This window comes from Vibrio atlanticus, from assembly GCF_024347315.1.
GTDB classification, from domain to species: Bacteria; Pseudomonadota; Gammaproteobacteria; order Enterobacterales; family Vibrionaceae; genus Vibrio; species Vibrio atlanticus.
Window position 1 is genome coordinate 576,714 of the sequence record NZ_AP025461.1, and the last position, 115,343, is coordinate 692,056.

Genomic DNA, 115,343 nt, shown 5'->3' on the forward strand with positions numbered 1-115,343 from the left:
TCTAGTCGGCGATGAAAAGGCGATTATCGAAGCGGCGCAGTTGAACCACATTAATCTCGTCGGCATTCATATTGTGTCACCACAAACATCAGCACTCAAAGCTGTGTTGGCTGAACGGCTCTATGAACTAAGAAAAGCCAAAGGCATGACTTATGAAGATGCATTGGAGAAGGTCAAAGACCCACTGGTTTTTGCCAACTTGATGGTACGAGAAGGGCTGGTTGACGGCACAGTCAATGGCGCGGTTTACACCACGTCTGATGTAGTAAGAGCAGCGCTGCAGATTATTGGGCCAGCACCAGACAGTGAATTGGTGTCTAGCTTCTTTCTGATGATGTTGTGCGAGCCTTTCCATAATCTTAAAGGTGGCATGATTTTCAGTGATTGTGGTTTGGTGATTAACCCCAATGAAACCGAGCTGGCTTCGATTGCCGTAGCGGCATCAAACAGTGCTCAAACGCTACTGATGGAAGAACCTAAAGTGGCAATGCTGTCGTTCTCTACTAACGGCAGTGCGAAACACGAATCAGTCGATAAGGTTCGTAATGCCGCTCAGTTAGTGAAACAACGTTGTCCCGGAATAGCTGTCGATCAGGACGTTCAACTCGATGCCGCGATTGTTACTGAAATAGCCGCGAAAAAGCTGCCCGATTCAGAAGTGAAAGGCCAATCTAACGTATTGATCTTCCCTAATTTAGAAGCGGGGAACATAGGCTATAAGCTCGCAGAAAGGTTAGGTGGCGCAGTCGCGATTGGCCCGTTACTGCAAGGATTGAATCAGCCTGCCAATGACTTATCCAGAGGGTGTGGCGCGGAAGATATCTTCAATGTAATTGCGGTGACTGCCGTACAAGCGCAGCAAGGGAAAATACCAAATTCAACGACTGACGCGGCGGCTGATTCTGAAAGAAGAGAAGAATCGACATTTGATTTTAGATACTAAAATCTAGTGCCTGAAGCTGATATTTACATTCAAATCAACCCCAAACAACCTAATTAGGATTGCTAATGGAGTTACCTGTTTTACTCGCCATTCTTGCCACTATTGCGGTGGGTACCTACTTCCAAACTGTCACGGGTTTTGGCCTCGGTATCATCGTGATTGGTTTAACGGTCAGCCTTAATTTGGTTTCCTTACCCGTTATAGCCGCTGTGGTTAGCATCGTGACCTTGTTCAATTGCTTGGTCGCGTTGATGGGTAAGCCACTGCTTGGTGAACTTAAGATTCTAGTGGTGTTAGTCATCGGTATTATCCCCGGCGTATCGATGGGGGTGTTCTTGCTAGACGAGTTGAGCGATTCGGCCACGAATATTCTCCGAGGATTATTGGGTGCGATGGTGCTATTCGCAGGTTTGAGCTTTATGTTCAAACCTAAAACCAGAAAGGACCGCTCGGCAACCGTATCGTTTTTGTTATCTGGTTTTAGCTCCGGGTTAGCGGGTGGGTTGTTTGGGATGGCAGGCCCACCGATTGTTTACCATCTCTATCGACAACCTTTTACGCTCGACCTAGTGCGAAGCACACTGCTGATGGTGTTCGCTTGTACGTCGATGTCCCGTACTGTCAATGTCTACGCGGCAGGCGACATGGAAGCGAGCATACTGTGGTTATCTGCTATTGCTGTTCCCTTGGTTGCACTTGTCACTATGTTTGCTCGGCGCTTCCCACCGCCGTTGTCCAATGATCAACTGAGAAAACTGGTGTTTATTGTGTTGATGTTGATTGGTGGGTATTTGATGGCTGTCTCTGCATGGTCGTTGCTCGCTGTCTTTTAATTGCTCGTTATTTCTTAGTTACTCGCTGCCTTTTAGTTGCTGCTACCTCTTAAGAACATTCTGATAAAAGGCTAGCGGCTTGCTAGCCGATACTTCACAACTCCCCGAAACGTTATTGGTCACTGCGTACATCTCCAAACAAAAAGCTTAACGTTAAACAAAAACCTTAACGCTTTAGCATCTCAAATACGCTCTTAGATAATCCAAATAAGCAACTCTCCTGCACATCTAAGGTGATGTTACTGCGGTAGTACGGGCTTAAATCGACGCCCATTCCCACACCATGAATCTCGATATGGTTTTTGTTTGATTCACGCTCGATCACTTGTTTGAGATGGTTATCCAAATAGAACTGATCGTTGGCTGTGCTGGTGGCAGTATCCATCGGACAACCGTCTGAGAACACGATTAAAACCTTTCTTTTTGCACTGTGCTGTTGCAACCGCTGACTAGCGAACTGCACCGCTTCGCCATCAATCCCTTCTTTAAAGATATCTGCTTTCCGAAGGCTGGCAATGCCAAGGCGAGAGCGTCTCCAATGTGTATCAAAATCTTTAAATACAATATGTCGAACTTCGTTTAAGCGGCCTGGGTGTTTCGGCTGACCTTGTTTAAGCCACTGCCGATAAACCTTGCCACCATTCCAGTTATTGGTGGTGAAGCCAATAATCTCAAATGGAATGTTGGCCAGTCCAACGGATTTGAGAATCGTATCCATCAGCAAACTTAGTTTGTGACTGTGTTTCTGCATTGAACCTGAGCAGTCCATCAAAAACGTGATGGCACATTGATGAGATGCACCGATATCAGGTTGATAAAAGACAGTACGATCCAATGGCGAAGTGATGAGCTTGGTGATGGTAGTGGCGTTAACAATGCCTTCTTCTAAATGGTCCTGACGTCGGTTCGTTTGTGGCGTGGAAACAAAGCGAGTGAGCATAGCGGCTAAGCGGCGAGTGTTGACTTGTCTCGCCATGATGTCATCGGTGAGCTTTTGTCTCAGTTCGAGTAATAGGGCGCGCCTGACGAGTTTGTCTGCTGCGATGACTTGATCAAATTCTGAATTAAAAACCTGATAATTCGCGCCCGAAAGCTCGAATACCTTGCTACTGCCTGTGATGTCGGTATCGACGTCTTCATCTTGAATGTCACCATCAACAATCAAGGCAAGCTGCGCAAGGATCTTAATGTCTTCTTCGACCGTAGGCGTGGGCGAGTTAGCACTTTCTTGTTCCTGGGTTATTAACTCTTGTGCAAGGGCTGCAAGCTCCTTGGCGCAGTGAGCAAACTGTTGTTGGTCGGTTCTATGTTGCTTTAAGCGCTTCAGGCTGTGCCCAAAAGTAGGCACGATGCCAGCGCGAGTCGATTCAATGGTTTCAGCAATAGGCTCCGAAACTGGGACACCGGTTAAGCGGGTGTGGATGACTTGCATCAGTGTAAACAGCAACATGCCGATTCGTGATTCGGTGAAGCCATTCTGATGATATTGGTCGCTCCAATACGCAAAATTGAACTGAATGCTGGTGGTTACACCTCTTAAATAAGATGGAATTTGCGATTCAATTCGTACCTGTTCGCAGAAATCATATAACAGACGTTCGACTTCGTTTTTCGGTCGCAATGAATAATGAAGAGCAGCATCTGAAAGTAAGAGTCGTAATGCTGATGAATCGATCTTGCCTTGCATCGAAAGCTTGCTGTTTTTCAACTCATGGCGAGACACAAAGGTGAGATCGTTAGTATGTGCAGACTGATAATAACAGGGGCTATTGCCTTTATAGAGACGTTCTCCCCGATAATTCAGACTCAACTCACCGCTGATCGCTCTGGCGACAGACACCCCAAGATCGAGGATCTTTTTCTGCTGAGAAGAAACATTGGCCATGGTTTACGACTCCGAGTGTGAATAGTTTTGAGTAGGCGTTTCTAAATCTTCACCAAAGCAACGGAAATAGTATTCGCTAACCAGTTCTTTCTCTTCGTCTTCACAGCGATTCAAGAATGACAACCTAAATGCCGTCGCTACATCGTTGAATATTTGGATGTTTTCAGCCCAAGTGAGCACCGTTCGCGGAGACATCACCGTTGAAAGGTCGCCAGCCCGAAACCCGTTACGCGTTAATCCTGCGGTGGCGATCATTTTCTCAACCAGTTGTCGGCCACTCTCATTATTCAGCTCTGGAAGCTTGGATAACACGATCTTAGTTTCATGCTGTGGATCTAAATAGTTGAGCGTAGCGATGATGTTCCATCTATCTAACTGACTGTGGTTAAGCACTTGAGTGCCCGAATACAAACCTGAGAAGTTACCCAAGCCAAGCGTGTTACAGGTAGCAAACAGGCGGAAAGAAGGGTGAGGCGTGATCACTCGGTTTTGTTCTAAAGAGGTGTATTTTCCGTCTTGTTCTAATAGTTGTTGAATCACAAACATCACGTCAGGACGACCAGCGTCGTACTCATCTAACACCAGTGCGATGGGTTGTTGAATGCTCTGAGGAAGAATGCCTTCTTTAAACTCAGTCACCTGCATTCCGTCTTTAATGACGATGCTGTCTTTACCTATGAAATCCAAGCGACTTAGGTGTCCGTCTAGGTTGATCCGCAAGCATGGCCAGTTCAATCTCGCGGCAATTTGCTCAATGTGAGACGACTTGCCCGTTCCGTGTGTACCTTGTATCAGTGTGCGACGATTGGAGGTGAACCCCGCCAATATAGCCAGCGTCACTTCAGGGTCAAAACAGTAATTAGGGTTGACTTTCGGCACATATTCGCCCGCATGTTCAAATGCCATCACGGTTAGATTGCTGTCGATCCCAAAGCGTTCTCTCACACTTACTGGTTGCGTTGGTATCAATTCCGCCTCTTTCATCATATTTCCCTCTATATAGCCCATCACTTGTCGCTGCTATCGCGATATGACATCGATTATTAACAGCTCCTCTTAAGTTAATGGCACTTTTTGTACGAAAAACTACCAATAATGTGATCCAGTTTTATTAATTAGAATGAATTGTTCCAATTTAATATAAAAAGTTGACGCGCAAAAATTCTACTACTAAGGTGAAAATGAATTCGAAAAAGAGACAATTCATTCCGAAAAATGAAATTTTGGTTAACTCAAGGAGAATGGAAGAATGAGCGAGCAAGAAAAACGTACGGTTGTTTCCGGCACAGTAACAATGACACCATCAGAAGCGTTCGTTGAAACTATGGTTGCTAATGATGTTACCGATATGTTCGGCATCATGGGGTCAGCATTTATGGACGCAATGGATATCTTTGCTCCTGCTGGCATTCGATTGGTCCCAGTGGTACACGAGCAAGGTGCTGCTCACATGGCAGATGGTTACTCTCGTGTATCTGGTCGTCATGGCGTAGTTATCGGGCAAAATGGCCCAGGTATTAGTAACTGTGTGACTGCGATTGCAGCGGCGTTCTGGGCACATAGCCCGGTCGTCATTGTGACGCCAGAGACAGGCACTAAAACAATGGGCTTAGGTGGTTTCCAAGAGTGTAACCAGCTTCCAATGTTCCAAGAGTTCACTAAGTATCAAGGACACGTAACGCACCCAGACCGTATGGCGGAATACACGGGTCGATGTTTTGACCGCGCGATGAGTGAAATGGGTCCAACTCAACTGAATATTCCACGTGACTATTTCTACGGCGAAACTCAAACTGAGATCCCTAAACCCGCGCGTTTAGACCGTGGTCCAGGTGGCGAGAAATCTCTGAATGAAGCAGCAGACCTGATAGCTGAAGCGAAATTCCCAGTCATCATTTCTGGTGGCGGTGTGGTAATGGCTGACGCAGTTCAAGAGTGTGCGGCACTGGCAGAAAGATTAGGCGCACCCGTAGTGAACAGCTACCTACACAATGACTCTTTCCCTGCGAGTCACCCATTATGGTGTGGCCCTCTAGGCTACCAAGGTTCGAAAGCAGCAATGAAGTTGATGGCTCAAGCGGATGTGGTTATCGCTTTGGGTACACGTCTCGGTCCATTTGGTACCTTGCCTCAACATGGCATGGACTACTGGCCGAAGAACGCGAAAATCATTCAGATTGATGCCGACAATAAGATGCTTGGTTTGGTTAAGAAGATTTCGGTTGGTATCTGTGGTGATGCGAAAGCCGCTGCGGTTGCTCTATCTGAAAGATTGGAAGGCCGCGCACTGTTGTGTGATGACAACAAAGGCGCTCGTCAAGATACAGTCGCAACAGAGAAAGCACTGTGGGAAAAAGAGCTTGATGAGTGGACACACGAACGTGACTCGTTCAGCTTAGATATGATTGAAGAAAACTCACACGAGACTCCGTTCTCTGGTGGCGAATATCTACACCCACGCCAAGTATTGCGTGAGCTAGAAAAAGCGATGCCTGAAGACGTAATGGTCTCGACGGACATCGGTAACATCAACTCAGTGGCAAACAGCTACTTACGCTTTGAAAAACCACGTAGCTTCTTTGCTGCAATGAGTTTCGGCAACTGTGGTTATGCGTTCCCGACCATCATTGGTGCGAAAGCAGCGGCACCTCATCGCCCCGCTATTTCTTATGCAGGCGATGGTGCGTGGGGCATGAGCTTGATGGAAACCATGACATGTGTTCGCCATAACATTCCAGTGACAGCCGTGGTATTCCACAACCGTCAATGGGGTGCTGAGAAGAAGAATCAAGTCGACTTCTACAACCGACGCTTTGTTGCTGGTGAACTTGAAAACCAAAGCTTTGCGGAAATCGCAAGAGCTATGGGCGCTGAAGGTATCACGGTTGATAAGCTAGAAGATGTAGGTCCAACCTTGCAAAAAGCCATCGACATGCAGATGAACGAAGGCAAAACAACCATCATTGAAATCATGTGTACTCAAGAATTGGGCGACCCGTTCCGCCGAGATGCACTATCAACACCGGTTCGTTTCCTAGATAAATACAAAGATTACGTATAAGTCATAGGAAGTTTGTCCGGCCACCGCATTATAAAGAGCGTGGTCGGGCAATATTAACGGGTATTGGCAAAGTGCTTAAGTGAAGAACGTAAACGCTTAGTTCAATAATTTCTACTTAAACATTAGAACACTAATTAAATGTTCCATCGGTACATAAGTGGTTCTAGCTATATAAATTTTGTCACTCATTATTATTGTACGATCCTTAACTAATGGATCCATAAATGGTCATTTTTGACGAAGATATATACCTATTGTCATTTTTCAATAATTACAACGAAACTAATTGAACCATTGATTAACGTGATTATTAATGCTTTAACTTTACCGAATATAAATTAAGTGACTTATTGTATGAATGTTGTGAAAAATAAACGTTATATAAGCTCACTCGAAGAGCTGTATGAAATAATCGATTCACTCATTGCTGAGTGTAGTGGGTATCGTGGTTTGATTTATAACGTGTGTGATTATGAAAATAATAACCTGATGCCAAGCTTAGGTCGCTCAAATCGAAAGAATATTCGCCGTGTCGAACAAGAACTTCTCTCGACCGTGAGAGTTTATGGCGGGCATTCGTTGAGTGCACACGAGATAAACGACTGGTTATTGATGTGTTTAGCCAAGAAACAGGGGTTTCCAACCCGTTTACTTGAGTGGACAGATAACCTGATTAATGCGCTGTGGTCTGTATGTCATAGCCAAAGTAAAGACTGTATCAATATTATTAAAGCCATTGATTATCATAAGGTTAGTGTTTTTAACTCACCCTGTGACTTCAATAGGACTCAGATATTCAATGTGGCTGATTGTGATCAGCAAGAGCAACGAAAAGATAAGTGGTATTCCATTCACCCATTTAAGGAAGGTGGCAATGATGCCATTCAGCCTTTGTACGATGAGAAAGAATATTCAAACGGTCTAGTCTCCGTTCATATTCTTCCATCAGCGAAAGTAAACCTGATAAAGGAATTAATCTCCATGAATGTTTTAAATGAACCGACAGAATATATTGAAGAGACACTGGCTGATTTAAAAAATGAAGCCCATGTAGATAGCAATCAAGCAACGAATAAAGGTGAGGGTAATATCGAATTACAAGTTAATACTCATGATCGCCAGCTTGAGCAGTATGGCCGAAAGTACCATCAAGATTTTGATTTCGACTAAAGTCTAATATTTCTACTGATTTTATTTAGAGCTCATATAAATCTAGTGATTACGAGATAAATAAAATTAGAACACCAATTAATTTATAAAAAGATGAAATCTGTGAGCTTAAAGATTGTTTATAAAGTAACTCGAAGTTAGAGTGACGAATCTTGTTATCAAGTTGTTAAATTTTCACAGATCTAGTTTAAATACTCTAATAAAAAGTGGCGCAAAGCTACTGAAATTTAAACCAATAACGAAAACATAAAGGATTCTGGAATATGAATATGCAAACCAATGCAGCGACATTCGTGCTGGAAAACCAAGTCGACACCGCCTTTTTACAGTCTTTTAGTGATGCATGGAATAACCATGATATTGAAGCGCTAATGTCGTTTATGACCGAAGACTGTGTCTTCCACACCGTGGCAGGAGAAGGCGAACTTGGCAACACTATCGAAGGGTACGAAGCCGTTCGCAATAGCTTTGAATTGGTTTGGCAGAACTTTCCAGATGCAGCCTGGAGCGACCCTGTCCACTTTGTGTGTGGCGACCGCGCGGTAAGCGAATCAACGTTCTCTGCGACTAACCCTGATGGCACCGTCATCGAAGCTCGTATGGTTGATGTGTTTACCCTGAAAGAGGGGAAAATCAGCGTAAAAAATGCCTTCCGTAAAACACGACCTCTTTTGACTCCTAACAACACTCCCAAGAGCTAGACACGAAACCACAACCCGTTCACGTGTTATGACTAGGAGAGTCGAATTATGAGTTTAGTAATGGAACAACCGGCAGCCGATGTGCCGCCAAAGGTGAAAAGCACCCAAGCACAAGAAAGTACCCAAGCAAAAGAAAGATACGATCCAAAATACGATCCACTTAAAGACAAGAGCCCAGGTCACGGTAAGGAATACGCCCCGACTTATTGGGTAGATACCGCAGGCGCACCACCTGAAGATGATGGCCCAATTACATCGGATATGGATGTCGATGTGGCGATAATCGGTTCAGGCTACACAGGCCTAAGTACCGCGATACACCTTGCTGAAATGTACGGCATTAAAGCGACTGTGATTGAAGCTAACCGTATGAGTTGGGGCTGCAGTACCCGAAATGGTGGTCAGGCTCAGTGTGCGTCAGGACGTTTGAAGCGTTCTCAGTGGATTGAACGCTGGGGACTAGAAACCGCGCTAAAAATGCACCGCGAATGCATCGATGGCATGAACACCTTTAAGTCTCTAATCAAAGACATTGATTGTGACCCGCAGCCGGGTGGCCACTTATACGTTGCTCACCGTCCAAAAGTGATGGCAACACTCGAGAAAGAAGCCAAGTTGCTACGTGACACATTCGATTACGATGCGCAGATCTTAGATGCGGAAACCGTAAAACGTGATTACGTTGGTGATCAAGAAGCGGCAGGCGCAATGCATGAGCCAGAAGGTATTGGCATCCATGCAGGGAAACTGGCGTTTGGTTATCTAAGAAAGGCGAGAGCACTCGGCGTAAAAGTTCACCCAGCAAGCCCTGTGATGGGTTGGGAAACACGTAACGGTGTGCATTACCTAAAAACACCAGGTGGTGTGGTTAAGGCTCGTTCTGTCGGTGTTTGTACTGGTGGGTATACTAGCCAAGGTTTGCATTCAGAGCTTAAGAATCGCCTATTACCCGTACTTTCTAACTCGATGGTGACACGTCCGTTAACTCAAGACGAAATCGCCGCGTGTAACTTCAAAACCAATCAGGTGATTACTGACAGCAGAATTTTGCGTCATTACTACCGTTTGTTACCCGATAACCGAGTGCAGATCGGTACACGCAGTGCCATCAGTGGCAAGAATGCACCTGAAAAGAAATACGAAGACATGTTGAGAGCGGATTTAACCCGAAAATTCCCTTCTCTCGATCAGATCAAAATCGATTATTCATGGTGGGGGTGGGTGGATGTTAGCCACGACATGATGCCAAGAATCTATCAGCCGAATCCAAAGCAATCCATATTCTACGCACTAGGGTATGGCGGCAATGGTGTGATGTACTCCGCTCAAGCAGGCAAGCGCCTCGCTCAGTGGATCGCAGGTGAAGGTCATAAGCTTGACTTGCCAATATTTGAATCAAAACTTCCGTTCCCCAACGTGAGGGAAGTGGTGGAATCTGAGATGTTTGCACCATTTCGAAGAGTAGGGCAACAGTTCCTTTATCAGTGGTATTCGTTAAAGGATGAAGTGCTTTAGCTACTCGAACATTGTTTCCAAAATAGGGAAATAGAACTACGACCAGGAAAGTTGTACCAGGTCACCTTGTGAGCAAAGTACAGGCAGGAAGTCTGTATGATAGGAAAGGTTAAGACTATGAAATTGATTAAAAATAAAATTATTGCTGGCGTCACAATTGTAGCAACAGCGATGCTATCTCATACCGCGGCAGCAGCAAATTTTAAAATGGCTATCGGCGATGCTGCTGGTGGTACTCAGTGGGAATTAGCGACATCATTTTCTGAATTGATGGAGCAAAAAACAGACGGTAAAGTCAAAATTGACCTGTTCCCGAATGGTCAATTGGGCAACGAGCAAGACACCGTCAACGACGCGGCAATCGGCCTTCTCGACTTCTCAGTATTGGCGATCAACAACGTGACGCCTTTCTCTCCAACGGTTGGTCTATTGACCATGCCTTATGTCATTCAAAGTGCAGAAGAAGCGGTGCTATTAACTCAAGGCCAAGTGGGTCAAGACCTTGTCGATAACACCATTCGTGATGCAGGCGTTCGTATCGTTGGTTGGGCTTATTCTGGTTTTAGGGTTCTGACTAACTCTAAAAAGTCAGTGGCTTCACCAGCGGATCTAAAAGGACTAGTGATTCGTGTTCCTCGTAACGAAATCATGATTGCTTCTTACCAAGCATGGGGCGTAAACCCAACACCAATGGCATGGTCAGAAACATTTACTGGCCTGCAACAAGGTGTTGTTGATGGTCAAGACAACCCATACATCACTGTGCATGCGATGAAGTTCAATGAAGTACAAAAGTACGTCACAAACCTTCGTTATATCTTCTCACTTGAGCCGCTTATCGTCAGTGAAACAGTCTTCCAACAACAGACGCCTGAAATGCAAAAGATCATTCTTGAAGCGGGTCAGGAAGCGACAGAGCACAGCTTTGCATACTTAGAAAATACTGAAAACAAGATCCGTGAAGAACTGCAAGCAAAAGGCATGGTCTTCACTGACCCAGCAGACAACGAGCAAGAGTGGATCAGCAAGGTCACTAAGTCAGTTTGGCCTAAGTTCTATTCAAGCATTGGAGGTAAAGACAAGCTAGACGACGTTCTTGAGTTACTAGGTAGAAAGTAACGATTAGATTCGCCCTATCTGCTGTTCTTCGCGACTTAATCACCTCGCGATAGAACGGTTAGATAGGGCATTTACATGGCTTTACTCGTTGATCTGTCCAGTACCTGATCTTTTTAGTACCGCGAGCGACTGGTTGTCATGTGGAAATCAACATTGGAGGTTATATGTCAGTCGCTAAAACAATAAAAAAGCATCTTAACAACATTGAGGAATATACATGTTGTCTGTTGCTAGCAAGCTTTGTCCTATTGCTGTTCACACAAATCCTTACTCGTCAGCTTTTCGATTACTCCATACCTTGGGGTGATGAAGTCGCTACTTACATGTTTGTTTGGTTTGCCTATCTAGGGGCTGTTGTTGCGGCCAAGATGTCGGCGCATAACCGAGTCAGTTTTCACTTCAAGTTCTTCCCCCCGATTGTTCAGACCGTCTGTGAAACCATCGCTGACTTCTTATGGCTGTTATTTAACGGCTACTTTGTTTATCTCAGCTACGATTTCGTGTTCAACAAAATGAATTTGTTCTGGAAGTCTCAGACGACAGGCATCCCAATGAAATACTTCTATATGATTTTGCCGATCGCATTTTCTCTAATGATGCTGCGCATTATCTGGAACAACTACGAGCGCTTATTTAAGGGCGCTAAAAACGAAGATCCTGAAGTCAAAGAACTGCGCAAAATGACGGCACAAAAGTCATCACAGTAGTCGTCACAGAGAATAGCCGTAATAGAGAGATGTAATAATGGAATCCTATTTAACTCTAATTTTATTTGGTGGCTTCTTAACCCTGTTAATTCTGGGTGCACCAATCACAGTATCACTGGCCGGTGCTTCAATGGCGGCCTATATGTTGCTCGACAAAAATCCCATCGCTTTAGTACAAATCGCGTTTACTTCGGTGGGTAACTTCCCGTTAATGGCGCTGCCAGCCTTTGTTCTTGCTGGCGCATTAATGGAGGCGGCGGGTATTTCCAAACGTCTGGTGGATATTGCAGAGAGCTTAGCCGGACCCGTGACGGGTGGCCTTGGCGCTGCAACCGTGATGGCGTGTTTGTTTTTTGGTGCTATCTCAGGTTCTGGCCCTGCAACCACCGCTGCGGTAGGCATGCTAATGGTGCCTGCAATGGTTAAGCGAGATTACGATAAGAGTTACGCATCGGCAGTAACGGCTGCATCAGGGGGCTTGGGGATCATCATTCCGCCATCCATCCCGTTAGTTATTTTCGGCATCTCAGCAATGGGATTAATGGCACCGCCTGAAGCCATCGCTCAACACGGGCAATTTGCTTCTTTATCTATTCCTAAATTGTTTGTTGCAGGCGTTGTTCCTGGCTTCATCATGGCATCTACACTCGTTGTCACTAACTATTTCATTGCCAAGCGAGAAGGCTATAAAGGGCTGTCTGAGAATTGGTCATTTGGCGAAGTAAGACACGCTTTGCGCCGCGGCATATGGTCGATACTGGCTCCATTTTTGATTCTCGGAGGTATCTATAGCGGTATGTTCACACCAACAGAGTCAGCGGTTGTGGCAATTTTCTATTCGCTGTTTGTGGGTGTGTTTATTCACCGAGAGTTATCGTTCAAAAGCACCATCAAATCATTATCGACAACCACATGGATTACCGGGCGTGTGTTGCTGATTCTATTCGCTGCAACGGTATTTGGTCGCTTGTTAATCGAACAAAAAATTCCGGTCGTGGTTGCTGAGTCATTATTAGGTTTTACTGACAACATGTACATGGTGTGGGCACTGACTATTGTGCTATTGCTTTTCGTCGGTATGTTCATGGAAACGTTAGCCGCGATCATGATTATCGTGCCAGTGCTGCTGCCAATCATGTACATGCTAGGCGCGGATCCAACCCACGTAGGCATTGTGGTGGTGTGTACGTTATCGATAGGTTTTGCTACACCGCCGCTCGGTGAAAATATCTTTGTCGCCTCGGGGATAGGCGGGGCCACGGTCGAGCAGATCACCGCGAAGATCCATCCCTTTGTTCTTGCATCCGTGGTGGGCGTATTCGTTATCGCTTTCTTCCCACAAATTACGCTTTGGCTACCGTCCTTAGTGGGCTATTAGGAGAAGTCACTATGAATATATCAAGAATTATCCTTATTGGTTGTGCCGTATTTGCTGTGATCAGTGGCATTGGATTGCGTGCTGAACATTCAGAAACAGCAAAAGAAAACGAGCCAGTCAATGTGCTCGATATTTCAGAGCCACATGTGGTCAGTGACGCGGAAAGAAGAGCCAAAACCCTGCTTGCGAAAGCGGTAGTGCACGTGCAAAAAGAAGGCGATGAAAGCGTTCAAGACTTCATGAGCGATGCTGAATACATCGATGGTGAGTTGTATGTATTCGCTTTGGGGATTGATGGCCAATTCCTTGCCAGTGGCGGTTCTTCAATGGTGTTGGTGGGCGACAGTGTTTTAGACACTCAGGACGTTTACGGTAATCCATTTTTCCGTGAAATGATCACTAAAGCAGTACACAACGGTTTTGGTGAAGTGAAGTATCACTGGACCAATCCGACAGATCGCATGGGAGAGCCTAAAACCACCTTCTTTGAGCGAGTGGGCGATGTGATCGTCGCTGTGGGCTATTACCCAGAACGTTCCAGTGCTGCTGAGGCGAAGAATTTATTGGCGAGAGCCATGACCGCGATAGTGGAGTCAGAACAAGAGAGCCTGACTGAATTCAATGACGCTGAGGGTAGCTTTGTTGAAGGAGATTTGTATGTGTTTGTGATGGATATGAGCTCTGGAAAGCTACTTGCACATGGTGTATCCCCTGAGCTTGTTGGACGTTCACATAACGAAATTCTAAGCCCTGACGATAAGCCAATTCTCACTGAGATGTTAAATCTCGCCAAAGAAAATGGCCGTGGTGTTTACACCTATCGATGGCTAAATCCCCTGTCGAGCAAAGTCGAAACCAAGCACACCTATTATCGAGTGATTGACAATAAGTTGGTTGGGGTCGGTTATTACACAAAATCAAACAACACGTAAAAGTGTGTCTAATGAGCTCTCAGCCCAATTAAATAAAGGGTTGGGGGCGGAAATTTTGGTTTGTGTAAAAAATCAATTTAGTAAAATTCACACTGTGAAATTTTTGTTGTGAAATTGTTTAAAAAATACAAGTAGTATGAAATACATGGAAGCCACACAGTAAAGAACACATTTGAAAAGGGTCAATCAGGATTTTTGACCTATATGAAATTCAAAGCCGTAAGAGGGAAAGATTATGAATATGCTGACACTAGACAAAACAGAACTTCACAGAAACCATTCAACATTTATTGCTGAAGCTGTCTTTGCCGTAGAAATGGTGAAAGCAGACAAGCAACTCGAAAAACAAAAAATGGCGAAACAGTTGCTTGATACTCTATTCCCTTTAGAGGCAGGTTCACACGAAGATGCAGTGAGCTACGAGATTGATTATCGACATGTTCAGGTTTACTTCAAAAACGGCGAGCACACTGGCCTGAAAAGAGCGAAGCACTTTGTCGCTTATGCGGGTGATAAATCTAAACCATCGTCAATTCTATTTCGAGACGAGAGCGGTACCCATGTTGAAGTGACGATAGGTGCTCGCAAAGGAACTGGTAATTTAGAGTTAGTGAACATCGAAGACATTCAATTAGAGACATGCACCACGTTTGGCCAAACTGAAGCGAACCTCTCTTCTGGTATTCGCCACTGGGTTAGCTTAGTGAAGGGTGATGAAAGCGGCCGACCAAGCGCATCGAGTGAAGATAAAGAGTTCACTGAAAAGAATGGCGAAGATTATAACCTAGGCTTTTGTTTCGCGATTTAATGTACTGCCTTTGAAATGTGCAGTCTCTGTGGCGAGAAGCGTAGCAAGACATAGCACTGACATTTGAATACTGATTTCTCTTTTACCTTTGGTAATTTCCCCGCCCCTATAGCGGGGCTTTTTTATTAGAGCTATAAATAAATCAGACGGTTGTTAATATTATCTGTAGAAAGTTTGCATGAGATTTTACGGTGTGTCATTTTAATTTAACGTGTTGTATTTTAATGTTTTTGTCTGTTCGTTTTATTGTGCTTTTATTGGGTTAACTATCACTATCAATGGCGGTCTGGGTAACTATTGAGCTAAAACTCAGTCAAAATGCTTTGAGCTGTGCTATAATACGCGCCTTGGGATTGAGCCAGTAAGTCCATTTATCACCAACCATTGTGATTTTTATCGCCTCTATTTAGGTGGTGCGGCGAGCCAATCAAGTAGTAATTGGATATGGAGAGCGTCCTTATATTCGTTGATTCGGATATGTGAACATCATAATTTATGAGTTTTAAATCAAAAAAATACAGTATCGATTCTACTGACTATCAAGTTGGTCAAGATAACGTCAGTAAATGGGGCATGGATGTCCACAACACTGTCTTCATAGCCTCAGTAGGCTTATCTCTTCTCTTCATCATCACTCTTCTTGCTCTTCCTCCAGCAGACGCTAAAGCTGCTATTGATTCTATTAAGGGTGCTGTTTTATCAAAGTTTGACTTCCTGTTTATGTGGGGAGCTAACATCATGCTAGCGTTTGCTTTTGTTCTAGCATTTTCACCGTTGGGTAAAATTCGTCTAGGTGGCGAAGACGCGACGGCGGACTATTCGATGTCATCTTGGATTGCGATGTTATTCGCAGCCGGTATGGGTATCGGGCTTATTTTCTGGGGCGTTGCTGAGCCAACCGCGTTCTTCACTAACTGGTTCGGCACACCATTAGATGCGGAACCTTTTACAGAAGCAGGCCGTGAACTGGCACTAGGTGCAACCGTATTCCACTGGGGCTTTCATGCATGGGCTATCTATGGCATGACGGCGCTTTGTCTAGCGTACTTTGTTTACAACAAAGGCTTACCGCTATCAATGCGTTCTGTGTTTTACCCAATACTGGGTGAACGAGTTTGGGGTAAAACAGGTGATGTGATCGACGTACTAACGGTACTGGTTACTCTGTTTGGCCTTGCGACTTCATTGGGCCTAGGTGGTACGCAAGCAGCAAGTGGTATTAGCCACGTGTTTGGCTTGGAAAACAACATCTACCTTCAGCAATCTATTATCGTTTTGATTATGGGCTTGGCGATCATCTCTGTGATGCGTGGCATGGACGGTGGTGTTAAGTTCCTAAGTAACCTGAACATGGTTATTGCGTTCATATTCCTTGGTCTTATCGCTGTATTGAACTTTACGACAGTGCTTGATTCTGTGGCGACTGCGGCAACGGGCTACGTGAAAAACATCGTAGCGTTGAGCCAAAGTGCGGGTCGTGAAGACACAACATGGCTGCATGGCTGGACTGTGTTCTACTGGGCATGGTGGGTTGCGTATGCACCATTCTTCGGTATGTTCGTAGCGCGTATTTCTAAGGGCCGTACAGTTCGTGAGTTCCTACTTTGCGTACTGATTATCCCAACATTGGTGACGTCGGCTTGGATGTCGATCTTCGGTGGCGTAGCTATCGAGCAAGTAATTAACCATGTGGGACAACTTGGCCTCGACCAAGGCATTACAGACGTATCTCTAAGCTTGTTCTACATGCTAGATGCTTACTCGTTCGGTAGCATTCTGTCAGTTCTCGCAGTCGCACTGATCATTGTGTTCTTCGTTACAACGCTAGACTCAGGCTCTATCGTTATCGATGGCATGACAGCGGGTGGTAAACTAGAAGTGCCAGTGAAACAGAAAGTGGTTTGGGCGGTTATCTCAGGTGCTATCGCGATGGTGATGTTGTGGATTGGTGGTACTCAATCTATTCAAGCTCTGCAATCGATCACGATCATTGCTGCATTGCCGTTTACGATTATTCTTCTGATTGGCTGTTTTAGCTTGTTGAAAGGTCTACTGACTGAAGTAGATAAAGGACAAGAAAACGTTAGTGAAACCGCTAAATAAAGTAATCGAGTATGGGGAGTAGATAGTTCGCTAATTACTCCTTATTCAGCGTTATTTCAAAGCTCTCTTGTACTATGTGTAAGGGAGCTTTTTTATGCCCAAGAAGAAATCAAAGACAAGTAGAAAAGACAAAAAAAAGAGCCACAAGTGAATCGTCACTTGTGGCTCTTTTTAGTTTTAGGGAGCAGCTAATAGCTTACGCGTTCAATTCATGTTGAATTACGTAATCCAAAGCACCGACTACAGCAGCAACTTGAGCATCATTACACTCTTCGTCAGTCACTTTGTCGCTGTCTGGGTAAACCTCTGTGGTTGTTCCGTACTTACAGTCGGTCACGCCGCCACATAAGCCAAGTTTCTTCATTGGGTAGTTGATCACACCGTGTTGAGTGACGTCTGAACCAATGATCTTGCCTTCGTCATCCGCAGGCGCAATGTGCGTTACTTTTTCTACTGAAGCAATTACTGCCGCTTGGAATTCTGGTTGCGGGTTTTCTGTATCGCCAACCGTGTAGAAACCATCTGGGATCATACCTTCGATGTACTCAATACCATCACGAGCAGCGAGTGCTGGTCGGAATTCAGTTTCATCAGAGTCTGTCGTCTCATGCAGGTCAACGTGAACCAATACTTCTGACAAAGAGGCCACTAAAGCTCGTAGGTTTGCTGATTCTTCTGCTGGCGTACCGTTATAGAAAGAGCGGTTTGGATCAACAGCATTTGGGTTCCAGCGGTTGATCACTTCGTAACCCCAAGGGCTTACACAAGGTGCTACTACAATGTTGAAGTGCGCTGCGTATTTCTCTGCTTGGGTCGCTGCAAATTTGATAGCGCCATGTACACCACTGGTTTCGTAACCGTGAACACCACCGGTTACCAGAATCGTCGGCTTTGACTCGTCCCAGTTTTTGCTCTTGATTGCGAAAAGTGGGAAGCGAGCTTCGTCGTAGCTCAGTGCACCGTATTGTTCGATATCAAAACGCTCTGCAAGTGCTTTAATCTTTGGCACAACTTCTTGTTGGTATTCACGCTTAACCGTTCTTTGAGCTAACCATGCTTCACGTTCTGCTTGTTGCCACTTTTGTCCTGGCTTACCAATTGGGTAGGTAGATTCACTTTTCATCTATACTTTTTCTTTTATGTTCGTGAAAGATTAAGACAGATTATTCCTGTCTAACAGAGACAGCAATAGAAAACACAACTTGTGACTTTATTTTTTACAGACTCATAACTTTGATGAGTGAATTGATGATGTTACATTTCATCGATGGTTCAATCCTTTTAAAAGAGACAATAAAATGGCTGGAGCAAGTTTATTAACACTGCTAGATGACATTGCAACCGTGTTGGATGATGTCGCATTGATGTCTAAGGTGGCAGCTAAAAAAACCGCAGGCGTATTGGGTGACGATTTAGCTCTTAACGCTCAGCAGGTATCCGGTGTTTCTGCTGAAAGAGAAATCCCAGTGGTATGGGCGGTCGCAAAAGGCTCATTTAAAAATAAGCTGATTTTGGTTCCGGCGGCATTATTGATCAGTGCGTTCATCCCTTGGTTGATCATGCCACTACTCGTGATTGGTGGTCTGTTTCTTTGTTTTGAAGGGGCGGAGAAAATCTTAGAGAAGCTCTTTCCTCATGCTCATCAACATGACGAGAAGGAAGAGGATACGAGTAATGGTGAATCCATAGAGGAATATGAGAAGAGAAAGGTCTCAGGCGCGATTCGTACCGACTTCATATTATCTGCGGAAATCATTGTGATTGCGCTAGGTACCGTAACGGGTACAAGTATCCTTACTCAGATTCTTGTCGTGAGTTTGATAGCCGTTGTGATGACGATTGGTGTTTATGGCTTAGTGGCAGGGATCGTTAAGCTGGATGATTTAGGTTTCTATCTCCAGCGCACGTCGAATGGCAGTACCATTAAAACCCGTTTGGGTAATGGGTTAGTCGCCTTTGCACCAAAGCTGATGAAGATGCTTGCTGTGGTCGGTACAGCTGCGATGTTCTTGGTTGGTGGCGGTATTGTGGTGCATAACGTTCCTGCGATTCATCATTTAATTGAACCGATTATTATGGATTTTAGTGGACATACGATTGCGACAGCGGTGGTACCGACGCTATTAAACGGTGTGATTGGGTTTTTAGCTGGCTTGGTTGTCGTTGCTGTTTGGACTGCGATTGGAAAAATGCGCGGTAAGTAATCGTTCATTATTATTTATAATAAGACAGTCTTTCATCGAAACAAAAAAGGGTCACCATAATTATTATGGTGACCCTTTTCGTTAAATGGAGGGCGTTTATTTAACAGCCCAAGCGCTTATTTTACAGCCCAAGCGATCGTCTCGCCGCCACGGATTGGTACAACAATGTCTGAACCGAAAGGCATCGTTTCAGCAACATTCCATTCTTCTTTAACAAGAGTGATGGTGTCTGCATTACGTGGCATGCCGTAGAAATCCGGACCATTGTGGCTCGCGAACGCTTCTAGGTTCTCAATCTTGCCTTCTAAGTCGAATACTTCAGCGTACAGTTCAACCGCAGCGTGTGCTGTGTAAGAACCTGCACAACCACATGCTGACTCTTTAGCACCTTTAGCGTGTGGCGCAGAGTCTGTACCCAAGAAGAACTTCTTGCTACCGCTTGTTGCCGCTTCGATAAGTGCTAACTGGTGTGTGTTGCGCTTAAGAATAGGGAGGCAGTAGAAATGTGGCTTAATGCCGCCAACCAACATGTGGTTGCGGTTATAAAGCAAGTGGTGAGCTGTGATGGTTGCCGCTACGTTCTCGTTAGCGTTCTTAACGAAAGTCGCTGCATCTGCAGTTGTGATGTGCTCTAGAACGATCTTCAGGTTAGGGAAGTCGTTAACAATCGGTGCTAGAACTGTGTCTAGGAACTCTTTTTCACGGTCGAAGATATCAACATCGTGAGCCGTTACTTCACCGTGTACAAGTAGCAACATACCCACTTCTTGCATCGCTTCTAACACGTGGTAAATCTTTTGAGCTGAAGTTACGCCTGAATCTGAGTTTGTCGTCGCGCCAGCAGGGTATAGCTTCGCCGCTACAACAGCGCCAGATTCTTTCGCTTTGCGAATTTCGTCAGGTGTTGTGTTGTCTGTTAGGTAAAGTGCCATTAGAGGCTGGAACTGTTCACTTGGCTGCTCTGCCATGATGCGTTCACGGTAAGCAAGAGCCATTTCGGTATCGGTTACCGGTGGGATGGTGTTTGGCATGATTAACGCTCGACCATTGTAGCGGCTGATATCGCGGACTGTATCTTTTAATACTTCGCCATCGCGTAGATGAACGTGCCAGTCGTCAGGACGAGTAATCGTAAGTTGTGTCATTGAAGGCTCCCACCATTTGAAGTGTTATGTAGTTGGAGCCTAAACTCAGCGAAATCTGTGAAAGCAATCGCTTACGTTTAGGCGACAGGATGATAGTGGAAAAGCACTTTCATTTCATCCTATTTTTAACTCTTCAGGGTTAGGAGCTTGTTTTTATGGATATTTTATTCGGTATCTATTTGTTAATAAGGGTTAGCGGGTGGCTACCCACAGACCATGGATCATTCCTGGAACCCAGAAGAAGAAAGTAAGGATGATGTTAATCAGCAAATCTTTACCTGCACCACGAGCGAAGAACACACCAACAGGTGGAAGCAGTACACATAAGATGATAATGACGAGTTTGTTCATGATAAATCCTTTTTATTCAATGAAAGTTCAATGCGGTAATCGTGTTCATATTATAGAACGTCTGGAGAGTGTTACTGCATTGCTGCCTTAATGTATCAAGATAGAAAGCTAAACATCTCAAGATACTAGCTTAGTATCAAGTGTTTAATGCCTGCCAGTTTATCTATTTATAACCATTTGTTAGCATTGGGACAAACTACAAAACATTGGAATCGTTATGTCGCAGCTATCTTCAGGTCAAAGGGCTTTAGCTCAAAAAGCTATGGATCAAAAGGCTTCAGGTCAACAGCCTTCCTTATCTCAAATCAATGTGTTTCCGGTTAAATCAGTAGGCGGGATCTCGCTCTCTTCTGCTTGGGTTGAAAAACAAGGTCTTACTTTCGACAGACGTTTTATGTTGGCACTGGCTGACGGTTCGATGATCACGGCGCGTAAGTATCCGAAAATGGTCAAGGTATCTTCAAGCTTGCAGCCTGACGGTTTGATCTTCACTTATGAAGGCAAAGAGCCTTTGCGTCTAAAGTATGCAAATTTCAAGATGCAAGAAGCACCAGCAACGGTTTGGAAAGACAGTTTTACGGCTTACACCACCAATGATGAAGCCGATGATTGGTTCAGTGATGTGCTTGGAGTTCGTGTTGAGCTATTGTTCTCTGGTGAGCAATCGAATCGTGTTCGTGAAAAACTCGGTCAGAATGTCAGTTTCGCTGATGGTTACCCAATGTTAGTGATCAGCCAAGCCTCTCTAGATGAGCTTAATCGCCGCAGCCCTGAAGCTCACTCGATGGATCAGTTCCGCACCAACTTTGTTGTTTCGAATACCGAAGCCTTTGCTGAAGATGGTTGGAAGCGTATCCGTATCGGTGAGGTTGAGTTCGAAGCGGTGAAGCCTTGTGAGCGTTGTATCCTAACGACGGTTGATGTTGAGCGTGGCGAATTTAGAGCAACAAAAGAGCCGCTTAATACCTTTTCTACATTCAGAGCTAATGAGCGTGGTGGCGTTTTCTTTGGTCAGAATCTTGTGGCTAAAAATGAAGGTTTGGTTAAAGCGGGTGATGTGGTTGAAGTACTCGAAACCAAAGAGAAAGAGCATTATGAAGACACTTGGGTTGAGTCGCTGCATCTAACCTGTGTTGAGCGCGAAGAGATTGCTCGTGACTTTACGACCTTTTGGTTAGAGCCTGCCAAAGAAAACCATTCATTGCCAAGTTATCAGCCAGGGCAACATCTTCCGATTGAGATGGTGATTGATGGCGAGAAGGTTTCTCGTCGTTACACGTTATCTTCTAGCCCTTCACGAGCGGGTCGTTTAGCGATTTCAGTGAAGCGAGTGGACGATGGTCAAATCTCTAACTGGTTAAATGATCACTTCCAAGTGGGTGATACTTTGGTTGCTCAAAATCCAGATGGTGCGTTCTACTTAGAAGCGAATCCAACTCATCCACTACTGCTTTTGTCTGCAGGCAGTGGTATTACGCCAATGCTATCGATGCTTCGCTACCTAGCCGACCATGGTCAAATTGATGATGTGGTTTTCTATCATCAATGCAGCAGCGAAGAAGACATCCCTTATCAAGCTGAAATTAATAAAATCGCCAGTGAGCACGCGGGTCTTCGTGTGATTTATTCATTAAGCCAACCAACCAAAGAGTGGGATGGTTTATCTGGGCGTCTAAGCGTATCGCATGTCGCTAAAATTGAAGATCTACACAAGCGCCAAGCGTTCGTGTGTGGCCCTGACGGCTTTATGGATAATGCAAAGAAACTGCTGATTCAAATGGGGCTCAACCCTCAGCATTACCATCAAGAAGCGTTTGGTGTGGCTCAGGCGACCGAGGAAGCGGTGAAGCAACTGCAGTTAAGTGTGAACGGCTACCTGTTCGAAGGTAATAATCAATCAACCTTGCTAGAGCAAGCGGAATTGGCGGGGGTATCTATCGCTTCAAGTTGTCGTGCGGGTTTCTGTGGAGCGTGTAAAGTGACGCTTGAGTCAGGGCAAGTTCACCAACCTGATGTACCAGCGCTGCAAGAGCATGAACGTAACATGGGTCAGATATTGGCGTGTTGCAGTGTTCCGCAAACTGATATCGAAGTTGTTGATTAACGATTCGTTAGATCATTAAGAAAAACGCATTAAAAAACACTAAATAGAAAAGGCCGGAAGTTCGCAAATGAGCTTCCGGCCTTTTTGATTCTGAGCTAATTCAAAGATTAATCGTAGATCGTTGGGATTGGTTGACGCTTGTGCTGTGTTGCTTTGTAGATGCCAACTAAGCGATCGGATACGTCTTGAGACACTTCTTTGCCTTCAAGGAAATCGTCAATTTGATCGTAAGAAAGGTTCAAGGCTGCTTCATCGGCTTTCTGTGGATCAAGCTCTTCTAGATCAGCAGTGGGTACTTTCTTAACAAGTTGCTCTGGAGCACCCAACGTTGCTGCAAGCTCACGAACTTGGCGTTTGTTCAAACCAAATAGTGGTGCTAAATCACATGCGCCGTCACCGTGCTTAGTGTAGAAACCAGTGATGTTTTCCGCTGAGTGGTCAGTACCAATCACAAGGCCGCCAACGTAACCAGCAATTTCGTATTGTGCGATCATGCGAGCACGAGCTTTCACGTTGCCTTTCACAAAGTCGATTTTTGCTGAATCTGTTGGTAGTAGACTTGTGCCTTCAAGAGCAACGTGAGATGCAGCGTGAAGCCCATCAACCCCCGCTTTAATGTTGACAGAAACAGATTGAGAAGGTTGAATGAAAGAGAGAGCAAGCTGTGCTTCGTCTTCATCTTTTTGTTCACCGTAAGGTAGACGAACCGCGATGAATTGGTAGTCGTCGCTACCAGCGCTTTCATTTAGGCTATCAATGGCCATCTGTGCCAAGCGGCCACAGGTTGTTGAGTCGACACCACCACTGATACCAAGGATCAGTGATTTACATCCTGACTGTTGAAGTTTCGTTTTGATAAACTCCACACGACGAGTCACTTCGAAGTGAGGGTCAATTGAAGGTAGTACGCGCATTTCGTCACGAATTAACTGTTCCATTCGTATTCCTTTCCTGCAAGCAAATTAAAATCTAGTGTTATCATACCTAAATCATCCGATTTAAAAACCTCTTTGCACAAGCTTAGAAAGAGAAGGCAGTAATAAATAATGGAAAAAATAGCCATTTTCGGTAGTGCGTTTAATCCGCCGAGCTTAGGGCATAAAAGTGTGATTGATTCATTGGCTCACTTTGACAAAATCCTGCTCGTTCCAAGTATTGCCCATGCTTGGGGAAAAGAGATGCTAGACTTTGATACGAGATGTCAGTTAGTTAACGCATTTATTAGCGATCTTTCATTGGATCGAGTGGAGCTTTCTTTGGTTGAAAAGAGCCTATTTACTCCTGGTGAAAGCGTCACGACTTATGCGGTGCTCAGCGCACTTCAGAAGTTACATCGTGATGCGGAACTCACGTTCGTTATAGGTCCTGACAACTTCTTTAAGTTCTCATCTTTTTATAAATCAGATGAGATTACTGAGCAGTGGTCTGTAATGGCTTGCCCTGAAAAAGTGAAAATTCGTAGTACTGATATCCGCAATGCGCTGATAAGTGGAAGCGATGTTGCAAAACTGAGTACAAAGTCAGTTACAAAGATATTGCAAGATAGTGGACTGTATACAATAATGTAGATTCACTCACTCAAGAGGTCTGATGACTATGCTAAAGCGCGCGATACCAGCGACGATGATCATTGCAGCATGCAGTTTACCTGCATATGCTGAGTGTGATTTTTTTAGCCTAGATTCGGTAATGCTGACTTCTGATGACGAAAATAACTGCTTGGATTTCTCTACTAGCCTTGAATCTTTCGGTCAACGTATGATTGAGCTCAGTGGGTTAAGTGAAGGTGAACCTGAATCTGAATCAAAGCCAGACTATTGGTCTGATTGGGTTATTCAAAGCAAAGATGCGCCTTTGTTAACTCAGAGCCTTGAGTCTAACTATGTTGGTCTCGGTATGTGGTTTCCAGAAGAGCTGGAAGATGAACAGTATAATATGTCGACAGAAGAGTGGTTGATGAACCATGGTCTTCAGCTGAGCATCGGTTTTGGTGATAAAGTTGAAGGGCAGCCGCGTATGCGTTTTGATTACCGTTGGCATGACTCTAGTGATGCAGACTTAATGATGCAGGTTGAGCTGCCATTCTAGACAGGTAGTTCATTCTTTTCTGTCTAAGTGCTAAGAATTAAAAAAGCCGCAAAACTGAGTTTTTGCGGCTTTTTAGTATCTAGTCTGTTGCTTTTAATGTCACCTATCGCCAGGCTATAAATCTTCACCAAACACGAGCATGCACAGTTGTTCGAACTCTTCTTCTTTGCCTGAGAACAGATCATCAATCACAAGAGTACGTTTCTGACCTGATTGCATACGTTTCTTCGCCTCGCGCATTACCATCACCAATGTGTGCTCTTGCGGTAAGTTCGAGTCATCAACATTCCATTGATTGAATCGCTGAGACAGAGCACTTTCACAAAGCAGTGGTTTAAACGACAACACTTCTTGCTTCAATACAGAAAGCATATCTTTAAACGCTTGCTCAGTATTATTCGTTTTTAGACTACGAGACTTAGTAACTTCTAGCTTTTCTAGCAACGCAGAAGAGAGGTTCGTTTGCGTGACGTATCCCGCTTGTCTTGGGAATGAATCCGTCAAGCGCACAGAAAAGTCGACACGATTGACCTGTGTGTTTGGAAAGTAGGTCAGTGATGTTAGGCAGTCATATGGAACCCAGACGCTCTGACCTGGCTCGACGGCATACTCTTGTTTGCCCAGCTTAATCAAAACCAAACCACTTTGAACCGATACAAGGCTATGCTTAAGTACTTTTTTGCGTGGTGTAATCACCAGGTGTGAAAAGTAAGCCGATGTATATTCAATAGCGAAGTTCATAGATAGTACCTTAGTCTTGGGGCGTCAAGATTACCGTTAATCTTAAAGAATGCCAATAATAACAGGGCATTTTCGATGTTTCTGGTCTGACCTTGTCAAAAGTATGGGCTCTGTAGCTGCGATAAGTCAAAACAACGCGTAGAATGAGCCAGCTTTTTATTATATGAATGAAAAAATGACCTCTCCAACCGATCCATATGTTGATATTCGTCCTTACGGCGATGATGAAATTCCAGCGGCACTAAACCGTCTTATTAATGATGAAGAATTTATCAGTGCGATCTTGCACTATCGTTTTTCAAACCATGCGTCTTGGTTCAAAGCGTTAATGAGCCCGATCTTGCGAGTGTACTTGAAAATGAAATGGAGCAAGCTGACTAGCGTTGAATCCATTCAGATCGAAGTGAAAAAGTACTTACGCGATACGCTCGCTAAAACCACCAAAGGGGTGACATACACGGGTTTAGAGTCACTGGATGCGAACCAAGCGTACCTGTTTGTATCAAACCATCGTGACATTGCTATGGATCCAGCGTTAGTTAATTACGCTTTGCATCTGAAAAATCATCAAACTTGCCGTATTGCCATTGGTGATAACCTACTAAAGAAGCCATGTGCGACTGAATTGATGCGTCTGAACAAAAGCTTCATCGTAAAGCGTTCTCTAAAAGGGCCACGTGAAATGATGAAAGCGCTTGGACAATTGTCTTCGTACATTAAGCACTCTCTAGAAACAGGTAACTCTATTTGGATCGCTCAGAAAGAAGGTCGTGCAAAAGACGGCAATGACTTCACAGAGCCAGCAATTCTGAAGATGTTCCATGTTGAAGGGCGTAAGCAAAAAATCGTATTTCCTGAGTACGTGAAATCATTGAAGATCGTTCCTGTGGCTATTTCATACGAAAACGATCCATGTGACACCGCGAAAGCAATAGAGCTTTTTGAAAAAGACGTAAACGGCAGTTACGAAAAGGGTGAGTTTGAAGATATCGAAAGTATCATTCAAGGCATCATCGGTAATAAAGGGCGTGTTCATGTTGGTTTTGGTCAGGTTATTGACCAAGATTTCGATACGCCTGAAGCACTTGCTCAAGAGATTGACCGCCAGATCCATGATAACTACAAACTATTTCCTGTGAACTTACTGGCTGCAGAAAAAGAAGACGAGTCGATTACAGCTGCGGTGAAGCAAGAGTTTGAAGATAAACTATCGAGTTTGCCACAAGGTGCTCGTCAGTACTTGATCGATAGCTATGCGAACCCAGTGAAGAATATTGGTTAACGAGCGTTAGCAAACAAGTTCGTTGATTGAATTGAAAAAGGAGCCTAAGGCTCCTTTTTTTATAGCGGTATAGGTGTCTTTTTCTAAGTACTGCTATTACCGTCAATCAATCAATCAATCAATCAATCAATCAATCGAACGGCAGGTTAGCGAGCAACAGCACCACCAAGATCTAATTGGGTCGGCCACGTGGTAATCGTGTTACCACCTAGGTAGATATTGCCTTTGACCGTCATGGTATCGGGAAATTCTGTAATTGCAGATCCGCCAATATATAAATCGCCATCAACCACTATCCCGTTTGGCAGCTCAGTTAAAGGAGTACGGATCACGCTTAGGTCTCCTTTCACTCTAAAGCCGTTGGGAAGCCGTATTAGGGGGGTATCAGTGAGGTTGATGAATCCACCCACTCTCACACCTCTTGGCCAACGGGTAATCTTACTTCCTATCAAGTCGGCGTAGCCTTTTATTTTTACGCCCGATGGAACTCGGGCTAGTAGGCTGTTACCGCCTTTAAGGCTTCCGTTAACTTCCAACCCTTTGGGAAGGCGAGTGATTGCGGTGTTTTCTATATTTAAATTGCCATCGACGACCAATCCTGTCGGTAGTGATGTATAGGGCTTATTTCGTAAATATAAGTTTCCGTAATTATCCAGATGGTTCAATATTTGATACTGATCGAGTGGTTCTGCAGTCACATTTGTTATGGTTAAAGAACCAATAATAAGTACGATTATTCGGAGCATAACAAGCTTCTTATTACGATAGACGTTAACACTATAATGAAAAAATTATTCTCGCATAGTGTTTTACTCATTTGTTGGTCGGTAAAAAAGAATAGAACACAATGAAAGGCGAATCTGTGATTGAAATAAAGCGTCAAATTCTAAAAGGCTTTGTGATTGTAACTTCTGTATTTTGTTCAGCATCAGCGAATGCTAATAAAATAATATCAACGCCCGCTAAGGCTGCAGTCGTCGTCACTCAGAGTGGTTCACAGCAACGAGTTTGTTATTATGATGATAAGGCCTATAGCCTAGGTGCGGTCGTTGAAGTTTCAGGAGTGTTGATTCGATGTGCTGCCGAAAATGATTTTGAGACCAATGGTGCTCTAGGCTGGATTGAGATTATAAAAAAAGACGAGAAATAAACTCGTCTTTCATTGGTATGAGTGTTGGTGCTTATATTAACGTGCTAGAGAGCGAGTCTTAAGTTCGAAAATAATCTTCTCAGCGCTGACTTCAAACTTAAAGCGAGCATTTAATTCTGTGCTTTCTTCTGTCAGTTCTGATGCTTCAAACTCAACGTTGCTAGACACTTGTTTAGCAAGCTCAACGTACTTAGCAAACTCAGTTTCAATGAGTGCTTTAGAGTTACCGTAAACCGTTACTTCGGCAACATCGTCGCCTTCTTTAATGATAAACCCGATTTCACCTGCGCAGCCGCAAGCCTCACATACATCATTGTTACCAATATCTTGGCTCATAAATAATCCTCTTACAAAGTCTGCGGTTATTCTAGCGAGCAATTTGAACTGTATCTACAAAAATCAAAATCTTTGAACTAATTTTTACTAGTATGCTATGCTGTTTGATAGGATATTTAATGAATATGTATATTCGCGACGATAAATATGTATGTGATTAATATCACGTTTTCCTGAAGAGGTACGTTATTTATTTGTCAGAATATCATTCACTTAGTTGCGCCAGGATTGATTTTATAAGAGTATCTATCGCTTGACAGTTATTTATACAATGAATTTTTCGTTGGGTATTTCATATTCTAAGTAGTTATTTAAACTTATCGACTTAGGATTGTAAGGTGATTTTCGAAGAATAATTAAACAAAGTGCCCAAAGAGGCAACACTGTAAAATTGTTCGTACAAAGTATTTGTGGGTATTTAATGGAAATACTTGCGAAAAAATACCTTGCTCACATAATGCTGATAACGATTTTCATTCTGACTTCATTCGGTTGAGTTAGATGGATTTACAAAGAGAAGAACCTGAATATGCCAAAGCGTAGTAAAGAAGATACAGAAATCACGATCCAGAAGATCATGGATGCCGTTGTAGACCAGTTATTGAGATTGGGTTACGACAAAATGTCATACACGACGTTGAGTCAACAAACAGGCGTTTCTCGTACAGGTATAAGTCATCACTTTCCAAAGAAAACGGATTTTACTGCTGCTCTAGACGGTCGTATTTTCAAGATGTTTATGGAACACATTGACTTTGAAAATGGCCTTGATGCATTTTCGGCTAGCTGGGTTGCAGCACTTGAAGATGCTGAGTTCCTAGCGATCTTACGTTTACTTTTCCATCATATCGTTACTGCCGAGAATGCACATGAGTTTGCGGCAAACGGTATCGACCGCTTGTACAAGCTAACTGAAACTCAGTTTGGTGATGCTAGTGGTAAAGAACTAGAGTGGTTGATTGGTAAGTCATTGATTCATATGAGCCAATAATCAACACGCAATGAAAGAAGCTCCTGAGGGGGCTTTTTTTGTACCTGTAGTTTCACTTTTCTTTCTTTTTTCCTCTAGCTCTCACACCGTTGTCGTTATCTTGTCTTTGTGCTGAATAAAGTTATTTCTTTTCTTTTTAGATATTTAGGGTTTCGCCTGCATCTTTCTGAGTAACTAAAAGCTTACTAACATTAACTGATGGTGTTTATTTCTAGAGCCTCAAACGCTCAAGGTGAGCCGTTTTAAGGGGCATTGCCATGGAAGCTAACAAAATTGATTTTAAGGCGAGAGAGGGGCTGTGAGACAATAAAAAGCCTCGAAGAAATCGAGGCGGTGAATGGTGTGGTTGTTAGAGAAAGCGAATACTCAAAACGAACCTGTTCTTAATCGAGCTTATTGTGCGGGATGAACCTGGGGGAAGTTCATGGTTGGGTGCTTTTCTACAATACTTATGTAGCCGTACACATCTTCAATCATCGAAGGCTTAAGTGCTTCCCAAGGGCTGCCATCGCAAACTAAGTTTCCCTCTTTCAAAACTATCAATCGATCTGAGTATTGAGCGGCTAGGTTTAAGTCATGTAAAACTACGATAACCGCGGCATTGTGGTTGTCGGCTAACTCTCTCGCGATCTTTAACGTGTTGTGCTGATGGGCAAGATCCAGTGCTGATGTGGGTTCATCAAGCATCAAGATACATTGGTCACCAGAATAGTGAAGTTGGGTTAGCACTCGAGCCAAGTGAACACGCTGTTTTTCACCGCCAGATAGAGAAGGGTAGAGCCTTTTGCTTAGGTGAGACACATCGGCAACATCCATTTTCTGGCTAGCTATGCTAGTGAGCTTCTTGTTGGACTCTTGCAACGGGATACCACCAAGCTCGACAACTTCGTGTGCCAGAAAAGGGAAGGTCAACGTACTATGTTGAGGAAGCATCGCCAAGTGCTTAGCCAACTTTTGAGAAGACCACTTGTTTTTGGTGTGTCCAAAATACTGAATATCACCAGTGCTCGATATCTCCTGACATAAAGCTTTCAGCAGCGTACTTTTTCCTGCGCCGTTTGGTCCAAGTAGTGTGGTTACCTTTCCTGCTTCAATCTCAATAGAAACGCCATCTAAAATCACTTTGTTGCCGAACTTCACTTCGATGTCGGTTGCTTTTAACGCTGCAGGAAACATTAAAGGATTCTCCCTTTCTGTTGAAATAGTAGATACAAGAAAAATGGAGCGCCGATGATTGCAGTGACAATACCAACTGGCAATTCAGCTGGAGCCAGTGCCACGCGTGAGGCCATGTCTGCAGCTGTTAATAGTAACGCGCCTAACACTGCTGATAGTGGCAACAGAATTCGGTGGTCAGGGCCAGCCAACATACGACCTAAATGAGGAATAACCAGTCCGATGAAGCCAATCATGCCAGACAAGCTAACCGTGATACCAACGCCTGCGGCAGTCAGTAGAATGAGCTTTCGCTTGAGTTTCTGTACTGGGATGCCAAGGTGTTGCGCTTCTGACTCGCCCAGTAATAGAGCATTCAGTGACATTGCTTGGCGGTAGAAAACAACAAACAATCCAACGAGTGTGACAGCAGCAAGTAAAATGCCGGACCACTTAGCGCCCGCCAAAGACCCCATCGACCACAACGAAAGATCACGCAGCATTTGATCATCAGCAATGAAGTTTAAGAAGCCAATACCTGCGCCTGATAGTGCGCTAATTGCCACCCCCGCTAATAACATGATGGTCACCGAGGTACCGAATTTTCCCGTACCTAACTTATAAACCAACAGGGTAGTTAAAGCGCCACCTAAAAAGGCAAATACTGGTACGGCCGCAAAGTTCATAAAAGCAGGGTATTGAAGTGAAAGCTCAGAGAAAAGAACAATGGCCAACGCCGCGCCTAATGCAGCTCCGGCAGAGACGCCTATGATCCCAGGTTCTGCAAGCGGGTTTCGAAACAGTCCCTGCATGACCGCACCACATAATGCGAGAATCGCGCCGATTAGCATACATAAGATGGTTCTCGGTAAGCGGATCTCTTGAATCACCAAATTGATGTGGGGAGCTAAGTCATTGCTGGGTTGGAATAGGCTGGCTGCGCTGTCAGCTAAGCTTATGTCCATAGGCCCAACGGTGACCGAGTACAGCGCGGTTAAGACTAGGATAGCGCCAAAGCCTAACATCGATGTTTTTAGTGGGACGGATCGTAACAACATAAAGAGCCTCAATGTCTATCACTAGCTTCAATCCTCGTAACCGATTTTGCGAAAGCGACGCAGTAATGAGGATTGAGCAAGTAACAGTAAAATAGGGTGGTGAGTTATAGCGGGAAGATAAGTTATAACGGGTAAATAAGTTATAGCGGATAGATAAGTGCGTTTATTCGCTTCGCTTCAGAAAGGCTTTCAAGACCAAGCCCTCCAACTAGAGCGCTGCCCTTTACGGTAATGATTTGCTTGTTCATGCCTGCTGGGGTTGCCGCTAGCATAGGTAACGATTTAAGAATGGCATCAGCGCCGCCCATTTTCTGGTAGCTACGGCCACTGACTAAAATCACATCTGGTTGCATTTCTACCAGTGATTCCATCGACAGTGGTTTGTAGGATGTTAGGCTTTGAGCCGCAGGGTTAACACCGCCAGCCAGTTCAATGATAGCGTTGGGTGATGTTTCACCGCCAGCAACGTTTGCAGGACGGCCTTCATGCAGTAATAGGAACAGAACTTTCTTCGCTTCGTTGTTGGGTACTTGGTTAGCTTCCAGTGCCGCAATCTTCTGATTTACTTCTGCTTTAACTTGCTGTGAGTGAGCTTCGGTATGGGTAATCTTTGCAATTTGATCGATACGCTTCAATAGCCCTTCAACGTTTGCTTCGGTGTTAACGATCTCGACATCGATACCCACAGATTTTAATTGAGAAATGGCGTTGTCTGGCCCCATCTCATCTGAGCCAATCAGTGTGGTTGGCGATAAGGCAATCAACCCTTCTGCAGAAAGGTTTCGGTGGTAACCAATCTTTGGTAGCGTTTTTGATTGAGGTAAGTGACTGGTCACATCAATTGCAATCAACTGCTCTTCAGCACCCAGAGCAAGAACTAATTCGGTAACTGCGCTGCCAGCACTGATGATTCTAGGTTGTTTTGCGTCGTCAGCATTGGCGATAGGTGCTGCAAGTACCAACCCCATCGCGGCGATTGCGAGTAAATGTTTGTTGTTCTTTAATTTATTGAGCACTTTTAAGTCTTTCATAATAATTTATTTGTACTTTCTTTTGATGGAGAGTAATCGCGAAGATGCTTTGTGATCAGCCTGTCCGCATGTTGAGTTTGAATCGATAGAGAGCTGGCTTTGGTTATTTGGTCTTATCAATAAAGAGTCCAATCTCATAAAAGGTGCTAGGTCTCATGAAAATTTAAGAGTCGTTCTAGCCTTCCTCCGTGAGTAATTGGGTTGCTGGAATACCGTTTTCTTGTAAGAACGACAACAACTTCACTAAGTTCTCAACGTTAGCTGCTTTATCGGCGCCAATGATGATCGGTTTCTTATCCGATGTGCCTGTTTCTTCTAACAGTGCGATCTTGAAGTTTTCCCAGTCGATGTACTCTTGGCCGTTGATCGCCCAGTAAGGTTCGTGATCTAAGATATTGACGCTAATCGAATCTTTATGAACTTCAGAAACGTTTTTAATATCAGAACTCGGAAGCTCCACCTCTAATGACTCCAACTTCACTGATGCTGTCAGTAGAAGGAAAACCATCACGATAAATATAATGTCCAGTAAGGGTGTTAAATCCGGAACTAAGCTCTGTGTTTGAGATGAGTGGGGCGTTTTAATCATGCTTGGCTCACATCACCGATAGAGGCTTTGCTGACGGGAGTACCTTGAGTGTCGCCAGACTGACTGGTTTGAATTGACATGCCTTCTAGCCAAACATTCACATAATTCAGAGTGTGTTCTAACTGAGCTAGCACTCGATCGGCCCATAACCCGAGTAGTTGACCTCCTGAAATAGCAGGAAGCGCAATCATCAAACCCGCAGCAGTGGTTCTCATTGCTAATCCAAGACCGTCTGCCAAATCATTAGGCGTGATGCTGCCTGTTGTAGCGGCAACGCCTTTAAACATCTCAATAAGCCCAAGTACTGTGCCAAGCAGGCCAATTAGCGGGCTGATGACGCCGATCAAGCCAAGCAGTCTTAAACCTGCATGAAGCTGGTGGCGTTTCTCTTGTAGCCAAATCCCTGCTGCATCTTCACGTAAACCTTTTGAGAAAGAGTGGTGAGCAAGCAGCATCGACACGCCCTTGTACAGCAGAGGTCGTTTACCAGAAATAGATTGTGCTAATGCTTCGATTTCTTTGCTATTGGTTGGTGAAATCTGATTGAGCTCATGACGAATAGCGCGTTTGCCAACCCCAATGCTTAGCATGACTTGGAAGATACGCTCTGCGATGATCATTGCTGTTAATGCTGAACAGATAAGAAGAGGCCATGTCATTAGGCCAAGTTGATCTTGTAAGTAACTGATTTGTTGCATGGTTAATCCAACTTAAAACGAACAGGTATTTGCACACGGTGAGCAATTGCTCGACCATTGACAGTATGAGGTGAGAACTTCCATTTTTTAATGGCTTTCAAGGCAGCGTTGTCGAGCATTAGTGCGCCTGATGAGTTGACTAATGCCTGTTTAATTTGTTTTCCTTCAGCGTCTAACCAGACCTCATAAGTTGCGACACCTTCAACGCCTCGGCGCCTTGCTTGGCGGGGGTAGCTTGGTGGTGTTGGACGAGCTGAAAAAGAGGGCCTAGTGATTAACACCGGCTCTTGGTTAGATACGCCTTGGTTAACTTGTCGAGGTTGGTTGGCGGACTCGTCCATATTTTTATCGACTTTTTTGTCGGCCAGCTTTTCTGGTTGAGTCACCGGTTTTTTTTGAATCGGCTTCTTCTCGACTGTCTTCTCCACAACCTTTTTCTCTACTTTCTTGGGCTGAGGCTTATTGGTGATCGCTTTTTTCTTTGGTGCAGGTTTAGCTTGCTTTGGCTCTACTGCTTTCGGTTCGACAGGTTTAGGTTCTGGGTGTGAGAGCGTTTCCTTGATTGGCTCAGGCTCAACTGGCTCTGTAACGGTTTTTTTCTGAGCTTGTGAGGGAACGCTCTTTGGAGTGAAGTTGATCGATACCGTGTTCGATTGGCTACCTGCTGGCATTGCAAAGACTTTGGATTCTTGAGCGACAAATAACATCGCCGCATGAATCACTAACGATGCACCGCCTGCAATAACATATCTAGGAACGTTCACATTCAATCCTTCACCAAATCTAAAATATGTATCGGATTATTGCTTAGAATCTAAATAAGATCAATTATCAATTGCATTATCATTTGCGTATATTTATGATTCTCTCAGTTTTAGCAAACAGTCTTCCAGGCTTTGCTATATAAGTGTTTAGAGAGATTATATGAGCGTTGATATATATAAGTTTGACGAATCAATTCTGGGCGTTTCTAGCCCAGACCCACTTCGTTTTGCATTTGCCAAAAAGCAATCTGCACATGCTGGGGGAAGCTCAATCCCGGTCGACCCGAGCAAGAAATTGGAAATCTTTGATGAATTGATGCTGAGTGAAGGAAAGAAACAGGATAAACGTTGTTTGTATATACATATTCCTTTTTGTCGCGTGCGTTGTACGTTCTGCAATTTCTTCCAAAATGCCGCAAGCCGTAAATTAGTGGATGAGTATTTTGATGCACTGATGGTTGAGCTAAAGCAAAAAGCTAAAACCTCTTGGGCTCAGTCTGGACTATTTCACGCCGTCTATATTGGTGGTGGAACACCCACCGATTTATCTCCTCTACAAGTTGAGTTGTTAGGTAAGGCTATTCGTCAACACTTCCCATTAGCGAACGATGTGGAAATGACCTTAGAAGGGCGTATTAATCGATTTGGCGACGAGATGTTTGATCGTTCGCTGGAAGGTGGCTTCAATCGTTTCTCATTTGGTATTCAAAGTTTCAATACTCAAGTTCGACGCAGTGCTAAGCGCTTGGATGACCGAGAAGTTGTGTTGGAACGTATCAGTTCACTGAGTCGCACTGAACAAGCGCCTATCATTCTTGATTTGCTATACGGGTTGCCACACCAGTCTATGGAAGTGTTTCAACAAGATTTAGAAGACTACATGTCGACTGGTGCACACGGTATTGATCTCTACCAACTGATTGTTTCAGGCAACGCGCCTATGCTTAATCTTGTTGAGAAAGGAAAAATCCCACCACCGGCTAATACGCCAGATAAGGCGAGTATGTACTTGGCGGGCGTTGAGTTCATGGCAAAGCACAAGGTTAAGCAACTGAGCGTGAATCACTGGACTCGTGATAACCGCGAACGCAGCATTTACAACAGCTTAGCGAAAACTTATGCCGAAGTTCTACCCATTGGTTGTGGCGCTGGTGGCAACATCGGTGGTCATGGTGTGATGCAACAGAGAACTTTAGACAGCTACATGGAGTCTATAAAGCAAGGTCAATTGCCAATAGCCATGATGACCAAGCAAAGCTCACTAGAGCCAACCTTCTCTTCATTGAAAGCCGGTTTTGATTCTGGTGTTGTAAGAAGAAGTACGTTGCCGAGTTTTATGGGGCAAGACACGTTTGACTACCTGAAGCCTCTGTTTTCACATTGGGAAAAGAATGGCCTAGTTGATCTTTCGGAAGATTACCTGAGCCTGACTATAGCTGGCAGTTTCTGGGCGGTAAGCCTTGCACAGAGTGTGATTCAAGTGCTTAACACTGAATATCAGACCTTGCACCCAGCACCAACTGCCTCTGGCTTGGGTGCTCACCCGCATGCAAGTTTGAAGCACGCTTAGTCTCGAATTTTTAATTCATAACTTACTTGTTTATACGGAAATCTATTCAATGACAGATACAACATTAGCAATGACAGAAACTTTAGAACAACGTGTCGCACGCATTCTAGAAGAAGAACCAAAACTGCTTCCTACTGCGATTGCTGAGAAGCTAGGTGTTTCAGAGGTTGAAGTTGTCGCTGCTTTTCCTGGAGACATGGCGGTGATGTTAGATGGCAGCCGTGCTCAAGATATTCTAGAAGGTTTGGTTGGTTGGGGCCCAGTGACCACAATTATGCATTCATTTGGCTCAATCTTCGAAGTAAAGGCGCCGTTCCCTAAAGGCAAAGTAGCGCGTGGTTACTACAATCTGATGGGTAAAGAAGGCGAGCTGCATGGCCACTTAAAACTGGATAACATCAAACATATTGGTTTGGTGAGCAAGGCGTTCATGGGGCGTGAAAGTCATTACTTCGGTTTCTTCAGTGAAACAGGCGAAAACATTTTTAAGATTTACCTAGGTCGCAATGAAAAGCGAGAGCTGATTGTCGACCAAGTTGAACGCTTCAAAGCACTAAAAGAACGAGCTTAAGTACAGTCAACATCAAGCTTAAATAAGATTGCCAGCTAGCTTAAAGAAAATATGAATGCTCGAGGTCCACTTAGTTTACTAATGAACGCTCAACCTCGGGTAAAAATAATAAATAAGAGAAAGTGAAGAAAGGAATTATCGATGGAACAACAAGTAAAACAAGAACGCCTACAAGGTCGCCTAGGTCCAGAAATCAAAGAGTTTCGCCAAGAGCGCCGTACTCTTCAACTTGCAACAGTTGATCAAGACGGTCGCCCGAACGTAAGTTACGCGCCTTTCGTACAGAACCAAGAAGGTTACTTTGTTCTAATTTCTGACGTTGCTCGTCATGCTCGTAACTTAAAAGCGAACCCACAAGTTTCTTTGATGATGATCGAAGATGAAGAGAGCTCTAAGCAGCTTTATGCACGTAAGCGTCTAACCTTTGATGCACAAGCAAGTGTTGTAGAGCGTGAAACGGAGCTTTGGACTCAAGTTATTGGCCAGATGCAAGAACGTTTTGGTGAGATTATTGATGGTTTAAGCCAACTTCAAGATTTTTCTCTATTCAACCTTAAAGCAGAGAATGGCCTGTTCGTAAAAGGTTTCGGTCAGGCATACCAAGTATCTGGCGACGACTTAGTGGATTTCGTTCACCTGCAAGAAGGTCACAAAAAAGTGTCTAACGAGTAAGCTCGTTTAACGGATTACTTTAGGAGCCCTCTAATGTGAGGGCTTTTTTGTGTCTAAGTAGTCATAGCCGCGTCGTTTAGGACTTTCGCTCCGCGCAACATGGCTTCGATTAATTCGCCTGCATTGAATTTCTCTAGCGCTTCATGTGCTCCCACCTGATTGGCTCGGTCAACACATATCTCACTGGATAGTGAAGTATGTAAAATACAGTAGGCATGACTGAGTGCGCTGTCGTTTTGTACTTCAAATGCAAGTTCATAGCCATCGAGCCCGGGCATCTCGATATCACTCACGAGAAGATCAATTGCAGTGCCTTTGCTTGCTTCACGGCGCATCAGGTCAATAGCATCTAAACCGTTGTTACAAATGCTATAAGGGATGTTGATGCTGTCTAAGGCATCAGACAGCTGCTTTCGTGCAATCAAAGAGTCATCAACCAGTAGAATATTCAGCGCTTTTAGGCGTTCTCTTTCGACATCAGTCAGCATCGGAATATGTGCGTTTTCATAAGCAGGGTAAATCTTAGAAAGTAATAACTCTACGTCGAGCATCTGCACGATACGATCTTCAAAACGTGTAATGCCGGTAACAAACACATTGGTTCCTACACTTGCGGGTGGCGACTCAATACTCTTCCAGTCACATTCAATGATTTTATCAATCGAACGAACCAAGAATGCTACAACGGTTCTTAAGCAATCTGTCACGATGAGCACACAGTCTTGGTATTCAGTCGGTGTGATCGGCCGAAACCCAATAGCTGCGGACATATCAATAACTGGAACCGTAAGATCGCGAATCGTGACGGTACCAATCACATGGTGATGAGAGTAAGGGATTTGGGTCATTGGCTGGAAAGGAACGATTTCTCTGACCTTAAGCGTGCCTATCGCAAAACTTTGAGTGAGGGATAACTTGAACATCAGCATTCCCTGTGACTGACTCGCTTTACTTATCGGTTTGGCCATAAGTGGCTCCTACTTAATACGCGCTTAATCTATAAGGATTAATTTAAAGGGAAATGGCATCCGCAGCAAGTCACTATGCGGTTTTTAAAGATCTTTAAGGGGGTTGTTTTCGGTTATAGAGTGAAGAATGATGATTCTTGGGTTAAAATCACGCTAAACGCAGGCGTTTGATGGACTTTTGTCGACAAGTCGTTAGCCGTAAGCTGAATTACAACAGTCAGTACTCTGATGAATTCTACGTAATCATCACAAATAAACTGACCGCAACAAACTGAGAATTATCATGGCAAGAACAGCAGCAGCGCTTCATATATTGGTGAAGCATAAAGAATTAGCAGAAGACATCATGACGCAGCTTAAAAAGGGCGCTAAATTTCAAACGCTAGCGAAGAAGCATTCAACCTGTCCATCTGGTAAAAAGGGCGGCGACCTAGGCGAGTTCAAAAAAGGTCAAATGGTGCCTCAGTTTGATAAGATTTGTTTCTCTGGCGAGACGCTTGTACCACACCTGGTAAAAACAAAATTTGGCTGGCACGTAGTGAAGGTTCTTTACCGAACTTAGTCATTGATATGTGTTAGATTGAATAAAAGGAGCGTAGATACGCTCCTTTTTTGTCATTTTTGGGCGCATTTAAAAACATTATGGCTGAGTGTTCATCCCAGACGTTATGCGATAATTGGCGCTACGCCCTCAACTATCCACCTTGACTAATCGGTGGGAGGAGGAGGGGGTTTTAATGAGTAACTCATATAATAAACACCATTCTTAAGGAAATTTATGCAGCTTTGCCTTTAAGCCTTTGTATATATCTAGGGCGTGTTGATCTTTCGAGCTGATTTTTGCAGCGAGTTGCTGGGTATTTATACAAGGCAGAGGCTTTGATGTGTAGCTAGCCTACATGAGAAGCCGATAACGCAGTAGAAATGACCAGCAAACGCTGCCCGAAGGGTTCGGCTAAAAGCGTTTTACTCTTTGTTGAGGGAGATTTGCTTAGAATGACTAGGCTACTTCCCCCTCGCCGCGATTAAAACGCTTTTATCTCGAACAAAATTTAACCACGAAAGGTCAACACGCCCTAAAAAGCTGTAAACGAGTTTGGTAGGAGAACAACATGGAGAGTTCAGCTATGTTAAGCACCCCAGCGACAGATGTTATATTGCATGCTTTTGACTGGTGCTACGCTGACGTAATGAAGAACGCCCCTCTGATTCAAGAGTTGGGTTATAAATCTGTTTTAGTATCACCGGCGATGAAGTCGTTACGAGGGCCTAAAGGCTGTGATCGAGATACAGGTACCCAATGGTGGCAGCGCTATCAACCCCAAGATTATCGTGTGATTGATAATCAGCTAGGTGATACGCAAGACTTCACTGCAATGGTGAACACGTTAAAGCAACATGGGCTTCGTACCTATGTGGACGTTGTGTTTAACCACATGGCCAACGAATCGAGTATCCGCGGCGATTTGACGTATCCAAATCAACAAGACATGGCGTCTTACCAACAAGATTCTGAGTATTACGAATCCGTTCGTTTATTTGGTGATCTTTCTAAACCTTTGTTTGATGAGAACGACTTTGTCGAAGCGTTTGGTATCAAGAACTGGAAAGACACTTGGGAAGTGCAAAACGGGCGTATTACTGGTGGAGCAAGCGACCCAGGCCTGCCAACGCTTTTAGACAACGACAATGTGGTTGCGCAGCAGCGAGCTTACCTAAAAGCCTTGAAAGTGATTGGTGTGAAAGGGTTTCGCATCGATGCAGCGAAACACATGACACTGTCACATCTACGTAAGGTTTGGACCGATGATATTTGTGAAGAGATGCATATCTTTGGCGAGATTATTACTGACGGTGGTGCAACCAAAGAAGAGTACGAACTGTTCCTCAAGCCTTACCTTAAACACACTCGTCTAGGAGCGTATGATTTTCCGTTGTTCAATACCATTTTCAAAGCTTTTGAAGAGCAGGGCAGCTTTAAATCTCTAATCAACCCTTACTGTTTTGGTCAAGCTCTGTCGAACATGCGAGCGATCACTTTTGCTGTCACTCATGACATTCCAAATAACGAGGTGTTTTTGGAACATGTGATGGATGAAGTCGACGAGCAATTAGCTCACGCCTTTATTCTTGGGCGAGATGGCGGTGTGCCGCTTGTTTACAGTGAACTCAGCACCAGCGGTATTCTGGACAAGAGCGGCCAACCTCGTTGGCTTAACGACTGGCAAGCGCCTTATATGAAAAACATGATTCAATTCCATAACCATGTTCATGGCGAAGCGATGCAGGTGGTTGAAGCCAATGATGACTTGTTGGTGTTTGTTCGTGGCGACAAAGGCATTGTGGTGATTAATAAATCGAAACGAAGCAAGACGGCCTCATTAAATTGGACAGGCGCTGTGACGGATCTGTTGTCTGGCGAAGTGTTCGAATGTGTTGGTAAGGACTTAACTATTAAGGTTGAATCCAACCAGTGCATGATGCTGACGACCAACTAGCTCGAGCCTGTTACGAGTTAGAAAGTAAATTTTGCAAAGAAAACCTTGAAAAGAAAACCCCGCTTACTGATTACCAGTAAGCGGGGTTTTTTATTTAAAGCTGTTTATTGCTTACTAAACAGGGTGTTAGTTAAACAAGGTGTTAGTTAGCTAAACGCTAAGGCGGTTAAACCGTAAACTTGTTTAATAGTTCGTCTTGTTGGCGAACATTGTCAGTTTGAACTTGCATTGCTGTGTTTGCGTCTTGAGCTGCGTTCGATACCTGTGTTGAAAGGTCTTTGATCTTAACTGTGTTGTTGTTGATCTCTTCCGCTACTAAACTCTGCTCTTCAGCTGCTGAAGCAATCTGAATATTCATATCAGAGATGCGCTGAATCGCGTCGCGGATGCGGTCAAGTGAAGAGTTTGCTTGCTGAGCGCGTTCAACGGCGTCAGTGGCTGTGTCTTTACTTTGATTCATCGCGTTAGATACAGAGCTTGCACCCGCTTGGAGCTGCTCAATCATGTTGCGGATTTCAGTGGTCGATTCTTGAGTACGTTGCGCTAGTGTGCGAACTTCATCGGCAACGACAGCGAAACCACGGCCCGATTCACCAGCACGCGCCGCTTCAATAGCAGCATTCAATGCAAGTAGGTTGGTTTGGTCTGCGATATCGTTGATTACTTTAAGAATCGTCTCGATATTTGCTGTTGCTGATTCAAGTACTTGTACTTCTGCAACCGCTTGGTCGATACGTGCTGAAAGGTTATCAATCGCTTGAGTCGTGTCACTTACTACAGATGTACCGTCTAGTGTCGCATCGTCAGCTTCACGAGCCGCGGCGGCTGCGCCTTGAGCGTTGTTTGCTACTTCCGTTGCGGTAACGGCCATCTCGTTCATTGCGGTGGCTAGCTGTTCAAGCTCTTGCAGCTGAGTATTCATCGCATTCGCTGACTCACCCGCGCCTTTTACTGTGATTTCAGTGCCACGTTTAATCTCAACACCAATCGCTTTGGATTGAATGATTTGATTTTGCAGGTTTTCAGTAAAGGTGTTGAAGCCTTTCGCAAGGTCAGAGAACTCTTTATCTGTATTGGTATCTAGACGTTTAGTTAAGTCACCTTGTCCGCTCGCAACATCTTGAATGGCTTGGTTAAGCGTCTCAAGCGGGCGCATTAACACACGAATAAGGACGGTTAATGCAATGATGCTGAGAATAACCGCAATTAAAGAGTAGATTATCGAGCTGTTTTTCAGATCTTCAACCGTTTGGAATGCGATCTCTTCATCAAGTATTGCGCCGATGTACCAATCTTCACTTGGGATGTGAGTGAAGTTCACTAGGAACTTTTTACCGTCGACTTCAATTTGTTGAGATCCCTCGCGAATAGTCGCTTGTGGCAGGTAGCTTGATAGCGTTTCGCCATTGTTCTTAGCATTAGGGTGAGCAATCGTCGTGCCGTCGGCAGTGACTAGGAATAAGTAACCCGCGTCAAACAAGTTCACTTGGTTTACCAAGGTCGCAAGGTTGGTTAGTTCTAGGTCGTAGAACATACCTGCAGTGAAACGGCCGTTTTCTTGCACTGGCGTACCAATTGAAATGATGACTTTCTTGCTTGATACGTCCACATAAGGGTCGGTAACAACTAAACTGTTTTTGGACTTAGCATCAATGAACCAAGGGCGGATTCGTGGGTCGTAATCCGGGCCAGCTTCCCAACCATCATCATTTTCAATAACGAAACCGTTTGCGTCATAACCAAAACCAACCGCGAGAAAGCTGCCTTTAAGTTTTGGCTTTTCTAGGATGTTTTGAACGTAGGTACGATCTTGAGGGTTGATTTCGATGACTTCAGTCGTCGACTGAGCCAGTGCTTTTTTAGCATTCATCTCTGATGCTACGGTGTTCTTAATCCCAGAGACCATCTCTTTCAGGCTTGCATTGACGTGGTTCTCTACAGCACTTTTTACGGTGTAAAGTTGCTGTATTGAAAGCAATGATACTGTCACTAATAGCAAGGCTGATGATGCTGCAACCACCTTATGGCTAAATTTCATTGTGTTTTCCTCTTCTCACAAGCTTTGCGAAAACTAAAGCTAATCGTGTTTTTGTAATTATATATATCGACATTGTTGGGATTTACTTGAATGTAATTTCGCAAAATAGACTACAAAAATACAACAACCCGCACAACGTAAAACTCAGTTAATTACATACTTGCTACTTTTGTTTTTTGGTTCAATGAGTTAAAGAGTTGGCTTAATCAAAGGCAAACAAAGTGAGGAGGGTATTAATTAGGCGAATATGCGTATGGTTTATTATATAAGGGAGAGGTGTAAGGGAATTAATATGAAATCAAATGATATTCTCAATTCGTATATTGGCGATATTTCAAACAGGAGAGTGTATGTATTTTAAACCGGAGAGTGAATATATTAGGCAAAAAAAGCCCCACAAAAGTGAGGCTATTATAAATCAGGTTATTTATTACACTGTATCAGTGCGTCTAATTTAAAATATTAGATGCGCTACACCAGCGATAACCGGAAGTGTAATTAACGTACGTAGAATAAAAATAATAAACAGTTCAAGGATATTCACGGGAATCTTACTGCCTAGAAGCAGAGCGCCCACTTCAGACATGTAGATCAGCTGAGTTACCGACATTGCTGCAATAACAAAGCGAGTCATCTCGTTGTCGATAGAAGCGGCAAGGATCGCTGGGATGAACATATCCGCAAAACCAACAACAATGGTTTCAGATGCTGCAACCGCTTCAGGTACACCAAGTAGCTCAAGGAATGGAATGAAAGGCTGGCCTAGGAATGAGAACACAGAGGTGTATTCTGCAATTACCAATGCCATTGTACCTAGCCCCATTACAACAGGAAGAACGCCGAATACCATGTCGACTGCGTTACGAATGCCTTCACCAAATACAGACTTAGCAGACTTCACTTGTGATGCCTTATTTACCGCGAGTTCAAGACCCCAAGAGAAAGTCGAGTGACCCGCTGGGATTGCATCAGCATCTTTGTGAGGTTTTGTACCATCAATGAAGGTGTCTTTCTTCATGCTCAGTGGAGGAAGGCGAGGGATGATTACCGCGGCCACAATACCTGCTAAGCAGATTGCTGCGTAGAAGGGTAGGAATAGGTGCTCTAGTTCTACTTGAGCAATCACTACAAGGCTGAACGTGATAGATACTGCTGAGAAAGTCGTACCAACAACAGCGGCTTCACGTTGAGTGTAGAATTTCTTCTCGTACTGTTTGCTTGTAAGCAGGATACCAACGCTGCCGTCACCTAACCAAGAAGCCATACAATCGATAGCACTACGACCCGGCAGGTTGAAGATTGGACGCATCACTTTACTTAGTAAGGTGCCAAACAGTTCTAACAAACCGAAGTTAAGTAGAAGTGGTAATAGTAAACCGGCAAAGATGAATACTGAAAATAGAGTCGGCAATAGGCCCTCTAACACGAGACCACCGGTGTTTTCTTCCCAGATAAACTCAGGGCCAACTTGGAAGAAAGCCATGAATGCTGCAGCACCACCGATAATACGAACCAACAACCACAGTGGAGATGGGTTGAAAAGGCCGTTTAGAAATGAATTCGATGTAATGAATGTAGGTTTGAAAATGGTGCTTAACACGGAAGCTACAGACATGAAGGCAACGATTGCAGTGATAATAGCAACTAGAGACTCACCGAAAACCGCTTGAATTGATTTGGCTAGAATAGCGACAGGGATCGTGAGATCACCTTGGTAGCTAATTGGCGCCATGAAGAGGAACAAACCAATCAGAGATGGGATTAAGAAAACCCAGAAACTGCCTTTAGATTTCTCTGGTTGAGCAGTATTCGTGTTGTTAGACATGTTAATTATTCTCGTATTTCTACATGTAAAAAAGCCACATCCTTGGCATTTTTATTCTCTAAACATCCGTATTTTCTCATTGGGTGCAAGATTACCGAGTATTAATATCACTTGCAATACTATTCATCAAATATCGCTAAATATTCACGCAGGTTATTCTGCAACAAATTATGAGTTTAGAATAAAGTGTTGCAGATGTTACATATTCTCATGGTTATTACTAGGCGTTTATAAATTTACTGAGGCTTCAGTTCGATAAGTTAGGTAGAGCCAGTAGCTAAACGCGACAATGAACGCGAAAGAGGCAGGGAAAGCCAGTGCCAAAATTTCAAAGCGCTGGAACAGGCAAGCACCACTTAAACCACCAAACAGAAAGCCAACAACGATGAACATAAGAAGTTTGGCTTTACGGCGGTCAAAAGGCATCCCCTTTAAGCGTGCGCCAATCATGATCCCAAGGTCTGTGATGATCCCGCTCATGTGTGTGGTGCGAATGATCGCCCCGCTATAGGTGGTGATCATTGCGTTCTGCAACCCACACGCGGCTGAAGCGAAATACTGGCCTGAAGTGTAGCCTTGTAACAGTGCCCAAAGCGCCAAGAACAGCAATCCACCCTCAATACATAGCGCAACACCGTAACGGCGTCCTAACTTCAATGCTTGATTTTCGATAAAGAATCCGCTGAACGCGGCACCTAGCATAAAGCTCATAATGATTAGCAGGAGGTGCATAGAAGTTGAAGTCGGCGTGAGCAGGCTGCTGCCAAGTAAAGACATGGTGCCTGAAATATGGGAGATAGCTTGATGTTGGAAGCCGAGTAAACCAATAGCATTAACGCTGCCAGCAAGGCCCGCTAACAGTAAGGCGCCGTATTCAACCCAGCGAGGTAGTTTTGAAATCATGTGGTTCACCCTGGGTTAAAAAGAGGAGCCGATTATAACGCTAGCGAAAAGATACGCTAGCGTTGTAGAACGTTGATATTTGATCTTAGGCAACAGTCTTGCAGTTTGTTCCAATACTGTTTCTTTATAGAGATAATGGTCAGTAACAAGCTAGTTGTAATGACTCATCTGATGGTCAAATTTGACCCATCCGTGTTTGCGTTCTTCGTAGACTGAAAAGCTTGGTAGCGGAAAGTCTTGCTCTTTAAATAGTCCGAGCGGGACGACATAAAAATCGGCGGCGGCAACCGACTGCAATAGCATGGTAGTGCCACATTTAGGGCAAAACTGGTAGGTGACTTCATTGCCCGTGTCACTGATACGTGAAAAGGAGGTGACCTCTCCGTTGAGTGTCACTTGTTCTATGGGAAATCGAGCCTGAACCCCGAACACACTTCCGGTGCGCTTCTGACATTCATAACAATGGCATACGGAGGTGCGTTGAGGCTCGCCTCTGCAGACTAAATTGACGGCTCCACAGCGGCATTCGCAATTTCTGATATTCTTCTCTTTAATATGATTGATATCCATCCATGCTCCACTTCTGGTTAACCCTGTATTGATAATTATACTAAAGCCCTTTATGGTCTGCACAACTGGATGAAAACAAAAGAATATAATTGCTCATGAAAAAGAAAATCTTACCTATACCTCTGATTTTATTGATTCCTATTGTCATGTTGGTTGTGGTGATACTGGCGGGTATTTACCGCTTTAGCTTAAGTGACGAAGAGATCTTGGCGAAGTTTCCTTCTTCTCAAGTCAGTTATGACCCTGTTGTTGAAACCGTTTTTGATTTGAAGACGACTAACCCATGGACAATCAAAGTTCCTGAAACCAACGCGTACGCCTTTATTAATGAAGTCGATGGACCAAGATCAATCGCGTTTGGGCGGTATGACTCCGGTGTTGAGCGTGGTGTGGTCACCGTAGACACCAACAACCTTTCAAGTGTCACGTTAGGCAAGGCGAGTTTCTTTGTTGCATCTATGTGGGTATCTAACCAAGGCAGTGGCGTTTTCTATTATCTTGGCCTGTTTAAACATGACCAGCATCGAAGCCGTGTCGTGTTAGTTGACCAATTCTTTCTTGGTGACCGTGTGAGAATCCAAACTTTAGAGATTACTCAACTGCTCGATTTACAAAGCAAACTCTCTGGGGAAGGTTTTATCGGTTTTACTCGACATTCTGCGGAACAATCTTTTCCAGAATTGCAATCTGAAAAGGTGTTAATGAGTTTTTCTTTCAATACGCAATCAATTGATGAGCAATGACATTTTTGTTAGGACAAGGAACTGTTGTTTATGTGAGCTAAATTACATATTATCTTAAGTAGATGAATGAAATTTAGACACACTTAGCTTTGTGTCTGCTTACTTTACAAATGGAGCTTGCGAATGATTAATAAACGTTTTTTTAAGACGAAAGATGAAGTTGAAGTGACTTTCGAGCTAGAAGCTCAAGAAGCTAATTCTGTATCAATCGTTGCCGACTTTCTGGATTGGAAAGCGACCCCAATGAAAAAACTGGCGAAAGGGAAGGTTTACAAGTTTAAAACTCGTCTTCCGAAAGATGGCGAGTTTCAATTTCGCTACCTAGTTGATGATCAACAATGGGTGAACGATGCGAATGCTGATCGTTATATCCCGAATGAATTTGGTGAAGACAATTGCTTGGTATCGACAGTTAACGCTTAGTTGAAATAGCATGACTTAATTGAAATAGTATGAATTAAAAAGCAGGAACTAGAGGTTTCTGCTTTTTAATGTCTAAATCGTTGGTTCATTAATTTTTTGAGTTGTGCCTATTTCATTAACGGTAACTCAATGACTTAGCCGAGATTGCGCAGATTCACATCATATTATGACAATGCAATGATGATTTATACGCCTGAAAAGCATATCCTGTGCTTTTATATCGTAGAAAGACCTGTTTACCGTGTATTCAAAAATATTTTCCTCTCCGTTTGCTGAGCTTTCACCTGTAAAAAAAGCAGCAATTTTAGGACTACCACTTATTGCAGCGATTAGTGTTGCTTTGCAATATTCACCATCAAATCTGACGAAAACGATCGATCTTGATTTGCCAGACTCAACCGTTATTGAGTCAATTCTGTCACCTCCTTCTGCTACCGTTATTGAGCCACCGACGTTTGAATATCAAATTCAATCAGGCGATAACTTAAGTAGCATCTTCACTCAGCTTGGGTTTTCTTATAACTCGATGATGAGCGTGATGGAAACCGATTTGAACTTCCTTGCGTTAGACACGCTTCGTCCGGGTAATACATTACGCTTTTGGCGTGACGAAGCGACGGGCAACCTTTCAAAAATGGAACTTCAATTTAGTGTCGCGGACAAAGTGGTTTATCGATTGCTTGATGACGGCAGCTACGAATTCGAAGACATTTCTATTCCGGGTGAATGGAAGCAGAAACCTCTAGTGGGTGATATTCAAGGCAGTTTCTCTATGTCAGCGAACAAAGTTGGCCTGAATAGTATTGAGATTGACCATATTGTGACTCTTCTTAAAGATAAGCTGAATTTCAGCCGAGACTTACGTGCTGGCGATCAGTTTGAAGTACTTCAAAAAGCGCAATTCGTTGATGGTGTCGCAACCGGGAAACGTGAAATAGAAGCCATCAAGATCATGAACCGTAACCGTGTTGTTTCAGCGTACTTACACACTGACGGACAATATTACGATGCCAATGGCGATAGCTTACAACGCGCTTTCCAACGTTACCCTGTGAGCCGTGGTTGGCGTCAAAGTTCTCAGTTTAATCCTAAGCGCTTACACCCTGTGACTGGGCGAGTCTCTCCGCATAACGGCACAGATTTCGCGACGCCAATTGGCACACCCGTTCAAGCAACAGGTGATGGTAAAGTGATCATGACTCGTAAGCACCCATATGCGGGTAACTATGTGGTGATTCAGCATGGCAGCACATACAAAACACGCTACCTACACTTGAGTAAGATCCTCGTTCGTAAAGGGCAAACGGTATCTCGTGGTCAGCGTATTGGTTTATCAGGTAAAACGGGCCGAGTGACGGGGGCGCACTTACATTACGAATTGATCGAACGTGGTCGTCCTGTCAATGCAATGAAAGCAAATATTCCGATGGCCGATTCCGTACCTAAAAAGGAAAAAGCGACATTCGTAGCCGCTAGAGATGAAGCCGACAAGCTATTAAAGAAAGCTCTAGAAAAACAATCGAATAATAGCTAGCAGCTGACTATATGTCGTCAAGGTAACCGTTAGCTAGATGGTTGCGAGTAATGATGTAGCCTTTAAAGCCGTGAGTGCAGAACTAAATACTTAAATGTTTAGTGATACGCTCGCGGCTTTTTGATTTTAGGTTGAGGTAGTAAACGGCGTTTAGGCTAGAGGTTCTGAGTGAGTGACGTAGCTAACGATAGCTTCTGGTCGCATAGGTGGAGAGTAGAGGTATCCTTGAATTTTGTCACACCCCATTGCGTGCAGCTTTTCTAATTGCTCACGCTTCTCTACGCCTTCCGCAACCAATGACACATTGAGTCTGTGTGCCAGTTGAACAATCAACCACACAACACTTTCGGATGTTGAGTTTGTCAGCAAGTTTCGAATAAAGGTGGCATCAATTTTAATACAATCGATAGGGTAGCTATGAATGTAATTTAAGCTTGAGTAACCAGTACCGAAATCATCTAGAGCGATCGTGAACCCTTGTCCCCTTAGAAAGTCGAGTGCTGACTTTGTTTCTTGAGTTGGAGATAACAGCACGGTTTCGGTTAGCTCAATGACAAATTCGTTTGCTTTAAAGTGATGCTGTTCAATCGTTCGAGTGAGATAGGAAATATAACGCTTAGAATCGGTAAGCTCGTGAGCGGAGCAGTTTATTCCAAGCTTAACTTTGTAGCCTAAGCCTCGCTCCAATATTGTTTTAGCGCGGCATACCAATTCGATGATCCGTTCACCCAGTTCCACGATCAACCCCGACTCTTCCGCTACCTGAATGAACTCCACTGGCGAGATGTCGCCATGTCTTGTGGTTTTCCAACGAGTTAACACCTCGAAGTAATCCCATCGTGTATCAATGTGATCAACGATTGGTTGTACAACCACGTACATTCCATTGTCATTAGGTGCCTGACTGTCTGATATGGGGCTGTCAAGCTCACTTCGTAAGGCGGCGATTAACTCGGTTTTCCTTTGGTAACGAACCCTTAGGTGAGTGTCGTAACATTGAATGTATGTATCTTGACTATGCTGGCACTCTTTTAGTGCCAAACTGGTGTTGAAGATGATTTGTTCTACGTCTTTATTATCTCCATCTGACCGGGCAATGCCGATACTGACGTCGAAATCGATTTTGATATCAATACTATTGTAACCTTGCTTTATCTTATCCAGTATTTGCTCGCAAACAGCTATTGGGTCTGAATGATAGGTAATGAATGCGAACTCATTGCCAGCCGTCCGGAACGTCAGGTTGTTGTCGGGCATGGTTCGGCGCAAGGTCTCTGCAACGAACTGAAGCACCTTATCGCCAATATAATTACCGTGCATATCATTAATGGCTTTGAAGCTATTGATGTCGAGCAGAGCGAGCGTGAAGGGAGTGACACTCTGCTGAGTGATCGATTCTAAGGTGTCTGATAAGCAGCTACGGTTTAATAGCCCAGTTAGGCTATCGTGTGATACTTCGTAGCTGAGTTGATTAACCAGTTGCTCAGAACGGTCGTTGAACCACATTTCACGCAAGGTGTGAATGACGATATCTGCGAACAACTGGTGGTGTTTTATCACGTCTAGTTGCTGATCTGTACTCATAGGCGAACTAAAGGTTGAGAAAAGCACACCCATGACTTCGCCACTTTGACTGCGTGCTGGGATAGCGATTGAGTTTTGTGAGGTGATTTCCTGTCTAAATGCTGATGTTGGGAGTGACTGAACGATATACTGAGCAAATGAGCAATCTGGGTGTTTTTGATTAACGGCTTGTTGGTATATGTGACCATGGCGTGCGTTTATTTTGTCATGCAGTACATGGTCAGAATGGGCAATGACCAAAGGAACCATTTGATCGGGAAAGTGCTTTTTCTCAATGATACTGGTGTATTGAGTACCGAAGGTTTGATGCAAAGTAAGCACGGCAGACTCTAAAAGGTCGATACCTTCCAATTTGAGTAAGCGCCCAATGCGCTCTGTGTCTATCATGCTATTGCGTGTATGTTGAGTCATAGTCACCATCCGTAGCCAACCAGAATCGTGTGTAAGCTGTATGTGTATGATCTTGTGTATACGATCTTGTAGCTGCACTGTCTTAAATATTAACAATGCAACTTGCATTAATAATCTTAATATGCGTCTAGTTTATTATTGGTCGTGTTGTGTGATTTTTCAAATTTAGTGCGATATATTTCACAAAACTTGACTATTTCTTTCTTTGTCTAGCCTATCTTTTAGGTGGTCTAAAAATAGCTTGGTTCGTGTATGCGAGTAGTCAAGCTTAGGGTAGTACGCGTAAACCATCACTTCGTCGGCTGTTATATTTGGTAATACTGGAACCAGTGTCCCTTGTTTCAGATCCTCTTTGATCATTGCTTTGATGGTTAACAGTACGCCCATTCCTCGCTTCGCGGCATGAAACAAAGCCTCAGGATTGGTGGTCGCAAAGTTACCGTTCAAAGTGATGCGTTGTCCTTTAGTTAGCGTGACTTCACGAATAGGACGCTCTCCCCATATTAAGGAGTTGTGTTGTTCTAAGTCTTGCTCGTTGATGGGATAACCATGTTTAGCCAAGTAACTTGGTGCGGCATAAAAGCTGGCTTTGTGTTCGAACAGTGGTGTTTTCTTGAAGCTTAACGAGTTGAGTTGTTCCAGTTCACGACTGATCACCAGGTCCAAGCCAAGCTCAGGTAATTGACCTGGCGTGGTGGTGATAAGCTGTACTTTAATGTCTGGATACTTTTCTAAGAAGTCGTCCATGTATTGCACGAGAAACTTAGAACCAACAGCAATGGTTGCGCCTATCTTTAGTAGGCCCGCAGGCGTTTGGTTAACCGATCGAGTTTCATCAATAATCGATTGCCAATTATCGAGCTGATCCTTGGCTCGCAGATAAAAGAGAGCTCCCGCTTCGGTTTGGCTGATTGAGCGCGTGGTGCGCTTTAATAGTTGAGTGCCGATACGTTCTTCTAACCAGTTCACTCTTTTGCTGATCGCTGAGCTGGTGGTATTGAGTTTACGTGCTGCGCCATTGAAGCTGCCTTCTTCCACCACTTTTACATAACTTTTTACGTTAAGAATCCAATCCATATTATTTCCTGTTGGGACTTAATTAAATTCCAATTTAGCTAATTATCAATTATTGGTTTTGAATGTAAACTCATCTGATGAACAAATAACAAACGAATAGGGAATTTTTTGAGCCAATCGACCTTTAAAAAAACACCGCTACTCTTAGCCATGATGATCATTGCTACAGGACAGGTGGGGGTGAGTATCTATTTACCATCATTGCCGCTAATAGCTTCAGACTTAAGTGTGACTCAGGTAGATGTACAGCTGCTCGTTACGCTGTTTCTTGTGGGTTTTGGCTTGTCTCAGCTATTTTATGGGCCGATGTCCGATGCCGTGGGGAGAAGACCTATCTTCTTGTTAGGTCAGGGTGTTTATTTGATTGGTACTGTTGTTTGTGTTGTTTTTTCCGACAGCATGACGGCGTTAGAGGTTGGTCGCTTGTTGCAAGGTCTAGGGGCGGGTAGTGCCTCGGTTCTTGGGCGAAGTGTGCTGCGCGACAGCTATGATGGCCTTCAACTGACCAAAGCGCTGTCTTATATTTCGGTCACCGCTTCGATCATGCCGATTATTGCGCCCGTGTTTGGTGGTTGGATCTCATTCCACCTCGGTTGGCAGGCGGTGTTCCTGTTTGTTCTTGTGTATTTACTGGCGATATTCACTCTCGGCTACTTTGTTCTTCATGAAACTTTACCATACGGAAAGAGCCGCTTTGAAGTCAGTCAAGTGGTCAAGAACTATGGCCGTTTGTTGACGAATCGCCAAGTGTTGACCAGTGCCAGTTATAATTGGATGAGTTACATGGCGAGTTTGGTGTCGCTATCACTGTTTCCATTCTTAATGCAAGAGCAATTGGGGCTGACAGCCGCCGAATACGGATCGTTGATGATAGTCCCTTCGGCTGGCTTACTGATTGGTAGCGTGGCTTTGAACTTGCTCAATCGTAGGTTTAGTACACCACAATTGATGAGTCTTGCGATTTTGATCATTTTAGCTTCAGGGACTTGGTTACTTACTCATGAGTTATCCATCTTTAACTTAGTGTGGGCATTTACGTGGTTAGCTATCGCTCAAGGTATCTCCTTCCCTCTATCGATCAGTATGCTATTAGAACCTCATAAGAAGAAAGCGGGCGCGGTGTCGGCACTGTCAGGTTCAATTCAGATGTGTTTGGCGGGCTTACTTGGTGGATATCTAGTCGAGAGTTGGGTGACGACTCACCTACAGCTCGGCGTGTTTTATCTGATTATTGGCGCTTGTATGGCTACAGTACTTTGGTCTTCAACGAGAATGAATAAGAAAGCCACAGCTACCGAAGTTGAGTACAGTTAAGCAGCTGAAGTACAGACCAGTTAAACAGCTAGCTCGCTATAGTTCAGCATACAGTCGTTAATACGTTGTATTTGTATGGATGGTTTTCTACAATACCTGCGTCCATTTAATAGGTAATAAACATGCAGCAAAATGAATTTGAAGTACTGGTAAAAGCTATCTGCGTACTAGATGGCTTGCCTCAAGCACTTGAGTTATTGAAATCCAATGAGGATACAGAAGTCGCTGAGGCTGCTGGATCACTAACAGGTCAATTTGCGCTAGCTGAAGTTGAAGGCGAAAAGCGTATTTACCACGTGACGCTTCAAGAAAATGAACAAGGCGAAGAGCAAGAGTACATCGAACATGTGATGAATGAAGGCGATGACTTAATCAAATTTGCAGCTTGGTTCTTTGAAACTATGTTCGAATTAAAGCAAAAAGACACATACCAAATTGCAGGTAAAACTTACAGACAGCCAAAGCGTAGCTAGTTTTCTTAACTGTTTGTTTTCTAAGTTATTTCTTCATGTTGGTTGATTTCTAAGCAATTAGGTTTCTAAAAAACTATTTTTAAAGCAGCTCTCTTGAGCTGCTTTTTTATGGATGTTTAAATGAAAATTTGAATTGTAACTTAATGGTGATATTACACTAAAAGTGTGATTTAGATCTTGTTTTTGAGCGCTTTAAGTGTAGAATCCGCGCATAAGAAAATCGATTATGTGCGGAGATAAGCATGAATTACGAACTAGGCCACGCATACCTTGGTCAAATGGTAGCAAAAAACATGATGCACGAAGCGTTGTATGGCAAGCCAAAGCCAAAAAAAGCATCATTCATTAAGCGAATGATGAAGAAAATGGCGAAATAAGCATTTTCAAAAACGGATTTTAAAAAGGCCTTAAACTTACTGGTGTCCAACTATTGGGATTAGTTCAGTTTAAGGCCTTTTGCGTTTTAGCGATTAATGAAGGTCATCGCTCGTTTTGTTGTGGATGGACACAAAAAACACTGATTAATTCACGATCGGATTTGTAACTCTGTGTGAGTTTAGCCTGTCGATTGGTTGGATAGGTCGACAACATTATTCGGGATGCTATCTAAACCGTTCTCTTTCATCCACGCTTCTAAGTTGTCAGCTCCACCAATGTATTTACCATCGAGCCAGATCTGAGGAACGGTTACTGGTGTTTTCTCACCAATGTGCGCTTTTACCTCTGGAATCATACGATACAAAGCTGCGCTGTCTTTCACGACATCGTGGTATTGGTATTCAACACCCGCTTCATCAAGCATTTTCTTTGCCTTAACGCAGAATGGGCAGGTCGCTTTACCATAAACGATGTTGCCTTTTAGGCTGTCGCGTTTGGTCCACTCTTTGATAACGGATTGAACTAACACACCGCGGTTAAGCGCTTCGCCTTGGCTTACAACCTTGCCTTCAACAACAAGGATTGGAGCATGCCAAGAACCCAGTTTTAGCGGCTCCCACCAGTGAGACAACCAATCTTTCACTTCCAGTTCGACATCGACATCTGATAACTCATTCTCAAAAGTATCCTTAAGAATGTCTTTGGTAAGGGTACATTCCCCACATGGGATATTAACTTTAAATGGACCCCAGCTGCCTGCCCAACGGTATAGTGTAATCTTGACTGGTTTCTTCATGCTTACGGCCTCGTTTGAATTCTCTTATCCATATAGAACGGACAGTCGAACTATTTATTTCATCGATCCTAAACTTTCTTTATTTTCGCCGGTTTTTTCGTTTCCCAATGGGTAATAAATGCAACTGACGCAATAATAATAGCAGCCCCTAGCCATAAACGACCCGGTGGAACCCAACTAAATACAATCCAACCCGCTAGAACATTTAACGGTAATTTCGCGTGGTCAAAAGGTTGCACAAACGAAGCATCAGCAACTGAGTAGGCTTTTACAATTGCCCATTGAGCGAGTGCCGTCATAACACCGATAACAATCAAGATAGCCCAAATTGTACCGCCGCTTGGAGTCTGCCAATCTGGCGCGGCAAGCAGGATGTTAAATGGTGTGATCAATAGCAGCAAGTAAACCACCATGGTTGAAGGACTGTCTTGCGAAGAGAGTTTTTTCACCATGAGTGAGTAGCATGCCCAGAAGAAAGCTGCGCCAACCGGTAGCAGTGTTGCCCAGTTAAAGTCTTCTGCCCACGGCTCTAGAATCACCATAGCACCAGCGAAGCCGGCTAAGGTCGCGCCCCAGCGAGCTGCCCCAACTTTCTCTTTGAGGAAAAGTCCTGAGCCTATGGTTGCAAACAATGGCGACGTCATGAGAAGGGCAATGCCTTGCCAAATAGGTACTGGGTAAGCCAATGCCCATATCCAAAGTTGAATACCAATAACAGACAAGAAGACACGGAATACGTGCAACTTTAGGTTGTCGGTTTTTAGCGCGCGGCGAATGCCCAGCGTTTTCAGATAAGGAAGAATAGCGAACAACGCGATGGCGTATTGAATGACGGCAACGGTGGTAGAAGTAAGTCCGAAATGAATGCTAGCGACTTGAGTTAGGCTATTAATAACGGCAAAGGCTATGCCTGCGGTTAGCATCCAGCTAGCGCCTTGGATCGGATGGTGTTGTGACATGATGCTTCTAATTATTTGATGTGGTTCACCTATGATACGGATTTAGCACCACTTAACCAGAAAAAGCATTGATGAAGTTGGTCAGAATATTTGAATATAAAAAAGGTTGAGCAACCGCCCAACCTTTCTAGTCTCTATCTAAAGTCGATTTAGATTAGAAATCGTAGCGGACACCTAGGCGAAGTGTGTCTTCACCAGCTGTCACGATACCTTTTGCATTTTTAACTTCGTCTAAACCGTTAACGTAGTAAGAAAGGTATGTGCGGAAATTGCTGTTTAGTTTGTAGTAACCGGCTAATTCAATACCGTCGACAGCGTCTACTTTTGCTCCGCTGTTGATTTCATCTTCCTGGTAAGTATATACGACTGCAGCAGATACTTGCTTGGTGAATTTGTATTGCGCTGCAAACTCCATAGCAGTGAATGACTTAGCATCGGTACCTGTCGCTTTATCATCTAGGTCGCCTGTTGAATAAGTCGCTGCTAAGTACAGGTTGTCTAGAGAATACGCTAGGCCGGCAAGGATTTGGTCTGCGCTACCTTTATTTTCCCCTAGGTCTTCACCTGAGTAGGCTAGGCCAAGATCTAAGCCCATTGGCAGTGAGTAAACACCAGAAATGCCGTAGCCGTCAGAGTCTTTTTTGCTGTTGGTTTGGTAAGTGGCTTCTAGTTGCAGAGCATCAAAACCGCCACGGTACGCAAATACGCCATCTTCTTTATCAGAAGCTGCACCGAATGCTTGCTGCACACCAGAAAACTCAGTGATATCCGTAAAGTCAGATACGATAACTGAAGCCATATCTTGGCGACCGACAGAAATGGCTTGACCGTCAAAATCAACACCTGCGTACATGTAACGGTTTTCAAACTTATCAGAACCTGTGTCTTGCTCAGCTTCGTAGAAACCGAATGCCGTTGCAGTATCTGTAAGTTCTGTTTTACCACCAAGGTTTAAACGGAAACGAGTTTTATCTTTCATTGAACCTTCAACTTCAGCACCACCGGAACCAATGAAATCACCACGGAATTCTGCACGACCGCCAATTTTAAGTTCTGTACCATCAGAGCTGTAAACCGTTGCTGCTAACGATGAACCTGAAACTAGTGCCGCTACCACTGCAGAAGCTAGAACTGCCTTTTTCATAATCACTTACCTTGTATTTTAAAATCCGTGAGCAATACGCTCTCCGTTTCGATATGAAACTAATCTAGAGCAGCTAAATTAAGCTTTCATTTCTGTAAAATTACATTTTCGTGAATAGGGAACTTTTTAAGTGTTGATTTTATTGCACTTTTATTTCAGGAACCTGAGTGGTTTGTGAATGGGTATACCACTCGTATTTCCTTATTCGGTTACTTTTTCAAGTTTCTATTTGGGTGAGGTGATAATGATATGGGTGAACCTTATGGTGAGGTTAGAGCTTCTTCATCTTATTAACTGTTTGTACTGATTAAGATATCCTCTATGATGCCAAAACTTAGAAAAGAATAAATTTTGCTCAACAAGATGGAGACGTTGGATGAAAACAGAGTACTTAGGCGATGTTTTACAAGGTAGGCAGGTTATTGGCGCCTTAAATGTTGAAGACTTATCGATTGGAGAGCATCAGTTTTGGTTTCAAGTAACCAGTGATGGGTTAGGGCAACCTAAAAACATGCCGGTTTCTGTTTTCAAAGGCAGTCAAGACGGCCCGAAGTTGCTGATCACTGCCGGGATTCATGGTGATGAGCTAAACGGTGTGTTGGCTGCTCAGCAAATTATCCGAGATTTAGTAGGCAACACATTAAAAGGCACGGTGACAGTTGTACCAACTGTGAATTTGTCTGGCTTGCTTAACCACAGCCGCGATTTTATCTCTTCGGATCCGGGCTCTTGCCCTGCCAACCTTAATCGACTCTTTCCGGGGGATGCACACGGCTTAGCCGCGGAGCGATTCGTCGCATCTCTGTGGGATCGCTTACTCAAACACAACGCGACATTTGCTGTTGATCTGCATACCCAAACTCGTGGTGCCGTGTATCCACTTTATGTGTTTGCTGATTACCGAGTAGAGCAATGTTTGGAGATGGCGAGGTTAATGCAGCCCGATTGTGTTCTTAATGATCCCGGCGATCCGGGTATTCTTGAAACGGTCTGGAATCGAAGTGGAATTCCGAGCATTACAGTGGAAGTCGGGATGGGGAAATTTACTCAACCTGACATGATTCAACGAGCCGTAGATGGTGTTTTTAATATTCTTTCTTACTACGAGATGCTTGATGCTGAAGGTTTACGAGACAAAAAGCCACTGCCAAGTATAGATTGGATAGAGGGCAATAATGTGGTGTCTATCCGCGCTGATATTGGTGGATTTGTGTTGCCTCAGGTCGAGCTTTTACAAAGCGTAGAGCAAGATGATCTTTTGGCGATTCAATACGACGCTTTTGGTAACGAATGTCGTCGTTATCATGCACCGTCTGCCGGGCGTGTACTTAGCTATAACGTGGATGCATTAAGGGAGCCAGGGGCGCTTGTCTGTCGACTATTGAGTTGAGATGCTTTTAGGTGAGAAGCTCTGTAGTTGGTAAGTTCTGAGTTGAAAGCTCTTAAGTGGTAAGCTCCTAATTGGTAAGTACTGAGTTGAAAAACTCTTTGGCAGGTGTCTCTTTGTTCATCTGGTGCATCGTCATTTGAAACGCGTAAAAAAAAGACCGAGCAGGGCTCGGTCTGATAGCTTTTCTCTGGAGTAACAGCTTTTAGCGTAACTAGTATCGCTTTAAGATCTCGATGATCTCTTGCTCTGTTTCCGCTGCGATAATGGCATCAATGTCATCATCATTTTGGAACAACTCTGATAGCGCCATAATAGTATGGATATGGCTATCTGAGTCCATCGCTGCCAGAGTGATTGAAAGGTAAACGTCACCGTTGTCTTCCGACTCTAAATCAACACCCTTTTTGAATACTGTTACCTGCAGTGATGCTTCGTTCACACCATCTTCAGGACGAGCATGAGGCATCGCAATCTTTGGTGCTAGAACATAGTACGCGCCGATGTCTTTGTGCTTTTGCTTGATAGCTTCAACATAGCTTGCTTCAATTTTCTTGCTTGCTAACAGTGTTGAACAGGTTAAATCAATCGCCGCATCAACCGTTAGGTTCTCTTCAGAGTTGATGATAACGCCTTGGTTACCGATTAAATCGAATAGGCTCATGAAACAATCCATCCTAGAATCAGACCAACAACACCGAAGTCGAAGTCAGCAAATGTTGTTGCTTCAAGCCCAAGACCACCCAGTACTGGAAGTAGTAGCATTGGTAGGAAAGAGATACACAGACCTTGCGTGAATGAACCTAGAATTGCACCACGTAGACCGCCAGTCGCGTTACCGTAAACACCTGCCGCACCACCTACGAAGAAGTGTGGAACCACACCTGCTACAATGATTGTCCAACCAAGTGCACCTTGAACTGCCATTGCTAGTAGGCCAGCCGCGAAAGAACAAAGGAAACCGATTAGTACCGCGTTTGGTGCTACTGGGAATACCATAGGGCAGTCTAGAGCAGGTTTTGCTCCTGGTACTAGTTTGTCAGAGATACCTTTAAATGCAGGAACGATTTCAGCAATTAGCATCTTCACACCTTGCAATACGATGTAAACACCACCAGCAAAGATTAGAGATTGCATGAAGGTAAATACAACCCAGTTTTGACCGCTTGATACTGTTTCTACAAACTCGCCGCCCGCAATAATAGACGCAAGCATGAAGAAGATAGCCATTGTTGTTGCTACGGCTACTGGCGTATCACGCAGGAACATTAAGCTTTTAGGAACTTGGATGTCTTCTGTTGATTTTGATGTGTCACCGAATTTGCTACCAATGAAGCCAGACACGATGTAAGACAGTGTCGAGAAGTGACCGATAGCCAGTTGATCAGTACCCATCACTTTTTCAGTGTACTTTTGGCCTAGCGCTGGCATCACAACCATTAATGTACCCACAATGATAGAGCCGATTGCGACTAGAACTGTGCCTTCAATGTTTGCTGTAGACAAAATTACCGCTACTAACATAGACATGAACATTGTGTGGTGACCCGTTAAGAAAATATATTTTAAAGGAGTAATACGAGCCAATAAAATATTCACAACGAATGCGAAGAACATAATTAGAGCCATTTCATAACCGAATGCTTCTTGTGCTAATGCAACAATTGCTTCGTTATTTGGAATAACACCACTTACGCCGAATGCTTCAGTAAATACAACTGAGAAGTTATTTAGTGCGCCAACAAGAGCGCCAGCACCAAAACCTAAAATTAGGAAACCCATTACGGTTTTAATTGTGCCTTTTAGAATGGTGGAAATATCAGCTTTCTGTGCAACAAGGCCAATGAAAGCAATTAAGCCTACCATGATTGCTGGCTCTTTTAATAAGCCGAGCATGAATTCGAAAAAGTTCTGCATAATTTGGACCTTACATGAAAGTTTTTAGTTGTTCTTCGATTGATGCTTTGTCAAAAATATTCTTAAGGCTGATTATGTTCTCTTTTCCGCCTTCTTTCAGTTGGTTTGCAACGTCTGTTGCTGCTACCCAAATATCCGCATTACTTGATGCAGCAGATGATAGATCTTCGTGATCAACTTCCGCTTCGAAACCGATTTTTTTAGCCACTTCTTTCACTGCCATTTCCATCATTAGTGAAGTACCAAGGCCGTTACCGCAAACTACAAGAATCTTTTTCATAATATTTGTCTCAATTGGATTTTAGGGGTTGAGAAACTGCGTTCTCTTATTGTGTGGGAGCATAGTAATGGAAATATTGAGATTTCAATAAGATCTCCATCACAAAGCTAAAATGAGATTGTGACGGAGATCTCCCTTGTGTGTGGTAAAGATCCAGAGTGAGACTTTGATCAAATTTAACTTTTCACACGAATATGCAACGTATCTATTGAGAAAGGTTGGGGGGAATGTATTTGTCTATTGGAATGTAAATATATAGAGGGTCTATTGAAGAAAATAGAGAATTAATCGTATCGACCGTAGTCGGTAAGCATTTTCTTAAGCATGCTATTAACGTCTTTGGTCTTTTTATTTCTTTTAGTTAGTTGGCTAAGAGAAGTCGGTTTTGGCGAGGTAACATTTTCACCATCTATTTCTTCGGTTTTATCTTTCATTTTCTGTACGGCAGGCAATAACATTCTAATTTCTTCATTATTGATATTGGTCAGAACCACAATATTTTCAGATTCAACTTGGGTAATAGTTAATATGCCATGCTTAACGGATTCAACCTTTTCACCAATCATAATTGATTCAGGTGCGACAGAGCGATCGGTTAACTGACCTGTACGTAATTTCGCCGCACTGATAGCGCGGATATTTCCGGTGTTTTCAAACGCGACAATAACGGTATAGGTATTATAATACTCAACTACTTTCACATAGCCGTGTCTATTTGTTTTGAATCTAGCTCCATTGTTCATGTCGTGCGGAGCTTCCATTTTCTTCACGTGTTTCCTCTCTTAGTCTCAATGGCTGTTATATCTAATCAGCTCTTCTCGTTTTATAGATAATGAATGGGTGAGATAATACAAAGTATATACGCATCTAAACTTAAGATGAATCTTGAAGTCATAGTAAATGAGGGAGAACACAGAAAAGTGGTAATAATTACACAGAATTAACCGAGAGGTTACGCAGCTCTCTACATAGGTTGAACATATCACATTCATTTCATGATCTTCATTTACAACGCCTGCTGCTTAAAGTTTTATTGGGTAATTACTCAATAAAACCAACCTGATATGTGAGCCAATTTATATAAATAAGAATTGTATAAATTATTGATTTAATGAATGTTTACTGAGTAAGACAATTTTTGTTAGAACACCATCTTCAAAACAATAAGATAGGTAAATCTAATGACAAAACTCGTCAGTTTGCTCCTTGCCACAATCACGCTAGGGCTTTCAGGTTGTGCAACAGTATTAACTCCAGAACAGAGTGCGCCACAATTGAGTGTCGTACCTCAAGAAAAAGCACTGACTATTGCAGTGATTGATAAACGCCCATACGTTTTAGACCAAGATAAAGAGCCAAAGTTTGAGGGCATTATCCGTAGTTCTCTCGGTATTCCTTATTCACACAACACGGCGACACAACAGCCGATGTCTCAGTTTTTGACGGATAGACTTGTTGCGGGCTTAAAGAAGCAGCAAGTGACGGTGGACTCAGTCGAGACGACACCAAACGAAGACATCACTAAAGTCGCTGAGCAGATGAAAGCGTTCGACAATAAATCGATGATGTTCGTCTTGAATGAATGGAAATATGATTTCCATGCGTTTACGGATAACTCTTGGTACAACGTAAATGTGATTATTTACGACGAAGTAGGTAAGAAACTGCTGAGCAAAAACTTCCAAGGCGAGAACGATGTGCCAGATGGTGGTGTGATCATTAATGAAATGCAGCTTATCTATAAACAACGTTTCGAAGAGATCTTCCAAGACGTCGAAGTGAAAAGTGCATTGCTTAATTAATTTTGCCCATTTCGATAATATCCTTTAGAAAGCCACACTTTGTGGCTTTTTATTTTAAACTTCCTGCCTCGACGTTCTTTTTGACTGATAAGTTAAAAATGACGATAAACACTGCGTTTTGTTTAATCCTTGACCGCGCGATCGTTTGCGTTGAAAAATGTGATGAAAGTCTCACTTAACTGTTTATACTTCTTTTCCGGTTTTAAGCCGGTGCTTAGCCAATACAAGCCGTCACATGGATATGTGAATGACCCCACGGACCGGACCAGCTACGTTCCACTGCTTGTATAAGGTGATTTTTACATGAACAACTCGTTGTTACATTCGCTAACCCTGTTAGCTCCTTCATCGCGTAGCGTTTTGCTTGCGGTTCTTTGTCCTATTCCTTTGATGTCATTCGTTTGGCTCATGTTCACTCTTTAAGGATTACTAGGACACATTATGAATATTCTATTTGGTTTTGTCGGTGTTCTTGCACTGATTGCTTGTGCGTACCTGCTATCTGAAAGTCGTTCTTCGATTAACTGGAAAACAGTCTCTCGTGCACTATTACTTCAAATCGGCTTCGCTGCTTTGGTGTTGTATTTCCCTTGGGGACAATTGGCGCTAACGAGCCTAAGTAATGGCGTTTCTAGCCTGCTTGGTTTTGCAGACGCTGGTATCGCATTCCTTTTCGGCGACCTTGCAACTGAAGGTTTCATTTTCGCGATACGCGTACTTCCAATCATTATCTTCTTCAGTGCTCTGATTTCTGCACTTTACTACCTCGGCATCATGCAAAAAGTGATTCAAATCTTGGGTGGAGCGGTGCAAAAACTGCTGGGCACCAGTAAAGCTGAATCCTTGGTAGCGACAGGCAATATCTTCCTTTCTCAGGGTGAGTCTCCTCTTCTTATTCGTCCGTTTTTAAAGTCTATGACTCGTTCGGAATTGTTTGCTGTAATGGCAGGTGGTATGGCGTCGGTAGCGGGTAGTGTGCTTGGTGGTTATGCTGGTTTAGGTGTTGAACTTAAATACCTTATCGCCGCAAGCTTCATGGCAGCTCCGGGTAGTCTGTTAATGGCGAAGATCATCGTTCCAGAGCGCAGTACACCAAGTGACTATGACCATATCGAACTCGATAAAGCTGACCAAAGCAACGTGATCGATGCACTGGCAAGCGGCGCGATGAACGGTATGAAAGTCGCAGTAGCTGTCGGTACTATGTTGATTGCATTCGTGAGTGTGATTGCGATGGTGAACACTGGCCTAGAAAGCTTAGGTGAGACGTTCGGTTTTGCCGGTATTACGCTGCAAGCTATCTTTGGTTACCTGTTCTCACCACTAGCATGGCTGATCGGTATCCCGAGTGATGAAGTATTGATGGCGGGTTCTTACATTGGTCAGAAGATCGTAATGAACGAGTTTGTTGCTTTCATCGATTTCGTTGAGAACAAAGCGCTGTTATCTGAACATAGCCAAGTCATCGTCACTTTTGCTCTATGTGGTTTTGCTAACATTGGTTCTATTGCTATTCAGCTGGGTTCAATCGGTGTTATGGCACCAGAGCGTCGTGCTGAAGTGGCAAACTTAGGCTTGAAAGCAGTCGCTGCTGGTACGCTTGCAAACCTAATGAGTGCGTGTTTAGCGGGTATCTTCATCCTGCTTTAAGCGAGATTCAGTTCAAGCGCCTAAATTTAGTTAAAGCGCCTAAATTCAGTTGAAGCGGGCACCTTTCTTGCAGATTTAACGTGAGAAGGGTGTCCGCTTTTTTGTGCCTGCTCGTTAAGTTGATTCAGATTTTGAACCACCACTTTTATTGCTATGCGGTGTATAAGGCTCACTCGGAAGAGTAATAGAGCAAGCCTGTTTTATCCGATATACTTGAATATCATTAGGTTGCGATTAATAGCATTCGGCTTCAATTAAGAAAATCCGGTTTCTATTAAGAACACTCGGTTCCGAATAAGAATATTCCGTTCCGACTAAGAATACGGCAACCAAGCTCAAATTTATCAAGGGTTTCTCTATGAACATGCGCGTTCTCATCGGTCTTATTGCTACCTTCATTGGCTTGTTTGCGATGGTTTATCTTATTGCTGGTGGTACTCAGTTTCCTATCTATCAGTGGCCGCAAGAAGCGTATCTCGGTTTGGTGTTTAGCGTAGTATGGGGCACTGGCGTCGCAGCATCGGTGGCTTATGTCTTTTCAGCTTTGGTGTTTGTGACTGTCGCCGTGGTTTGTTATGCGATCGGTTATAAAATCGGTGGGCTCTTTTCTTCAAATTCTGACGTCTAAGTTTATTGAGGCGTACTTATGTTCATTGAAGTGAGATTTGTTTGAATGCACTGGCTCGATCGTTGGAAAGTGTATCGCTATCATCGCAAACAGGCTAACCGCTCGAATGGCGATAAGGCTAAAGCTTTAGGGTGGACCAGCGAAGAGAGCCAATTATGTCGCTTTGAAGTGATTGCTCGTTCGGCTGACTTCGAAAAGAAGAGTATTTTAGATTTAGGTTGTGGCTATGGCGAGCTGTTTGAGCTGCTCGATAGCATCTATCGCATTCAATCTTACACCGGCGTTGACCAACACGCAGGCTTTTTAAAGAAGGCGAAGCAGAGCTATACAGAAGATCGTTGTCGGTTTTTGTCGGGTGATATGAGCCAAATGAGCCTTGAGGTACACGATGTAGTTATCGCCAGTGGCTCATTGAATTACATCTCTCGCGACTCGGATTATCTGACTAACATGATTACTCGTATGTTTGGACTAGCGAATCAGACGGTGATTTTTAATCTGCTCAATTCAAGCCAATATCCTTCACGCAATACCTTGATGAGTTATCACCCTCAAGGTGTCTATCGTTTCTGTAAAACACTCTGTGACGATGTCTCCTTGATAGAAGGATACGCAGAAGGGGATTTCACGATAGTGATGAACAAAATCTGCCCCTGAACTTAAACATAAGACTAAGCTTGAGTGAAGTGATTGTTTGATAAGAGTTAAAAAGCCGCAGACCTTGAGAGGTTTGCGGCTTTTTTTTGGATCCAAAATCAACTTAAGTATTACGGCTAGTGTTTCAGCGGTTGATTTTCAACTAGTCCGTAAGGGATGTTAGTAAAGACTTTTGGGTTACCTTCATAAGTCGGTGCTTCGTTCACTTGCTGCCAATCGAGTAGCATGATAGCGAGTACGTTGCGGTGCTCTCCATACTTGAGATCAAAATCACCGGTGACCGAAGGGATCATGCCTTTTGTCTTATCGATAGATGCCTGGATTGCAAGCCTAGTTTTCTCTACAACCGGGTCATTCTCTAGACCGGCTAGTAAGAAAGTCAACCCAACCTCAGCAATCACATCCTCTTTAGCTCGTAGCAGGATTGTATCGATGTTTTCTCTGAAGTAATCGTAGACCCATTGGTGTTCTTGCTCGCTTACTTGGTGCTGGTAATACTCAGAATCTCCAAAGATCACATGTGTCATACCATAGATCTTATTGCCGTATTGCTGGCTTGAAAGCTTCTTGTCGTTATCGTCTGGGTAGGCTTTTTTGAAGGTATCGACAAATTCATCAACGACATCTTGTTCACCCAATTGGCGTAGCCAGTAAACTTGATTAGCGAGTTGGGCTGCCCACGCTTTCACCATATCTTCATTGGTCACGTATCGTGAAAAGTCATAACGACGAATAATCTCGCGCAGTTTGACATCGTTCTTGTGTTCTAAACCGTACTCATTGGCGCGCGCCATAGAGCCGAGAAGGTCAACACCAAGATATAGATATTCTGGCATGTGCTTGGTGATGTTGTAGCGTCGAACACTACGTTCATCGCTGTCGCCAACATAGGAAGCAACACGCTTTTCTGAGTACAGTACGATTTGTTCCATGGTGTGAACATCATTCGACAGGCGGCTGAGCTTACTTGCTACACGTGCCATGTCACTCCATACCGCGGCAGAATATTTGTCGTCTAATGTTTGTCGATACATACGCAAACCATAGTGACCCTCTTTGAATGCAGGCAGAGTGTAAAGTTGGCTTTCGTAGGTTGTGCGAATCAGATCGGCGGATTGTTTAAAAGATAGCTCTTGAGAGTCGAGAACACCAGCTTGTAATTGAATACTTGGTACGCTTGTTGCTTGTATGTTAACAGGCTCTTGTATATTAACAGTCTGTTGTGTGTCAAAAGCCGTTAGCGTATCTGAAGTAGCTTGTGCGTGAACCGCAACCGCAACTGAGATTGATAACAATGTGCACAGAGTTAGCGTTTTTAGCTTCATGTTCGTAAGGTACCAAGCTGATTAATTGTGAATATAAAATAACACTCATGAATCTTTCAATGTAAGGTTTTGGTCAATACATTGTAATCTTTAATAAGATTGATTCGATATTTGGTTCAGTAATCAATGTGTCTAATGGACTTTAAGTGATGAATGACTCAATAATGAAATGAGCACTAGGCTAAGTGTATGTATTTAAATAGCTTAACGGCATACTTAAAGAGTTAGTCTGATATGAGCAAATTTAAGAACAAAAAGGTTTAGGGGGTCTGAATGCCAAGTGGTTCTAGCAAGCAATGGCCTGCCAAATTATTATCTTTACTGTTTTTTTTAGTGGTAATGAGTGCTATCGAGTTTTTTCACTCTAAAGAGTTATCCTACCTGAAAGATGAATCCTACTCTGAGGCAAAAAAGCAGTTATCGATCATTCGTTCTCGAATAGAAGCCGCGATCGTGTCAGATATGTATATCCTCAATAATTTGTCTACTCTTGTGACGATAAATCCTGACGGCGATATGAAGAGTTGGAACAAGATCGCTGAGAATATCATTCGAGATGGATTCCATATTCGTCTGATTGGTCTGGCTGAAGATGACATCCTAAATTTCGTATACCCAATGGAAGGCAATGAGCAGATTCTTGGTATAGATTATCGAGATCATCCAACCCAATGGGAGTCGGTTGAAATTGCCAGAAATATTGGCAACACCGTTATTGCTGGTCCTTTTGAGCTGTTTCAAGGTGGTCAAGCTATCATTACGCGAACTCCGATCTTTCGAGACCCGCCTTTTAACCAAGACTATTGGGGTGTATCCAGTGCCGTTATTAGTTTAGATGAGCTGTTTGAAGATGTCGGAATTGGGATACTCGAAAACAAGTATAAACTCGCGATTCGTGGTGCAAACAGTTCGGGTAAAGATGGCGCGGTCTTTTATGGCTCTCAGGACGTATTTGATAATGCTTTTGTGACTGAACAGGTGAGCTTTCCATACGGTGGTTGGTACCTTGCTCTCTCTGGTAATGAGCATGTGTTGATGGATGTGCAGTGGTATCGAATTCAAGCAGTAAGGTTGGTGGGTTACACCATAATGTTAATGCTGGCGTTTGCCTTCTTTACTATTTATCGCCTGTACCGAATTGCAGATAGTCGCTCTATGCATGATGAACTCACCATGTTACCTAATCGTCGATACTTTATGTACAGCCTAAAGCAGGCGTTCAAAGTCACCCAAAAGCAGAGAGCAAGAACCTTTGCTGTGGTAAATATCGATCTTGATGGCTTTAAAGCGATCAATGATACTTTTGGGCATGCGGCTGGCGATCAGGTACTTATTGAGTGTGCTAATCGCATTAAGAGCGAGTTACGTGGTTCAGGTATCGTTGCGAGAATCGGTGGTGATGAGTTCTTAGTTTTGTTACCACGTATTATTGATGATCAACATGTATCGTCGATTGTAGCTAAACTTCGAAGAGCGATATGTAGCACACCTGTTGTTTATGATACGCACTCGATTTATCTTCGAATTAGCGTTGGTTGGGTAATTCATAACAATAACTACAGTGATGTCGATGCACTACTCAAAGCAGCCGATGAAAAAATGTACGAACAGAAACGACAAATTTTATAGGTTGGATTGGATCTGTTATTAGAATTTAGTTGCTGAATGTGGGGAAAAGCCTCAGAATACCGCGCTTTGCTTCTTATCAATTCTATTGATGAGCGAAAGCTGTAGCAACGACTTCTTTCTGCGCGTTGCTCATACTAAATGTTATTCAACTGAGAAAATAATCTATGAGTTTTACCTCCCTTGGCCTTTCTGAACCGATCCTTAAAGCTATTGAAGCACAAGGTTACGATAAGCCATCACCAATCCAAGAGAAAGCCGTACCAGCTGTCCTAACGGGCAAAGATGTAATGGCCGCTGCTCAAACAGGTACAGGTAAAACTGCTGGCTTCACGCTACCTATTCTTGAAATGTTATCAAAAGGCCCTCGCGTACGTCAGAACCAAGTTCGTGCACTAGTGCTAACACCTACCCGTGAACTTGCTGCGCAAGTGAATGGCAGCGTAGTTAAATACGGTATTAACTTACCGCTTACTTCTACGGTCGTGTTTGGTGGCGTGAAAATTAACCCTCAGATGCAAAAACTTCGTAAAGGTAGTGATGTGTTGGTGGCAACACCGGGTCGTCTACTTGACCTATACAACCAAAATGCAGTGCGTTTTGATCAGCTTGAGATTCTAGTATTAGATGAAGCTGATCGCATGTTAGACATGGGTTTCATTCGCGACATCCGTAAGATCTTGGCTTTCCTACCTAAGAAGCGTCAGAACTTACTGTTTTCTGCAACGTTCTCTGATGATATTCGTAGCTTGGCTAAAGGCTTAGTAAATAACCCAGTTGAAATCTCGGTAAGCCCTGCAAACTCAACAGCACCAACTGTTGAACAAAGTATTTATCCAGTAGACAAAAAGAAAAAAGCGCCAATGCTAGCTAAGCTGATCAAAGATAATGATTGGCGACAAGTGTTGGTGTTCAGCAAAACAAAACACGGTGCAAACAAGCTTGCTCGTTTCCTTGAAGAGCAAGACATCGCTTCTGCTCCTATCCATGGTAACAAGAGCCAAGGCGCGCGTACTAAAGCCTTAGAGAACTTTAAAACCGGTAAGGTACGAGTACTCGTAGCGACCGATATCGCTGCTCGTGGTATTGATATCCCACAACTTCCTCAAGTGGTTAACTTCGACCTTCCAAACGTATCAGAAGATTACGTTCACCGTATTGGTCGTACTGGCCGTGCAGGTGAAGTGGGTAAAGCAATTTCATTGGTTTGTGCAGATGAAGTGGGTGAGCTATTTGGTATTGAACGCCTTATTCAACAAGTACTGGAGCGTCGTGAACTGGAAGGTTTTGCACCCGTAAACAAGTTACCAGAATCTCGCTTGGATTCGCGTCCGATTAAGCCTAAGAAACCGAAAAAGACACGCGAACACTCGGATGGCCAACGTTCTGGTGATAATGCTCGCGGCCATAAGCCAGCAGGCAAGAACAAGCGTCATGTAGCAGGTAATGGATCTGCTCCAAAGCGTAAGCCTAACTCAGGCAACAAAGCTTCAGACAGCAACTCTGCAGGTGCTGGTGATGATAAGTCTTTAAGAAATAATGGCAGCAACTATAAGCGTGGCAATAAGCCTTCTACGAATAGTTCTGGCAAGCCAGGTGGTGCAGGTAAACCTAAAAAGTCTGGTTTCGGTGGAAGTAATGGTTCAAGCAAACCGTCTAACAAGTCAGCAGGTAACAAGCCTACAGGTAACAAACCTTCACCATCTAGAAGCCGTTCTAAGCCTGCATCTCAGAAATAGTAGACAGAACGTTTATCAGGTAGCTTTACAAAGATTATGTAACGAGATCGCTTCGTAGGAGGGTTCTCGTTCATTGATGACTTCCTGCTATCGAACTCGAACAAGCGCGAATATTGAATTTCAATGTTCGCGTTTTTTTATGGGTGTAATTAGGGCGTGTTGACCTTTCGCGGTTAAATTTTGTTCGAGCTAAAAGTGTTTTAATCGCGGCGAGGGGGAAGTCGCCTAGTCATTCTAAGCAAATCTCCCTCAACAAAGAGTAAAACGCTTTTAGCTGAACCCTTTGGGCAGCGTTTGCTGGTCATTTCTACTACGTTATCGGCTTCTCATGTAGGCTAGCTACACATCGAAACCTCTGCCTTGTATAAATACCCAGCAACTCGCTGCAAAAATCAGCTCGAAAGATCAACACGCCCTAAGCAAACAAGAAGAGGTTTCTTCAGAGTTGAAGCTATCGAATTTATTGAAAAGTAGGTATTTATAGGAAGAGAAATTAATCTTTAATGATCTATTAATAACAACATAATCACTAGCGATTTGTTGGGTTTTGCAATTTGCAATTTCAGTTTGCAAAACAAACAAGCATTTATGGCGAATACGTGTTCAGATGCGTAGTGAATACGTATATTTAAAGTTGGCACGTATAGTGCATTATTAATAGTGACCCTTCTTAAGCCGAGGGTCACCTAGCCAACTGACGTTGTTAGTGAACCCATATTGTTCACACAAAATATATGACCAATCACCCTTTTGTGATTGGTTTTTTTTTGCCTGAATTTTGAGTTCTACTTGTTGGTCTTACTTTTTATTAATTGTTATTACTACACTTATTAATAAGTGCAGTTAGCTCAAGCAAAACAAGCAGAGCACGACAATTTACTAATCATGCTCATACCATTCTTGCGCTAACACTCACCACACTTTGAGTAACAGCTTGGTTGGCGCGGGCATTCTCCACCTCGGGAGCAGATAAGCCTAGCCTCTGTCTCAATCCCACGTTCAATCCAATTTATATTTAGAATCTTGGCTATTGTCGTGAGATCTTTCTTGATGTTACGCGGGATTACCACCGAGCCACCATTGTTAACGCATGATGCTTTAAGTTGCTCTGCAATGTCTCTTGAATTACCGCCTTGTGCATCAATTGCAGGGTTAAGGTCTATGCCTGCACACAATACGCGATTGTTACCTGCAGGATCCGTCATATTGATTGATTCACAGCAGTAGATTCTTGGTTCATCACCCACATTTAAAATAGATATTTGAGCCGAACTCCCTGCGCGAGGTTCTGACAATCGACGGAACACAGCCCAATGTTGACATGGGTCGGCAACAGTTCTCATATTTCCCCAAGGCAGTGGAATCCCGTTCCCGCGGTACACCGCCTTGAGTTTCCCTGGCCCATAAGCATCAAAGTAGTGCCAGTGAGGGTAGGGCGATACTACCGTCATTCGACGCATAGCAACAGAGGGGGAAACCCCCGCTCTTTTGTGAACGTCGATTTCGTAACCAGTGCGGTCAAGCAACTGTCTAAATGGAACTTTCGGGCAAAGAAGTGCGCCAGCAAAGAAGCTAGATTCAAAGTCTCGCCATGCTTGAAGAATATCTTGAGAATTAAGTTGCGAAGAGCCTGAAACCTGGTTGTCGTCCCATGTGTTGTTGTTGCCGACCGACAACACACTCTTTAAGCCTTCTTTGCTATGCAGAATACAATGGCCAATATAGACCGATAAATCGTATTTCAGACGAGTGGGGTACTCTTTCAGGATTTCATTTAAGAAGATTGTGCTAGGAGGTTCAAAGAACGAAGTGACTAGCTGTTTGGCATTAATTCCGAGTTCATCAACAACGTCTTTCGGTGTGCGTGTTACCCAACGGATGTTAATTCCTAGGCTTCTAGCGATGTCTATAAGGTCTTCTACGCTGAGGTTAAGACGTTTCAAGCCAACTTCTTCAGCTGCGCGCTCAAGGTCAGGGAAGTGGTTCTGATTGCTTTCTTGGTGTGCTCGAATTAAGAGGTGTGCAAACTGGCGGCCTGAGATCCCCGTTTGCGATAGCATCTCCGGAATTGCAATTTGCAGGATGTCGTTGGAGAAAAGAAAGCTAGGCTCGAGTGCCATGCCACTTATCCCACCACGATTCCCTTTATCTGGAGCAATGGCTTGTTGTTCAGATTCGTCGTCAAGGAACCAGGTTGGGTTCTTCTGAAAGACCTGCGCGATTACTTCTAGCATATCGATGCTTGGGACGCGCTTTCCACGTTCAATCATTGAAAGGTAAGAAACGGAAGGTGCGTATTCTGGGTTGATTCTAATACAACGCGCAGACAGATCTTCCATCGTTAAATGGTTACGTTTTCTTAGGTTACGTATTTTCGTACCTAGGAAATGAGACTGACGAACTAAACTTTTTGACAAGGCCATATTTGTAAAATTCACATTGTAAAATTTTTGTTGTGAAATTGTAGGCAAAAAAGCGCTAGTCTACAAACTAAGCAATTCACAAAATGACAAATAAGTTAAACGTTAGTTTGGAATAATTGCTCTAGGACACATTTTTGCTATAAAAATCGGTGAATGTTCACCGGGTTAGTCAAGAGGGAAAGACTATGAATATGCTTACATTCGATAAAACAGAAATCCAAAAACAAACAAAACCATTTATCGCTGAAGCTGTCTTTGCCGTGGAGACTATCAGTGCCAAACAGCAAACTGAGAAGCAACTCAAAGCAAAGCAACTGCTAGACAGATTGTTCCCATTAGAGAACGGCTCACATCAAGATGTAACGAGCTACGTAGTTGATTACCGCCATATCATGGCTTATTTCAAAGATGGCCAACACAGTGGTCTAAAGCATCCTAAGCAGTTTGTAGCTTACATGGGTGAGAAGTGTGACCCAGACTCAATCTTGTTCCGAGATAGCAGTGGAAGCCATTTAGAAGTGATGTTTGGTTGTCATAAAGGGACGGGGTGTATTGAATTGGTCGATATCGATGATATTCAGTTAGAGTCGTGCACCACGTTTGGTCAGTCGCCAATGGAAACGGTACAAACGAATACTGAGCGTCAAGGCATCACTACAGCAATACGTCACTGGATCAGCCTAGTTCAAGGTGATGAGAAGGGTAAACCAAAAGCATGCAGCGAAGACAAAGAGTTCCGAGCTAAGAGCGGTGAGGATTACTGTCTTAACTATTGCTACGCCCTTTAATGTCACAGCTACATCTTTGGCATTTATGAAAGATGTAGAACCAGTGTAGTGTTAAACACTCTGAATGTATTTAGCATTAAACACTGACGACTATGCATAAACGACAAAGCCCCAACGATTAACCTACTGGTTATTGATTGGGGCTTTTTGCTTTCGATGTTAATTACGAGTCTATTTTTGTGCCTAGAGCCTAGAAATCAGGGTTTAGTAAGTACGCCGTTTAACTGTAAATTTGTTTAGATGATTGCAGATTACAGCGGCATCACTCTATTTCGACCAAGTGACTTCGCTTCGTAAAGTAGCTTATCAGCGCGTTCGATCAGTGATTGTGCCGATTCACCGGGTTCAAGTTCAGCAACACCAAACGATGCGGTGATACTACCTACCTGTTGCCCGCTACGACGATCTTTAATCGATAGCTTTTCTAGAGAGCGGCGGTTGGTGTCTGCAAGCTGACGTGCAATGCGTAATGATTTGTTTGGCACGATTATCGCGAACTCTTCACCACCAAACCGGTAAGCAGCAATACCTTCACGGCACATTTGTTTCAATTTGCGCGCAATGCCTTTAAGAACCATGTCACCAAATAGGTGGCCATAAGTGTCGTTGAAGTTTTTAAAATGATCGATATCGAGAAGAATTAAACACAGAGGTTGTTTCGCTTCACACAAGGTTTCTATATCACGGTCGAAAGAGCGACGGTTATAGAGTGTCGTTGTGCTGTCAAAGAGTGCATCTTTCTGCACTTCGACTAGCTGAGACTTTAGCTTAGTGATTTCTGATGTCGCAGAATTCAACTGAGAATTTAAAAATTGAGTAGAGTGACGAATATGACGAGATTCAGAAACTAACTGACGAACTAAAGACATGACTTCATCGATCGATAAACTTTCATTGTCAACGCGGGCTAAATCTTCGAAGCTTTTATCAATCATCTCAGAAAAAGCAGAGGTATCGGTCAGTGTGTCATTCATCGAATTCGAAACTTCCGAGACCAACAATTCTAAATTGGCGCGGAGGTCATTGATATTCGTTTCAGACTTGCTAGCAACATAATTATTGTAAAGCTGCTCACCAACGGCTGGAGGACAAATGCCATAGTATTCCAAGATACCATCCATGTCTTTTGTCAGCTGTGGGATAGCATTGTCAACATAGGTGTACCAAAGTGCGTAATTTGCAGGTGTAGTAGACACCCGGTTCTTCATCATAAGAGGCACCGCTTTTTTTAGATTTGCGGTGGATTTTTGAAATTCGTCTTTTTTCATGATTTTTACTGCAGATACCAAACTAACTAAGCCACTGCGACCAAGATTAGCGGATTTTACCGATCTTTGCTTTAAAAATTATATAATTAATGGATGAGGATTGGGCAAACAACTCATTTTCATTATGGAAATCGATTGCATATTTATATCGAACAATAAGTAGAGTGTTATTTAACCAAAGAGGAGAGGTCCGGTTTGGGGGGGGCGGCTGTTGGTGAGGGGGGGCTGTAATACCAATCGCGGTCAATAATGGGTTAGCCAAGCTTGTTCAAACACTCTGCCGAAAATGGGTAACACGGGTGAGTGTGGAAGCGATAGTAACTCAGTGGAAGTTTTATTTCAGGCATAAAAAAGCGCCGATAAAAATCAGCGCTTTAAAATTCTTTTTAGCTAAAAGCTAATTATTGAGCAACAACGTTTGCTGCTTGTAGGCCTTTTTGACCGTTTTCAACTTCGAAAGAAACCTTTTGGCCTTCTTTCAGAGTTTTGAAACCTTCAGAAGCGATAGCACGGAAGTGTACGAATACGTCAGCGCCGCCGTTGTCTTGAGAAATGAAACCGAAACCTTTCTCTTCGTTAAACCATTTTACAGTGCCAGTATTTGTGTTAGACATAATTTGTCCCTTATTCATAAATTTTCTAAATTGTTGATTGCATTACTGCAATGCGCTGATAATTGAATTATTTAATATTGCTAAGAAATAAGGAAAAACTACTTACAAAAACGGGTAACGATTTTACATGTCATTTTTTACTATTCATCTAACTTAAATAACTCCGGCTAACAGAGCGAGTGCATGTTAACACAGTCTTTCGGGTTGTACACTCATTGATTGATAAATCAGCGAGTTTTTTTGTCATGTTGCGCTCGTTAACAAAAACTACCTACAACAGCTGATAGGTTTATAAAGTTACACGCCATGACAAAGTAAAAAGGAAGCCTAAGCCTCCTTTTCTTCGTTAGTATAGACGATATTATCGTTTGAAGTTGATATCTTCAGTCTTATCTAAATTAATTTTAGTCTTAGCTGGTTGAGTCTCTGCGATTATTTTTCCGTGGCGAATAGAGTACTGCACTGGAACTTGGCGACGTACTGCATCAAAACCGTTATCTGCAGGAAGAATTAGTAAGCTTCCTGGCTTACCTTCTTCAATGCCGTAGTTGTCTTGGATATGCAGTGTGCGTGCTGAGTTCTTGCTGATCAAATCAAGTGAGGTGTTGATTTGGTCGTAGCCCATCACTTGCGTTACGTGCAGTCCCATGTGCAGAACTTGAAGCATATTCGCTGTACCCAGTGGGTACCATGGGTCAAACACATCATCGTGGCCGAAACACACATTGATATTTGCTGCGAGCATCTCTTTAACACGCGTTACGCCACGACGTTTCGGGTAGTCGTCGAAGCGACCCTGTAAGTGAATATTCATTAACGGGTTAGCCACGAAGTTGATACCAGACATCTTCAATAGACGGAACAAGCGAGATGCGTAAGCACCGTTATAAGACCCCATCGCTGTGGTATGGCTTGCCGTTACCTTCTCACCCATTTCGAATTTGTGCGCAAGGGCTGCCAGCGTTTCAACGAAGCGAGATTGTTCATCGTCAATCTCATCACAGTGAACGTCGATCAGGCAGTCGTACTTGCGTGCAAGCTCGAACACGTAATGCAGAGATTCAACGCCGTATTCACGAGTGAATTCAAAGTGAGGGATAGCACCGATAACGTCAGCACCGATCTTCACAGCTTCTTCAAGCAACTCTTTGCCGTTGGGGTATGAAAGAATGCCTTCTTGAGGAAATGCAACGATTTGGATGTCGACCCACTCTTTCATCTCTTCGCGGACTTCAACCATCGCTCTTAACGCCACTAACGTTGGGTCTGACACATCAACGTGTGTACGCACGTGTTGAACCCCGTTCGCTATCTGCCATTTCAGTGTTTGCTTGGCACGAGACTTTACGTCTTCGATTGATAACAATTCTTTACGCTCAGCCCAACGCTCAATACCTTCAAACAAAGTACCAGAGATGTTCCAGTTAGGTTCTCCAGCCGTTTGCGTAGTATCTAGGTGGATGTGCGGTTCACAGAAAGGAGAAACTGCAATACCACCTTCAGCATCAAGGATGTCACCTTGATGAGTGATTTGAGCGTCATTATCGAGAATGCGAGAAAATTGACCATTTTCAATCAGAATCTGTTTCAAGCCCTCTTGGTCTTGAAGTTTCGCGTTCTTGATTAATAAGGTTGTCATAGTGTGTCCTTAAGCGGCCTGAGATTTCAGAGCTTTTTTGTTCAATAGAGGATTTAGCACGAGGTAACTGATTGCACCACCAAACACGGCATTCAAAGGAACGATGCCAGGTAGGAAGTGACCAGCGGCTACGCCTGTTGCTACCGCGATAATGCCAGCCCAGTTAACGGTTTGGAACTCTGCATTTGCAAAATCTTTGTAACGTTTACGGTTCGCGAAGAAGTCGGCGATGATTACGCCACCAATGGGTGGAATCGCTAGCGAAAGGAAGGTTAACCAACCAACGAAGTTGTTGTATAACCAAAGCGCGAAAATCGTACCGATAATGCCGTTAATGATAGACATTGTAGTACTTGAGCGACCTGTGATGTTAGATAAACCCAGACCTGACGCATAAAGTGCATTTTCATTGGTTGTCCAGATATTCAAGCCAAGCACGATGATGGCTGGAAGCAGTAGACCTTGCGCGATCATCACATCTGAAATATCAGCCTGACCGGTTGCTGCTGCGCCTGCTGCGCCGAAGATAAACATCAGCGAGTTACCGATGAGAACGGCGAGGAAGAAATCGTTGAAAGAAAGACCTGTCCCGAGTGAACCACCTGTCCACATACTTGCAGAGAAGAAAGTGAGTCCAAGCATTACCATGGTGAGTGAAGCAACTCCTTTCCTAGCCGATGTAGGAACCGGCCCTAGACTGTAGTTATTATCCGCAGCCATTTTTTACCTCCGCAATTGTTCAAAATTAAAATTAACGGTTGCCGTATTGTAGGCAAACGTGCGCATTATCGTGATATAAATAACATAGTCAATGCTAGTTTTGTCAATAAGCCATCTATTAAGGCGGTTATGTTAAAAATAGGCATTTAAAACATAAGGTTACTTTTCACATTTATTCTTAAAAAATAATTAGAAAACGTTTTCTATGGCGTAGGTGGTGAGCCAGAGTTGAACTTCACTATGAATGCTGGCGATTATGGCTATGAATGGGTGTCTGTATATTGGATGGGCGATGTTTCTTAAATTGCAGGCAAAAAAATGGCCAATCGCAATACTCGCAATTGGCCTATATATATCGTGAACAAGAAAGGTTCACTAACAACGTCAGTTGGCTAGGTGACCCTCGGCTTAAGAAGGGTCAATATGTACATTGCAGTTAGTGTGCCAACTTTTAAAGCAACGTAAAATGGGTGTTTTATAGCAATTTGGTGCGTATTTAAACGGTTTGCTTGCATTTTGAAAGTTGATAGTTGCATTTTGCAATTGCATTTTGCATTTTGCAATGATTGTCATTAAGGAATAAACGATAAAAGTGAATACTGCTTAGTTTTTTGATTTTTGCTGCTCTGTCTACAACTAACGGTAAAATAGATAAAAAGCCCGTGCGATCTTAGATCTCCCGGGCTTTGTATCGTTTTATCTAAAACAAGTATTAGATCGAGTAGAAGAAATATAACTGGGACTTCATTCTAATGATGATCCCCCGTATTACGTCTAGGAACGCCATAAAGCTGATCGGCTTCTCACCGCTTACCCAAGCTAACCCTACAGAGCCGACTGGAATATCGTAACCTTCCGCCTCGTCAATTTTTAAGCGGACAAAGTGGTGCTTGTTCTGAAGGTTTCGACCTGTGGTGACACGAACTTGTTCATCAATACCTAATAGGCTAGCTTGTGCTTCACCCGTCGCTTCAACAATGCCTTCTACGGTTGCGGAGAATATCTTGCCTGGGTATACCGCCGTTGCAAACTCAGCAGGTTGGCCCACTTTTACGTTACGAATAGCTTGGTGATTCACTCGCATTAACACGTATTTTTCTTCAGTGTACATTTGGATACGAGGCATCATTGATACTCGCTGTCCTTCACGAAGAATGAAATTAGTTACAAAGCCGTCAGTCGGCGCCGTTACTTTGGTACTGTTCAAATCCCATTGAGCTTGAGCCAATGTTGCTTTTGCCGAATCTACCTCAGTTTGTTTCTTACTGACGTTGGTTTCTGCTTTGTGGATGTTTAACTTCGCGTTCTCGGCGTCGACTTCTTTCTTACTCAGTTGAGATTCCAAAGTGGTGACGTTATACGTTGCCAAGTCTACCTTTGCCGTTTGTTGGTCGATGTCAGTCTCAGTAATCGTATGTTCTACAACATTGTTTTGTCGCTGGTAACGAGAGAGAGTCTTCGATTGAAGGACTAAGTCTGTTTTTGCTGATTCAATTTGTGCGACAGAGGCTTTGATATCTTCAAGCGCTGACTGATAGCTTACTTTAGCGATGCTCACTTCTTGGTGAGCGGTATCCAAAGCAACGTTCGCCGATTCAAGTTGCACGCTAGCCTTATCTCTTGCAATAACATATTTGGTGTCATCAATTTCGTAAATGAGCTGACCTTCAATCACGTCTTGGTTCGGTCTAATGTGAACCTTGGTTGTTTTGCCTGACACATTGGTTGAATCTGGACGTAGCTGAATGTGTGGTGATTGAACGACTGAACCTCCCGATAGATCCATCGGAGTAAAATTGAGTAGGCCAACCCATACAAACAGCAACCAAGATGTACCACCTAGGTATGCAAACGCCTTGGTGCCTTTGTTCCAAGGCATACCAACAAGTCTGAGTAAGTAAATGAACAGTGCCCAAATTGCCAAGCCTTCTAACATGTTTGGCTCTCCTCATCTTGCTTGTCGGAAGTTGTTTGCTCCTTGGTTGTGGTCGGTGACTTCCATGTGTCTCTTAGATTGATGATGGCTTTTTCCATATCAACGAAGGCCAAAATTACTGCTAGTACCCATACCCAGTGCCATACAAAACCAATCCATGTTAATGCGGTGATCAAACCGAGTTGTTGATGCTCTTTACTGTGAGCCTTGTTGATTGGTAATTCATGCACACGCCAAAAGCCGCAACATGCAGCTGCGATTGTTGCGACCAACACAACGCCAGCTACGACGTGTAATGCGGTGTCTGCGCCTGTTCCAACAAATGGGACACTTAGTAAACTCATTGATCAACCCTAAGTAAAATTTGAACGCCGAGTGTGATGGAAGTTGGATTTACAGGTTGTAAATTTACTAATTACTTCGATAATGGCAATTATATGATTTGATCTATGATCTCCTTTCTAAGGGTTAGCGACTAATGAACAATTGTAACTTCTTAAGAGCGTTAGGGATTTTGGGTATTTATCAACACGCTGTCACAAACCCTGTGGTTAATACGGAGCGTTTAGGTATTCCGAAGTCTGTATTTACTAACTCAATGAATCTTATTCCGGTCAATGAAGTCGATAAATGGTATGGGTTTCTTGAACAGCAAACTAATGATCCAGATATTATTCTGAAACTGTCTGACCGAGTGGATATTGAAAAATTAGGCCCGTTAACCAACTGGTTTTTTTCTGGACATGATCTTGCTTCTACGATCCGCCGAGTGAATATCGGCCTGCACTGTTTACAGTCTGGTGCGTTCTTATACGGTGCACAGGTAGGGACAATGATTAAATGGTGCTACGACAATCCTGCTTACTCAGAAACGGGTAAAGTGCATGACTCAATAAGAGTCGCGGTTTTCATTATGAAGATTTTACGTCGATATTTGGGTGATGACTTTAAACCCGTTGCGGTTTCAATAGCAGGTCGTAGAGAGAATGTTGACCTCTACCATGAATATTTTGGCTGTACGATTCAATGGGGACAGCCTCGCACAGAGGTTTGGATCCCGAGTGAATCGAGGTTATCCATCAATCAATCACTATCGAACAGTAAAGCAAATCTGGCGATGAACTTTCATGACTTGGATAACTATCTAAACATGCCAGATGCTGGTGATGAACATAAGGTCACCTATGAGATGATCAACTACAGTCGCCACTTTGGTTTACCAACCCTTCACAAGGTTTCCAGTTTATTAGGGCTCTCTGAGCAGCAGTTTCAACGCCGTTTACATAAATTGGGTATCAACTTTTCTACCATTATGGGGTATGCATTAAGTAACGTGGCCGTGGAGTTGTTGATGTATTCAGTGCCAGTGGAAGAGGTCTCAAAGAGGTTAGGTTATACCAACGTCGCGAGTTTTAATCGGATGTTTAAGAAACATCGAGGTTTGACGCCTAAGCAGTATATTGAGCGTTTTGATAGTCAATACTGATCATCATTAGTCTTCATCTAGCTTTTTAAAATGAGTGGATAGGTAAACGATTATCCAAGTGCTAAGGACAAAAGGCGCGGTAAGTGGTAGCAGTGACAGTTCATGAAAACCAAGTGTGATTAGACAGCTCAACAGCATGCCTAATAGGATTAACGGCCAAGGAATTCGCGGATAGAGCACAAGTGCTAGAGTGGCAAGAGTGGCGTTGTACCCGTAAAGACCTTGCTCAATTAGCGCGCCAGAAGCGCCAATCATGTGGCTAAAAACAGTGCTGATTAACACTGTGAGTACTACCCATAGCGCATGCTTGATATTGTTGAGTGCGATAGCAACCAAGATGACTAGACCCGATAGTGCATTATCGATAAAGCTGACTTGGCTGATCCCTTTCAATAACGGGAGCACCGCTGTTGGTAAGCTGAACCACGAGCCTACCTCAAGACTGATGATGGGTATCAATGCGGAGTTGGATGGAGAAAATGCCGATAGATCCAAGGCTGATTGGATAGCATAAATCAGCCAACTGGTGAGGATAAAGGCACTAGTGTAACCGCGATATTTCTTAAAACTGAATACGATGCGGGCAATAGGTACTGTGAGTAATGCGCCTAACATTGTCACTACAACCAAAAATGGGGTGACACCAAAAAAGTTACCGATAAATAAACCAACTAAAGCGCCATTTAGCGCATACATGCCATTCTCAATATCATGAGACGGTTTATTGGTCAGTAAGGCAAATCCATAGCTGCAACTGGCGCCAAACAAGGTAAGAAAAGCCAGCGCAAGTGACTCAATAGAAATGGCAAACAATAGCAGAAGCGACGTCATAACAGACGGTGTGAAATAGACTTGCCCAATGCCATTGAGCAAGCCTTGAAATGGTAGAATATCCTTATTCGTTCTCATTGTCTGACTACATTCTTTTGCTATGTTGAATCTTTTGTAGCTCAGATTGTATGCAATTTTATTAAGTTGACCATCTTTGCGTATCAATTCTGATACCAGCGCTCACCATAGGCTTGTTGGTAATCTGGTGTTTCAATGATGCCTTCTTGCTCTGGAACGGTTTCTAATGGCCCAACGACCGTTCGATAAGGTAATACGCCAGCCCATACCGGGATATCCATATCAGCTTTATCATCATTCACTCCATGTTTACCTATCTTCACGGAGGCTTCTGTTAAAGGGATCGCCAATAGCTCGGTGGCGGTGAGCTCTTTCTCATTACTGAGCCTGACTTCGTCGGTTCTTCCCGGCGCGATTTGCTCAATGAAGATGTTCAATAAGCGATCTTTTTCTTGGTTGTCATCGATGACTGAAAATGACCCCAACACCACTGCAGAACGATAATGCGCACTGTGGTGAAATGCCGAACGAGCTAACACCCAACCATCGAACAAAGTGAACGTTAAACAGGTTGGCTCTCCTTTTTTTAAGCCTTTCAACAAGCGGCTGTTTTTAGCACCATGGATGTAGACCATATCATCCACTCGCCACGCGAGCATTGGAATAACCATTGGTCCATGTTCGCCTTGCAATGCAATGTGTGCGATTAAGCTCTCATCTATGATTTGATGAAGTTTCTCTTGTTCAAATACGGCTTTGTGAGCCCCTTTTTTAATCGTGGTTCTTTTCGTGTTAGATAACATAATCGCTCCTTAATCATTGCCTTTTGATTAATGTAGCGATTAACTGGTCTATTAAATAGAGCCACTTTTAAACACTATTTGGATCCAGTTATGCAGCCTATTGATGTCGGTGACCTACAGTTAGACGAGCAACATGACACGCGTCAAACCGCCTTGTTTCATGCGATCAGAGAAAAGATTGTTCAAGATTTATGGAGTAAGGGCAGTAAGTTACCCTCAACGCGTAAGTTGGCCGTAGAACTGTCGGTAAGTCGAAATACGGTGATTTATGCGTACGAACAACTGGTCACCGAAGGCTATATCGAGAGTAAGCAAGGCTCAGGGTTTTATGTCTCGGTTGAACAACCAGAGCACTTTCTAAGTTTGTCTCAGCCAAACAGTGTTCAGGATCCGAAGGTTAAACAAACAGTCAGTAAACCGGCTGCAAACATAGCGACACCTAACGACATTAACCGCAGCTTTGCCCCCGGAGTTCCTGACTTAGATGCGTTCCCTTTTGCGAAATGGCAGAGGCTGCTGCAACGTCACTCTACACGTCAGAACATTGCGGGCAATCAAGAGGTTCAGGGAAGCTTGGCCTTGAGGGAAGCATTGAGCGGGTATCTTGCGAGTAGTCGCTCGGTTCACTGCAGTACCGATAGAATCATCATCACCGCAGGTGCGCAGCAAGCCATCTCAATTGGTTTGATGGCGACGTTAGCGATGGGGGACAAAATCCTTGTGGAAGAGCCCAGCTATCGACAAGTGCATAAAATCATCGATCTGTTGAGGCTAGAGCTAGACGGTGTGAGTGTGCGTGAAAAGGTTGGGTTAGATATTGAAAAAGTGCTGTCCAGTAACGCCAAGGCTCTGTATGTCACGCCGAGTAACCAATACCCAATGGGCACGACCTTAAATACCGAGCAACGACTTAAACTGATCGATTGGGCCAATCAACATCAGTCATGGATCATTGAAGATGATTACGACAGTGAGTTTCAGTTTGCTCATCGCCCTTATACCAGCATGCAAGGGTTAGCGGGAAAGTTAGGGTTCGATGATCGCATCATCTATGTCGGATCCCTGAGTAAGGTGATGTTCAATGGCTTGCGACTAGGTTATTTGGTGGTGCCAGAAAGTCTGGTGGCGAAGTGTCTTGAGATTAAAGACGCGCTCACTGGAGATACGGCCTCACATACACAAGAAGCGCTGGCGGACTTTGTACGTGAAGGCGATTTATTGCGCCATATTAGAAAGATGCGTCGTTCATACAAACTCAAGCATGAAGCGATGATAGAAGCGATTAAAAGTGAGTTTCATGGCGATCTTGAAGTGATAAGTCAGGCTGCTGGGCTACATGTGACAGTGAAGTGGTATCAAGGGATATCTGAACATGAGTGGAGCCGTAGAGCAGAGTTTGAAAATATCATCATTCGTCCTTTTGACTTTTATGAATATGGATCAAGTGATGCTCGTGATTGGAGTGGTGCAGTGCTGGGGTTTGGTAATATCCGACTGGCTGACATAAAGCCGAAGATCAAACAGATCGCTCGGCTTTTTTATCAGTAATATTGGTAGGGCTTATTTACAATTTTCTGATTCATCACTAATCGAGTTACAACTTGTCGATAGAGACGGTGGGTTTACTTTACCTAGCCACTTCCGCCAAGGGAGTGACAATGTCACAAAAACAGTCACAGCATAGAGCATCGACCAACTTAGGCAGATAAACACCAAGGTACAGATCACCAGTGAAATCATGGCTGTGTATCTCGATGTGCCAGTCAGTAATCGGCAGGCCGCTAACATCGCAAGTAGATAAACCAGTACAAAAATACCATTGGCGAGTTTAAGAAAGAATTCGAGATCCAAATTAGACAATTCACCGATTACACACGAGATAAGCGCGATAAAGCCAATTGCTAAGGTTGGATAAAGTGGCACGCCACGGCTATTAAGCTGCGCCATTTTACTGGTCGGAGTGTGTTGGCGAGCTTGAGCCCAGATCATACGAGACAAGCTTTGGGTGTAAAGGTTTAGGCTAGCAAAACAAGCAAAGAAGCCAAGTACACTGATGACGGTTTTAAAGCCATTGCCAAACAATTGCTCTGTCACCCACGGGATAGAGGCAGCATCAAATTCTGGTGAACCATAAGCGCCTAGCTTGATAATAACCACTGAACAAGCCCAGTACACTAAGCCTGCGACGAAACACCCGGCAATGATGGCGATGGGGAAGTCACGCTGTGGATTCTTAAATTCCTCTCCCATGTGAGCAAAGGCTTCGATTCCTACAAAGCACCAAAACATAACCGCCAGTGCAGCACCAATAGACCACATTGAATCGGATGTCATAGTCGGAAATGCGATGTCAGCTGCTGTGATGTCGGCTTTCCAGACAAAAGCGCTGACTAAAGCAAAAATCGACAAGGCAATCACGGTTTGCAAGCGGCCTGAAGACTTACTGCCCATCAAATTGACGGCAATAAGCAGAGCGACGGTAAAGAACTGAGCACCTAATGGTGTGTCGAGTGGTGCTGGTAACAGTTGTTGAGCAAAGCCTCCTGCCAATGCAATCGCCGCTGGAATACCGACAGGAATAACACTCACAAACAACCAAGCTACACTGGTTTCTAATCGCTCGCTGAATGCTTGGCGCACAAAATAGGCCGTGCCTCCTGCATTGGGGTAGCGTTTCCCTAATGCTGCGAAGGTTAGTGCAATCGGGCAAATGGCGATAAACAGGATTAACCATGCTAGTAGCGATAACTGCCCTGCAATGCCTGCCGCGATAGCTGGGATCATAAACAATCCTGTGCCAAGCAAGGTCGTAGAGAGTTGTCCAATTCCTGAAATAAGCGTGATTTCTTGTTTGAGTTGCGTCATTCGCTCTCCTAGCTATTGGCTTATCATATCGGCCTTCTTGTGCCTGTCTTCTGATGTTTGGGTGATGCTATGAATGAGAGCATACATTGTCGACATCAATAATACAGCTAGCGAAACGTCTTAAGACACCGTCAATTTAACGGAATTAATTTGATTAAACGTGAAAGTGTCGGCTGTCATAATGGCTGTTATAAGTAGGAAAGTTGTGTCAAATTAGGCGTTATAAATAGAACAATAAATGGAAAGAATCAGAAGCATGGATAAATTTGATCGCCAGATTTTGGATATTCTAAAAACCAACGCTCGATGCTCAGTGAGCGATATCGCCCGAGATGTCAGCCTGTCTCGCTCTGCAGTTAACGCCAGAATCAAGAAGCTGGAAAACGATAAGATCATTACAGGATATAGTGCACAGGTGACCGAGCTTGATTTACCGGAGAACGTTGGCGCTTATATCTCTTTGAAGTTTGACATGTCGAGCAGTAACCATAATTGTGAGTCTTACGCTAAAAATATCTACGCTATTGATGGTGTGCAGTGGTGTCACTCTATCAGCGGTGAGACCGACATGATGCTTTATGTTGAAGTTGAAAGCATGGAGCGTTTGAACCAAATTCGCGACCAGCTGCAAGGCTATCCTGAACTTCGACATCTTATGACTCATACTGTCTTAACTGAATTCTTCAACAAGCAAACTTCGTCTTTTAATATGACTTGAGTTAATACCGCTTACCTTCACCGTGTCGTCATCTGTCAGTACTTACTCAACTTATTCTAGTCACTCTATTCTTATTCACTCTAAGGTTGCTGATGTTAGGTAATATCAATTTAAATTTACTGCGGTCGCTGCATGTGCTTCTTGAAGAGTGCCATGTAAGCCGAGCCGCTCAGCGTCTGCACATCACGCAGTCGGCGGTTAGCCGTCAACTGGCTCAGCTTAGAGATCTATGTGGTGATCCTCTTCTGGTTCGTGATGGGAACAAACTGGTTCCAACCAACCGTGCTTTGTTGCTTAAAGGCAAGCTCGATGACTTGCTGGGCGAGTTTGACCACCTCTTAGATGATAAGCCATTTGATCCACAAGACTGGCAAGGTGAATTGGTGTTGGCTTCGAGTGATTATGTTGCTCAGTATATCTTGCCCATTATTGTGTCCGAGGTGTCGAAGGACGCGCCCCATATCAACTTGGCTTATCGTTTGTGGCAGCCTAACTTCCTTGAAACGCTTAATGAATCAGGTATTCACTTGGCGTCGAGTATGTTCCCCAAAAAGCCAGATCATGTCTCAAGTATCAAGCTCGGAGAGGATAAGTCCGTGTGTTTGATGAGAGCCTCTCATCCGCTGGCTAAGCAATCAGCCATAAGCTCGGAAGACATCGTGAATTACTCACATATCAAAGTCACGGGTGGGGGAGACAAAGACAGCTATTCGGATATTGCGTTAAAGAAACAGGGACATAAACGCAGAATCGCATTGCAGGTACCGTTCTTTTCATCGGCGGGAAACGTGTTAATGCAAGACGACTACTTGATGATTGTGCCGGAGCATATTGCTTACAACTTGGGTCGACATCTCGATGTCGCTTACTTTTCGCTGCCGTTTGAGACAGAAATGCATACCTATTGGCTGATGTGGCATCCTAAGTATGACAACGACTCTGCCCATAAATGGGCTCGAGAGAAAGCGTTTAAAGCCATCCAAAAGTCGAGTTACAACATCAGTATGATTTCAAATCATACCAGTGATGATAATCTTTGATTTCAAATAATACCTGCTGCGGCTTATTGTAAGCGCTAAGTATTGAGTATTAATTGTAGAGTGTTCAGCTGGAACGCTTTGTTTTACTAGGAATGGAATGATGACAGTAACAATTTGGTTTTCTTTATTAGCTATCTGCTTGTTGGGTGCAATGTCTCCGGGCCCAAGCTTGGCGATGATCGCTAAGCATAGTTTGGCTGGTGGCCGTATGAACGGACTTATCGCAGCTTGGTCACACGCGGCGGGTATAGGTATTTACGCGTTCGCAACCATTGTCGGTTTAGCGGTGTTACTTGAGCAATCGCCAATGTTGTTCAAAGGGATCAGTTTAGCGGGTGCAGCGTATCTACTTTACCTTGGTGTGAATGCCTTACGCTCAAAAGGTGGAGTTGCTGCGAAATTGGAAGCGGGTGAACAGATGAGCTACATGCAGTCTGCTCGCGAGGCTTTCTTGATCTCTATCTTGAGCCCTAAGATCGCTCTGTTCTTCATCGCTCTGTTTAGCCAATTTGTTGCGTTAGGTAATGAACTGAGCAATCAAGTGATTATTGTCTCAACGCCACTGATTGTTGATGGCCTTTGGTATACCTTTATCACTTTGGTGCTCTCTAGTCCGTTGATCGTAGAGCGCATTCGAGCAAAAGCGCAGTTGATCGATCGATTATCAGGCGTGGTTTTAATCCTCCTTGCCGTTCGTGTGGTGTGGACGATATAGCGATAGTCCATATACTGGCAAGAAACGACATCCATTAAAAAGGCTCACTAGACGTTATCTAGTGAGCCTTTTTGACTTCTATGGGTTGGCTTCGACAGTCTTGAGCTTGTTAGCCTTCTGAATTCAGAACCGCATCGAGTTTTTCCATGGAATCTGAAAAATATGGATTGTAGGTCAAACGAGCATGGTTTTTACCTTCTTCACGATATCCCCATGCTGAGTACCACACTTCACTTGTCGCGTTGCACTGTGCTTCAAAACCTTCCTGTTGACCATTGGAGCAGATCTTCTCGCTACCATTGATCCCGTAGTAAGGATTGTTTGGTGAGAACAGTAAGCCCATATGAGAACCGTTCGAGATACGTTGCTCTGGGATCTTCATGCTGTATTGAACAGCGCGAGGATCATCCAGTGTGGTTTCTCCTTGCCAAACCAAGACATTGTTTGGGTTGGGCATGGATTCCGTAAATGCCTGCTGAACGAAGTGGGTATCAATGACACTGTCGCCTTCACTCATCATAATAAACACGGGCTTATCAAAGTGTTTGTCTTGTAAGTCTTCGCGAACCACTTCTGAGGTTTGGTAGTAAACCGAAGCACCATTCATTGGCAGTGAGTTATAGCGAAGTACATTGTCTTCAGGATCTTGATCCGCCCAAGTGACAAAATAGCTTGCTAGCTCCGCATATTGAACTGCAGAAGAGCTCGGTTGAAACGCAGGAGAGAACAGCAGTAGCCCTGACACCTTAGGATCGTTCATCGCCTGTGAAGTCACGAGGTTTGCGCCTGTCGAATAACCGCCAAGCCACACAGAATCATACTCTTGCTCAAGTAACTTCGTATGATGAGCCACCACGCCCTGCCAATCTTCTAAGTTTGGCTGCATTAAGTCACCAACACGACTGCCGTGGCCCGGTAGCAATACCGTTCTCACTAGGTAGCCTTGTTCTGCTAAGTGCGTTGCGATGTCTTTAAACGAGTAGGGTGAATCACCTAACCCATGAACCAATAAAACTGCCTTACCGTTAGGTGTCGCAGGTTGATATTCGGTAGGTGAATTGAGTTGAATCTCTAGCTGCTTGTCTTTGGTCATGAATACACGGTTTTTCAATAACCAATCTTGAGTTTCATTGACGTAGGCATCAAAGCTGTCTTGCTGGTATTCAGGCAAGTTTGGAGATGTTTCGTAAGCAGGTATCGTTGTCTCGTTGGAACAACCAACGAGACTTAAAGTCGTTAAGGCGAGCAGCGTTAGAATGGTATTTCTATGCATTTTTTGATGTTGTCTCTGTTGTTCTTTTACTATGTCTGAAACTGAAGTTTAGATTACTTTCTGCTTGAAAGGTCTTCGTATTCACCTTCAATAACACCGGCATCACTGGTAGATGATTGACGTGTGTTCATGTGAGCTCCGAAACCCTGTTTTTTCATTTGATTCTGAATGCGCTTGCCAGTGATTAAAGCTGCAATAGCTAAAGGAATAGCAAGAATCAAGCTCGTGAATAACGCCAATAGGCCAGTAAACAAAGCAACAATCGTAACTAATATATTTTTCATATTCATTCCTCTTTTCTCTATGTTGTTACTATATGGCTTCTATTCTGAACGAAACATGAACACCGTTAATAAATACCAGAGAGTCACTATGACACAGTCGTGTGTGGATTGAGAGTTTATATGTAGTCATAATCACGCACTAAAATTATGGAATAACAGTAAGTTTCATAAAATCAATAACTTAAAAGTTGGCACGCTTGATGCTCTATAGGGGTTGGAATAAGTTACTGTAAGCAAAGTACTTACAGCTAATAAGAAATTACTGGAGCCCCTTATATGTTCTGTATTCAATGTGAACAAACAATTCAAACCCCAACCGTAAAAGGCTGTTCTTTCGCACAAGGCATGTGTGGAAAAACCTCGGAAGTATCTGACCTTCAAGACGTGTTGGTGCATTCTCTTCAAGGTGTTTCTTTTTGGGCAAGCCTAGGTCGCGCTTGCGATGTTATTGATACAGAAGTTGATGAGTGGGCACCAAAAGCGTTCTTCGCAACACTGACTAACGTTAACTTCGACCCTGCTCGTATTATCGAATTCGCACAACAGTCTCATGAATTCAAGCAGCGTTTAGAGCAAAAAGTTCGTGCAGCAGCAACATTGATTGGTTTTGAAATTCCAGAGCTTTCTGCAGCAGCACAATTCGATCTTCCAACAGATTCTTCAGAGCTATTGGCACTTGCGCCTCAAGCTGCTGTAAACCGTGGTCACGACTCTCAACACGAAGATGTGATTGGTCTTCGTCTTCTTTGCCTATACGGTCTAAAAGGTGCTGCAGCCTACATGGAGCACGCTCGTGTTCTTGGTCAAACTGATGACGCTATTTTTGCTGAATACCATGAAATCATGGCGTTCCTAGGTACAGATCCATCCGATCTAAAACAGTTACTTGATACATCAATGCAGATTGGCTTGATGAACTACAAAGTAATGGAAATGCTAGACAAAGGCGAGACAGATACCTTCGGTCACCCGCAACCAACAACCGTGAATGTGAAGACTAAAAAAGGTCACTGTATCCTTGTTTCTGGTCACGACTTGCATGATCTAGAAAAGATTCTTCAACAAACTGAAGGCAAGGGCATCAACGTTTACACTAACGGTGAGATGCTACCAGCACACGGTTACCCAGAGCTAAACAAGTACCCACACCTTGCGGGTAACTACGGTAGCGCTTGGCAGAACCAGCAAAAAGAATTCGCTAACTTCCCTGGTGCCATCGTAATGACATCTAACTGCCTGCTTAACCCTGATGTAGGTTCTTACGCAGACCGTCTATTTACACGCAGCATCGTGGGCTGGCCGGGTGTTGATCACCTTGAGGGCGACGATTTCAGCGCAGTAATTGATTGTGCACTAGCGCAAGAAGGTTTCAAACACGACGAGATCGAGCAAATGATCACTGTCGGTTTTGGTCGTAACGCACTGATGGAAGCGGCACCTGCGGTTGTTGAGCAAGTGAAAGAAGGCAATATCAAACACTTCTTCCTAGTCGGTGGTTGTGACGGTGACAAATCTGAACGTAGCTACTACACAGACTTCACAGCTCAAGCGCCAGAAGATTCAGTAATCCTGACATTGGCATGTGGTAAATTCCGTTTCAACAAAAACCAATTCGGCGACATTAACGGTATCCCACGTCTGTTAGATGTTGGCCAATGTAACGATGCTTACTCAGCGATTCAACTTGCTATCGCACTGTCTCAAGAGTTTGATTGTGGTATCAACGAACTTCCGTTAACGCTGGTTCTATCTTGGTTCGAGCAAAAAGCGATCGTTATCTTGCTTACTCTGTTCGCTCTAGGTGTGAAAGGTATCTACACAGGCCCTACAGCACCTGCGTTCCTAACTGAAAACCTACTTAAGATTATGCAAGACGAGTTCGATATGCGTTCTATTTCAACGCCAGAACAAGATCTTAAAACAATCTTAGCGGCTTAATTTAAGCCAACTCTAAGCCCCGTTGTTGTTACGTTTTTCTAAAACAGACAACGGCGGGGCTTTTTCGATTTAAATCTTTAGTCATTTAATCATCAGTAAGGTGCGTGAACTATGTATGCATGGTCGGACAGCGATTCAATCAATTTAGTGTGTTTAAAGAAATGGCACGAGACGCCAGATACGGTCAGCTTTGAGCTTGGAAGTATTCCACAAGACTTACATTTCAATTTTAAGCCGGGGCAATTCATTACTCTGGGTTTAGATATGCCGACGAAGACAGATTATCGCGCCTATTCTGTGGCTTCTTGCCCTGAGGATAATCGCCTGAAGCTCACGGTGAAACGCGTGGAAGGTGGCTTGGTTTCGAACTTTATTGTTGATGAGCTTGATGAAGGTGATGAGGTTTCAGTATTGAAGCCTGCTGGCGCGTTTAACTGTATTGATTGCATGCCAACAGCAACGAAAAAAGTGACGCTAGTGAGTGCAGGTTGCGGTATTACACCTGTGATGGCGATGGCAAAATATTGGTTGGCTCAAGGCAGTGATATTGAAATCGATTTTGTTCACATGGCACGTAATCGACGCGAGACCATCTACTTTGAAGAGCTTAACCAACTTGATGAGACACACGCTAACTTTAACCTTAAGTTACTTCTGAAAGACAGTGAAGGAACAACGGCTCCCCAAGGTCGTCTAGACAAGAGTTGGTTGGTAACACTAAGCCCAGATATTTTAGACCGAACTGTTTATCTGTGCGGCCCAGTTGGCTTTATGCAAAACATAGAAAGCTACCTGAAAGAACTAGAATTCAACATGGACAATTTCTATCAAGAAAGTTTCACGCCAGCGAACCCAAATACGGATTCACTAGCCAATAGCAATACAGCTTCAGAAGAGTCACAAGCGGAAGCGTCTGCAGATTCAAATGGTGCCGTTAAGGTGTTTGTACCTGCATTTGGCGCAGAAGTAGAAGCGGAAACTGGTACACCATTGGCGGATTCATTAGAAAAAGCAGGCGTTCCAATTATCATCGCTTGTCGCAGCGGGATTTGTGGCTCGTGTAAATGCAAAGTGACCAAAGGGTCTGTGGAATCAAGCAGCCAAGAGACATTGACGCCAGAACAGATTGAGCAGGGGTACGTGCTTGCATGTTCAAGCTCCATTCAGTCAGATGTTGAGGTTGAGCTGTAACAGATGTGAAGTCTAGCTTTGTTAGAGTGATGAAGACAAGGTTGGCGGAATAGAGACCAAAATTAAAGTAACAGATGTAAAAAGGCCACTTAGATCAGATAGAGAGAGCAGATCTAAGTGGCAACCTTCCTGTTTATACGGGGGAGTAAAACAAGAAGGGTTGCGAAGTCCATAATAGACTTCGCAGATATAATTATTATGTTGTGGAGCCGTTTGCGCTGAGTTAGTTACAAGATCGAAGTCGTTTAAACTTCAGGGTATGTCTTGTAACGAACACCCATCATCTGTTCCATACAGTGAACAACCTGACAGCTGTAGCCAAACTCGTTGTCGTACCAAATGTACAGAACAGCGCGGTTGTCTTGCGCGATAGTTGCAACACCGTCAACCACACCTGGGTGGCGAGAACCAACCAAATCGGTAGATACAATCTCGGTTGAGTCGGTGTAATCAATCTGTGCAGATAAAGTTGAAGATAGCGCCATCTCACGCAGGTATTCGTTCAACTCTTCTTTGTTTGTACCTTTCTCAAGGTTTAGGTTTGCTACTGCCATTGAAACGTTTGGCGTAGGTACGCGAATCGCATTACCTGTTAGCTTACCTTCCATTTCTGGCATCGCTTTTGATACCGCTTTAGCTGCGCCAGTCGATGTCAGTACCATATTCAATGAAGCAGCACGACCACGACGATCTCCTGAATGGAAGTTATCGATTAGGTTTTGGTCATTGGTAAATGAGTGAACCGTTTCGATGTGACCTGATAGGACCCCAAACTTGTCGTGAACCGCTTTTAATACTGGTGTAATTGCGTTTGTTGTACAGCTTGCAGCAGAGATGATCGTGTCTTCTGGTTGAATGTCATTTTGGTTTACACCAAATACAACGTTCTTGATTTCACCTTTGCCTGGCGCAGTCAGTAGAACCTTCTTCGCACCATTACACGCAACGTGTTGGCTTAGGCCTTCAGCGTCACGCCACACACCTGTGTTATCAACCACAAGTGCATTCTCGATACCGTAAGCGGTGTAATCCACTTCTGCTGGCTTGTTTGCGTAGATAACTTGGATGAAGTTACCGTTAACGATGATCGCTTTACGTTCTTGGTCTACAACGATGCTGCCGTTGAATTGGCCATGAACAGAGTCACGACGTAGCAAGCTTGCACGTTTTTCTAAGTCACCGTCTTTGCCGCCACGAACAACAATTGCACGTAAACGCAGTGGGTAACCTGGGCCACTTTTCTCGATCAATAGACGAGTGAGCAAGCGGCCAATACGACCAAAACCGTACAAGACAACATCGCGAGGTTCTGTCATCGCCTCGCCTTCAAGCGATTCTAAAAGTGCAGTTTGTAGGAAATCATCCAACCCGTGTGTGTCTTCGCGATCTTGCCAGAATGTATGAGCAAGGCGGCCAACATCGATACGACATGGAGATAAGTCCATAGAGAGAAGGTGTTGAATGATGGGTTGAGTCTGTTCTGCGGTAAGCGGAGAACCTGTGTAACGTTTTGCGATGCGGTGAGCTTTGATGATGTCGATAGTTGTTGCGTTAACCAGTGTTTTACCGAAGAGGATAACTTCAACGCCTTTTTGGCGGTACAACTGACCTAAAGTAGGAGCGATTGATTCAGCAATAGTTTGACTAGTTTGCCAGTCTAGGAGGTGCTTTTCGGGACTCATCTTTACTCGGGACCTTTCACGTTAATTTCTGCAATCATAGCGAATGTAGGGTAGCCATGAGTGCATGGGGGAGTTGAGCTATCTAAGCTTTGGTGGTCTTTAACGCCACTTAAATTTGCTTGATATGCCTTGTGTGTAATTTGTAGTTTTTATGTGGCAGGATTGTAAGGTACGACGGGTTATTCTGCTAGGAAAAATAAACATAGATTAATTGTCTGAAAATTGGCTTTTAATTGGTCATAAATTAAGGTTTTAGTGTCAAGAAAGGCTATTGACTTTAACAGTCTGTAGCACTTAATTTTCGCAAAAAAATACTCAGATCAAAACATAATGTGTAATAAAGGGAATGGCGATCATTGAAGATGTGATCATTAGCACTAGTTACACTTAAAAAGTAAACGACAGATAAGGTATTCAGCGAGTTTTCTTGTTCGACCTTTGAATAAGCTGAGTTTGAGTACAGAAAGTTCGTGACGCAAACGATTAGATCTCACAAATTTGACTTAACTTTGGTGTTTATTGGTTTCTAGAGCAGTGACTTGCGGTCATCTAGAGGCATAACCTTATCCTTTCACTTGTTTAAAACAGACCTTCCTCCTTAAATCCTGTGTGTGGATAACGACTGACGCCAATTCCCATGATTAGCTCATAATGTCATTTGTTCATATTCAATTTGATCAATAATTCCTGTTAATGTCCTATTCTTATATTGGGCTAGGTAAAAATACTATCGGGAAAGGAGTCGTTATAAAAATGATAAATATGTCAATTAGATGGCGTCTTATTTTTCTTTCAACAGTTTCTGTATTCATCATGTTTGGGTTTGCAGTCAATGAAGTGCTCAAGAACGATAAGAAGATGAATCACCTTGAAGCAACGCGAATTAAGGTGGAAGCACTTCAATCTTTTAATGCTGTTTCAAGTGGTGCTTATCAATGGTTAGTGCTGTCTAAAGACTCCCCAGAGAAAGGTCCGTTATTTTTAGAGCTGCAAGCGGAAGTGGATAGGCTTGCTCATTACGAAATACAACTTCAACAGTTCGACAACAGTTGGACTGTCGAGCCGCAGTTGATTGAGTTAAAGAGTGTGTTAAAGAAGCTCGCGCGGGTAACCACTAATATTGACAGCGACGCATCACAGATTACTGTCAGCAACGCACAGCAAACAGAACGAGCCTTTGACCTGTTAAAAGGCGTGTTAATGGAGCTGTCTGAATATCGTGCCAATATAGTGGACGAAAAGATCAGCCAAACAGATGCGATGTTTATCAATCTTACTCACTACGTGTTCTGGACTCAGCGAGAAGCGTGGCTGAGTTACCGCTTGTATCGTTCTCCAGAGCTGATCGATCAATATTTATTGAGCTATGTTGGTGCTTTAGAAAGGCAACAACAGCTGTTAGATACGTTTTTACGATCAGACAGCCACTCGCTGGAAATTAGCAAACTGTTAAACATGTTCTCCCAAGATGAATTTCAAGACCGATTTACGGCGCGGCTTCTCAAAGGTGACTTATCGACACCTGAAATATATGAACATGTGGAAAGTTTAGAGCGAAAGAAGCTGGCGATCTCAAAGGCGGTTGGTGCTTATACCGATCAATTAAAGTTTGATTTGACAAAAAATATAGCGCTACAGAAAAGGCAAACGGCGGTTATGACATTGCTTATCCTTGTTGTTTCAGGTGCTTTGTTATGGCTTGGTGTCGCGACATCTTTGCGCTTAAATAGAAACTTATCGATTATCTTGAAAGGGGTGTCTGAATGCGCGGATAGTTACGGCAAGCCTAAGGTGATTCATATTCAAGGTAACGATGAACTTGCCGAGTTTACTGAAACCCTCAATCGAGTAATGGAACGTAACTATCATCACAACAAAGAGCTGATAATAGCAAAAGAAGATGCAATTTCGGCTAACAAGGCCAAGAGTGCATTTTTAGCGAACATGTCCCATGAAATACGTACGCCGCTTAATGGAATTATCGGTATGGCGGAAATTTTATCTCAGAGTCAACTGAGTGCTAACCAACAAGAGGTACTTGAGGATATCGAGTCGTCTTCACATTCGTTGTTGGTGTTACTCAATGACATTCTCGATCTTTCTAAGATAGAGTCGGGTAACTTAATGTTGTCGCCGCATAATGCCGATTTGCGAGAAGCGGTTTACGACTCTGTGAGCGTAATTTTGTCGAAAGCGATCAGTAAAGACATTGAACTCGATATCAACATTGATGCTCAAACCCCAACACAGCTGTTTTTCGATGAGTATCGTGTTCGACAAGTGCTAACCAATTTGCTGTCTAATGCTATTAAATTTACCTCAAAAGGCACGATTACAACGGATATTGCTTATACACCGATGTCTTTGGGGCGAGGTAAGCTTGAATGCAGTGTGTCTGATAGCGGGATTGGGATTGAGCCAGAGAAGCTAGAGTCCATTTTTGAACCTTTCACTCAAGAAGATGGCAGTATTACTCGCCAATTCGGCGGTACAGGGCTAGGGCTTGCGATTTGTCGGCAGCTTGTTGACTTGATGGGCGGCTATATTACCGCACGCTCAGTGAAAGGAGGAGGCTCTACATTCACCTTTTGTTTGTACGTAGACACGGTCGAGGCTCACGCTCAAACGTTCGATAACCTAAGCCGTGCGACAATTATTTCTAATTCTTTCAATTACCTCGATCAATTGGTCAAAGAGTGCGAGCGCTTAAATGTTCGACCTAATGTTGTATCATCCATTTCGGATCTTGGTGAGAGCCTGAAAGAAAGTGACTTGGTGCTTTATTGTCACACGCTGCATCACTCTATGAGGAAAGATCTTGAGGCGTTAAAGGCGTTGTATCCGCTGACTCGCGTTATTGTGTGCCAGCATCACCTATTTAAAACCAATCTAATCACAGAAACGGTTCACTCGACTCACACATTACCATTTCTGGGTAGACGCTTCTTAAACAGCCTACGATCGCTTGATGCCGGTGAAGTACAATCACCGACGGTGGAAGTAAAAGATGAAGAAGTTCGTTCTCTGAATCGACGTATTCTGATTGTTGAAGACAACCTGATGAATCAGAAGATAGCGAGCTTTTTCCTTGAGCAAGCGGGCTATGAATATTTGATTGCAAGCAATGGCCAAGAGGCGGTAGATGTCATCACCCAGGGCGCTCAGTTTGATGCCATTCTAATGGACTGCATGATGCCAGTTATGGATGGTATAACGGCGACTCGTGTGATTCGAGAGTGGGAGACAGATCAACAAACCCCACCACTACCCATTATTGCTTTAACCGCTAGTGTCTTAGAGGAGGACATCAAAAATTGCTTTGAAGCAGGCATGAACGCCTACTTGCCGAAACCTTATAAATCCCACCAACTGTATGATCTTTTCAGTAGCCTTGATATTGTCTAATGGTTCCAGTATCAAGGCTAGCGCTGTGTGCTTACCACTGTCTGAATCCACAAGTATCGATGTGGAATCGAACACCAGAATACAAACCCAGTCCAACGTTATTCTTTTGCCCAAATTCCGCATGAATCTTTTTAAGCTTCACGTGTAGATCTTCGCGAGTAATATCATTCGCGGGCACTAAGTCTAAAGCGCAGAACTCTAAGTGTTTACTTCGCAGTGCGCCACCCGCTTGCTTATTGTAGATATCGGTTCTTTCTCCAGACACAGGAATAACAACGCCAATCTCAGGCTCAATATATTGTTGAATGTACTTAAGGGTATTAATCATTTTTGGTACATGCTTTTTATTGGGTAGGGTAAACAGAGTGGTGTTGCTCATTGCCCAGTCGGTGCCTTGCAACAAGACTAAGTGCAGAGGCATGCTTTGGGTGATGCCGTTATCTTTGAGTTGCTGTCCGATCGCCTTGACTTGATCTTGGGCGTGGTTAAGGAGCATCCAACCTCGAAATGCTGATCTCGTGGGAACTTTGTAGCCATGAACATCGACCACGAGGTCGTCATAAGTGATTTCGGTTTCTTCGGTATAAAGTTTCTCAAATTTTTCAGGGTAAGGTTGCGTTGTTGATAGTGCCAAGGTAATCAGAATACTTCCGTACATAAAGTCTCTCCATCGCTTAGGTTCGCCTAGTTATTAACGTTCACCTAGTTACTTACGTACACTAAGGATATTACGTTCGATTAAGTATAGAAGCCGGAATTTAGGCACAAAAAAACCCACTACAAAGAGTGGGTTACTATACAAGTAAACTCGCTAGGTTAGATTATTTCTTACCTTGAGTTTGCTTGTCTTCTTCTGTTAGTTCACGAATACGACGGCTGATGTCGCGACGAGCTTTAGAGATCTCTGCACTCTTGATGATGTGATCATCAACGCGGTCTTCGTAGTCAGCTTTCATGTTTTTGATAATGCCTAGGATCTCGTCGTGAGTCATCTCTGGCTTGATGTAATCAAGTAGGTTATCAAGAAGGTCGACACGCTTGCGGTTGTCACGAACTTTCTTTTCGTTGTCTAAAAGTTCACGCTTAAGTTTGTTCTTACGTCGTGCTTGGTTAACAATTTCAAATACGCTGCTCATAGATTCCTTTTCCTAATCGTCAAATACGTTGTCTGGTTCTGATTAAAGCACATCAATTGATGATGTAACAGTATTTAGATCAAAGCAAAAGTAAGGTTGTTTAATTATTCGTCACTCTCTCTAACGTGTGATTGTTTTTATCTTACCGTTCAAGTTAGTATCCCATTTAGATACTGCATTGATACGACATGTGAAATGAATCAACAACAATTGGAAACAGAAGATTTGGGCGACGATGTCGTTGAATCTTCGGCAGAACAAAATAAGCTTCGTGATGCGTATGTACAAGAGCGCACTAATTTGGAAGTCGTGGAAATAGAGCTAAATCGTTCTAAGATCATAATGATTGATGAACAAGGCAGAAAGAAACGAGTACCGATTTTGTCTGAGCATTAGCCATGACTGGCTGCATTGTTAAATGTTGAGATGGAATTATCAAAATAACAAAAAGGAAAAACGATGAACACAGTACTTTCCCCAATTGAAGCGAGAATTATCGGTTGTTTGATCGAGAAAGAAGTGACGACTCCAGATCATTATCCACTGACACTAAATAGCTTAACAACGGCTTGTAATCAAAAGAGCAACCGTGAGCCTGTGCTCTCTCTGTCTGAGTCAGATGTTTTAGATGCGGTTGATGGTTTGATCGGACGTCGTATGGTGAGCGATGAAAGCAGCTTCAACAGCCGAGTTAATAAGTATCAGCACCGTTTCTGCAACACTGAATTTGGTGATCTGCAATTTACAGAGCAAGAGCGTGCAATCATCTGCTGCATGCTGCTTCGTGGGGCCCAAACCCCGGGTGAGCTTCGTACTCGAACTGGTCGTCTTGCAAACTTTAGCGATGTGAAAGAGGTTGAATCAATACTCGAAAAACTCGCGGCAAGAGAAGCGGGTGCGTTAGTCGTGAAGTTACCACGAGAAGCGGGTAAACGAGAGTCACGCTACCAACACTTACTGAGCGGCGAAGTAGACATTGAAGCGTTTGCGACGGCATCAGTAAGCGCTGTTTCATCATCTGCATCCAGTGAAAAGTTTGAAGAACTTGAATCAGAAGTCGCGAGCCTACGTGAAGAAGTGGCAGAGCTTAAGGCTCTGGTTGAATCACTGCTTTAAATGTCGGAATCTGACAAAAATGCGGATTGGGTCGTGTATTTGATCCGCAATCGACACAATGCTCTTTATTGTGGAGTGACGAATAACTTAGAACGTCGATTCGAACAACATCAAACGGGCAAAGGTGCAAAAGCCTTAAAAGGTAAAGGCCCACTTAAGTTGGTTTGGAGTATTGGTGTTGGGTCAAAAAGTGAGGCGTTAAAAACCGAATACGCGATCAAACAATTACCCAAATCTCGTAAGGAAAAATTAGCATCACTCAAACTAATCATTGAGTGGCAACAAGACAAAATTCAGTATATTCCAGTATCGTAACTCATCGTTAGAATTCTAATTCTCGGCCGAATGTTAGTCGCGTGAATTGTTGCAAGGAGATCTTTTAAGTTATTGATTAAATAGTGGTATTTTTGTTTTTGATTGAGTTGTTTTTATCTTAGGACTCATTAATCTTAATCTCCATTCCAAATTTACACACTGCACATTTAGAATGACATTCCAATTAGTATTAGACGCTATCATTTATCCTCGTTGTCCTACATAATATCCTTCAGCCATACAAAGAGATGGTGTCATGCTAGGTTAAAAAATGAGCCAAAGTAGCTCATATAAAACGAGAAGAATATGAAACGTTTACTTATATTATTGGGGGTTGCCGTGTTTTCTGCGTCTGCTCTCTCCCACGGTACCCACGTCCTGAATGGTTATTGGGAATATCAGGATTACCTCACTAAATTTCCAGAGCAAAAAGCATTGACCGATAAAATGGTTGAAGCTGTGCAAAATCCCCCTATGCCATTGAGGCAAGTTCAGGATGAACCTATCACGATTTCAGTTGTGTACCCGGGGCAACAGATCTCTGATTATTGGGTTCGTAATATCCAAGCCTTTGAGAAACGCCTAGATAAATTGAGAATTAATTATCAAATAAATCAGGTTTTTACTCGTGATAATGCTAACCCCTCTCAGCAGAGTATCTCTTTGCAAGAAGCGATTGAAAATAAAACGGATTATTTGATTTTTACGTTAGAGACGACGCGACACCGTAAGTTTATTGAACATGTGTTGAGCTCAACGGACACCAAGTTGATTTTGCAAAATATTACCACACCAGTACGTGCATGGGCCGATAGGCAGCCGTTCATGTACGTGGGTTTCGACCATATGACGGGGAGTTTAAAGCTAGCGGATTACTTCAAACAAGTGAGTGAACCGGACAGCAAGTATTCTGTGTTATATCGTTCTGAAGGTTATATTAGTGATGCTCGTGGAGATACCTTTATCCATGATGTGAATTCTGATACTAACTTTGCTCTTAAGTCGTCGTTTTACACAAAATCAAGTAAAGAGAGCGGTTACCAAGCAGCTAAAATCAGCCTAGCTAACGATAAGGATCTAAACTTTATTTATGCATGCTCAACGGATGTTGCTCTGGGCGCAGCAGAAGCTATTCGAGAATCTGGTCGAGATGTCTTAGTTAATGGCTGGGGAGGCGGCTCTGCAGAATTGGAAGCTATAGCAAGGGGCGACTTAGATGTTACGGTCATGCGCATGAATGATGATACGGGTATTGCGATGGCAGAGGCAATTAAATGGGATCTTACCGGGTTGGAAGTTCCTACCGTTTATTCAGGTGAGTTTGAAATTGTGACTAAAGAGGATTCTCCAGATCGTATTTTAGAACTTAAGCAGCGAGCATTTAGGTACTCAGACCAATAATGAAAAAAAGCTACGCCATTACACCAAAGAACACTTTAGCCAAATTAATTACGCGTATCATTATTTTAGTGATTGGCGTGATGGCGCTTGGCGTGCTTATTCATAACTATGAAACAAGCAGTAGGATCGTTAAGCAAGAGACGAATAGAACGGTTAAGCAAACTTCTAGCTTGATCCAAAACATGTTCGATTATCGATTGTCAGTGCTGCAAATCCATCAAGACAGTAGCTCACACAGTGAAACTTTAAGGGAGTATTTTGATACCAACAATGAAGAGGCTCTGAGCTACTTTTTTTATGGTGTTGACCAACGTGAGCCTGATTATGCTCCTGATTTGCGTTTTGTTTCAACTTATAATGGTTTAGCTTGGGAAGATGGCAATGGGCAGTTCTATGGTTTGGATGAATCTAGTTTAAAACATATATCTGATGAGGTCGCTTTTAGCAGTAACTGGCACTTCATTCAGCTGACTACGGATATCGGTAAGCGTCATTTGTTGGCTCGTCGAACCCCTATTGTTGATAACAAAACCGGTGAAGTTCTAGGGCAGCTTTATGTCGCTATTGTGCTCGACAACAATTTTTCATTGGCTGAATCTATCCAGCAAGGCAGCAATTGCGAAAATATCGTTATTGAAGCGCATGGTACTCCGGTGACATCGACATTCAGTGGCGATGAAAGCTATACGATAAAAGACGTCCTCAGCTATGAAATGTACGAGCAGCTACCTCGTCATTTCGTCACTATTGCAACCATTAAGATCAATGCTGTTGAAACCCCCCTAACCATTCGCGCGATCCAGAAAAACACTAACCTCATTGCACTCGAAGATAATTATGAACGTACCATCATTGTTATGATTGTGGTGATCATCATCATGTCTTTCCTTGCGCGATCTTGGATTCAAAGAAGAGTCGCGGCAGAACTTGATAAGTTAATGGAATTCACTCGTTCTGCAAGTGGTAATGAAGAGTTCAGCAAGTTTGATGGTTCAAATATTTTCGAATTTCACCACATTGGCTGCACGTTGGAAGATACTTTTGAGCGCTTATCTGAGCAACACCAAAAATTTCAAGATCTGTTTAATTTTGCGCATTCTCCAATTTTGGTTTGGTCCGAAAAAGGTGACTTAATTCAGATGAACCCAGCGGCTCGTATGGCGCTATTTGATGAAGATGATAACTATGGTGCAATGGCTCGAGAGTTTGAGCTCCGTATGTTGCCGAATATCCAGATGGTGGTTCAAGGCTCTAAACTAACGGGCATTAACGTGCCAATCGGCGAGAAGGTTTTTCGCTGGAACATGTCTGCAATCCGAGTTGAACACGGCATTACCGGTGTGGTGGTGCAAGGTCAAGATATTACTAAACTTATAGAAGCAGAAAGACAGGCAGATCGAGCGCGTGAAGAGGCAGAGCATCTTGCCAGTGTGCGTGCAGACTTCCTCGCTAAAATGAGTCACGAAATTCGTACGCCATTGAATGGTATCCTCGGTGTCTCTCAGTTGCTTAAACGTTCAATACACGATGAAGATAACCGTGATCAGGTTGATGTACTTTGCCATAGTGCAGAACATCTACTGGCGGTACTAAACGATATTTTGGACTTCTCTAAGATAGAGCAGGGACAATTTAATATTCAGAAGAAAGATTTCCTCTTAGGAGAGTTAGTTAACACCTTAGATAGCATCTATCGCCCACTTTGTGAGGATAAATCCGTCGAGTTCACCATTGTGAATCACTTGGTTGATGACATCAAAATACACACCGACCAGGTTCGCTTGAACCAGATCATGTTTAATTTACTGAGCAACGCCCTTAAGTTCACTCATCAAGGCAGTATTTCCGTCAGTTTTGAAATCGAAAGTATCTTGAATACTGATTACGCTAGCTTGATTGTTCGAGTAAAAGACAGTGGCATCGGTATTGATGAGAGTAAGATCGATGCTATTTTTGAACCTTTTGTTCAAGCAGAAGAAACGACGACTCGTGAGTATGGTGGTACAGGACTTGGGCTTACGATCGTAAAGAACCTTGTCGATATGCTGGAGGGAGACATTCAAGTCCGAAGCGTTAAAGATCAGGGGTCTGAGTTCATTGTAGAAATCCCAGTGGAGTTACACTCCAAGCCTCTGTTAGTCGACGTTGAGAAACAAGCCCACATCGAGCCTGAGGCGTTGTTTAATCGTTCGTTGAAAGTGCTGCTAGTGGAAGATAATCACACCAACGCCTTTATCGCACAGGCATTTTGCAAAAAGTATGGGATGGTGGTTACTTGGGCAAAAGGTGGCTTGGAAGCGATAGAGCTAGCAAAAAGCACGGTTTACGATCTTATCTTAATGGATAATCAACTCCCTAATCTGGGTGGGATTGAAACCACTCAGCAACTAAGAGAGCAAATTGGTGTAACAGCTCCGATTTATGCGTGTACTGCCGATGCTCAAGAGTCAACAAGAGAAAGGTTCATGGCTGCTGGAGCAAATTACGTGATCGTAAAACCGATAAAAGAAGCGTCGTTGCACAAAGCTTTTGTTCATTTCAAACAATTGTACTGGGATGATACTCAGCATTAAGTCGAAGCTAAAAAGTGAGTCACTGATTCAAGTAAACAACGGCTTACTCTTGCTGAAAAACAAGATACACTGCTTCAGATATGTACTTGATGGAGAAATATTAAATGGAACTGCAAACCTTATTGAATACTCTGACTGATACCCCAGAAAGCGTGCAATTTGAAGACACAATACAAGTGATAGAAGCTCATTATGATTTTGCTGAGAGTGAATTTCGTAATGGCGATGTAGTGAATGCCGCAGGGCAGAATAATGGTTCGTGTAAGATTTTTGCTTTTGGTTTAGAGCAAGGTCTATCTGCAGAGCAAACACTTGCTTGTTTTGGTCAATTTTATCGTAATGACGTATTAGGTTTTCCAGACAACACTGACCATCAAAATATTCGTAACTTCATGACTCATGGCTGGAGCGGTATACAGTTCTCTCAGTCTGCACTGATTGCAAAATCGAAGTAACCACTAACTAGATAACTATTAGTAAGTAGTAAGTAGTAAGTAGTAAGTAGTAAGTAGTAAGTAGTAGGTCGAAACTTAATGTCGTATCTTGAAGCGAGAGAACAACCTCTCGCTTTTTTGTATATGTTGAGCCGGTTTGTAACCTGCTGACTAGCTTCGTAAGCTACTGAATAGGCAAGGCAGACAGGCATTTACGGCACATGCAAGCACCAGTTTTTGGAATATTGCTAGTATCACGCTTCTCTAACTCAAAGCACCAACACGTCTCTTTACCCGCACTGATATTGCATTGAGCTGGCTCATGACACTGCGGACATTGGTGAGTCGAACTCTCGCCACTAAGGTTATCCATGACTGACGTTCGTTCGTCTTCAGATAAGCCTTTCCAACCTATAATTTCATCCATTGTTCGAAAGCAGCCACTGCACATTCCGCCATTATTTTTACAAGCCGCTCGGCAAGGTGTTTTCATCTATCTAACCCATGATTCATTTGTGCTGAAATGTAGCATATTTACTTCCCTTTTAAGAGTCAGCCAACCAAAAATGACCAAGTGAAAGAAGTAATTGAACTCGTAATGTTAAGGCTTTTCATGTAGCATCTCGCCCCTTTTGTTGAGTGGGGGATATTATGTTTATTGGATTTGATTATGGAACAGCGAACTGTTCTGTCGCGGCGATGGTTGATGGAGAACCAAGCCTGTTACCATTGGAAGGTAGCAACCGTTATATTCCCTCAACTGTATTTGCACCTACTCGTGAGAGCGTTTCTGAGCACCTATTTCGCCATTTGAATATCAAACCGAGTGATGCGATTGGTGAGCAGGTGTTGCGACGTGCTATCGCTCTGAACCGAGAAGAGAGTATCGACCTAGTGCCAGAAGACATGGCATTTGGTCAGGCTGCATTGGACCTCTATTTGGAAGACCCTCGTGACGTTTATTACGTTAAGTCCCCTAAGTCTTTCCTTGGTGCCAGTGGATTACATGATGTCCAGGTGAGTTTCTTCGAAGATTTAGTGTGTGCCATGATGGCGAATATCAAGCATCAAGCTGAAATCACGACTCAAGAGCCGATCAAACAAGTTGTTATTGGCCGACCAATTAACTTCCACGGTCGTGGTGGTGAAGAAGCAAACCGACAAGCCGAAGATATACTCTCACGTGCAGCCAAACGTGCAGGTTTCCTTGATATCGCCTTTCAATTTGAACCGGTCGCTGCAGGCCTTGATTACGAAAGTACTCTGACTGAGAACCAAACGGTATTAGTTGTCGATATTGGTGGTGGTACCACTGATTGCTCATTGTTAGAAATGGGGCCAAGTTGGTCTGGTAAAGCGAACCGTACCCAAAGCTTATTAGCACACAGTGGACAAAGGGTAGGGGGTAATGATCTTGATATTTACCTTGCCTTCAAACAATTGATGTCACCTTTCGGTATGGGTAGTAAGGGTATTTCGGGTATCGATATGCCGTTGACTCAATTCTGGAATCCAATTGCGATAAACAATGTAGAAGCTCAAAAAAACTTCTATTCAAGGGAAAACCTAGCCGCGTTAAAGTTACTTCGTAAAGAAGCTTCAGAGCCTCAAAAGTTAGACCGTTTAATGAAGGTCTATCACGATACTTTAGGTTACAGCATTGTACGTCGGGCGGAAGAAGCCAAGATTGCATTGGCAGAATCCTCCCAATATCGAACAGCAATCAATGTTGCATCAGATCTGATTGAGGTGGATATCTCCGTTGAGCAGATGATTGAAGCGATTGAAACGCCAAAATCTAAGATGATTGAATTGGTCAAAGAAGCGATTCAACAAGGTCAGAAAAAGCCAGATGTCATCTACATGACGGGTGGTTCAGCCCGTTCTCCTATTCTTCGAGAAGCAGTACAACAAGCCGTACCGAATGTGCCAATTGTGAGTGGTAACTATTTTGGTTCCGTAACTTCAGGCCTAGCACGTTGGGCTGAGGTTTGCTTCAAATAAGAATGTACTAACTTGTATTAGGGCAACCAGTCACGGATTGGTTGCCCTTTTTTTGTATTTTCTCTAGTGAACTTTCAATAAAGCAATAGCCAATAATTAATAAAGCAACTTTTCCTAGTTCAAATTGGGAATTGTTTCACAAGGCTAAATATTTCAGCACGGCTCATTATGTTACAGGATGTTTCTAAGTTAATGGTATGTCGCAGAATGGTCTGGAAAGTCGTTTGTAGCCTAAGTGTCTAATGCTGTTTTTATGATTGAAAAATCAAAAAATTGAAGGTTTTTTATATCAAAATATACCAGAAACTAGTTTGAGGTTTGTTTTTAATGGTTTGTTTTTAATGGTATTTTTTGTTTTTATAGCGAGATTTTTTTATTTTATATATTTTAATGCAACTTTTTTGTCAGTCGTATATTAGTGTTTTCCCACTTGTTAAATGCAGGTAACAACCTCTCCGTAAGCACGAGGTTGTTATGGAATCACTCTCCCAGTTACAAATGGATATGACAATGAATAAGAAACTTTTAGCGCTAGCAATTTCTGGTGCAGTATTTGGTACACAGGCAGTTGCGGTAGAGCTTTATAACGAAGACGGTACAGCCTTATCTGTTGGTGGTCACGTTTCTGTAAACCTGAATGGTTCAGAGAAAGGCGATACGGATGTTGGTACAAACTCACCACGTATCAACTTTAATGCTACGCAAGAATTAGGTAATGGCTTCACAGCTGACGCTAAAGGCGAATGGGCGCTTAATTACCTAAACGGTGGTGATGAGTCGTTTACTACTCGTCTTGGTTACGTAGGTTTAACTCATGATGAGCTAGGTCGTGCTGTTGCAGGTACGCAGTGGGCGCCATACTACGATGTAGCTTCAGCTACTGATATGCCGATCGCTTTCGCGAACGATTTCTTATACGACAACCACGGTGCACTAGGTACTGGTCGTGCAGACAAAATGGCAAGTTACCGCAACGGATTTGATTTTGGTGAAGCGGGTGAGCTTAGCTTTGGTCTAGGTTGGCAGGGCAGCAATGACGTAACGACTGACACTGAAAATGTTGTTGGTGGTGTTGTTGTTACTACTCGTTCAACGGTGTCTTACGATGACCGTATTCAAGCGACTCTTGGTTACTCAATCGCTGGTGTTAAATTGGGTTATGCCTTCAACACTGGTGACTTCAAAGAGGGTGGTGTTTCTAAGACGGCTGAATCTCACCTAGTTTCTGCTGCATACGGTTCTTACGGTTCAGGTTTATACCTAGCAGGTATCTACGCTTCAAACGAAAACATGAACGTAGGCCTTGAAGAAAGTGATGCATATGAATTGCTAGCGGCTTACGCTTTAGCGAACAGCTTAAACTTAAGCGTTAACTACGAAGTTGTTGAAGGCGAAGCGACGAAAGGCGCGGCAACACAAACTGACCGTGAAGAGCTAGCTCTACAAGCTGAATACAACTTTACGAGTAATGTTGTTGGCTACACTGGCTATCAGTTTGATCTAAACGATGCAGACAACAGAAAAACTGACGACAAGTGGACTATTGGTGCTCGTTTCTACCTATAAGTCGCGACTCATTGAGTTTGACCACTATTATGCATAGTGTTTACTCCTTAAATTTACCTTTTTGGATACTGTCCTAGACACCATGCTAAGCCCTCTCAAGCCTTTTGGTTTGAGAGGGCTGCTTTCGTTCTATATGCATCTGTTTTAGCTTTCCCTTCATGTTACTCTGCCATTCATTTCATCTACGTAGCTATGGTCTACGCAGCGATGATCTACGTAGCGATGATCTACGTAGCTATGGCTCTTGTCATCAGTTCTTATACGTCGCGATCTTCGGATAAAAGTATTTAAATCATTTAATTGAGCTAAAGATCAGAATTTAGATATTGGTAACCATCTTGACGAAGATTCTCTTTTAATGATGCGGTAAACTCTGCGCTCCAAAAAACAGTTTAGGGACAAACTATGAGCAGCGTTGTAGATCAGGAGCAATTGATGAATTCGAAACGAACAGCAACACCCAGCAAAGTACTGTGTATTGGGCGCAATTATGTTGATCACATCGAAGAGCTTAATAATGTTATCCCTGACTCTATGGTGGTGTTTAATAAGCCGAGCACTAGCGTTACGTCTTCTCTATCATCTTTCCATCAAGAAACGTTACATTATGAAGCTGAAATCTGCTTCATTGTTGAAAACGGTGAATACTCTGCCGTGGGGCTAGGTTTAGACCTTACCAAACGCGAGTTACAAAGTAGTTTGAAGGCAAAAGGTCTGCCTTGGGAACGTGCTAAAGCTTTTGATGGTTCTGCTGTTTTTAGTCGCTTTGTTCCCATAGATAACTTGGACCTCTCTGACTTAAACATAGAGTTATTTATTAACTGTGTCCGCGTTCAAAAAGGGCATGTTGAACAGATGCTTTATTCCCCACAGACCATCCTCGAAGAGTTATCTTCTTATACGACTTTGCTTGACGGTGATGTTGTGATGACGGGCACTCCGAAAGGTGTTGGAGAGGTACATCAAGGTGATATTTTCCTTGGTCGTCTAAAGTGTGGCGAAACCACTGTGATTGAGATCGAGTGGGTAGCACGTTAATTAGTCTTTTGTATTTAGTTAATAAGTTGGTTTTACTGTTCATTGGTGGTATTTAATTCGATTAATTTAACACCTAGCAACTGATTGCATCTGGAAGGGTGTTGGTAATTGATATAAAATTCGTCTCCATTTTTATCAATACTGAAACCCATGATCGATTTAACCATCCTACCTGTTTACCTGACGGCCGTTGTAGCTCTTCTCCTTTTACCAGGCCCTGATATGTTACTCATCGCAAGCTCAAGCATGAGCTATGGCCGTAAAGTCGGTGTGTTTGCGAGCTTAGGTAATGCGACTTCTGGAATTATCCTGACAGTATTGGCAGCAATGGGCGTTTCAGCATTGATTGCGATGAGTCCAGTGGCTTTAAAAGCCCTTCATCTATTAGGCGGTGCATACTTATTAAAGATGGGGTGGGATTGTCTTCGAACAGAACAGGGCAATGCACCTGAGTTAAGCGACAACCGTGCTGCAAAAGCGTACTACCAACGAGCACTTATTAGTAACCTGCTTAATCCTAAAGCGTTGGTTTTTTTCGTGATGTTCTTACCGCAGTTTGTATCGACGAGTATTGAAGCGACTTCGGGTGAGCAGATGCTCGTTCTGGGTTTATTGCTGAATGTGCTAGGTTTGACGTTCAACTTTTTACTTGTGGCGTTAGTGGGTACTATTGGTAAATCTTTGGTAGAAAATGCTAAGTTTCGTACCTATCAGCAAAAAGTGATGGGCGGAGTTTTCATCGTGTTAGCGGTGTGGATGTTGTCTTCTTTCTTTACCTCGTAGACTGCAACTCAAACAGTTTATCGGGGTTGGCCGCCGATACAAAAATGGACGCTTCGAGCGTCCATTTTTTATGTCTATCAGTTACATATTGTACTTCATTGAACTGATGTTTTGAAAGAATGATTACCTAAGAGTTCAGCTCTTTCTGGTGTTGTTCGATGAGCTTATCCATGTACTCTTCACCGCGCTTGCGGGTATCGTCATAGGTTTCTGTCCCTTCGAACTTTGTTACCGTCTCATAATAAATCTTAACTTTTGGCTCTGTACCTGAAGGTCTTACGATAATGCGTGAACCATCATCGAGGTGATAGATGAGTACGTCACTTGCAGGCAGGTTAATGGCTTCAGTATTGCCTCCAATGACGAAGCGTAAAGAAGACTGCAGATCTTCAATCACAGAGATAGCGACACCGTTAATCGCTTTAGGCTGTGCTGAGCGGAGCTTAGAACCAATCGATGGTGAATCTGGGTCTAGGGCAATACTTCGCTGCGCGTTGGTATGAACCCCATGTTCAAATGAAATTTGAGCGAGAAGATCCCAAACGGTTCGCCCTTGAGATTTTAACTCCTCAACCAGTTGAGCAAACACGACGATAGCAGACAGCCCATCTTTGTCTCGTACCTGAGTACCAATTGTGTAGCCTAACGCTTCTTCATAGGCGAACAAGAACTCGTTTTTCTCATCTTCTAATTGCATGCCAATATTCGCTAACCATTTAAAGCCAGTCAGCGTTTGGAAGTAAGTCGCACCATGGGATTGAGCCACTTTCTCAAGTAGAGTTGAAGATACGATACTGTTACCAACTAACTGGTTTTTAGTGTGTGGCTTTGATAGCAAGTAGTGCGCGAATAACACACCCACTTGGTCACCCGTGAGCATTTTGTAGGAAGCATCTTCAGTTCTGACTTTATCATCGGTTCGAACGGCAACCGCAAATCGGTCTGCATCTGGGTCATTAGCGCAAGCGATGTCGGCATCGACACTTTTTGCTAAGTTAACCACAAGATCCATCGCGCCTTTTTCTTCCGGGTTGGGGAAGTTTACGGTTGGGAAGTGACCATCTGGTTCTCTCTGTTCGGCAACACTGAACACCTTATGGAAACCAGAATCATGAAGTAGATCTTCCGCCATTTGTGCACCGACACCATGCATAGCGGTATAGGTGATGGTGGTGTTCGCCGATTCGATCTCTTTACTCACGTGTGGGCTCTGGTTGATCGCAGCGCGGTACGTTTGATAATAGCCTTCAGTTAACCATACCAACTTACCTTGTGTTTCAGCGTCACTAAGGCTCATCAATGGGATGGGCTTGGTCGATGCGATGTCTATTTCAGCAGCAATGCCTGCATCATGAGGGGGAATGATTTGAGCGCCATTCTCCCAGTACACTTTGAAGCCATTGTACTCCGGCGGGTTGTGGCTCGCCGTCACGACAACCGCCGCTGCCGCGTTGAAGTGCTCAATACCAAAGGCAACGATAGGTGTCGCTGCAACATTCGAAGTTAGGTAAACCTTAATACCTAAAGCGGTGAGTACAGAAGCTGTATCAATCGCGAATTGCTTTGAATCTAAACGGCCGTCGTAGCCAACCACTACACCACGCATAGAGGCATTTGCGACATGTTCAATTAAATAGTGGCCAAGGCCTGTGGCTGTTTCTTGTATGACCAAGCGGTTCATTCTATTTGGGCCGCATCCGACTTTGCCGCGCAGTCCCGCCGTTCCGAATTCTAATCGTTGAATAAAGCGGTCTTCAAGTTCGTCGTGCATTCCCTCATCGATAAGGTATTGAAGCTCTTCACGAGTTCTTGGGTCTGGGTCTCTCGCTAACCAGTTCATTGCATCTTGCATAATCACTAAACCTTTTAATATCGGGGTGTCTTTCTGTTGATTTAATTTAAATGATACTGATTATCATTTCTATGAAAGCAATCGTAAAACTCGATTTAAAATAAATTCCAACAGTAAGGGAAAGGCATATGGGTAAAGTCACTTCAAATAATTGACTGTTTAATAAGTAAACTTACCTTGAACAATTGGATATCACTAACTAGCCTTTTACATAAATATAACAAAACTTAACAAGTTCGTCGTTTTTGAATCTTTAGTGGAAACTTACAACGCTTATGATCCGTATTGGTTCTTAAGTTGAGATGAGGTCAGCAGCCCGTTTATAGGCTAGCTCCATGTGAGTTGTAGATTGAGATTCAGCTTTTCATGTTCAGCTGGAATAACAATGAATGTTGTCTGGCTCGGAATGACACATAGCTCGTAATGACATGTAGTTCGTAATGAAACGTAGTTCGCAACGAATATAGCTCGTAACGAAACACAGCTCGCAACGACATTTAGGTCGCAAGTATCCAATTAGGAAGGATAAGGAGAGATCTTTTGAAAAGATTACTGGTTAGGCTAGCGTGGCTTTTGAAAAGTTTTGTTGTGGTTTTGGTGTCGCCTTTGGTGCATGCAAGCAGTGAATACAACATGACTCAAGGTGTCACTGAGATCAGCGGTAAGGTATACGAGCTTCATATGCTGATCTTCTATATCTGCTGTGCGATTGCCTTTGTTGTTTTTGGAGTGATGTTCTATTCGATTCTGAGGCACAGAAAGTCGAAGGGGGCGGTTGCTGCTCATTTTCACGAAAGCACGAAAGTAGAAATTCTTTGGACCATCATTCCTATTATTATCCTTATCGCTATGGCGATACCCGCCACTAAAACCTTAATAGCGATGGAAGACACATCCCAATCAGATCTGACCGTTAAAATCACAGGGTCACAATGGAAATGGCATTACAGCTATTTTGGTGAAGACGTTGAGTTTTTCAGCCTCCTAGCAACCAGTGACAAAGAAATTGAAGGCATCGAAGTGAAAGGCGCGCATTACCTGTTAGAAGTTGATAAGCCACTTGTACTGCCTATCAATCGCAAAGTCCGATTTTTGATGACTTCCGATGATGTTATTCACTCATGGTGGGTGCCAGCTTTTGCCGTTAAGAAAGATACCATTCCGGGTTTTATCAATGAGGCTTGGACAAAGATAGATGAGCCCGGTGTTTATCGAGGCCAGTGTGCTGAGTTATGTGGTCGTGCTCATGGCTTTATGCCGATAGTGGTGCATGCGATGGAAGAAGCTGAGTATGACGCATGGTTAGCCGAACAAAAAGAATTGGCGGTAGCCGCACAGCAAGCCGCGCAAGATGCATTAGATGCGTCACTTTCTTTGGAAGAGTTGAATACCATCGGTGAAGAGGTTTACAAAACTCGTTGTGCGGTGTGTCACCAAGTTAACGGCGAAGGTATCCCTGGAGCATTTCCTGCCATAAAAGGAAGCCCTATTGCGCTTGGCGATGTGGATGTTCATATCGACACCATTGTTTATGGTCGTGGCGGAACGGCGATGCAAGCATTCGATAATCAGTTAACTGAGAAAGAGATCGCAGCGGTAGTGACTTATCAACGAAATGCTTGGGGTAATAACACCGGCGATATTGTTCAGGCTTCAGATATCAACGCTTATAAGGCGAAGCAAGAAGGCGGGGAACAAGCTTCAACGGACGAAACGCAAGGCTCAACGGATAAAGCACAAAACGATGCTAAGGAGCAGTTATGAGTTCACCAATCAATAAGCCGGTGAAATCGGCTCCAGCAGAAGACCAAGCACTGAGCCATTCTACGGAAGGTACACTAGGCAATAATGATTTGCCTGTTGATGATCACGACTCACATGCGGCACCCAAAGGTTGGGCGCGTTGGCTTTACTCAACCAATCATAAAGACATTGGTACATTATATCTTTGGTTCAGTTTTGCGATGTTCTTAACGGGTGGTGCCATGGCAATGGTGATCCGTGCTGAGCTCTTTCAACCCGGGTTGCAACTTGTTGAGCCCGATTTCTTTAATCAGATGACGACTGTCCATGGTTTAATCATGGTATTCGGTGCGGTAATGCCTGCATTTACGGGCTTGGCTAACTGGATGATTCCGATGATGATCGGTGCTCCAGATATGGCGTTGCCGAGAATGAACAACCTCAGTTTCTGGATTCTGCCTTTTGCATTTTTAATCTTGATCGGATCTTTGTTTACTGAGGGAGGCGGGCCGAGTTTTGGTTGGACATTTTATGCTCCGCTCTCAACAACTTATGGTCCAGACAGCACCGCGCTATTCGTATTCTCAGTTCATATTATGGGGATCAGTTCGATCATGGGGGCGATTAACGTGATCGTAACCATAGTGAACATGCGCGCGCCGGGTATGACTTGGTTCAAGCTACCGATGTTCGTATGGACATGGTTAATTACCGCTTTCTTACTAATAGCCGTGATGCCCGTGCTCGCGGGTGCGGTTACCATGGTGCTGACCGACAAATACTTTGGTACTAGCTTCTTTGATGCCGCTGGTGGTGGGGACCCGGTGATGTTCCAGCACATATTTTGGTTCTTTGGGCACCCCGAAGTGTACATCATGATCTTGCCGTCTTTTGGTATTGTCTCAGCCATCATTCCAGCATTCAGTGGTAAGCGTCTGTTTGGCTACCACTCTATGGTGTACGCGACTTGTAGTATCGCATTGTTGTCATTCTTGGTTTGGGCGCACCACATGTTCACCACGGGTATGCCAGTATTTGCCGAATTGTTCTTCATGTATTGCACTATGCTGATTGCGGTGCCGACCGGTGTGAAAGTCTTCAACTGGGTGGCGACCATGTGGCGGGGTGCTTTGACTTTTGAAACCCCAATGCTGTTTGCGATTGCCTTTATCGTTCTGTTTACGATTGGTGGGCTATCTGGATTGATGCTCGCTATCGTGCCAGCTGATTTCCAATATCACGATACTTATTTTGTTGTGGCTCACTTCCACTATGTTCTGGTAACAGGTGCCGTGTTCTCTATTATGGCTGCTGCCTATTATTGGCTGCCTATTATTGGCTGCCTAAGTGGACTGGGCATATGTACGATCACAAGCTCAGCCTGTGGCATTTCTGGACGTCGGTGATTTCAGTCAATGTACTGTTCTTCCCGATGCACTTT

103 protein-coding genes and 2 pseudogenes (2 of these 105 cut by a window edge) are annotated in these 115,343 nt (G+C 43.6%); 58 read left to right on the forward strand and 47 right to left on the reverse strand.

All coding sequences use genetic code 11. The annotated features are described in order from the left end of the window. Nucleotides 1-943: the 3' portion of a phosphate acetyltransferase gene (gene pta, locus OCV30_RS18255; RefSeq protein ID WP_065678120.1), read on the forward strand. It extends 131 nt beyond the left edge of the window; 943 of the gene's 1,074 nt are visible here — the last part of the coding sequence; the start codon falls outside the window, past its left edge; the stop codon is at nucleotides 941-943. Between the two features lie 65 nt (nucleotides 944-1,008). Continuing rightward, the gene (locus tag OCV30_RS18260; protein WP_065678121.1) at nucleotides 1,009-1,776 is read left to right on the forward strand and encodes a sulfite exporter TauE/SafE family protein; all 768 of its coding nucleotides are present in this window, start codon (nucleotides 1,009-1,011) and stop codon (nucleotides 1,774-1,776) included. Between the two features lie 166 nt (nucleotides 1,777-1,942). Here the strand turns inward: OCV30_RS18260 and OCV30_RS18265 are convergent, their stop codons facing one another. Both OCV30_RS18265 and OCV30_RS18270 read right to left on the reverse strand, forming a co-directional pair. After that, entirely contained in the window at nucleotides 1,943-3,661 is a 1,719-nt protein-coding gene (locus OCV30_RS18265) for a cobaltochelatase CobT-related protein (protein ID WP_065678122.1), read from the reverse strand. Nucleotides 3,662-3,664: 3 nt separating this feature from the next. Further along, on the reverse strand, nucleotides 3,665-4,648 hold the full coding sequence (locus tag OCV30_RS18270) for an AAA family ATPase (protein ID WP_065678123.1): 984 nt from the start codon (nucleotides 4,646-4,648) through the stop codon (nucleotides 3,665-3,667). Nucleotides 4,649-4,910: 262 nt separating this feature from the next. Here OCV30_RS18270 and xsc point away from each other — a divergent pair, with 262 nt between their 5' ends. The 10 genes from xsc (at nucleotide 4,911) to OCV30_RS18320 (ending at nucleotide 17,155) form a co-directional block, all read left to right on the forward strand. Continuing rightward, nucleotides 4,911-6,722 carry a sulfoacetaldehyde acetyltransferase gene (gene xsc / locus OCV30_RS18275; RefSeq protein ID WP_004731917.1) on the forward strand — a complete coding sequence of 604 codons (1,812 nt, stop codon included), beginning with the start codon at nucleotides 4,911-4,913 and terminating at the stop codon, nucleotides 6,720-6,722. A 354-nt stretch (nucleotides 6,723-7,076) separates the two neighbouring features. Next, nucleotides 7,077-7,892, forward strand: a complete 816-nt coding sequence (locus OCV30_RS18280; RefSeq protein ID WP_065678124.1) for an FRG domain-containing protein — start codon at nucleotides 7,077-7,079, stop codon at nucleotides 7,890-7,892. A 263-nt stretch (nucleotides 7,893-8,155) separates the two neighbouring features. After that, nucleotides 8,156-8,593 (forward strand): nuclear transport factor 2 family protein, encoded by a 438-nt coding sequence (locus OCV30_RS18285; protein ID WP_016767899.1) that lies wholly within the window; start codon nucleotides 8,156-8,158, stop codon nucleotides 8,591-8,593. Between the two features lie 48 nt (nucleotides 8,594-8,641). After that, nucleotides 8,642-10,108: an NAD(P)/FAD-dependent oxidoreductase gene (locus OCV30_RS18290; protein WP_065678125.1), complete on the forward strand. Its 1,467-nt coding sequence runs from the start codon at nucleotides 8,642-8,644 to the stop codon at nucleotides 10,106-10,108. Between the two features lie 117 nt (nucleotides 10,109-10,225). Continuing rightward, nucleotides 10,226-11,227, forward strand: coding sequence for a TRAP transporter substrate-binding protein (locus OCV30_RS18295; protein ID WP_010431300.1), 1,002 nt, complete (start codon nucleotides 10,226-10,228; stop codon nucleotides 11,225-11,227). Nucleotides 11,228-11,391: 164 nt separating this feature from the next. Then, nucleotides 11,392-11,934 carry a TRAP transporter small permease gene (locus OCV30_RS18300; RefSeq protein WP_009845769.1) on the forward strand — a complete coding sequence of 181 codons (543 nt, stop codon included), beginning with the start codon at nucleotides 11,392-11,394 and terminating at the stop codon, nucleotides 11,932-11,934. A 37-nt stretch (nucleotides 11,935-11,971) separates the two neighbouring features. Beyond that, nucleotides 11,972-13,312: a TRAP transporter large permease gene (locus OCV30_RS18305; protein ID WP_009845768.1), complete on the forward strand. Its 1,341-nt coding sequence runs from the start codon at nucleotides 11,972-11,974 to the stop codon at nucleotides 13,310-13,312. Between the two features lie 11 nt (nucleotides 13,313-13,323). Further along, on the forward strand, nucleotides 13,324-14,244 hold the full coding sequence (locus OCV30_RS18310; RefSeq protein ID WP_009845767.1) for a cache domain-containing protein: 921 nt from the start codon (nucleotides 13,324-13,326) through the stop codon (nucleotides 14,242-14,244). Between the two features lie 235 nt (nucleotides 14,245-14,479). Next, nucleotides 14,480-15,052, forward strand: coding sequence for an aldolase/citrate lyase/malate synthase family protein (locus OCV30_RS18315; RefSeq protein ID WP_009845766.1), 573 nt, complete (start codon nucleotides 14,480-14,482; stop codon nucleotides 15,050-15,052). A gap of 495 nt (nucleotides 15,053-15,547) precedes the next feature. Then, a complete protein-coding gene (locus OCV30_RS18320) occupies nucleotides 15,548-17,155 on the forward strand; it encodes a BCCT family transporter (RefSeq protein WP_065678126.1) in 1,608 nt (535 codons plus the stop codon). 196 nt (nucleotides 17,156-17,351) lie between these two features. Here OCV30_RS18320 and OCV30_RS18325 read toward each other — a convergent pair whose 3' ends face one another. After that, the gene (locus tag OCV30_RS18325) at nucleotides 17,352-18,278 is read right to left on the reverse strand and encodes a M14 family metallopeptidase (protein ID WP_065678127.1); all 927 of its coding nucleotides are present in this window, start codon (nucleotides 18,276-18,278) and stop codon (nucleotides 17,352-17,354) included. A gap of 175 nt (nucleotides 18,279-18,453) precedes the next feature. Between OCV30_RS18325 and OCV30_RS18330 the strand changes: the two genes are divergently transcribed. Further along, a complete protein-coding gene (locus tag OCV30_RS18330) occupies nucleotides 18,454-19,359 on the forward strand; it encodes a DUF808 domain-containing protein (RefSeq protein WP_065678128.1) in 906 nt (301 codons plus the stop codon). 116 nt (nucleotides 19,360-19,475) lie between these two features. On the opposite strand, the gene pyrC is transcribed toward OCV30_RS18330, so the two are convergent. Together pyrC and OCV30_RS18340 are read right to left on the reverse strand one after the other, a co-directional pair. Next, entirely contained in the window at nucleotides 19,476-20,504 is a 1,029-nt protein-coding gene (gene pyrC, locus OCV30_RS18335; RefSeq protein WP_012600249.1) for a dihydroorotase, read from the reverse strand. A 192-nt stretch (nucleotides 20,505-20,696) separates the two neighbouring features. Continuing rightward, nucleotides 20,697-20,855, reverse strand: coding sequence for a YqaE/Pmp3 family membrane protein (locus OCV30_RS18340; protein WP_004731890.1), 159 nt, complete (start codon nucleotides 20,853-20,855; stop codon nucleotides 20,697-20,699). Between the two features lie 262 nt (nucleotides 20,856-21,117). Between OCV30_RS18340 and OCV30_RS18345 the strand changes: the two genes are divergently transcribed. Next, the gene (locus OCV30_RS18345; RefSeq protein WP_065678188.1) at nucleotides 21,118-22,959 is read left to right on the forward strand and encodes an MOSC N-terminal beta barrel domain-containing protein; all 1,842 of its coding nucleotides are present in this window, start codon (nucleotides 21,118-21,120) and stop codon (nucleotides 22,957-22,959) included. Nucleotides 22,960-23,066: 107 nt separating this feature from the next. On the opposite strand, the gene nadE is transcribed toward OCV30_RS18345, so the two are convergent. Continuing rightward, nucleotides 23,067-23,897 carry an ammonia-dependent NAD(+) synthetase gene (gene nadE / locus OCV30_RS18350; RefSeq protein ID WP_065678129.1) on the reverse strand — a complete coding sequence of 277 codons (831 nt, stop codon included), beginning with the start codon at nucleotides 23,895-23,897 and terminating at the stop codon, nucleotides 23,067-23,069. Between the two features lie 108 nt (nucleotides 23,898-24,005). Here nadE and OCV30_RS18355 point away from each other — a divergent pair, with 108 nt between their 5' ends. Beyond that, complete coding sequence (locus OCV30_RS18355) at nucleotides 24,006-24,527, forward strand: nicotinate-nicotinamide nucleotide adenylyltransferase (RefSeq protein WP_065678130.1); 522 nt, start codon at nucleotides 24,006-24,008, stop codon at nucleotides 24,525-24,527. Nucleotides 24,528-24,549: 22 nt separating this feature from the next. Next, nucleotides 24,550-25,047 carry a hypothetical protein gene (locus tag OCV30_RS18360; protein ID WP_065678131.1) on the forward strand — a complete coding sequence of 166 codons (498 nt, stop codon included), beginning with the start codon at nucleotides 24,550-24,552 and terminating at the stop codon, nucleotides 25,045-25,047. A gap of 114 nt (nucleotides 25,048-25,161) precedes the next feature. On the opposite strand, the gene OCV30_RS18365 is transcribed toward OCV30_RS18360, so the two are convergent. Continuing rightward, nucleotides 25,162-25,788: a hypothetical protein gene (locus tag OCV30_RS18365; RefSeq protein WP_017097078.1), complete on the reverse strand. Its 627-nt coding sequence runs from the start codon at nucleotides 25,786-25,788 to the stop codon at nucleotides 25,162-25,164. Nucleotides 25,789-25,963: 175 nt separating this feature from the next. Here OCV30_RS18365 and OCV30_RS18370 point away from each other — a divergent pair, with 175 nt between their 5' ends. Further along, nucleotides 25,964-27,070: a 1-acyl-sn-glycerol-3-phosphate acyltransferase gene (locus OCV30_RS18370; RefSeq protein ID WP_029223825.1), complete on the forward strand. Its 1,107-nt coding sequence runs from the start codon at nucleotides 25,964-25,966 to the stop codon at nucleotides 27,068-27,070. A 146-nt stretch (nucleotides 27,071-27,216) separates the two neighbouring features. Here the strand turns inward: OCV30_RS18370 and OCV30_RS18375 are convergent, their stop codons facing one another. Further along, a complete protein-coding gene (locus tag OCV30_RS18375) occupies nucleotides 27,217-27,816 on the reverse strand; it encodes a hypothetical protein (RefSeq protein ID WP_017102755.1) in 600 nt (199 codons plus the stop codon). 101 nt (nucleotides 27,817-27,917) lie between these two features. Here OCV30_RS18375 and OCV30_RS18380 point away from each other — a divergent pair, with 101 nt between their 5' ends. Further along, nucleotides 27,918-28,220: a YnjH family protein gene (locus tag OCV30_RS18380; protein ID WP_012600256.1), complete on the forward strand. Its 303-nt coding sequence runs from the start codon at nucleotides 27,918-27,920 to the stop codon at nucleotides 28,218-28,220. Between the two features lie 36 nt (nucleotides 28,221-28,256). Here the strand turns inward: OCV30_RS18380 and OCV30_RS18385 are convergent, their stop codons facing one another. After that, a complete protein-coding gene (locus tag OCV30_RS18385) occupies nucleotides 28,257-28,556 on the reverse strand; it encodes a YfcZ/YiiS family protein (protein WP_009845739.1) in 300 nt (99 codons plus the stop codon). Nucleotides 28,557-29,085: 529 nt separating this feature from the next. Between OCV30_RS18385 and OCV30_RS18390 the strand changes: the two genes are divergently transcribed. Continuing rightward, nucleotides 29,086-29,547 (forward strand): TetR/AcrR family transcriptional regulator, encoded by a 462-nt coding sequence (locus OCV30_RS18390; protein ID WP_009845738.1) that lies wholly within the window; start codon nucleotides 29,086-29,088, stop codon nucleotides 29,545-29,547. Between the two features lie 393 nt (nucleotides 29,548-29,940). Here OCV30_RS18390 and OCV30_RS18395 read toward each other — a convergent pair whose 3' ends face one another. The 6 genes from OCV30_RS18395 to OCV30_RS18420 all read right to left on the reverse strand — a co-directional run bounded on the left by OCV30_RS18395 (nucleotide 29,941) and on the right by OCV30_RS18420 (nucleotide 34,842). Then, nucleotides 29,941-30,723 (reverse strand): heme ABC transporter ATP-binding protein, encoded by a 783-nt coding sequence (locus OCV30_RS18395; protein ID WP_017100823.1) that lies wholly within the window; start codon nucleotides 30,721-30,723, stop codon nucleotides 29,941-29,943. Next, nucleotides 30,723-31,760, reverse strand: a complete 1,038-nt coding sequence (locus OCV30_RS18400; protein WP_029225469.1) for a FecCD family ABC transporter permease — start codon at nucleotides 31,758-31,760, stop codon at nucleotides 30,723-30,725. Before OCV30_RS18400 ends, OCV30_RS18395 begins: the two co-directional genes overlap by 1 nt. Before the next feature lie 140 nt (nucleotides 31,761-31,900). Continuing rightward, entirely contained in the window at nucleotides 31,901-32,791 is an 891-nt protein-coding gene (locus OCV30_RS18405; protein WP_065678132.1) for a heme/hemin ABC transporter substrate-binding protein, read from the reverse strand. Nucleotides 32,792-32,966: 175 nt separating this feature from the next. Further along, on the reverse strand, nucleotides 32,967-33,380 hold the full coding sequence (locus OCV30_RS18410; RefSeq protein ID WP_009845734.1) for an ExbD/TolR family protein: 414 nt from the start codon (nucleotides 33,378-33,380) through the stop codon (nucleotides 32,967-32,969). After that, nucleotides 33,377-34,078: a MotA/TolQ/ExbB proton channel family protein gene (locus OCV30_RS18415; protein WP_065678133.1), complete on the reverse strand. Its 702-nt coding sequence runs from the start codon at nucleotides 34,076-34,078 to the stop codon at nucleotides 33,377-33,379. Before OCV30_RS18415 ends, OCV30_RS18410 begins: the two co-directional genes overlap by 4 nt. Before the next feature lie 2 nt (nucleotides 34,079-34,080). Next, complete coding sequence (locus OCV30_RS18420) at nucleotides 34,081-34,842, reverse strand: energy transducer TonB (protein ID WP_065678134.1); 762 nt, start codon at nucleotides 34,840-34,842, stop codon at nucleotides 34,081-34,083. A 160-nt stretch (nucleotides 34,843-35,002) separates the two neighbouring features. Between OCV30_RS18420 and hutW the strand changes: the two genes are divergently transcribed. The 3 genes from hutW to hutZ all read left to right on the forward strand — a co-directional run bounded on the left by hutW (nucleotide 35,003) and on the right by hutZ (nucleotide 37,655). Then, on the forward strand, nucleotides 35,003-36,412 hold the full coding sequence (gene hutW / locus OCV30_RS18425; protein ID WP_065678135.1) for a heme anaerobic degradation radical SAM methyltransferase ChuW/HutW: 1,410 nt from the start codon (nucleotides 35,003-35,005) through the stop codon (nucleotides 36,410-36,412). 49 nt (nucleotides 36,413-36,461) lie between these two features. Continuing rightward, nucleotides 36,462-36,983 carry a heme utilization cystosolic carrier protein HutX gene (gene hutX, locus OCV30_RS18430; RefSeq protein ID WP_017097072.1) on the forward strand — a complete coding sequence of 174 codons (522 nt, stop codon included), beginning with the start codon at nucleotides 36,462-36,464 and terminating at the stop codon, nucleotides 36,981-36,983. A 141-nt stretch (nucleotides 36,984-37,124) separates the two neighbouring features. Next, nucleotides 37,125-37,655: a heme utilization protein HutZ gene (gene hutZ / locus OCV30_RS18435; protein WP_012600265.1), complete on the forward strand. Its 531-nt coding sequence runs from the start codon at nucleotides 37,125-37,127 to the stop codon at nucleotides 37,653-37,655. 53 nt (nucleotides 37,656-37,708) lie between these two features. Here the strand turns inward: hutZ and OCV30_RS18440 are convergent, their stop codons facing one another. After that, nucleotides 37,709-38,623: a chemotaxis protein gene (locus OCV30_RS18440; protein ID WP_017102764.1), complete on the reverse strand. Its 915-nt coding sequence runs from the start codon at nucleotides 38,621-38,623 to the stop codon at nucleotides 37,709-37,711. 283 nt (nucleotides 38,624-38,906) lie between these two features. On the opposite strand from OCV30_RS18440, the gene ppiC reads away from it, so the two are divergent. Beyond that, complete coding sequence (gene ppiC, locus OCV30_RS18445) at nucleotides 38,907-39,185, forward strand: peptidylprolyl isomerase PpiC (protein WP_009845728.1); 279 nt, start codon at nucleotides 38,907-38,909, stop codon at nucleotides 39,183-39,185. A 550-nt stretch (nucleotides 39,186-39,735) separates the two neighbouring features. Further along, a complete protein-coding gene (locus OCV30_RS18450; RefSeq protein WP_065678136.1) occupies nucleotides 39,736-41,121 on the forward strand; it encodes an alpha-amylase family glycosyl hydrolase in 1,386 nt (461 codons plus the stop codon). Nucleotides 41,122-41,287: 166 nt separating this feature from the next. Here the strand turns inward: OCV30_RS18450 and OCV30_RS18455 are convergent, their stop codons facing one another. From OCV30_RS18455 to OCV30_RS18470, 4 genes are all read right to left on the reverse strand, one after another. Next, complete coding sequence (locus OCV30_RS18455; protein WP_012600268.1) at nucleotides 41,288-43,159, reverse strand: methyl-accepting chemotaxis protein; 1,872 nt, start codon at nucleotides 43,157-43,159, stop codon at nucleotides 41,288-41,290. A gap of 454 nt (nucleotides 43,160-43,613) precedes the next feature. Continuing rightward, nucleotides 43,614-44,984: a YjiH family protein gene (locus OCV30_RS18460; RefSeq protein WP_012600269.1), complete on the reverse strand. Its 1,371-nt coding sequence runs from the start codon at nucleotides 44,982-44,984 to the stop codon at nucleotides 43,614-43,616. A 228-nt stretch (nucleotides 44,985-45,212) separates the two neighbouring features. Beyond that, on the reverse strand, nucleotides 45,213-45,887 hold the full coding sequence (locus OCV30_RS18465) for a YoaK family protein (RefSeq protein WP_009845723.1): 675 nt from the start codon (nucleotides 45,885-45,887) through the stop codon (nucleotides 45,213-45,215). A 150-nt stretch (nucleotides 45,888-46,037) separates the two neighbouring features. After that, complete coding sequence (locus tag OCV30_RS18470) at nucleotides 46,038-46,520, reverse strand: GFA family protein (protein WP_209439691.1); 483 nt, start codon at nucleotides 46,518-46,520, stop codon at nucleotides 46,038-46,040. 32 nt (nucleotides 46,521-46,552) lie between these two features. On the opposite strand from OCV30_RS18470, the gene OCV30_RS18475 reads away from it, so the two are divergent. The 3 genes from OCV30_RS18475 to OCV30_RS18485 all read left to right on the forward strand — a co-directional run bounded on the left by OCV30_RS18475 (nucleotide 46,553) and on the right by OCV30_RS18485 (nucleotide 49,157). Further along, nucleotides 46,553-47,200, forward strand: a complete 648-nt coding sequence (locus OCV30_RS18475; RefSeq protein WP_065678138.1) for a hypothetical protein — start codon at nucleotides 46,553-46,555, stop codon at nucleotides 47,198-47,200. Nucleotides 47,201-47,323: 123 nt separating this feature from the next. Continuing rightward, nucleotides 47,324-47,623 carry an isoamylase early set domain-containing protein gene (locus OCV30_RS18480; RefSeq protein WP_009845720.1) on the forward strand — a complete coding sequence of 100 codons (300 nt, stop codon included), beginning with the start codon at nucleotides 47,324-47,326 and terminating at the stop codon, nucleotides 47,621-47,623. A gap of 241 nt (nucleotides 47,624-47,864) precedes the next feature. Beyond that, nucleotides 47,865-49,157, forward strand: a complete 1,293-nt coding sequence (locus OCV30_RS18485) for a peptidoglycan DD-metalloendopeptidase family protein (RefSeq protein ID WP_065678139.1) — start codon at nucleotides 47,865-47,867, stop codon at nucleotides 49,155-49,157. Nucleotides 49,158-49,307: 150 nt separating this feature from the next. Here the strand turns inward: OCV30_RS18485 and OCV30_RS18490 are convergent, their stop codons facing one another. Both OCV30_RS18490 and OCV30_RS18495 read right to left on the reverse strand, forming a co-directional pair. Continuing rightward, on the reverse strand, nucleotides 49,308-51,152 hold the full coding sequence (locus OCV30_RS18490; RefSeq protein ID WP_065678189.1) for a putative bifunctional diguanylate cyclase/phosphodiesterase: 1,845 nt from the start codon (nucleotides 51,150-51,152) through the stop codon (nucleotides 49,308-49,310). Nucleotides 51,153-51,332: 180 nt separating this feature from the next. Then, the gene (locus OCV30_RS18495) at nucleotides 51,333-52,229 is read right to left on the reverse strand and encodes a LysR family transcriptional regulator (protein ID WP_017100810.1); all 897 of its coding nucleotides are present in this window, start codon (nucleotides 52,227-52,229) and stop codon (nucleotides 51,333-51,335) included. Nucleotides 52,230-52,337: 108 nt separating this feature from the next. Here OCV30_RS18495 and OCV30_RS18500 point away from each other — a divergent pair, with 108 nt between their 5' ends. The 3 genes from OCV30_RS18500 (at nucleotide 52,338) to OCV30_RS18510 (ending at nucleotide 54,393) form a co-directional block, all read left to right on the forward strand. Then, complete coding sequence (locus OCV30_RS18500; RefSeq protein WP_065678140.1) at nucleotides 52,338-53,543, forward strand: multidrug effflux MFS transporter; 1,206 nt, start codon at nucleotides 52,338-52,340, stop codon at nucleotides 53,541-53,543. Between the two features lie 122 nt (nucleotides 53,544-53,665). Then, the gene (locus tag OCV30_RS18505; RefSeq protein WP_065678141.1) at nucleotides 53,666-54,016 is read left to right on the forward strand and encodes a hypothetical protein; all 351 of its coding nucleotides are present in this window, start codon (nucleotides 53,666-53,668) and stop codon (nucleotides 54,014-54,016) included. 242 nt (nucleotides 54,017-54,258) lie between these two features. Next, a complete protein-coding gene (locus OCV30_RS18510; RefSeq protein WP_012600279.1) occupies nucleotides 54,259-54,393 on the forward strand; it encodes a hypothetical protein in 135 nt (44 codons plus the stop codon). A gap of 179 nt (nucleotides 54,394-54,572) precedes the next feature. On the opposite strand, the gene OCV30_RS18515 is transcribed toward OCV30_RS18510, so the two are convergent. The 3 genes from OCV30_RS18515 to OCV30_RS18525 form a co-directional block, all read right to left on the reverse strand. Continuing rightward, nucleotides 54,573-55,190, reverse strand: coding sequence for a glutaredoxin domain-containing protein (locus OCV30_RS18515; protein WP_065678142.1), 618 nt, complete (start codon nucleotides 55,188-55,190; stop codon nucleotides 54,573-54,575). 68 nt (nucleotides 55,191-55,258) lie between these two features. After that, on the reverse strand, nucleotides 55,259-56,149 hold the full coding sequence (locus OCV30_RS18520; RefSeq protein WP_065678143.1) for a DMT family transporter: 891 nt from the start codon (nucleotides 56,147-56,149) through the stop codon (nucleotides 55,259-55,261). A 154-nt stretch (nucleotides 56,150-56,303) separates the two neighbouring features. After that, nucleotides 56,304-57,293, reverse strand: a complete 990-nt coding sequence (locus OCV30_RS18525) for a porin (protein WP_029223821.1) — start codon at nucleotides 57,291-57,293, stop codon at nucleotides 56,304-56,306. A 376-nt stretch (nucleotides 57,294-57,669) separates the two neighbouring features. Here OCV30_RS18525 and OCV30_RS18530 point away from each other — a divergent pair, with 376 nt between their 5' ends. After that, complete coding sequence (locus tag OCV30_RS18530) at nucleotides 57,670-58,683, forward strand: succinylglutamate desuccinylase/aspartoacylase family protein (RefSeq protein ID WP_065678144.1); 1,014 nt, start codon at nucleotides 57,670-57,672, stop codon at nucleotides 58,681-58,683. A gap of 211 nt (nucleotides 58,684-58,894) precedes the next feature. Here the strand turns inward: OCV30_RS18530 and OCV30_RS18535 are convergent, their stop codons facing one another. From OCV30_RS18535 to OCV30_RS18550, 4 genes are all read right to left on the reverse strand, one after another. Continuing rightward, a complete protein-coding gene (locus tag OCV30_RS18535; protein WP_009845709.1) occupies nucleotides 58,895-59,344 on the reverse strand; it encodes a PTS sugar transporter subunit IIA in 450 nt (149 codons plus the stop codon). Then, on the reverse strand, nucleotides 59,341-60,597 hold the full coding sequence (locus tag OCV30_RS18540) for a PTS ascorbate transporter subunit IIC (protein WP_009845708.1): 1,257 nt from the start codon (nucleotides 60,595-60,597) through the stop codon (nucleotides 59,341-59,343). The genes OCV30_RS18535 and OCV30_RS18540 overlap by 4 nt, the downstream gene beginning before the upstream one ends. A gap of 10 nt (nucleotides 60,598-60,607) precedes the next feature. Beyond that, nucleotides 60,608-60,877 carry a PTS sugar transporter subunit IIB gene (locus OCV30_RS18545; protein WP_009845707.1) on the reverse strand — a complete coding sequence of 90 codons (270 nt, stop codon included), beginning with the start codon at nucleotides 60,875-60,877 and terminating at the stop codon, nucleotides 60,608-60,610. A gap of 284 nt (nucleotides 60,878-61,161) precedes the next feature. Further along, nucleotides 61,162-61,638, reverse strand: a complete 477-nt coding sequence (locus OCV30_RS18550; protein ID WP_065678145.1) for a hypothetical protein — start codon at nucleotides 61,636-61,638, stop codon at nucleotides 61,162-61,164. Between the two features lie 420 nt (nucleotides 61,639-62,058). Between OCV30_RS18550 and OCV30_RS18555 the strand changes: the two genes are divergently transcribed. The 4 genes from OCV30_RS18555 to OCV30_RS18570 all read left to right on the forward strand — a co-directional run bounded on the left by OCV30_RS18555 (nucleotide 62,059) and on the right by OCV30_RS18570 (nucleotide 65,614). Beyond that, on the forward strand, nucleotides 62,059-62,679 hold the full coding sequence (locus tag OCV30_RS18555; RefSeq protein ID WP_017100968.1) for a YajG family lipoprotein: 621 nt from the start codon (nucleotides 62,059-62,061) through the stop codon (nucleotides 62,677-62,679). A 441-nt stretch (nucleotides 62,680-63,120) separates the two neighbouring features. After that, nucleotides 63,121-64,329, forward strand: a complete 1,209-nt coding sequence (locus OCV30_RS18560) for a NupC/NupG family nucleoside CNT transporter (RefSeq protein ID WP_009845705.1) — start codon at nucleotides 63,121-63,123, stop codon at nucleotides 64,327-64,329. 358 nt (nucleotides 64,330-64,687) lie between these two features. Next, nucleotides 64,688-64,957, forward strand: coding sequence for a hypothetical protein (locus tag OCV30_RS18565; RefSeq protein WP_065678146.1), 270 nt, complete (start codon nucleotides 64,688-64,690; stop codon nucleotides 64,955-64,957). A gap of 45 nt (nucleotides 64,958-65,002) precedes the next feature. Beyond that, on the forward strand, nucleotides 65,003-65,614 hold the full coding sequence (locus tag OCV30_RS18570) for a class I SAM-dependent methyltransferase (protein WP_065678147.1): 612 nt from the start codon (nucleotides 65,003-65,005) through the stop codon (nucleotides 65,612-65,614). 116 nt (nucleotides 65,615-65,730) lie between these two features. On the opposite strand, the gene OCV30_RS18575 is transcribed toward OCV30_RS18570, so the two are convergent. Beyond that, entirely contained in the window at nucleotides 65,731-66,939 is a 1,209-nt protein-coding gene (locus tag OCV30_RS18575) for a DUF3541 domain-containing protein (protein ID WP_065678148.1), read from the reverse strand. Between the two features lie 273 nt (nucleotides 66,940-67,212). Here OCV30_RS18575 and OCV30_RS18580 point away from each other — a divergent pair, with 273 nt between their 5' ends. Continuing rightward, nucleotides 67,213-68,568, forward strand: a complete 1,356-nt coding sequence (locus OCV30_RS18580) for a diguanylate cyclase (RefSeq protein ID WP_065678149.1) — start codon at nucleotides 67,213-67,215, stop codon at nucleotides 68,566-68,568. A 164-nt stretch (nucleotides 68,569-68,732) separates the two neighbouring features. Continuing rightward, entirely contained in the window at nucleotides 68,733-70,304 is a 1,572-nt protein-coding gene (locus OCV30_RS18585) for a DEAD/DEAH box helicase (RefSeq protein WP_065678150.1), read from the forward strand. 905 nt (nucleotides 70,305-71,209) lie between these two features. Here OCV30_RS18585 and OCV30_RS18590 read toward each other — a convergent pair. Next, nucleotides 71,210-72,643, reverse strand: coding sequence for a DUF3612 domain-containing protein (locus OCV30_RS18590; protein ID WP_029222884.1), 1,434 nt, complete (start codon nucleotides 72,641-72,643; stop codon nucleotides 71,210-71,212). Between the two features lie 269 nt (nucleotides 72,644-72,912). On the opposite strand from OCV30_RS18590, the gene OCV30_RS18595 reads away from it, so the two are divergent. After that, on the forward strand, nucleotides 72,913-73,515 hold the full coding sequence (locus OCV30_RS18595) for an aldolase/citrate lyase/malate synthase family protein (protein ID WP_065678151.1): 603 nt from the start codon (nucleotides 72,913-72,915) through the stop codon (nucleotides 73,513-73,515). Nucleotides 73,516-73,766: 251 nt separating this feature from the next. Here the strand turns inward: OCV30_RS18595 and OCV30_RS18600 are convergent, their stop codons facing one another. From OCV30_RS18600 to OCV30_RS18625, 6 genes are all read right to left on the reverse strand, one after another. After that, nucleotides 73,767-74,783 carry a GGDEF domain-containing protein gene (locus tag OCV30_RS18600; protein WP_029223820.1) on the reverse strand — a complete coding sequence of 339 codons (1,017 nt, stop codon included), beginning with the start codon at nucleotides 74,781-74,783 and terminating at the stop codon, nucleotides 73,767-73,769. 401 nt (nucleotides 74,784-75,184) lie between these two features. Beyond that, the gene (gene cspE / locus OCV30_RS18605) at nucleotides 75,185-75,397 is read right to left on the reverse strand and encodes a transcription antiterminator/RNA stability regulator CspE (protein ID WP_004730009.1); all 213 of its coding nucleotides are present in this window, start codon (nucleotides 75,395-75,397) and stop codon (nucleotides 75,185-75,187) included. Nucleotides 75,398-75,758: 361 nt separating this feature from the next. Then, a complete protein-coding gene (locus OCV30_RS18610; protein WP_065678152.1) occupies nucleotides 75,759-77,036 on the reverse strand; it encodes a cytosine deaminase in 1,278 nt (425 codons plus the stop codon). A gap of 9 nt (nucleotides 77,037-77,045) precedes the next feature. Further along, a complete protein-coding gene (locus OCV30_RS18615) occupies nucleotides 77,046-77,756 on the reverse strand; it encodes a cytosine permease (RefSeq protein ID WP_065678153.1) in 711 nt (236 codons plus the stop codon). 712 nt (nucleotides 77,757-78,468) lie between these two features. Next, nucleotides 78,469-79,692 (reverse strand): HlyD family secretion protein, encoded by a 1,224-nt coding sequence (locus OCV30_RS18620; RefSeq protein WP_065678154.1) that lies wholly within the window; start codon nucleotides 79,690-79,692, stop codon nucleotides 78,469-78,471. Continuing rightward, nucleotides 79,686-80,036 (reverse strand): MFS transporter, encoded by a 351-nt coding sequence (locus tag OCV30_RS18625; protein WP_065678155.1) that lies wholly within the window; start codon nucleotides 80,034-80,036, stop codon nucleotides 79,686-79,688. The genes OCV30_RS18620 and OCV30_RS18625 overlap by 7 nt, the downstream gene beginning before the upstream one ends. 134 nt (nucleotides 80,037-80,170) lie before the next feature. On the opposite strand from OCV30_RS18625, the gene OCV30_RS18630 reads away from it, so the two are divergent. Then, entirely contained in the window at nucleotides 80,171-81,178 is a 1,008-nt protein-coding gene (locus tag OCV30_RS18630; RefSeq protein ID WP_065678156.1) for an AraC family transcriptional regulator, read from the forward strand. Nucleotides 81,179-81,184: 6 nt separating this feature from the next. On the opposite strand, the gene OCV30_RS18635 is transcribed toward OCV30_RS18630, so the two are convergent. Both OCV30_RS18635 and OCV30_RS18640 read right to left on the reverse strand, forming a co-directional pair. Beyond that, nucleotides 81,185-82,087, reverse strand: coding sequence for an urea transporter (locus tag OCV30_RS18635; RefSeq protein ID WP_065678157.1), 903 nt, complete (start codon nucleotides 82,085-82,087; stop codon nucleotides 81,185-81,187). An 83-nt stretch (nucleotides 82,088-82,170) separates the two neighbouring features. Then, the gene (locus OCV30_RS18640; protein ID WP_065678158.1) at nucleotides 82,171-82,830 is read right to left on the reverse strand and encodes a pyridoxamine 5'-phosphate oxidase family protein; all 660 of its coding nucleotides are present in this window, start codon (nucleotides 82,828-82,830) and stop codon (nucleotides 82,171-82,173) included. 90 nt (nucleotides 82,831-82,920) lie between these two features. On the opposite strand from OCV30_RS18640, the gene pdxR reads away from it, so the two are divergent. Then, nucleotides 82,921-84,378: a MocR-like pyridoxine biosynthesis transcription factor PdxR gene (gene pdxR, locus OCV30_RS18645; RefSeq protein WP_065678159.1), complete on the forward strand. Its 1,458-nt coding sequence runs from the start codon at nucleotides 82,921-82,923 to the stop codon at nucleotides 84,376-84,378. A 46-nt stretch (nucleotides 84,379-84,424) separates the two neighbouring features. Here pdxR and yjeH read toward each other — a convergent pair. After that, nucleotides 84,425-85,695, reverse strand: a pseudogene (gene yjeH, locus OCV30_RS18650) (L-methionine/branched-chain amino acid transporter). A 256-nt stretch (nucleotides 85,696-85,951) separates the two neighbouring features. Between yjeH and OCV30_RS18655 the strand changes: the two are divergent. From OCV30_RS18655 to OCV30_RS18665, 3 genes are all read left to right on the forward strand, one after another. Next, nucleotides 85,952-86,413: an Lrp/AsnC family transcriptional regulator gene (locus OCV30_RS18655; protein WP_065678160.1), complete on the forward strand. Its 462-nt coding sequence runs from the start codon at nucleotides 85,952-85,954 to the stop codon at nucleotides 86,411-86,413. 92 nt (nucleotides 86,414-86,505) lie between these two features. Next, nucleotides 86,506-87,453: a LysR family transcriptional regulator gene (locus OCV30_RS18660; protein WP_009845686.1), complete on the forward strand. Its 948-nt coding sequence runs from the start codon at nucleotides 86,506-86,508 to the stop codon at nucleotides 87,451-87,453. A 100-nt stretch (nucleotides 87,454-87,553) separates the two neighbouring features. Beyond that, entirely contained in the window at nucleotides 87,554-88,168 is a 615-nt protein-coding gene (locus tag OCV30_RS18665) for a LysE family translocator (protein ID WP_061017544.1), read from the forward strand. 109 nt (nucleotides 88,169-88,277) lie between these two features. Here OCV30_RS18665 and OCV30_RS18670 read toward each other — a convergent pair whose 3' ends face one another. Both OCV30_RS18670 and OCV30_RS18675 read right to left on the reverse strand, forming a co-directional pair. Beyond that, entirely contained in the window at nucleotides 88,278-89,441 is a 1,164-nt protein-coding gene (locus OCV30_RS18670; protein WP_065678161.1) for an alpha/beta hydrolase, read from the reverse strand. A gap of 53 nt (nucleotides 89,442-89,494) precedes the next feature. Next, on the reverse strand, nucleotides 89,495-89,725 hold the full coding sequence (locus OCV30_RS18675; RefSeq protein ID WP_029222888.1) for a hypothetical protein: 231 nt from the start codon (nucleotides 89,723-89,725) through the stop codon (nucleotides 89,495-89,497). A 276-nt stretch (nucleotides 89,726-90,001) separates the two neighbouring features. On the opposite strand from OCV30_RS18675, the gene hcp reads away from it, so the two are divergent. Continuing rightward, entirely contained in the window at nucleotides 90,002-91,663 is a 1,662-nt protein-coding gene (hcp, locus tag OCV30_RS18680) for a hydroxylamine reductase (protein ID WP_012600311.1), read from the forward strand. Between the two features lie 111 nt (nucleotides 91,664-91,774). Continuing rightward, nucleotides 91,775-92,854 (forward strand): FAD-binding oxidoreductase, encoded by a 1,080-nt coding sequence (locus OCV30_RS18685; RefSeq protein WP_065678162.1) that lies wholly within the window; start codon nucleotides 91,775-91,777, stop codon nucleotides 92,852-92,854. A 245-nt stretch (nucleotides 92,855-93,099) separates the two neighbouring features. Here OCV30_RS18685 and OCV30_RS18690 read toward each other — a convergent pair whose 3' ends face one another. Then, nucleotides 93,100-94,536, reverse strand: coding sequence for a glyceraldehyde-3-phosphate dehydrogenase (locus OCV30_RS18690; protein WP_065678163.1), 1,437 nt, complete (start codon nucleotides 94,534-94,536; stop codon nucleotides 93,100-93,102). A gap of 813 nt (nucleotides 94,537-95,349) precedes the next feature. Here OCV30_RS18690 and OCV30_RS18695 point away from each other — a divergent pair. Beyond that, a complete protein-coding gene (locus OCV30_RS18695) occupies nucleotides 95,350-97,941 on the forward strand; it encodes an ATP-binding protein (RefSeq protein ID WP_065678190.1) in 2,592 nt (863 codons plus the stop codon). Nucleotides 97,942-97,972: 31 nt separating this feature from the next. Here the strand turns inward: OCV30_RS18695 and OCV30_RS18700 are convergent, their stop codons facing one another. Together OCV30_RS18700 and OCV30_RS18705 are read right to left on the reverse strand one after the other, a co-directional pair. Continuing rightward, nucleotides 97,973-98,599 (reverse strand): D-Ala-D-Ala carboxypeptidase family metallohydrolase, encoded by a 627-nt coding sequence (locus OCV30_RS18700; protein ID WP_065678164.1) that lies wholly within the window; start codon nucleotides 98,597-98,599, stop codon nucleotides 97,973-97,975. Nucleotides 98,600-98,762: 163 nt separating this feature from the next. Further along, nucleotides 98,763-99,077, reverse strand: a complete 315-nt coding sequence (locus OCV30_RS18705) for a DUF496 family protein (RefSeq protein ID WP_004730049.1) — start codon at nucleotides 99,075-99,077, stop codon at nucleotides 98,763-98,765. 195 nt (nucleotides 99,078-99,272) lie between these two features. Between OCV30_RS18705 and OCV30_RS18710 the strand changes: the two genes are divergently transcribed. The 6 genes from OCV30_RS18710 (at nucleotide 99,273) to OCV30_RS18735 (ending at nucleotide 104,937) form a co-directional block, all read left to right on the forward strand. Then, on the forward strand, nucleotides 99,273-99,473 hold the full coding sequence (locus OCV30_RS18710) for a hypothetical protein (RefSeq protein WP_009845676.1): 201 nt from the start codon (nucleotides 99,273-99,275) through the stop codon (nucleotides 99,471-99,473). A gap of 63 nt (nucleotides 99,474-99,536) precedes the next feature. Continuing rightward, nucleotides 99,537-100,193, forward strand: coding sequence for a YceH family protein (locus OCV30_RS18715; protein WP_017100949.1), 657 nt, complete (start codon nucleotides 99,537-99,539; stop codon nucleotides 100,191-100,193). Further along, the gene (locus OCV30_RS18720; RefSeq protein ID WP_065678165.1) at nucleotides 100,194-100,508 is read left to right on the forward strand and encodes a GIY-YIG nuclease family protein; all 315 of its coding nucleotides are present in this window, start codon (nucleotides 100,194-100,196) and stop codon (nucleotides 100,506-100,508) included. A 306-nt stretch (nucleotides 100,509-100,814) separates the two neighbouring features. Next, nucleotides 100,815-101,909: a substrate-binding domain-containing protein gene (locus OCV30_RS18725; protein ID WP_065678166.1), complete on the forward strand. Its 1,095-nt coding sequence runs from the start codon at nucleotides 100,815-100,817 to the stop codon at nucleotides 101,907-101,909. Then, nucleotides 101,909-104,482 (forward strand): quorum-sensing autoinducer 2 sensor kinase/phosphatase LuxQ, encoded by a 2,574-nt coding sequence (gene luxQ, locus OCV30_RS18730; protein WP_065678167.1) that lies wholly within the window; start codon nucleotides 101,909-101,911, stop codon nucleotides 104,480-104,482. The genes OCV30_RS18725 and luxQ overlap by 1 nt, the downstream gene beginning before the upstream one ends. 104 nt (nucleotides 104,483-104,586) lie before the next feature. After that, on the forward strand, nucleotides 104,587-104,937 hold the full coding sequence (locus OCV30_RS18735; RefSeq protein WP_065678168.1) for a HopJ type III effector protein: 351 nt from the start codon (nucleotides 104,587-104,589) through the stop codon (nucleotides 104,935-104,937). Between the two features lie 163 nt (nucleotides 104,938-105,100). On the opposite strand, the gene OCV30_RS18740 is transcribed toward OCV30_RS18735, so the two are convergent. Then, nucleotides 105,101-105,409 carry a DUF1289 domain-containing protein gene (locus OCV30_RS18740; RefSeq protein ID WP_083994559.1) on the reverse strand — a complete coding sequence of 103 codons (309 nt, stop codon included), beginning with the start codon at nucleotides 105,407-105,409 and terminating at the stop codon, nucleotides 105,101-105,103. Nucleotides 105,410-105,567: 158 nt separating this feature from the next. On the opposite strand from OCV30_RS18740, the gene yegD reads away from it, so the two are divergent. The 4 genes from yegD to OCV30_RS18760 all read left to right on the forward strand — a co-directional run bounded on the left by yegD (nucleotide 105,568) and on the right by OCV30_RS18760 (nucleotide 110,307). After that, nucleotides 105,568-106,920, forward strand: coding sequence for a molecular chaperone (yegD, locus tag OCV30_RS18745; protein ID WP_065678170.1), 1,353 nt, complete (start codon nucleotides 105,568-105,570; stop codon nucleotides 106,918-106,920). A 510-nt stretch (nucleotides 106,921-107,430) separates the two neighbouring features. Then, on the forward strand, nucleotides 107,431-108,486 hold the full coding sequence (locus OCV30_RS18750) for a porin (protein ID WP_065678171.1): 1,056 nt from the start codon (nucleotides 107,431-107,433) through the stop codon (nucleotides 108,484-108,486). A gap of 405 nt (nucleotides 108,487-108,891) precedes the next feature. Next, a complete protein-coding gene (locus OCV30_RS18755; protein WP_009845667.1) occupies nucleotides 108,892-109,524 on the forward strand; it encodes a fumarylacetoacetate hydrolase family protein in 633 nt (210 codons plus the stop codon). 150 nt (nucleotides 109,525-109,674) lie between these two features. Further along, entirely contained in the window at nucleotides 109,675-110,307 is a 633-nt protein-coding gene (locus OCV30_RS18760) for a LysE family translocator (RefSeq protein ID WP_009845666.1), read from the forward strand. Nucleotides 110,308-110,434: 127 nt separating this feature from the next. Here OCV30_RS18760 and OCV30_RS18765 read toward each other — a convergent pair whose 3' ends face one another. Beyond that, nucleotides 110,435-112,159, reverse strand: a complete 1,725-nt coding sequence (locus tag OCV30_RS18765) for a phospho-sugar mutase (RefSeq protein WP_065678172.1) — start codon at nucleotides 112,157-112,159, stop codon at nucleotides 110,435-110,437. A gap of 540 nt (nucleotides 112,160-112,699) precedes the next feature. Here OCV30_RS18765 and coxB point away from each other — a divergent pair. Continuing rightward, on the forward strand, nucleotides 112,700-113,923 hold the full coding sequence (gene coxB / locus OCV30_RS18770) for a cytochrome c oxidase subunit II (RefSeq protein ID WP_065678173.1): 1,224 nt from the start codon (nucleotides 112,700-112,702) through the stop codon (nucleotides 113,921-113,923). Further along, nucleotides 113,920-115,343 (forward strand): annotated as a pseudogene (gene ctaD / locus OCV30_RS18775) (cytochrome c oxidase subunit I); it runs 252 nt beyond the window's last position. Before coxB ends, ctaD begins: the two are co-directional and overlap by 4 nt.

Coding starts and splice junctions, on each gene's coding strand:
- OCV30_RS18260 (WP_065678121.1), top strand. CDS start 1,009: ATGGAGTTACCTGTTTTACTCGCCATTCTTGCCACTATTGCGGTGGGT.
- OCV30_RS18265 (WP_065678122.1), bottom strand. CDS start 3,661: ATGGCCAATGTTTCTTCTCAGCAGAAAAAGATCCTCGATCTTGGGGTG.
- OCV30_RS18270 (WP_065678123.1), bottom strand. CDS start 4,648: ATGATGAAAGAGGCGGAATTGATACCAACGCAACCAGTAAGTGTGAGA.
- xsc (WP_004731917.1), top strand. CDS start 4,911: ATGAGCGAGCAAGAAAAACGTACGGTTGTTTCCGGCACAGTAACAATG.
- OCV30_RS18280 (WP_065678124.1), top strand. CDS start 7,077: ATGAATGTTGTGAAAAATAAACGTTATATAAGCTCACTCGAAGAGCTG.
- OCV30_RS18285 (WP_016767899.1), top strand. CDS start 8,156: ATGAATATGCAAACCAATGCAGCGACATTCGTGCTGGAAAACCAAGTC.
- OCV30_RS18290 (WP_065678125.1), top strand. CDS start 8,642: ATGAGTTTAGTAATGGAACAACCGGCAGCCGATGTGCCGCCAAAGGTG.
- OCV30_RS18295 (WP_010431300.1), top strand. CDS start 10,226: ATGAAATTGATTAAAAATAAAATTATTGCTGGCGTCACAATTGTAGCA.
- OCV30_RS18300 (WP_009845769.1), top strand. CDS start 11,392: ATGTCAGTCGCTAAAACAATAAAAAAGCATCTTAACAACATTGAGGAA.
- OCV30_RS18305 (WP_009845768.1), top strand. CDS start 11,972: ATGGAATCCTATTTAACTCTAATTTTATTTGGTGGCTTCTTAACCCTG.
- OCV30_RS18310 (WP_009845767.1), top strand. CDS start 13,324: ATGAATATATCAAGAATTATCCTTATTGGTTGTGCCGTATTTGCTGTG.
- OCV30_RS18315 (WP_009845766.1), top strand. CDS start 14,480: ATGAATATGCTGACACTAGACAAAACAGAACTTCACAGAAACCATTCA.
- OCV30_RS18320 (WP_065678126.1), top strand. CDS start 15,548: ATGAGTTTTAAATCAAAAAAATACAGTATCGATTCTACTGACTATCAA.
- OCV30_RS18325 (WP_065678127.1), bottom strand. CDS start 18,278: ATGAAAAGTGAATCTACCTACCCAATTGGTAAGCCAGGACAAAAGTGG.
- OCV30_RS18330 (WP_065678128.1), top strand. CDS start 18,454: ATGGCTGGAGCAAGTTTATTAACACTGCTAGATGACATTGCAACCGTG.
- pyrC (WP_012600249.1), bottom strand. CDS start 20,504: ATGACACAACTTACGATTACTCGTCCTGACGACTGGCACGTTCATCTA.
- OCV30_RS18340 (WP_004731890.1), bottom strand. CDS start 20,855: ATGAACAAACTCGTCATTATCATCTTATGTGTACTGCTTCCACCTGTT.
- OCV30_RS18345 (WP_065678188.1), top strand. CDS start 21,118: ATGGATCAAAAGGCTTCAGGTCAACAGCCTTCCTTATCTCAAATCAAT.
- nadE (WP_065678129.1), bottom strand. CDS start 23,897: ATGGAACAGTTAATTCGTGACGAAATGCGCGTACTACCTTCAATTGAC.
- OCV30_RS18355 (WP_065678130.1), top strand. CDS start 24,006: ATGGAAAAAATAGCCATTTTCGGTAGTGCGTTTAATCCGCCGAGCTTA.
- OCV30_RS18360 (WP_065678131.1), top strand. CDS start 24,550: ATGACTATGCTAAAGCGCGCGATACCAGCGACGATGATCATTGCAGCA.
- OCV30_RS18365 (WP_017097078.1), bottom strand. CDS start 25,788: ATGAACTTCGCTATTGAATATACATCGGCTTACTTTTCACACCTGGTG.
- OCV30_RS18370 (WP_029223825.1), top strand. CDS start 25,964: ATGACCTCTCCAACCGATCCATATGTTGATATTCGTCCTTACGGCGAT.
- OCV30_RS18375 (WP_017102755.1), bottom strand. CDS start 27,816: ATGCTCCGAATAATCGTACTTATTATTGGTTCTTTAACCATAACAAAT.
- OCV30_RS18380 (WP_012600256.1), top strand. CDS start 27,918: ATGAAAGGCGAATCTGTGATTGAAATAAAGCGTCAAATTCTAAAAGGC.
- OCV30_RS18385 (WP_009845739.1), bottom strand. CDS start 28,556: ATGAGCCAAGATATTGGTAACAATGATGTATGTGAGGCTTGCGGCTGC.
- OCV30_RS18390 (WP_009845738.1), top strand. CDS start 29,086: ATGCCAAAGCGTAGTAAAGAAGATACAGAAATCACGATCCAGAAGATC.
- OCV30_RS18395 (WP_017100823.1), bottom strand. CDS start 30,723: ATGTTTCCTGCAGCGTTAAAAGCAACCGACATCGAAGTGAAGTTCGGC.
- OCV30_RS18400 (WP_029225469.1), bottom strand. CDS start 31,760: ATGTTGTTACGATCCGTCCCACTAAAAACATCGATGTTAGGCTTTGGC.
- OCV30_RS18405 (WP_065678132.1), bottom strand. CDS start 32,791: ATGAAAGACTTAAAAGTGCTCAATAAATTAAAGAACAACAAACATTTA.
- OCV30_RS18410 (WP_009845734.1), bottom strand. CDS start 33,380: ATGATTAAAACGCCCCACTCATCTCAAACACAGAGCTTAGTTCCGGAT.
- OCV30_RS18415 (WP_065678133.1), bottom strand. CDS start 34,078: ATGCAACAAATCAGTTACTTACAAGATCAACTTGGCCTAATGACATGG.
- hutW (WP_065678135.1), top strand. CDS start 35,003: ATGAGCGTTGATATATATAAGTTTGACGAATCAATTCTGGGCGTTTCT.
- hutX (WP_017097072.1), top strand. CDS start 36,462: ATGACAGATACAACATTAGCAATGACAGAAACTTTAGAACAACGTGTC.
- hutZ (WP_012600265.1), top strand. CDS start 37,125: ATGGAACAACAAGTAAAACAAGAACGCCTACAAGGTCGCCTAGGTCCA.
- OCV30_RS18440 (WP_017102764.1), bottom strand. CDS start 38,623: ATGGCCAAACCGATAAGTAAAGCGAGTCAGTCACAGGGAATGCTGATG.
- ppiC (WP_009845728.1), top strand. CDS start 38,907: ATGGCAAGAACAGCAGCAGCGCTTCATATATTGGTGAAGCATAAAGAA.
- OCV30_RS18450 (WP_065678136.1), top strand. CDS start 39,736: ATGGAGAGTTCAGCTATGTTAAGCACCCCAGCGACAGATGTTATATTG.
- OCV30_RS18455 (WP_012600268.1), bottom strand. CDS start 43,159: ATGAAATTTAGCCATAAGGTGGTTGCAGCATCATCAGCCTTGCTATTA.
- OCV30_RS18460 (WP_012600269.1), bottom strand. CDS start 44,984: ATGTCTAACAACACGAATACTGCTCAACCAGAGAAATCTAAAGGCAGT.
- OCV30_RS18465 (WP_009845723.1), bottom strand. CDS start 45,887: ATGATTTCAAAACTACCTCGCTGGGTTGAATACGGCGCCTTACTGTTA.
- OCV30_RS18475 (WP_065678138.1), top strand. CDS start 46,553: ATGAAAAAGAAAATCTTACCTATACCTCTGATTTTATTGATTCCTATT.
- OCV30_RS18480 (WP_009845720.1), top strand. CDS start 47,324: ATGATTAATAAACGTTTTTTTAAGACGAAAGATGAAGTTGAAGTGACT.
- OCV30_RS18490 (WP_065678189.1), bottom strand. CDS start 51,152: ATGACTCAACATACACGCAATAGCATGATAGACACAGAGCGCATTGGG.
- OCV30_RS18495 (WP_017100810.1), bottom strand. CDS start 52,229: ATGGATTGGATTCTTAACGTAAAAAGTTATGTAAAAGTGGTGGAAGAA.
- OCV30_RS18505 (WP_065678141.1), top strand. CDS start 53,666: ATGCAGCAAAATGAATTTGAAGTACTGGTAAAAGCTATCTGCGTACTA.
- OCV30_RS18510 (WP_012600279.1), top strand. CDS start 54,259: ATGAATTACGAACTAGGCCACGCATACCTTGGTCAAATGGTAGCAAAA.
- OCV30_RS18515 (WP_065678142.1), bottom strand. CDS start 55,190: ATGAAGAAACCAGTCAAGATTACACTATACCGTTGGGCAGGCAGCTGG.
- OCV30_RS18520 (WP_065678143.1), bottom strand. CDS start 56,149: ATGTCACAACACCATCCGATCCAAGGCGCTAGCTGGATGCTAACCGCA.
- OCV30_RS18525 (WP_029223821.1), bottom strand. CDS start 57,293: ATGAAAAAGGCAGTTCTAGCTTCTGCAGTGGTAGCGGCACTAGTTTCA.
- OCV30_RS18530 (WP_065678144.1), top strand. CDS start 57,670: ATGAAAACAGAGTACTTAGGCGATGTTTTACAAGGTAGGCAGGTTATT.
- OCV30_RS18535 (WP_009845709.1), bottom strand. CDS start 59,344: ATGAGCCTATTCGATTTAATCGGTAACCAAGGCGTTATCATCAACTCT.
- OCV30_RS18540 (WP_009845708.1), bottom strand. CDS start 60,597: ATGCAGAACTTTTTCGAATTCATGCTCGGCTTATTAAAAGAGCCAGCA.
- OCV30_RS18545 (WP_009845707.1), bottom strand. CDS start 60,877: ATGAAAAAGATTCTTGTAGTTTGCGGTAACGGCCTTGGTACTTCACTA.
- OCV30_RS18550 (WP_065678145.1), bottom strand. CDS start 61,638: ATGGAAGCTCCGCACGACATGAACAATGGAGCTAGATTCAAAACAAAT.
- OCV30_RS18555 (WP_017100968.1), top strand. CDS start 62,059: ATGACAAAACTCGTCAGTTTGCTCCTTGCCACAATCACGCTAGGGCTT.
- OCV30_RS18560 (WP_009845705.1), top strand. CDS start 63,121: ATGAATATTCTATTTGGTTTTGTCGGTGTTCTTGCACTGATTGCTTGT.
- OCV30_RS18565 (WP_065678146.1), top strand. CDS start 64,688: ATGAACATGCGCGTTCTCATCGGTCTTATTGCTACCTTCATTGGCTTG.
- OCV30_RS18570 (WP_065678147.1), top strand. CDS start 65,003: ATGCACTGGCTCGATCGTTGGAAAGTGTATCGCTATCATCGCAAACAG.
- OCV30_RS18575 (WP_065678148.1), bottom strand. CDS start 66,939: ATGAAGCTAAAAACGCTAACTCTGTGCACATTGTTATCAATCTCAGTT.
- OCV30_RS18580 (WP_065678149.1), top strand. CDS start 67,213: ATGCCAAGTGGTTCTAGCAAGCAATGGCCTGCCAAATTATTATCTTTA.
- OCV30_RS18585 (WP_065678150.1), top strand. CDS start 68,733: ATGAGTTTTACCTCCCTTGGCCTTTCTGAACCGATCCTTAAAGCTATT.
- OCV30_RS18590 (WP_029222884.1), bottom strand. CDS start 72,643: ATGGAAGATCTGTCTGCGCGTTGTATTAGAATCAACCCAGAATACGCA.
- OCV30_RS18595 (WP_065678151.1), top strand. CDS start 72,913: ATGAATATGCTTACATTCGATAAAACAGAAATCCAAAAACAAACAAAA.
- OCV30_RS18600 (WP_029223820.1), bottom strand. CDS start 74,783: ATGAAAAAAGACGAATTTCAAAAATCCACCGCAAATCTAAAAAAAGCG.
- cspE (WP_004730009.1), bottom strand. CDS start 75,397: ATGTCTAACACAAATACTGGCACTGTAAAATGGTTTAACGAAGAGAAA.
- OCV30_RS18610 (WP_065678152.1), bottom strand. CDS start 77,036: ATGACAACCTTATTAATCAAGAACGCGAAACTTCAAGACCAAGAGGGC.
- OCV30_RS18615 (WP_065678153.1), bottom strand. CDS start 77,756: ATGGCTGCGGATAATAACTACAGTCTAGGGCCGGTTCCTACATCGGCT.
- OCV30_RS18620 (WP_065678154.1), bottom strand. CDS start 79,692: ATGTTAGAAGGCTTGGCAATTTGGGCACTGTTCATTTACTTACTCAGA.
- OCV30_RS18625 (WP_065678155.1), bottom strand. CDS start 80,036: ATGAGTTTACTAAGTGTCCCATTTGTTGGAACAGGCGCAGACACCGCA.
- OCV30_RS18630 (WP_065678156.1), top strand. CDS start 80,171: ATGAACAATTGTAACTTCTTAAGAGCGTTAGGGATTTTGGGTATTTAT.
- OCV30_RS18635 (WP_065678157.1), bottom strand. CDS start 82,087: ATGAGAACGAATAAGGATATTCTACCATTTCAAGGCTTGCTCAATGGC.
- OCV30_RS18640 (WP_065678158.1), bottom strand. CDS start 82,830: ATGTTATCTAACACGAAAAGAACCACGATTAAAAAAGGGGCTCACAAA.
- pdxR (WP_065678159.1), top strand. CDS start 82,921: ATGCAGCCTATTGATGTCGGTGACCTACAGTTAGACGAGCAACATGAC.
- OCV30_RS18655 (WP_065678160.1), top strand. CDS start 85,952: ATGGATAAATTTGATCGCCAGATTTTGGATATTCTAAAAACCAACGCT.
- OCV30_RS18660 (WP_009845686.1), top strand. CDS start 86,506: ATGTTAGGTAATATCAATTTAAATTTACTGCGGTCGCTGCATGTGCTT.
- OCV30_RS18665 (WP_061017544.1), top strand. CDS start 87,554: ATGACAGTAACAATTTGGTTTTCTTTATTAGCTATCTGCTTGTTGGGT.
- OCV30_RS18670 (WP_065678161.1), bottom strand. CDS start 89,441: ATGCATAGAAATACCATTCTAACGCTGCTCGCCTTAACGACTTTAAGT.
- OCV30_RS18675 (WP_029222888.1), bottom strand. CDS start 89,725: ATGAAAAATATATTAGTTACGATTGTTGCTTTGTTTACTGGCCTATTG.
- hcp (WP_012600311.1), top strand. CDS start 90,002: ATGTTCTGTATTCAATGTGAACAAACAATTCAAACCCCAACCGTAAAA.
- OCV30_RS18685 (WP_065678162.1), top strand. CDS start 91,775: ATGTATGCATGGTCGGACAGCGATTCAATCAATTTAGTGTGTTTAAAG.
- OCV30_RS18690 (WP_065678163.1), bottom strand. CDS start 94,536: ATGAGTCCCGAAAAGCACCTCCTAGACTGGCAAACTAGTCAAACTATT.
- OCV30_RS18695 (WP_065678190.1), top strand. CDS start 95,350: ATGTTTGGGTTTGCAGTCAATGAAGTGCTCAAGAACGATAAGAAGATG.
- OCV30_RS18700 (WP_065678164.1), bottom strand. CDS start 98,599: ATGTACGGAAGTATTCTGATTACCTTGGCACTATCAACAACGCAACCT.
- OCV30_RS18705 (WP_004730049.1), bottom strand. CDS start 99,077: ATGAGCAGCGTATTTGAAATTGTTAACCAAGCACGACGTAAGAACAAA.
- OCV30_RS18710 (WP_009845676.1), top strand. CDS start 99,273: ATGAATCAACAACAATTGGAAACAGAAGATTTGGGCGACGATGTCGTT.
- OCV30_RS18715 (WP_017100949.1), top strand. CDS start 99,537: ATGAACACAGTACTTTCCCCAATTGAAGCGAGAATTATCGGTTGTTTG.
- OCV30_RS18720 (WP_065678165.1), top strand. CDS start 100,194: ATGTCGGAATCTGACAAAAATGCGGATTGGGTCGTGTATTTGATCCGC.
- OCV30_RS18725 (WP_065678166.1), top strand. CDS start 100,815: ATGAAACGTTTACTTATATTATTGGGGGTTGCCGTGTTTTCTGCGTCT.
- luxQ (WP_065678167.1), top strand. CDS start 101,909: ATGAAAAAAAGCTACGCCATTACACCAAAGAACACTTTAGCCAAATTA.
- OCV30_RS18735 (WP_065678168.1), top strand. CDS start 104,587: ATGGAACTGCAAACCTTATTGAATACTCTGACTGATACCCCAGAAAGC.
- OCV30_RS18740 (WP_083994559.1), bottom strand. CDS start 105,409: ATGAAAACACCTTGCCGAGCGGCTTGTAAAAATAATGGCGGAATGTGC.
- yegD (WP_065678170.1), top strand. CDS start 105,568: ATGTTTATTGGATTTGATTATGGAACAGCGAACTGTTCTGTCGCGGCG.
- OCV30_RS18750 (WP_065678171.1), top strand. CDS start 107,431: ATGAATAAGAAACTTTTAGCGCTAGCAATTTCTGGTGCAGTATTTGGT.
- OCV30_RS18755 (WP_009845667.1), top strand. CDS start 108,892: ATGAGCAGCGTTGTAGATCAGGAGCAATTGATGAATTCGAAACGAACA.
- OCV30_RS18760 (WP_009845666.1), top strand. CDS start 109,675: ATGATCGATTTAACCATCCTACCTGTTTACCTGACGGCCGTTGTAGCT.
- OCV30_RS18765 (WP_065678172.1), bottom strand. CDS start 112,159: ATGCAAGATGCAATGAACTGGTTAGCGAGAGACCCAGACCCAAGAACT.